At 54.6% G+C, this 81,345-nt stretch carries 75 protein-coding genes and 5 tRNA genes; 21 read left to right on the top strand and 59 right to left on the bottom strand.

Annotated features, from left to right (window positions below; translation table 11 throughout):
- Window positions 1-219 precede the first annotated feature (219 nt).
- Genes hemG through pepQ form a run of 4 tightly spaced genes read right to left on the bottom strand, consistent with a single transcriptional unit; the run spans window position 220 to window position 4,212 of the window.
- Window positions 220-765, bottom strand: coding sequence for a menaquinone-dependent protoporphyrinogen IX dehydrogenase (gene hemG / locus V5P19_RS21425; protein WP_334407310.1), 546 nt, complete (start codon window positions 763-765; stop codon window positions 220-222).
- A 10-nt stretch (window positions 766-775) separates the two neighbouring features.
- Window positions 776-2,227: a Trk system potassium transporter TrkH gene (gene trkH, locus V5P19_RS21420; RefSeq protein ID WP_334407308.1), complete on the bottom strand. Its 1,452-nt coding sequence runs from the start codon at window positions 2,225-2,227 to the stop codon at window positions 776-778.
- A 39-nt stretch (window positions 2,228-2,266) separates the two neighbouring features.
- Window positions 2,267-2,881: an IMPACT family protein gene (locus V5P19_RS21415; protein WP_334407306.1), complete on the bottom strand. Its 615-nt coding sequence runs from the start codon at window positions 2,879-2,881 to the stop codon at window positions 2,267-2,269.
- Window positions 2,881-4,212 (bottom strand): Xaa-Pro dipeptidase, encoded by a 1,332-nt coding sequence (pepQ, locus tag V5P19_RS21410; protein ID WP_334407320.1) that lies wholly within the window; start codon window positions 4,210-4,212, stop codon window positions 2,881-2,883. The genes V5P19_RS21415 and pepQ overlap by 1 nt, the downstream gene beginning before the upstream one ends.
- A 190-nt stretch (window positions 4,213-4,402) precedes the next feature.
- On the opposite strand from pepQ, the gene fadB reads away from it, so the two are divergent.
- Window positions 4,403-6,592, top strand: coding sequence for a fatty acid oxidation complex subunit alpha FadB (fadB, locus tag V5P19_RS21405; RefSeq protein ID WP_334407304.1), 2,190 nt, complete (start codon window positions 4,403-4,405; stop codon window positions 6,590-6,592).
- A gap of 9 nt (window positions 6,593-6,601) precedes the next feature.
- On the top strand, window positions 6,602-7,765 hold the full coding sequence (fadA, locus tag V5P19_RS21400; RefSeq protein WP_334407302.1) for an acetyl-CoA C-acyltransferase FadA: 1,164 nt from the start codon (window positions 6,602-6,604) through the stop codon (window positions 7,763-7,765).
- A gap of 78 nt (window positions 7,766-7,843) precedes the next feature.
- Here fadA and fre read toward each other — a convergent pair whose 3' ends face one another.
- A complete protein-coding gene (gene fre, locus V5P19_RS21395) occupies window positions 7,844-8,545 on the bottom strand; it encodes an NAD(P)H-flavin reductase (protein ID WP_236920336.1) in 702 nt (233 codons plus the stop codon).
- A gap of 30 nt (window positions 8,546-8,575) precedes the next feature.
- The gene (gene ubiD, locus V5P19_RS21390; RefSeq protein WP_334407297.1) at window positions 8,576-10,081 is read right to left on the bottom strand and encodes a 4-hydroxy-3-polyprenylbenzoate decarboxylase; all 1,506 of its coding nucleotides are present in this window, start codon (window positions 10,079-10,081) and stop codon (window positions 8,576-8,578) included.
- Between the two features lie 170 nt (window positions 10,082-10,251).
- Between ubiD and rfaH the strand changes: the two genes are divergently transcribed.
- Entirely contained in the window at window positions 10,252-10,743 is a 492-nt protein-coding gene (rfaH, locus tag V5P19_RS21385; RefSeq protein WP_334407295.1) for a transcription/translation regulatory transformer protein RfaH, read from the top strand.
- Here the strand turns inward: rfaH and tatD are convergent.
- The 9 genes from tatD to udp all read right to left on the bottom strand — a co-directional run bounded on the left by tatD (window position 10,740) and on the right by udp (window position 18,656).
- Window positions 10,740-11,522: a 3'-5' ssDNA/RNA exonuclease TatD gene (tatD, locus tag V5P19_RS21380; protein WP_334407293.1), complete on the bottom strand. Its 783-nt coding sequence runs from the start codon at window positions 11,520-11,522 to the stop codon at window positions 10,740-10,742. The two genes, rfaH and tatD, sit on opposite strands and share 4 nt — an antisense overlap.
- 47 nt (window positions 11,523-11,569) lie before the next feature.
- Window positions 11,570-12,334 (bottom strand): Sec-independent protein translocase subunit TatC, encoded by a 765-nt coding sequence (tatC, locus tag V5P19_RS21375; protein ID WP_334407291.1) that lies wholly within the window; start codon window positions 12,332-12,334, stop codon window positions 11,570-11,572.
- A gap of 2 nt (window positions 12,335-12,336) precedes the next feature.
- Entirely contained in the window at window positions 12,337-12,879 is a 543-nt protein-coding gene (gene tatB, locus V5P19_RS21370; protein WP_334407289.1) for a Sec-independent protein translocase protein TatB, read from the bottom strand.
- 3 nt (window positions 12,880-12,882) lie between these two features.
- Window positions 12,883-13,137, bottom strand: a complete 255-nt coding sequence (tatA, locus tag V5P19_RS21365; protein ID WP_334407287.1) for a Sec-independent protein translocase subunit TatA — start codon at window positions 13,135-13,137, stop codon at window positions 12,883-12,885.
- Between the two features lie 76 nt (window positions 13,138-13,213).
- Window positions 13,214-14,854: a ubiquinone biosynthesis regulatory protein kinase UbiB gene (ubiB, locus tag V5P19_RS21360; protein WP_334407285.1), complete on the bottom strand. Its 1,641-nt coding sequence runs from the start codon at window positions 14,852-14,854 to the stop codon at window positions 13,214-13,216.
- The gene (locus V5P19_RS21355) at window positions 14,851-15,456 is read right to left on the bottom strand and encodes an SCP2 domain-containing protein (RefSeq protein WP_334407283.1); all 606 of its coding nucleotides are present in this window, start codon (window positions 15,454-15,456) and stop codon (window positions 14,851-14,853) included. Before V5P19_RS21355 ends, ubiB begins: the two co-directional genes overlap by 4 nt.
- A gap of 13 nt (window positions 15,457-15,469) precedes the next feature.
- Window positions 15,470-16,225 carry a bifunctional demethylmenaquinone methyltransferase/2-methoxy-6-polyprenyl-1,4-benzoquinol methylase UbiE gene (ubiE, locus tag V5P19_RS21350; protein WP_334407280.1) on the bottom strand — a complete coding sequence of 252 codons (756 nt, stop codon included), beginning with the start codon at window positions 16,223-16,225 and terminating at the stop codon, window positions 15,470-15,472.
- Between the two features lie 71 nt (window positions 16,226-16,296).
- Window positions 16,297-17,754 carry a DNA recombination protein RmuC gene (gene rmuC, locus V5P19_RS21345; protein ID WP_334407277.1) on the bottom strand — a complete coding sequence of 486 codons (1,458 nt, stop codon included), beginning with the start codon at window positions 17,752-17,754 and terminating at the stop codon, window positions 16,297-16,299.
- Window positions 17,755-17,894: 140 nt separating this feature from the next.
- The gene (gene udp, locus V5P19_RS21340; protein WP_003860792.1) at window positions 17,895-18,656 is read right to left on the bottom strand and encodes a uridine phosphorylase; all 762 of its coding nucleotides are present in this window, start codon (window positions 18,654-18,656) and stop codon (window positions 17,895-17,897) included.
- A 260-nt stretch (window positions 18,657-18,916) separates the two neighbouring features.
- Here udp and V5P19_RS21335 point away from each other — a divergent pair, with 260 nt between their 5' ends.
- The gene (locus V5P19_RS21335) at window positions 18,917-19,723 is read left to right on the top strand and encodes a dienelactone hydrolase family protein (RefSeq protein WP_334407275.1); all 807 of its coding nucleotides are present in this window, start codon (window positions 18,917-18,919) and stop codon (window positions 19,721-19,723) included.
- A gap of 47 nt (window positions 19,724-19,770) precedes the next feature.
- On the opposite strand, the gene metE is transcribed toward V5P19_RS21335, so the two are convergent.
- On the bottom strand, window positions 19,771-22,032 hold the full coding sequence (metE, locus tag V5P19_RS21330) for a 5-methyltetrahydropteroyltriglutamate--homocysteine S-methyltransferase (protein WP_334407273.1): 2,262 nt from the start codon (window positions 22,030-22,032) through the stop codon (window positions 19,771-19,773).
- 115 nt (window positions 22,033-22,147) lie between these two features.
- Here metE and metR point away from each other — a divergent pair, with 115 nt between their 5' ends.
- A complete protein-coding gene (metR, locus tag V5P19_RS21325) occupies window positions 22,148-23,101 on the top strand; it encodes an HTH-type transcriptional regulator MetR (RefSeq protein ID WP_334407271.1) in 954 nt (317 codons plus the stop codon).
- On the opposite strand, the gene V5P19_RS21320 is transcribed toward metR, so the two are convergent.
- The 3 genes from V5P19_RS21320 to pldB form a co-directional block, all read right to left on the bottom strand.
- Complete coding sequence (locus V5P19_RS21320) at window positions 22,989-23,888, bottom strand: carboxylate/amino acid/amine transporter (RefSeq protein WP_334407269.1); 900 nt, start codon at window positions 23,886-23,888, stop codon at window positions 22,989-22,991. The two genes, metR and V5P19_RS21320, sit on opposite strands and share 113 nt — an antisense overlap.
- Window positions 23,889-23,970: 82 nt before the next feature.
- Window positions 23,971-24,771 (bottom strand): sugar/pyridoxal phosphate phosphatase YigL, encoded by an 801-nt coding sequence (gene yigL, locus V5P19_RS21315; RefSeq protein WP_334407267.1) that lies wholly within the window; start codon window positions 24,769-24,771, stop codon window positions 23,971-23,973.
- A gap of 30 nt (window positions 24,772-24,801) precedes the next feature.
- Window positions 24,802-25,794 (bottom strand): lysophospholipase L2, encoded by a 993-nt coding sequence (gene pldB / locus V5P19_RS21310; protein WP_334407265.1) that lies wholly within the window; start codon window positions 25,792-25,794, stop codon window positions 24,802-24,804.
- 109 nt (window positions 25,795-25,903) lie between these two features.
- Here pldB and rhtB point away from each other — a divergent pair, with 109 nt between their 5' ends.
- Entirely contained in the window at window positions 25,904-26,524 is a 621-nt protein-coding gene (gene rhtB, locus V5P19_RS21305; RefSeq protein ID WP_047959687.1) for a homoserine/homoserine lactone efflux protein, read from the top strand.
- Here the strand turns inward: rhtB and rhtC are convergent.
- From rhtC to pldA, 3 genes are all read right to left on the bottom strand, one after another.
- Window positions 26,521-27,141, bottom strand: coding sequence for a threonine export protein RhtC (rhtC, locus tag V5P19_RS21300; RefSeq protein ID WP_334407260.1), 621 nt, complete (start codon window positions 27,139-27,141; stop codon window positions 26,521-26,523). The genes rhtB and rhtC overlap by 4 nt on opposite strands.
- Window positions 27,142-27,202: 61 nt before the next feature.
- Window positions 27,203-29,032, bottom strand: a complete 1,830-nt coding sequence (gene recQ, locus V5P19_RS21295; protein WP_334407259.1) for an ATP-dependent DNA helicase RecQ — start codon at window positions 29,030-29,032, stop codon at window positions 27,203-27,205.
- A gap of 90 nt (window positions 29,033-29,122) precedes the next feature.
- Entirely contained in the window at window positions 29,123-29,992 is an 870-nt protein-coding gene (pldA, locus tag V5P19_RS21290; protein ID WP_334407258.1) for a phospholipase A, read from the bottom strand.
- Between the two features lie 160 nt (window positions 29,993-30,152).
- Here pldA and yigI point away from each other — a divergent pair, with 160 nt between their 5' ends.
- Window positions 30,153-30,620 (top strand): acyl-CoA thioesterase YigI, encoded by a 468-nt coding sequence (gene yigI, locus V5P19_RS21285; RefSeq protein ID WP_334407256.1) that lies wholly within the window; start codon window positions 30,153-30,155, stop codon window positions 30,618-30,620.
- Between the two features lie 51 nt (window positions 30,621-30,671).
- Window positions 30,672-31,568 (top strand): EamA family transporter RarD, encoded by an 897-nt coding sequence (rarD, locus tag V5P19_RS21280; protein WP_334407254.1) that lies wholly within the window; start codon window positions 30,672-30,674, stop codon window positions 31,566-31,568.
- Window positions 31,569-31,610: 42 nt separating this feature from the next.
- Here rarD and corA read toward each other — a convergent pair whose 3' ends face one another.
- The 8 genes from corA to V5P19_RS21240 all read right to left on the bottom strand — a co-directional run bounded on the left by corA (window position 31,611) and on the right by V5P19_RS21240 (window position 38,540).
- The gene (corA, locus tag V5P19_RS21275; protein ID WP_334407252.1) at window positions 31,611-32,561 is read right to left on the bottom strand and encodes a magnesium/cobalt transporter CorA; all 951 of its coding nucleotides are present in this window, start codon (window positions 32,559-32,561) and stop codon (window positions 31,611-31,613) included.
- Between the two features lie 151 nt (window positions 32,562-32,712).
- Window positions 32,713-32,769, bottom strand: a complete 57-nt coding sequence (gene ysgD, locus V5P19_RS21270; RefSeq protein ID WP_212743980.1) for a YsgD/CorL family protein — start codon at window positions 32,767-32,769, stop codon at window positions 32,713-32,715.
- Between the two features lie 149 nt (window positions 32,770-32,918).
- Window positions 32,919-35,081, bottom strand: coding sequence for a DNA helicase II (uvrD, locus tag V5P19_RS21265; protein WP_334407250.1), 2,163 nt, complete (start codon window positions 35,079-35,081; stop codon window positions 32,919-32,921).
- Between the two features lie 76 nt (window positions 35,082-35,157).
- The gene (gene yigB, locus V5P19_RS21260) at window positions 35,158-35,874 is read right to left on the bottom strand and encodes a 5-amino-6-(5-phospho-D-ribitylamino)uracil phosphatase YigB (RefSeq protein ID WP_334407248.1); all 717 of its coding nucleotides are present in this window, start codon (window positions 35,872-35,874) and stop codon (window positions 35,158-35,160) included.
- A complete protein-coding gene (gene xerC / locus V5P19_RS21255; RefSeq protein ID WP_334407246.1) occupies window positions 35,874-36,776 on the bottom strand; it encodes a tyrosine recombinase XerC in 903 nt (300 codons plus the stop codon). The genes yigB and xerC overlap by 1 nt, the downstream gene beginning before the upstream one ends.
- Window positions 36,773-37,480, bottom strand: coding sequence for a DUF484 domain-containing protein (locus tag V5P19_RS21250; RefSeq protein ID WP_334407244.1), 708 nt, complete (start codon window positions 37,478-37,480; stop codon window positions 36,773-36,775). The genes xerC and V5P19_RS21250 overlap by 4 nt, the downstream gene beginning before the upstream one ends.
- Entirely contained in the window at window positions 37,477-38,301 is an 825-nt protein-coding gene (gene dapF / locus V5P19_RS21245) for a diaminopimelate epimerase (RefSeq protein WP_334407319.1), read from the bottom strand. Before dapF ends, V5P19_RS21250 begins: the two co-directional genes overlap by 4 nt.
- Window positions 38,302-38,336: 35 nt before the next feature.
- Window positions 38,337-38,540, bottom strand: a complete 204-nt coding sequence (locus V5P19_RS21240) for a lipoprotein (protein ID WP_334407242.1) — start codon at window positions 38,538-38,540, stop codon at window positions 38,337-38,339.
- 135 nt (window positions 38,541-38,675) lie between these two features.
- Between V5P19_RS21240 and cyaY the strand changes: the two genes are divergently transcribed.
- Entirely contained in the window at window positions 38,676-38,996 is a 321-nt protein-coding gene (cyaY, locus tag V5P19_RS21235) for an iron donor protein CyaY (protein WP_137273453.1), read from the top strand.
- Between the two features lie 39 nt (window positions 38,997-39,035).
- On the opposite strand, the gene cyaA is transcribed toward cyaY, so the two are convergent.
- Entirely contained in the window at window positions 39,036-41,579 is a 2,544-nt protein-coding gene (cyaA, locus tag V5P19_RS21230) for a class I adenylate cyclase (RefSeq protein ID WP_334407236.1), read from the bottom strand.
- Window positions 41,580-41,928: 349 nt separating this feature from the next.
- Here cyaA and hemC point away from each other — a divergent pair, with 349 nt between their 5' ends.
- The 5 genes from hemC (at window position 41,929) to V5P19_RS21205 (ending at window position 47,392) form a co-directional block, all read left to right on the top strand.
- Window positions 41,929-42,870: a hydroxymethylbilane synthase gene (gene hemC, locus V5P19_RS21225; protein ID WP_334407234.1), complete on the top strand. Its 942-nt coding sequence runs from the start codon at window positions 41,929-41,931 to the stop codon at window positions 42,868-42,870.
- A complete protein-coding gene (gene hemD / locus V5P19_RS21220) occupies window positions 42,867-43,607 on the top strand; it encodes a uroporphyrinogen-III synthase (protein ID WP_334407231.1) in 741 nt (246 codons plus the stop codon). The genes hemC and hemD overlap by 4 nt, the downstream gene beginning before the upstream one ends.
- 21 nt (window positions 43,608-43,628) lie before the next feature.
- Entirely contained in the window at window positions 43,629-44,822 is a 1,194-nt protein-coding gene (hemX, locus tag V5P19_RS21215) for a uroporphyrinogen-III C-methyltransferase (RefSeq protein ID WP_334407229.1), read from the top strand.
- Window positions 44,823-44,824: 2 nt separating this feature from the next.
- Entirely contained in the window at window positions 44,825-46,021 is a 1,197-nt protein-coding gene (gene hemY / locus V5P19_RS21210; RefSeq protein ID WP_334407316.1) for a protoheme IX biogenesis protein HemY, read from the top strand.
- Between the two features lie 159 nt (window positions 46,022-46,180).
- Window positions 46,181-47,392, top strand: coding sequence for an MFS transporter (locus V5P19_RS21205; RefSeq protein WP_334407227.1), 1,212 nt, complete (start codon window positions 46,181-46,183; stop codon window positions 47,390-47,392).
- 505 nt (window positions 47,393-47,897) lie between these two features.
- On the opposite strand, the gene V5P19_RS21200 is transcribed toward V5P19_RS21205, so the two are convergent.
- The 17 genes from V5P19_RS21200 to trxA all read right to left on the bottom strand — a co-directional run bounded on the left by V5P19_RS21200 (window position 47,898) and on the right by trxA (window position 63,053).
- Window positions 47,898-47,974: transfer RNA gene (locus V5P19_RS21200), tRNA-Pro, on the bottom strand.
- Window positions 47,975-48,021: 47 nt separating this feature from the next.
- A tRNA-Leu gene (locus tag V5P19_RS21195) sits at window positions 48,022-48,107 on the bottom strand.
- A gap of 22 nt (window positions 48,108-48,129) precedes the next feature.
- Window positions 48,130-48,205: transfer RNA gene (locus V5P19_RS21190), tRNA-His, on the bottom strand.
- A 65-nt stretch (window positions 48,206-48,270) separates the two neighbouring features.
- A tRNA-Arg gene (locus tag V5P19_RS21185) sits at window positions 48,271-48,347 on the bottom strand.
- 102 nt (window positions 48,348-48,449) lie between these two features.
- On the bottom strand, window positions 48,450-49,835 hold the full coding sequence (locus V5P19_RS21180) for an amino acid permease (protein ID WP_334407225.1): 1,386 nt from the start codon (window positions 49,833-49,835) through the stop codon (window positions 48,450-48,452).
- Between the two features lie 196 nt (window positions 49,836-50,031).
- Window positions 50,032-50,772: a lipopolysaccharide N-acetylmannosaminouronosyltransferase gene (gene wecG / locus V5P19_RS21175; RefSeq protein ID WP_334407223.1), complete on the bottom strand. Its 741-nt coding sequence runs from the start codon at window positions 50,770-50,772 to the stop codon at window positions 50,032-50,034.
- 12 nt (window positions 50,773-50,784) lie between these two features.
- The gene (wzyE, locus tag V5P19_RS21170; RefSeq protein ID WP_334407221.1) at window positions 50,785-52,137 is read right to left on the bottom strand and encodes an ECA oligosaccharide polymerase; all 1,353 of its coding nucleotides are present in this window, start codon (window positions 52,135-52,137) and stop codon (window positions 50,785-50,787) included.
- Window positions 52,134-53,213, bottom strand: a complete 1,080-nt coding sequence (locus V5P19_RS21165; protein WP_334407219.1) for a TDP-N-acetylfucosamine:lipid II N-acetylfucosaminyltransferase — start codon at window positions 53,211-53,213, stop codon at window positions 52,134-52,136. The genes wzyE and V5P19_RS21165 overlap by 4 nt, the downstream gene beginning before the upstream one ends.
- Window positions 53,210-54,460 (bottom strand): lipid III flippase WzxE, encoded by a 1,251-nt coding sequence (gene wzxE / locus V5P19_RS21160; protein WP_334407217.1) that lies wholly within the window; start codon window positions 54,458-54,460, stop codon window positions 53,210-53,212. The genes V5P19_RS21165 and wzxE overlap by 4 nt, the downstream gene beginning before the upstream one ends.
- A 1-nt stretch (window position 54,461) precedes the next feature.
- Window positions 54,462-55,592 carry a dTDP-4-amino-4,6-dideoxygalactose transaminase gene (gene rffA / locus V5P19_RS21155; protein WP_334407215.1) on the bottom strand — a complete coding sequence of 377 codons (1,131 nt, stop codon included), beginning with the start codon at window positions 55,590-55,592 and terminating at the stop codon, window positions 54,462-54,464.
- A gap of 4 nt (window positions 55,593-55,596) precedes the next feature.
- Entirely contained in the window at window positions 55,597-56,274 is a 678-nt protein-coding gene (gene rffC, locus V5P19_RS21150; RefSeq protein WP_334407213.1) for a dTDP-4-amino-4,6-dideoxy-D-galactose acyltransferase, read from the bottom strand.
- On the bottom strand, window positions 56,271-57,533 hold the full coding sequence (gene wecC / locus V5P19_RS21145; RefSeq protein WP_334407211.1) for a UDP-N-acetyl-D-mannosamine dehydrogenase: 1,263 nt from the start codon (window positions 57,531-57,533) through the stop codon (window positions 56,271-56,273). The genes rffC and wecC overlap by 4 nt, the downstream gene beginning before the upstream one ends.
- The gene (gene wecB / locus V5P19_RS21140; RefSeq protein ID WP_334407209.1) at window positions 57,530-58,660 is read right to left on the bottom strand and encodes a non-hydrolyzing UDP-N-acetylglucosamine 2-epimerase; all 1,131 of its coding nucleotides are present in this window, start codon (window positions 58,658-58,660) and stop codon (window positions 57,530-57,532) included. Before wecB ends, wecC begins: the two co-directional genes overlap by 4 nt.
- Window positions 58,661-58,716: 56 nt before the next feature.
- Window positions 58,717-59,763 (bottom strand): ECA polysaccharide chain length modulation protein, encoded by a 1,047-nt coding sequence (wzzE, locus tag V5P19_RS21135; RefSeq protein WP_334407314.1) that lies wholly within the window; start codon window positions 59,761-59,763, stop codon window positions 58,717-58,719.
- A gap of 13 nt (window positions 59,764-59,776) precedes the next feature.
- Window positions 59,777-60,880, bottom strand: coding sequence for a UDP-N-acetylglucosamine--undecaprenyl-phosphate N-acetylglucosaminephosphotransferase (gene wecA, locus V5P19_RS21130; RefSeq protein WP_334407207.1), 1,104 nt, complete (start codon window positions 60,878-60,880; stop codon window positions 59,777-59,779).
- Between the two features lie 242 nt (window positions 60,881-61,122).
- Window positions 61,123-62,382, bottom strand: a complete 1,260-nt coding sequence (gene rho / locus V5P19_RS21125; RefSeq protein WP_001054528.1) for a transcription termination factor Rho — start codon at window positions 62,380-62,382, stop codon at window positions 61,123-61,125.
- A 341-nt stretch (window positions 62,383-62,723) separates the two neighbouring features.
- Entirely contained in the window at window positions 62,724-63,053 is a 330-nt protein-coding gene (gene trxA, locus V5P19_RS21120; RefSeq protein ID WP_006179218.1) for a thioredoxin TrxA, read from the bottom strand.
- A 144-nt stretch (window positions 63,054-63,197) separates the two neighbouring features.
- On the opposite strand from trxA, the gene rhlB reads away from it, so the two are divergent.
- Entirely contained in the window at window positions 63,198-64,463 is a 1,266-nt protein-coding gene (rhlB, locus tag V5P19_RS21115; protein WP_334407205.1) for an ATP-dependent RNA helicase RhlB, read from the top strand.
- 6 nt (window positions 64,464-64,469) lie between these two features.
- Window positions 64,470-65,954, top strand: coding sequence for a guanosine-5'-triphosphate,3'-diphosphate diphosphatase (gene gppA, locus V5P19_RS21110; protein ID WP_334407203.1), 1,485 nt, complete (start codon window positions 64,470-64,472; stop codon window positions 65,952-65,954).
- Window positions 65,955-66,002: 48 nt separating this feature from the next.
- Here the strand turns inward: gppA and rep are convergent, their stop codons facing one another.
- Window positions 66,003-68,027, bottom strand: coding sequence for a DNA helicase Rep (gene rep / locus V5P19_RS21105; protein ID WP_334407201.1), 2,025 nt, complete (start codon window positions 68,025-68,027; stop codon window positions 66,003-66,005).
- 112 nt (window positions 68,028-68,139) lie between these two features.
- Between rep and ppiC (V5P19_RS21100) the strand changes: the two genes are divergently transcribed.
- Window positions 68,140-68,421 (top strand): peptidylprolyl isomerase PpiC, encoded by a 282-nt coding sequence (gene ppiC / locus V5P19_RS21100; protein WP_334407199.1) that lies wholly within the window; start codon window positions 68,140-68,142, stop codon window positions 68,419-68,421.
- A 51-nt stretch (window positions 68,422-68,472) separates the two neighbouring features.
- The gene (gene ppiC, locus V5P19_RS21095) at window positions 68,473-68,754 is read left to right on the top strand and encodes a peptidylprolyl isomerase PpiC (RefSeq protein ID WP_330985226.1); all 282 of its coding nucleotides are present in this window, start codon (window positions 68,473-68,475) and stop codon (window positions 68,752-68,754) included.
- A gap of 51 nt (window positions 68,755-68,805) precedes the next feature.
- Here the strand turns inward: ppiC (V5P19_RS21095) and ilvC are convergent, their stop codons facing one another.
- A complete protein-coding gene (gene ilvC / locus V5P19_RS21090) occupies window positions 68,806-70,281 on the bottom strand; it encodes a ketol-acid reductoisomerase (RefSeq protein WP_334407192.1) in 1,476 nt (491 codons plus the stop codon).
- Between the two features lie 152 nt (window positions 70,282-70,433).
- Here ilvC and ilvY point away from each other — a divergent pair, with 152 nt between their 5' ends.
- Entirely contained in the window at window positions 70,434-71,324 is an 891-nt protein-coding gene (gene ilvY / locus V5P19_RS21085) for an HTH-type transcriptional activator IlvY (protein ID WP_334407190.1), read from the top strand.
- On the opposite strand, the gene ilvA is transcribed toward ilvY, so the two are convergent.
- The 7 genes from ilvA to ilvL form a co-directional block, all read right to left on the bottom strand.
- Window positions 71,321-72,865, bottom strand: a complete 1,545-nt coding sequence (gene ilvA / locus V5P19_RS21080; RefSeq protein WP_334407312.1) for a threonine ammonia-lyase, biosynthetic — start codon at window positions 72,863-72,865, stop codon at window positions 71,321-71,323. The genes ilvY and ilvA overlap by 4 nt on opposite strands.
- 2 nt (window positions 72,866-72,867) lie before the next feature.
- Window positions 72,868-74,718 carry a dihydroxy-acid dehydratase gene (gene ilvD, locus V5P19_RS21075; protein WP_334407188.1) on the bottom strand — a complete coding sequence of 617 codons (1,851 nt, stop codon included), beginning with the start codon at window positions 74,716-74,718 and terminating at the stop codon, window positions 72,868-72,870.
- Between the two features lie 61 nt (window positions 74,719-74,779).
- Window positions 74,780-75,709, bottom strand: a complete 930-nt coding sequence (ilvE, locus tag V5P19_RS21070) for a branched-chain-amino-acid transaminase (protein WP_014885677.1) — start codon at window positions 75,707-75,709, stop codon at window positions 74,780-74,782.
- A gap of 18 nt (window positions 75,710-75,727) precedes the next feature.
- Window positions 75,728-75,991, bottom strand: a complete 264-nt coding sequence (gene ilvM / locus V5P19_RS21065) for an acetolactate synthase 2 small subunit (RefSeq protein ID WP_014072310.1) — start codon at window positions 75,989-75,991, stop codon at window positions 75,728-75,730.
- Complete coding sequence (gene ilvG, locus V5P19_RS21060; protein WP_334407182.1) at window positions 75,988-77,634, bottom strand: acetolactate synthase 2 catalytic subunit; 1,647 nt, start codon at window positions 77,632-77,634, stop codon at window positions 75,988-75,990. The genes ilvM and ilvG overlap by 4 nt, the downstream gene beginning before the upstream one ends.
- 2 nt (window positions 77,635-77,636) lie before the next feature.
- Entirely contained in the window at window positions 77,637-77,687 is a 51-nt protein-coding gene (ilvX, locus tag V5P19_RS24735; RefSeq protein WP_201405605.1) for a peptide IlvX, read from the bottom strand.
- Between the two features lie 86 nt (window positions 77,688-77,773).
- Window positions 77,774-77,872, bottom strand: coding sequence for an ilv operon leader peptide (gene ilvL / locus V5P19_RS21055; RefSeq protein ID WP_001311244.1), 99 nt, complete (start codon window positions 77,870-77,872; stop codon window positions 77,774-77,776).
- A gap of 341 nt (window positions 77,873-78,213) precedes the next feature.
- Here ilvL and V5P19_RS21050 point away from each other — a divergent pair, with 341 nt between their 5' ends.
- The gene (locus tag V5P19_RS21050) at window positions 78,214-79,734 is read left to right on the top strand and encodes a YifB family Mg chelatase-like AAA ATPase (protein ID WP_334407180.1); all 1,521 of its coding nucleotides are present in this window, start codon (window positions 78,214-78,216) and stop codon (window positions 79,732-79,734) included.
- Between the two features lie 32 nt (window positions 79,735-79,766).
- Here V5P19_RS21050 and V5P19_RS21045 read toward each other — a convergent pair whose 3' ends face one another.
- Window positions 79,767-80,105: a DUF413 domain-containing protein gene (locus tag V5P19_RS21045; RefSeq protein ID WP_334407178.1), complete on the bottom strand. Its 339-nt coding sequence runs from the start codon at window positions 80,103-80,105 to the stop codon at window positions 79,767-79,769.
- 118 nt (window positions 80,106-80,223) lie between these two features.
- Here V5P19_RS21045 and hdfR point away from each other — a divergent pair, with 118 nt between their 5' ends.
- Window positions 80,224-81,045, top strand: coding sequence for an HTH-type transcriptional regulator HdfR (hdfR, locus tag V5P19_RS21040; protein ID WP_334407176.1), 822 nt, complete (start codon window positions 80,224-80,226; stop codon window positions 81,043-81,045).
- A gap of 96 nt (window positions 81,046-81,141) precedes the next feature.
- Here the strand turns inward: hdfR and V5P19_RS21035 are convergent.
- A tRNA-Trp gene (locus V5P19_RS21035) sits at window positions 81,142-81,217 on the bottom strand.
- Between the last annotated feature and the right edge of the window lie 128 nt (window positions 81,218-81,345).

The following is an 81,345-nucleotide window of genomic DNA, read 5'->3' as shown; positions in this document are numbered from 1 at the left end:
GCTCACCGTTGCGAGGTCCCGTATAATACGTTTTCCTCATTCAGAGTCAAGCGCTTATTTTCGCTTTTCTCTGTTGGTGTTCATCTCTGAACACCGCTAACCCGGCGGCCTGCAAGCCGTTGTTCCGTGTCAGTGGAGGCGCATTATAGGGAGTTATTCCGAAGTGACAAGCATAAAATACAAAAAACTTTTCGTTCGCTCACTTTTCAAACTTCACGCTTATTTAACCCGCGAATCGCCCGTTAAATGTGCGATTTCACGCGCAAAACTCGCTACCTGCGGCCAATCGGTATAAACCACTTCCTTACGCGTATCTGTTTCACCGCCGGTCATCTTCATGATCAGGCGGATCATGAAGCGGTCGTACCAGCGATAACGTGGATAACGCAGCGCGCCAGCAAATACAGCGCACAAAGTTGGCTGCCACGGTGAACTCAACAAGAACTTACGCGTATAACTATTGGTCTGGGGTGTGCGCTTCTCCGCTTTACGAGCGACCAGGTTTACCGAGTAAAACGCGCCGGGTAGCGAATTGAGCACCGACGAATGCTTTTTCACAAAACGATCCAGTGCAGGATGGAAATGACCATAACGAATAGAGGCGCCAATAACCACGCGATCGTAATCCTGCCAGACTACCTGCTCCGTACGATTCAGGTTTACCACATCCGAGTAGATGCCCAGCTCTTTTAATTCAGACGCCAGATAAGACGCAATCTCACGTGTTTGCCCGTCTCGGGTAGAGAAAAGAATAAGTGTTTTCACCGACGACTCCTTACTCGCGCCAGAATGTTGGGGTGAACAGCACCAGTAGCGTAAAGACCTCAAGACGACCAAACAGCATATTGGCAATTAAGATCCACTTCGCAACCGGGTTCATGCTGGCAAAGTTATCTGCCACGACGCCCAGCCCAGGCCCCAGGTTATTCAGCGTTGCCACCACGGAAGCAAAGGCGGAAAAATCATCCACCCCTGTCGCGATAATCGCCAGCATACTGACGATAAAGACCAGGGCATACGCCGAGAAAAAGCCCCACACCGCTTCGAGGATACGTTCCGGCAGAGCACGATTGCCCAGTTTAATACTGTAGACCGCATTCGGATGCACCAGACGTTTCAGCTCACGGTTCCCCTGTTTAAACAGCAGCAGAATACGAATCACCTTCAGGCCACCGCCCGTTGACCCTGCACAGCCACCAATAAACGCAGAGCACAGCAGCAACACCGGCAAAAAGAGCGGCCACCGCGCAATGCTGTCAGTGGTAAAGCCGGCAGTGGTTGCCATCGACACGACCTGGAAGAAGGCCTGGTTTAACGTCGTCACCGCCGAGCTGTAGACATCATGGAACCACAGCACCAGGGTGCAGATAATCACCAGCGTCAGTTGGACGCCAATAAACATGCGGAATTCGGGATCGCGCCAGTACACTTTCAGGCTGCGCCCACTCAGTAACGAGAAGTGCAAACCATAGTTGCAACCGGAGATCAGCAGGAAAATGGCAATAATGGTGTTAATCGTTGGACTGTCGAAGTAGCCCACGCTGGCATCGTGGGTAGAGAACCCACCGATAGCAATAGTTGCAAAGCTGTGCCCAATCGCATCGAAAGCGGGCATGCCTGCAAACCACAGTGCCAGCGCGCAAGCTATCGTCAACAAGACATAAATAAGCCACAGGGTCTTCGCCGTCTCGGCAATACGCGGGCGCATTTTATTATCTTTAAGAGGCCCGGGCATTTCTGCGCGATAGAGCTGCATTCCCCCTACCCCCAGAATAGGCAAAATGGCCACCGCCAGCACGATGATCCCCATCCCGCCGAACCACTGTAGCATCTGGCGATAAAAGAGAATGGCATGTGGGAGCGAATCTAGCCCCACCAGCGTGGTCGCCCCGGTGGTTGTCAGGCCGGAGAACGACTCAAAAAACGCATCGGTGACGCTGAGGTTGGGTTGTTCAGAGAAGATAAAGGGCAGCGAACCGACGCTTCCCAGCACCGTCCAGAACAGAACAACAATCAAAAACCCTTCGCGGGATTTTAGCTCACCTTTTTCGCGACGATTCGGCCACCACAGCAGCGAGCCAATCGCCAGCGCGGCAAAGAAGGTCTGGGTAAATGCTCGCCCCGCGCCGTCCCGGTAGATAAGTGCCACCAGCCCAGGGAGAATCATCGTCCCGGAAAAGAGTATGACCAGCAGTCCAACGATTCGGGTTATGGCACGAAAATGCATTCTGCCGCTTCCTTTGGTATTCAAAAAGTGAGGTGGGGATTATTCTTCAATCGGCAGCAATTGCAACGAACCACGACTAAAATCAGCAAGCTTTGCTGAAAAAGCAGCCAGTTCCGCCTGCGGAAGCGCCACGCGTAATTGCACCGCCGCTTGGTAATCACTGTGCGCAATCACACCGTTAAATTGTTTGAGCAGCGTTTCTATGCCCGAGAGCTGGGCGTAATCGCACAGTAAAGTATATTCGGTCAGTGGCGTTTTGCGGGTGGTGACCAGCAGATTAAGTGCCTGCTGGACACCGCCGCCATAGGCCTTCACCAGACCGCCAGTACCTAACAAAATGCCGCCGTAGTAGCGAACCACCACGGCAGTAATTTCACCCACGTCACTGCCCATTAGCTGCGACAGCATAGGTTTTCCGGCGGTACCCGCCGGTTCACCATCATCAGAAAAGCCCAGCTGCTGCGAGTCGTTCGGCGGCCCCGCAACCCACGCCACACAGTGGTGACGCGCATCAGGATGCTGCGCACGAACGGTCTCGACAAACGCCTTCGCAGCTTCCACGCCGTCGGTATGCGCCAACAGCGTGATAAAACGGCTCTTCTTGATTTCCTCAACAAAGGTGACCGGTTCAGCCGGTATCAGCCAGCTTTCCATCAGGCCAGCTTCAGATCTCGCGTCATATTCTCTGTACCGTTTTCGTGGATCACCACGTTATCTTCGATACGGATCCCGCCAAACGGCTTCAACGCTTCGATTTTTTCCCAGTTGAAATGCTTGCTGAACTGCCCTTCACGCCACGGGGCGAGCAGAGACTCAATAAAGTAGATGCCCGGCTCGATGGTCAGCACCATACGCGGCTCAAGAATACGTGTGCAGCGCAGGTAAGGATATTTAGACGGGGCCGCCAGGTGGGTGCCTGTATCGTCCTGCATAAAGCCCGCAACATCGTGAACCTGCAGGCCCAGCGGATGGCCGATACCGTGCGGCATGAATGGGCCAGTCAGATCGTTCTCGACCATTGCCTCTTCGCTCATGTCTTTCACAATCTGATGCTTACGCAGCAGTTTAGCGATGCGCTGATGGAACTGGATGTGGTAGTCCACATAGCGGGTTCCCGCTTTCATGGTGCCGATAAGCGCCAGTTGCTCATCATTGACGTCTTTGATCAGCTGCGCAAAATCGGTATCCCCATTTGCTGCCCAAGTGCGGGTTAGATCAGCCGCATAGCCGTTGTACTCTGCGCCAGCATCCAGCAAGAAGCTACGCATCTCAGACGGCACATGGTGATCGAGTTTGGTGTAGTGCAGAACGGACGCATGCTCATTCAGCGCGACAATGTTGCTGTATGGCACGTCAGTATCACGGTGACCGGTTGCCGTCAGGTAGGCCTGATTAATATCGAACTCGCTCATCCCGGACTGGAACGCTTCATGCGCTGCGCGGTGGCCGTTAACCGCTGTTTTCTGCGCTTCACGCATGCAGTAAAGTTCGTAGTCGGTTTTATAGGAACGATAGTAGTGCAGGTAATCCAACACGCCTTTAGGATTGAGTTTATCCGCTGAAATATCCAGACCTAAGGCTCGCTCCGGAACCGGACCAATGTAGCCGATATTGCCACGCGCGGCTGGCAGCTGGCTGCCAATGCCGTCGGCTTTTGGCAACGCAATAACGTCCACTTCTTCCGTCCAGAAGCTGGTTGGCAGCGGTTCCACGTTGTGCCAGTAATCGACCGGCAGATAGAACCACAGTTTCGGCTTGTTCACACCATCTACCAGCAACCAGCAATTTGGCACCTGAGTTACCGGTACCCAGGCTTTAAACTGCGGGTTGACCTTAAACGGATACGCATGGTCATCAAGAAACGTATTCATCAGCTCGCCGGAGTGGATCAGCAGGGCATCCAGCTTAAAGCGCGCCAGTACATCACGGGTACGTTCCTGTAGGGTAACGATATGATTTTTATAAAGCGAAGCCAGTGAGTCCATCATTCATCCTTACGTTTTCTTGAGCTCAAGTCATCGCATCTTAGCACACCTGTCTCCGACTGCGTGATTTCCACCGACCGTGATCAATGCAGCAATTTCTTAATGAGTAATTTGCATTTTATTAACATAAATCCCACACTCCGACTCATCTGGTATGACCAGATCCACTTGCTGGATTCAGGAGACTGACATGCTCTACAAAGGCAACACCCTATATCTTAACTGGCTGGAAGATGGCATTGCCGAACTGGTGTTCGATGCCCCCGGCTCAGTGAACAAGCTCGATACCGCGACGGTGGCCAGTCTTGGCCAGGCGCTGGATGTACTTGAAAAACAATCTGAATTAAAAGGGCTGCTGCTGCGCTCGAACAAAGCGGCCTTTATTGTCGGTGCCGATATCACCGAATTCCTATCGCTGTTCCTGGTTCCGGAAGAACAGCTTAGCCAATGGCTGCACTTTGCTAACAGCGTCTTTAATCGTCTGGAAGATTTGCCTGTTCCAACGATCTCCGCCGTTAACGGCTACGCGCTGGGCGGTGGCTGTGAATGTGTCCTGGCGACCGACTACCGCCTGGCTACGCCAGACCTGCGTATCGGGCTGCCGGAAACCAAACTGGGTATCATGCCCGGCTTTGGCGGTTCCGTACGTATGCCACGCATGCTGGGTGCCGATAGCGCTCTCGAAATCATTGCCGCCGGCAAAGATGTCGGCGCGGAACAGGCACTGAAAATCGGCCTGGTGGATGGCGTGGTAAAACCTGAAAAACTGGTTGAGGGTTCAATCGCGATTTTGCGCCAGGCAATCAACGGCGATCTCGACTGGAAAGCCAAACGTCAGCCGAAGCTGGAGCCATTAAAGCTCAGTAAAATAGAAGCCACCATGAGCTTTACCATTGCCAAAGGTATGGTAATGCAGACGGCAGGGAAACACTATCCAGCGCCGATTACCGCGGTGAAAACCATTGAAGCCGCTGCCCGTCTGGGCCGTGATGAAGCCCTGAAACTTGAAAACCAGAGCTTTGTTCCGCTGGCGCATACCAATGAAGCCCGCGCGCTGGTTGGTATCTTCCTCAACGATCAGTTCGTTAAAGGCAAGGCTAAACAGCTCACTAAAAGCGTTGAGACGCCAAAACACGCGGCGGTACTCGGCGCGGGCATTATGGGCGGCGGCATTGCCTACCAGTCAGCCTGGAAAGGCGTACCGGTGGTGATGAAAGATATCAACGAGAAATCCCTGACGCTTGGGATGACTGAAGCCGCTAAGCTGCTGAATAAACAGCTGGAACGCGGAAAAATTGACGGACTCAAACTCTCTGGCGTGATTTCCACCATTAAGCCAACGCTGGATTACAGCGGTTTCGACCGCGTAGATGTGGTGGTTGAAGCCGTCGTTGAGAACCCGAAAGTCAAGAAAGCGGTGTTGGCCGAAACCGAAGACAAGGTTCGTCCGGAGACCGTGCTGGCGTCAAACACCTCCACTATTCCGATTGGCGAGCTGGCGAGCGTGTTGAAGCGCCCGGAAAACTTCTGCGGTATGCACTTCTTTAACCCGGTGCACCGTATGCCGCTGGTTGAGGTGATCCGGGGTGAGAAAACCTCTGACGACACCATTGCCAAAGTCGTGGCCTGGGCCAGCAAAATGGGCAAAACGCCGATTGTGGTCAACGACTGCCCGGGCTTCTTTGTGAACCGCGTGCTGTTCCCTTATTTCGCTGGGTTTAGCCAACTGCTGCGCGACGGCGCGGACTTCCGCAAAGTCGACAAGGTGATGGAGAAACAGTTCGGCTGGCCGATGGGGCCAGCATATCTGCTGGATGTGGTCGGCATCGATACTGCCCATCACGCGCAAGCCGTCATGGCGGCGGGCTTCCCACAGCGCATGCAGAAAGATTATCGCGACGCGATTGACGCCCTGTTCGACGCCAGCCGATTCGGTCAGAAAAACGGTGTGGGCTTCTGGCGCTATAAAGAAGACAGCAAAGGCAAACCGAAGAAAGAAGAAGATGCAGCAGTGGATAGCCTGTTGGCTGACGTATGTACGCCGAAGCGTGACTTCACTGACGACGAGATCGTCGCCCGCATGATGATTCCCATGATCAATGAAGTGGTTCGCTGTCTGGAAGAAAGCATTATCGCCAGCCCGGCAGAGGCCGACATGGCGCTGGTGTACGGGCTGGGCTTCCCTCCCTTCCACGGCGGTGCGTTCCGCTGGCTGGATACGCTCGGCAGCGCCCGCTATCTCGATATGGCTCAGCAGTATCAACACCTCGGCCCGCTGTATGAGGTGCCGGAAGGTCTGCGCAATAAAGCGCGCCATAACGAACCCTATTATCCCTCAGTTGAGCCAGCCCGCCCGGTTGGTGAACTGAAAACGGCTTAAGGAGTCACAATGGAAAAGGTTGTCATTGTTGATGCGATTCGCACCCCGATGGGCCGTTCAAAAGGCGGTGCATTCCGTAACGTGCGCGCGGAAGATCTCTCCGCGCACCTGATGCGTAGCCTGCTGGCGCGTAACCCTGCGCTGGACCCCGCAGCGCTCGACGATATCTACTGGGGCTGCGTGCAGCAGACGCTGGAGCAGGGCTTCAACATCGCCCGTAACGCCTCGCTGCTGGCGGAGATCCCGCATTCGGTTCCGGCAGTTACCGTTAACCGCCTGTGCGGTTCATCAATGCAGGCATTGCACGACGCGGCCCGCATGATCATGACCGGCGATGCGCAGGCTTGTCTGGTCGGTGGCGTGGAGCATATGGGCCACGTCCCCATGAGCCACGGGGTCGATTTCCACCCGGGCATGAGCCGTAACGTGGCCAAGGCCGCGGGTATGATGGGCTTAACCGCCGAGATGCTCTCGCGAATGCACGGTATCAGCCGTGAAATGCAGGATACCTTTGCCGCACGATCTCACGCTCGCGCCTGGGCCGCCACGCAGTCCAGCGCGTTTAAAAATGAGATCATCCCAACCGGGGGGCATGATGCTGACGGTGTACTGAAGCAATTCAATTACGATGAAGTCATCCGCCCGGAAACCACCGTAGAAGCGCTTTCCACCCTGCGTCCTGCGTTTGATCCGGTCACCGGTACGGTCACGGCAGGTACCTCGTCGGCGCTGTCCGACGGGGCAGCCGCAATGCTGGTGATGAGTGAAAGCCGCGCTCGCGAGCTGGGGTTAACGCCTCGCGCTCGGGTACGTTCGATGGCAGTCGTGGGCTGCGATCCTTCGATCATGGGTTACGGTCCGGTTCCGGCTTCAAAGCTGGCGCTGAAAAAAGCGGGATTAACCGCCAGCGATATCGACCTGTTTGAGATGAACGAGGCGTTCGCCGCACAGATCCTGCCGTGCATCAAAGATCTGGGACTGATGGAGCAGATTGACGAGAAGATTAACCTCAACGGCGGCGCGATCGCCCTCGGTCACCCGCTGGGCTGCTCCGGGGCGCGTATCAGCACCACGCTGATTAACTTGATGGAGCGCAAAGATGCCCAGTTTGGTCTGGCAACGATGTGTATCGGGTTGGGTCAGGGTATTGCGACGGTGTTTGAAAGAGTGTGATAAAAAACCGGGTCGCATATGCGACCCGGCAGAAGTTTAGTTGCCGTTCTTCCCGCCTGTCAGGGGCGGGTTTTTTATTTAAATGAAGGCAAACGCATCGCCGAACAGACGGTCTTCGCGGGCGTCTCGTTCGTTACAGAACAGGTCGCGGGCAATTTTCGCCATCTCAAAACGGCCAGCAATGTAGATATCGTGCCCGGCCAGCGTACCGTGATCCTGCAGTACCGCCGTCAGCACCGTACCGCTACGCCCACGCCAGCCCTCTTCCGGCTGTTCAACCACCGGTTCAATGCGCAGGTTAGGATGGGTTACGCTCAGCGCTTCCAGCTCAGACAGGTCGTACAGATGTTTCTCTTCGCGGCCACCCCAGTAAATGGTGATATCACGGTCTGGATTACGCGCCAGGGCGGTCAACAGAATAGAACGCACATACGAGAAGCCTGTACCGCCAGCGATCAGGATCAGCGGACGGTCTTCGTCATCGCGCAGCCACGCATCACCGTGTGGAATATCCACCACGATTTCACGTTCTTTCAGTATGCGGTCCATAACGGCCATCGCGTACAGGTTAAGCTCAGACGCCCCAATATGAAGCTCAATAAATTCCTGCTCCGCTGGCGTTGAAGCCATAGAGAAAGGACGCTTATCACGCTCATCCATCACGACCATTAAGTACTGACCAGCGCGGAAAGAGAATGCCGCTTCAGGCACTAAACGGACGCGATATACGGTGTCGGTGATAGCATCTACCGAGGTCACTTTACAGCTTAAGGTTGTCATTCGCTCTCTCTGTCGGGAAGTCTATAGGGCTTAACGGTCAGATTCAGGGTTACCGTTATTCATTATGGCCAGTTCGTCCCAGATCGCGTCAATTCGCGCGGTCACGGCAGGATCTTTTTTGATCGGACGACCCCATTCTCGATCGGTTTCGCCAGGCCATTTATTCGTGGCATCCAGTCCCATTTTTGAGCCAAGCCCGGAAACCGGCGAGGCAAAATCCAGATAATCTATCGGCGTATTTTCGACTAACACCGTATCGCGCGCCGGATCCATACGCGTGGTGATGGCCCAGATAACGTCATTCCAGTCTCGGGCGTTGACGTCATCATCGCAAACGATAACAAATTTGGTATACATAAACTGGCGCAGGAATGACCAAACGCCCATCATCACGCGTTTTGCGTGGCCTGGATACTGCTTCTTCATCGTAACTACCGCCAGGCGATATGAACACCCTTCAGGCGGCAGGTAGAAATCAACAATTTCAGGGAACTGCTTCTGCAAGATCGGGACGAACACTTCGTTCAGTGCCACACCCAGTACCGCCGGTTCATCCGGTGGACGACCCGTGTAGGTGGAGTGGTAAATCGCATCTTCACGCTGGGTAATGTGCGTAACGGTGAACACGGGGAAGTTATCCACTTCATTGTAATAACCCGTGTGGTCGCCGTAGGGCCCTTCCGGTGCCATCTCGCCCTGTTCAATGTAACCTTCTAAAACGATCTCCGCGCTGGCCGGGACTTCCAGATCGTTGGAGATGCACTTAACCACTTCCGTTTTGGTCCCGCGCAGCAGTCCTGCAAAGGCGTATTCGGACAGCGTATCAGGTACTGGCGTTACCGCCCCGAGAATCGTCGCGGGATCGGCCCCCAGCGCCACAGACACAGGGAAACGTTCCCCCGGATGTTCTGCACACCACTCCTGAAAATCAAGTGCGCCACCACGATGGGACAGCCAGCGCATGATGAGCTTATTCTTACCAATCAGCTGCTGGCGGTAAATACCCAGATTTTGTCGCTCTTTGTGCGGGCCACGTGTGACGGTCAGACCCCAGGTGATAAGTGGTGCGGAATCTTCAGGCCAACACTGCATAATCGGAATTTTTGTCAGATCAACTTCATCACCTTCCAGCACTTTTTGCTGACATGGCGCGCCGCGCAGGCGTTTGGTCGGCATATTCAACACCTGCTTAAACTGCGGCAGCTTGTCGAACAGATCGCGGAAACCTTTGGGTGGCTCAGGTTCTTTCAAAAAGGCCAGCAGTTTGCCCACTTCACGCAACGCGGTGACATCCTCTTGCCCCATCCCCATCGCCACACGCCTTGGCGTGCCAAACAGGTTGCACAGCACGGGCATGGAATAGCCTTTTGGGTTTTCAAACAGCAGAGCGGGGCCACCGGCACGCAGGGTGCGGTCAGCAATTTCTGTCATCTCCAGATAAGGATCAACAGGTAGCGTAATGCGTTTGAGTTCGCCCTGCTTTTCCAGCAGCGCCAGGAAGTCGCGTAGATCGTGGTATTTCATGCAGTTAGTCATGGCCTCTCAGTAAGCGATTCATTATACGGCGTAAGCCTGCGTGATGCTGTAATTTTGTTAAATTAGCGTGAACTTCTGCGACTTACTCCCTTTTCGCCCATTATAATCAACTTAGCGATCCCGTCTGGGTTTTGATATGCTTGCGCCCGAAACTAAGGGAAAGAGTGATTATGCAGGCCTGGTATTTACTGTATTGCAAACGCGGGCAACTTCAGCGCGCGCAGGAACATCTTGAACGTCAGTCTGTAAACTGCCTGACGCCCGTGATCACGCTTGAAAAAATGCAGCGCGGGAAGCGCACAACCGTCAGCGAGCCTCTGTTCCCGAACTATCTGTTTGTTGAATTCGATCCTGAAGTGATCCACACCACCACCATTAGCGCCACGCGCGGTGTCAGCCATTTTGTTCGCTTTGGCACCAGCCCGGCAACGGTCCCTTCCAAGGTCATCCATCAGCTTTCTGTCTACCAACAGCCCGAAGGGATTACCGACCCGGAAACGCCTTATTCAGGGGACAGTGTGGTGATCACTGAAGGCGCTTTCGAAGGTTTGCAGGCAATTTTTGCCGAGCCCGACGGTGAAGCGCGCTCCATGCTGCTGCTCAATCTGTTGAACAAACAGGTGCTCCAGAGCGTTAAAAACACCGATTTCCGTAAAGTTTAAATCGTTATACCGAACAGTCGGCGCACGTTTTCATCGGTTTGAGCGGCGAGCCAGTGCGGATCTTCTTCGCGCCACTGCGCTACCCGTTCAACAATATGCCCCAGATAAGCCGGTTCGTTACGCCGCGATGCCGGTTTTGGTTTCATATCACGCGGCAACAGATAAGGCGCATCGGTTTCGACTAACAAACGGTCGGCCGGGATCGCCGGTAACAGCTCACGAAGTTCCAATCCGCGGCGCTCATCGCAAACCCAGCCAGTGATGCCCAGATACAAACCACGCTGAAGACAATCCAGAGCCTCCTGTCGCGATCCGGTGAAGCAGTGCAGCACTGCACCCGGCAATTTATCCAGCCAGGGGTCAAGAAGCGCAAGAAAACGATCGTGCGCGTCGCGACAATGCATAAATACCGGCATACCGAGTTCTGCCGCAACGGCCAGCTGCGCAGTAAAGGCCCTCTCCTGCTCTTCAGGTGTGGAAAAGTTACGGTTGAAATCGAGACCACATTCGCCAATCGCCACGACCTCTGGCATTTTAGCAAGAGCATAGAGTTCGTCTGCACTCTCATGCGTCCACTGACTGCTGTCATGAGGATGTACGCCAGCGGTTGACCAGCAGTGTTCATAGCGACTGGCCAGCAACCGTGCCTGCTCGCTCTCATGAAGATTCGTCCCCGTCAGCAAAAGTCCCTTCACGCCTGCGGCAAAGGCTCGCGCGACAATCTCATCGCGATCTTTTGCAAACTGTGAGCTGGTCAGGTTAAGTCCAATATCAAACATGCTATTCCCCATATGACAACCGCCCTTACGGGCGGCTGGTTTTATTCTTAAGTGGTCTTTTCAGACTCGTCTTCTTCGTCTTCCGGAGGACGTCTCTTGCCCACATAGAAGCGCGAGAAGAACACGCCGACTTCAAACAGGCAATACATGGGTATCGCCAGCAGCGTTTGCGAGAAGACATCCGGCGGTGTCAGCAACATGCCCACCACAAACGCCCCCACCAGGATATACGGACGCTTTTTGCGAAGATCGTCAGGCGTGGTCACCCCCATCCAGCAAAGCAATACTATCGCCACCGGCACTTCAAAGGCGACGCCGAATGCCATAAACAGCGCCATCACAAAGCTGAGATAGCTGGCGATATCCGTTGATACCTGAACGCCCTCCGGCGCGGTATGCGTCAGGAAGCCAAACGCCAGCGGAAAGACCACGAAATAGGCGAACGCCATGCCGATATAAAACAGCAGCGAGCTGGACACCAACAGCGGGATCACCAGTTTACGTTCATGCTTATACAAAGCAGGGGCCACAAACGCCCAGACCTGGTACAGAATGACCGGTGCAGAAGCAATCAGCGAAACCCAAAACGTCAGCTTGATAGGGGTAAAGAACGGCGAGGCAACGTCCGTTGCGATCATCGTTGCACCGAGCGGCATCTGTTTGATCAGCGGTGCCGAGACCACCTGGTAGATATCGTTAGCGAAATAGACCAGGCATAAGAAAATGAGGAAAACTGCAATAATGCAGTTTAACAGGCGCTTACGCAGCTCAATGAGGTGCGTAATGAGCGGTTGAGTATCATCTACTGCCATGTTTACGCTTTATCACTCGACGAGGGGGATGATTCGGAAACGGGCGCGGCGGCTTTGACGTCTGCCGCTTTGACAACGGGTTCTTCCTGCTGCACCTGTTTTTTCACTTCTGTTTCCTGCGGCGTCTGTTCTGGCGCGGCAGCCTGATGCTCAGCGCTGGCGGGTGTTACACCCTCGCGCTGCTCCTCGCTGCCCTTCACCACCGGATTATGGATGGTGTTCGCTTCATCGCTCGCCTTTTCAGGATCGTTGACGCTGTATGAACGCTTCATGGATTCCGCCGCTTCACGCAGCTCGTCCATAGAGGCTTTCAGCTCGGGCGTCAGGTTTTCCATGCTCGCTTTCTCAACCTTTTTCAGGCTGTCCTGGAATTCCTGAAGCTTAAGCTCCTGCGCCAACTCGTTCTGTACGGTGCTCGCCAGTGAACGAAGCGCACGCACCCAACCCGCAACAGTTTTTACCGCAACGGGTAAACGCTGTGGCCCCAACACAATCAGGCCAATCACAAAGACCAGCAGCAGCTCACCAAAACCAATATCGAACACGAATTACACCTGCTCTTTGTCGTGGCGTTTAGCGTCTTCCTTTTTGGCATCTTCTTGCTTGTCCGCAATGGATTTCGCAGTAAAGTCCGCATCCTGGCTGGATTTTTCCTGCTTACTGTCATCATCGCCCATGGCTTTCTTAAAGCCTTTGATGGATGCGCCGAGATCGGAACCAATAGAACCGAGTTTCTTCGTACCGAACAACAGCACGACGATGACGGCAATGATTAACAATTGCCAAATACTGATACCACCCATACGAATACCCCAGTGACAGATGATTAATTAATCAGGTCGCATTATACGGTTGCAACCCAGCGATAGCGACGCTAATTCAGCGCGTTTTTCTCCAGCCTACGAGCCAAACCACCACCCCGCCAGCCATTAGCCAGGCAGGCATCATTTCCCAGTCCGGACGGTTAATGAGCAATAGCGTACCGCTCAGCAAAAGCGTGGCGCCAATCCCAAACAGGTATCGCGACTGGCCCTGTCGAACGCGACTGGACTGAAGTTCGCGGGCGATTTTATCCATACTGTGCTGAAGATTCTTGCTCTGACGCAAACTGTCGTAAACCAGCTCAGGGATTTCCGGCATTTTTTCGATCCAGAACGGGGCTTTCTCTTTAAGAGAGCGCACCAGCGCCGGAATACCAACCTGATCTTTAATCCAGGACTCAAGGAACGGCTTCGCGGTTTTCCATAAGTCTAACTGAGGATAGAGCTGACGGCCTACGCCCTCAACGTAAAGTAATGTTTTCTGAAGTAAAACTAATTGTGGCTGCACTTCCATATTAAAGCGCCGCGCGGTGTTGAACAGGTTCAGTAAGACGTGACCGAAGGAGATCTCTGCCAGCGGTTTTTCAAAAATCGGTTCACACACCGTACGGATAGCAAACTCAAACTCTTCAACGTTGGTATCCGGTGGAACCCAACCGGAATCCACGTGCAGTTCGGCCACCTTACGGTAATCGCGATTGAAGAAGGCGATGAAGTTCTCGGCAAGATAGCGCTTATCTTCTTTATTCAGCGAGCCAACAATTCCGCAGTCAATGCCGATGTACTTCGGATTTTCAGGGTGCTCGTAGCTGACAAAGATATTGCCCGGGTGCATGTCCGCATGGAAAAAGCTGTCACGGAACACCTGCGTAAAGAAGACCTGCACGCCACGCTCGGCTAGCAGCTTCATGTTGGTTCCCTGCTTTTCCAGCGCAACCACATCCGAGACCGGTATGCCGTAGATTCGTTCCATGACCATCATGTCCTGACTGCAATAATCAGAATAGACTTCAGGGACATACAGCATGGGGCTGTCTTCAAAGTTACGACGAAGCTGGATGGCATTCGCCGATTCGCGCAGCAGGTTTAGCTCATCAATTAGCGTTTTTTCATATTCGCGAACGACTTCCATCGGGCGCAGACGGCGTCCATCAGGCAACAGACGCGGCACCCAGCGAGCCAGACGATAAATGAGCTTCATGTCCGCTTTGATGATCGGCAGGATATCCGGGCGAATGACCTTGATAACCACTTCTTTGCCGTTTTCCTTTAAGCGCGCCGTATGCACCTGGGCGATAGACGCGGAAGCCAGAGGTTTAATATCAAAATCATCAAACCAGGTTTCAACGGGAATATTTCCCATCGCCTCTTCGATCTGTTTCTTCGCTCTGGCCCCGTCAAACGGTGCAACGCGGTCCTGAAGCATCGCCAGCTCATCAGCAATTTGCGGCGGGAAGAGATCGCGTCGGGTAGAGAGCATCTGGCCAAACTTAATCCAGACAGGGCCAAGCTCCTGCAGTGCAAGACGCAGGCGTTCACCCAAGACCTGATCTTTATGGCGATTTGGCATCCAGAACAACATCCGCCGCCAGATTCTGATCGGCAACGTGATTCGCATTTTAGGGATAAGCTCATCGAGCCCGTAACTTAAAAAGGTGCGAACGATAAAATAGAGGCGCCGAATTTCACCAGGCGTCATTTGCCCTCCAGTTTTTCAAGCCGTTTGGTTAAGGCATCAACCGCCCGCTCGGCTGCGGCAGTCTCTTCCGCAAACCATGCAATTTCCAGCGGTCCGGGGGCCATGCGCCATTCTTCGGTCAGCACTTCTGCTGCATAGCGCTGCTGGCGCAGAAAACTTTTGCGCAGAAAAGCCGTTCCGCCATGAAGGGTTTTACCGATGCCTTCCGCGGCAATGTCGCCAATAAATGGCGCAAGCAGTTCTGCCGGGTCAAATTCGGCCAGATCGCTGAGCGCACCGAAGTTCTGTACGACCTGGATATCGCCTTCAACTTCCAGCTCACCGCTACGGATTAGCGCCGTCAGCTGCTGGCGATCGCGCAATTTTGGCAGCACGCGCATATGCGTGATGACCGAGCAGTCGGCCTCGCCTTCCCACTCCCCCAGAACGTCGAGCTGGCGTTCGCTGAAGACCAGCACAAGCGGCGTCGAGAACTCTTTTAAAACAATACGCAGTACTTTTCCGTTAAGCCGTTGACGTGCAGCTTTCAGCGCAGGTGCGCGATACAGAAAAGCATTCAGTACATTCTCGATGCCTGCAGTGACAAAGGGTTTAAAGGGCACGGGAGACCTCCACTCAGAACTTATAACCGCGGTGCAGCGCAACGACACCTGCCGTCAAGTTGAAATACTCAACGTTCTCAAGGCCCGCGTCCTGCATCATCGCTTTCAGCGTGTCTTGATCCGGGTGCATACGAATAGATTCTGCCAGGTAACGGTAGCTTTCTGCGTCATTCGCCACCAACTCACCAATGCGCGGCAGGATATGGAAAGAATACGCATCGTAGGCTTTGCTCAGCGGTTCAATAATCGGTTTAGAGAATTCAAGAACCAGCAGGCGCCCGCCCGGTTTCAGCACACGGTACATGGAGCGCAGTGCTTTTTCTTTATCGGTTACGTTACGCAGGCCAAACGAAATGGTGATGCAATCGAAGGTGTTGTCCGGGAACGGCAGCGCTTCGGCATTTGCCTGCACATATTCCACGTTACCGACAACGCCGATGTTACGCAGTTTCTCGCGTCCCATTTTCAGCATCGAGTCGTTGATATCGGCCAGAACCACGCGACCTGTTTCGCCTACCAGACGTGAGAACTTGGCCGTTAGATCGCCTGTACCGCCCGCCAGATCCAGAACCGTTTGCCCGCGACGTACGCCGCTGCAGTCGATAGTGAAGCGTTTCCACAAGCGATGAATGCCGAACGACATCAGGTCATTCATCACATCGTACTTCGCCGCCACGGAATGAAATACGTGGGCCACCATGTCAGCTTTCTGCGCCTTGGCTACAGTCTGAAAGCCAAAGTGCGTTGTGTCTTGTGAATCGTCAGCCATCTCAGAGCCTGCTAATCAGTAAAGTAAAATGTCGGTCAAGTGTAACAGATTGGGCGCATTTGCCCTACGATTCAACCACCCCGAAAGAAACGCGCTGGCGACGACTCTGGTGATAATTCCGCCGCTAAATCATTGTCTTCACTGCGAGTATTTTGCTCTACTGCGCCCTCTCGCAGCCTGAACTCTTCATCCTGCTCTGTAGCCTGTTCAACCAATTCCGGATTAATCTCGCGTTTGACCTCCACCCCCAAACTGCGGAAGGCTTCAGCCTGCGCAAGCAGATTACCGCGACCAGAAGAAAGTTTTTTCATTGCCTGACGATAGTTATCCTGCGCGCGATCCAGGCTTTGCCCAACGGAGGACATATCGTCCACGAACAGACGCATTTTATCGTACAGCTTGCTGGCGCGATCGGCGATCTGCTGAGCATTGCGGCTCTGGTGTTCATAGCGCCACAGGTTTGAAATCGTCCGCAGAGCCACCAGCAACGTGGTTGGACTCACCAGCATAATGTTATTTTTCAGCGCTTCGGTGATCAGTTCAGGCTGTCTGTCCAGCGCCAGCAGGAACGCAGGCTCAACGGGAATAAACATCAATACATAGTCGAGCGAGCGGAGCCCCGGCAGTTGCTGATAGTCTTTTCTGCCCAGCAGACGAATATGGTTGCGTACGGAAGCGATATGTTCCTGGAGTGCAGATTCACGCGTGTAATCATCATCCGCGTTGAAGTAACGCTCGTAGGCCACGAGCGTCATTTTGGCGTCGATGACCACATCTTTACCCTGCGGCAGCCGCACAATCACATCCGGCTGCATGCGCGAGCGGGCATCATTTTCGATACTGACCTGCGTTTCGTATTCGTAACCCTCGCGTAAACCAGACGCTTCAAGCACGCGGGTGAGCACCACTTCACCCCAGTTGCCCTGCGTTTTGTTATCCCCTTTTAGGGCGCGCGTCAGATTAACCGCCTCCTGCGCCATCTGCGCATTCAGCTGCTGGAGGTTGCGAATTTCATGCGCCAGGGTATGACGCTCGCGAGCCTCCTGACCAAAACTGTCCTGCACCTGGCGTCGAAAACCGTCCAGCTGTTCGCGCAGCGGCGTCAGCAGGCTGTTCAGGCTCTGGCGGTTTTGTTCGTCGACGCGACGGTTGCTCTGCTCAAAAATGCGGTTTGCGAGGTTTTCAAACTGTTCGCTTAGGCGCTGCTCGCTGTTGATCATCTGACGAATTTTGTCTTCAGCGTGGAGCTGAGTCGACTCAAGACGGGTAGTGACTTCGCGGAGATCGGCCTCCAGAGAGGTATTGATATCGCGCAGGTTGCGCAGCTCGTTGTTAAGCAGCTCGCATTCGTCACGCCAATGCGCGCCTTGAGCAATCTGTTGTTTTGACGCGCTTAACTCTGCGACCATCTCTTCGCGCTCTGCCAACTGATCGGCCTTTTGCTGAGCGTGCTGGTAGCTGGAGATCAGCCAACCCATTCCGACGCCCACCAGCGCAATCACCGCATAAATCAGGATTGAGATATCCACAATGCCCCCTGCATCAACGTATTACCCGCACAAAATAGAATTGTGCTGTACAAACGTCCAGTTTGGAAGGGTTTTCCTGCGAAGCGCTACGCAAAAAAAGAAAAGGCCGAACAGGTCGGCCTTTTCATTCAGAGGGGGAATTAGATCAGGCGACGAGCCGCTTCAACCACAATTTTCACCGCATGACTCTCAGTCTGCTTCATGGTTTCAGCGTTCGGGATCTCCTGCTGGGTGCGGTTGACGATAACGCCCGCCACCATACCGGCACGCAGACCCTGGCTTGCGCACATGGTCAGCAGCGTTGCAGATTCCATCTCATAGTTCATTACGCCCATCGACTGCCACTCTTCCATTGAGCCTTTGAAGCGGCTGACTACGCGACCCGAGAAGGTGTCGTAGCGCTCCTGGCCTGGGTAGAAGGTATCGGAAGACGCGGTTACGCCCACGTGAGTAGTCGCACCCACGGATTTCGCGGCTTCAACCAGCGCAGTAGTGCATTCGAAATCAGCCACTGCAGGGAATTCCATTGGTGCAAAGTGCAGGCTAGCACCGTCCAGACGCACGGAGGCGGTGGTCACCAGCACATCACCAACGTTGATATGCGGCTGAATAGCGCCGGTTGTACCGATACGCAGGAAAGTACGAATGCCCAGCTGTGCCAGCTCTTCAACAGCAATAGAGGTAGACGGGCCACCGATACCGGTAGAACAGACGATCACCGCTTTGCCATCCAGCTCTGCGCGCCAGGTGGTGAATTCACGATGGGCTGCCAGCTTAACCGGCTTATCCATCAGCGCGGCGATCTTTTCCACACGCTCAGGATCGCCAGGGACGATAGCGAGCGTAGCCCCTTGTAAATCGTTTTTAGTGAGGCCGAGATGAAAAACATCAGACTTAGACATAGGTGACTCCTCTGTGGGTCGGTTAGTCAGAAGAAGTAAAACGGTACTTTACAGAAGCACTAAGCATAATTTCGTGACACATCTCACCATGAATGAAAATGATTGCAGTTAATTTCCATAAAAAAGTGATTTACATCACATTAACAAGCTTGTATCGATGTGTGTTGCACAAAAGATAGACCGTATAAGGCACTGTGGATCGTTAACCTGGTGTCTATATTTATCTTTGCGCTAATAAACTCATTGGTACGGAGAATGCCATGACTGAAAAAACCGGTTTTGCACCTGCTGCGGCTCCGCATGCTTCAACCCTCGTCTCAACCCCGGAAGACGCCATTATTGCGGGCGAGACCTCCATTCCCTCTCAGGGGGAAAATATGCCTGCTTACCACGCACGGCCAAAGTTGGCAGAAGGTCCGCTGCCAATTGTTGTCGTGGTTCAGGAGATTTTTGGCGTTCACGAACATATCCGTGATATCTGTCGCCGTCTGGCGCTGGAGGGATATCTGGCCGTTGCGCCAGAGCTCTATTTCCGTCAGGGCGATCCGAACGATTACAGCGATATTCCCACCTTATTTAGCAACCTGGTCTCTAAAGTACCGGACGCGCAAGTATTGGCCGATCTGGACCATGTTGCCAGCTGGGCTGCGCGCAACGGCGGCGATCCACACCGTCTGATGGTGACTGGCTTCTGCTGGGGTGGACGCATTAGCTGGCTTTATGCCGCGCACAATCCTCAGCTTAAAGCCGCCGTCGCCTGGTATGGCAAACTGGTGGGTGAAAAGACCCTGAACTCACCGAAGCAACCCGTTGATATCGCAACCGATCTAAACGCACCGGTGTTGGGGCTATATGGCGGGCAGGATACGGGTATTCCGCTCGACACCGTTGAGACTATGCGCCATGCGCTACGGGCTGCAAACGCAAAAGCCGAGATCGTGGTTTATCCGGATGCCGGACATGCGTTTAACGCGGATTATCGCCAGAGCTATCACGCAGAATCAGCCAATGACGGCTGGCAGCGCATGCTGGAATGGTTCCGTCAGTACGGTGGTAAAAAAGCATAACAGAAAAAAGCCCGGCGACGGCGACGCCGTACCGGGCTTATGCTTCATCACGCCTGACGCAAATTCTGCGCGGCCTTCACCATGTTCGCCAGTGCAGCGCGGGTCTCTGGCCAACCGCGGGTTTTCAGACCGCAGTCCGGGTTCACCCACAGGCGCTCAGCCGGAATACGCTGGGCTGCTTTCTGCAGCAGGGCTTCAATCCATTCCACGCTTGGCACATTCGGGGAATGAATGTCGTACACACCGGGCCCGATTTCATTCGGATAGTCGAACTCTTCGAATGACTCCAGCAGCTCCATGTCTGAACGCGAGGTCTCGATGGTAATCACATCGGCATCCAGCGCCGCAATGGAATCCATGATGTCGTTGAATTCGCAGTAACACATGTGGGTGTGGATCTGGGTGTCGTCCTTGGCGACCGCGGCGTTGATGCGGAAGGCTTCTACGCCCCAGGCCAGATACGCCTCCCAGTCACTGCGACGCAGCGGCAGGCCTTCGCGCAGGGCCGGTTCATCAATCTGAATGATGCCAATGCCCGCAGCTTCCAGGTCCGCTACTTCATCGCGCAGCGCCAGCGCAATCTGCTTCGCGATCGTTTCACGGGACACGTCTTCACGCGGGAATGACCAGCAGAGAATGGTCACCGGACCTGTCAGCATGCCTTTCACCGGCTTGTCGGTGAGAGACTGGGCATACTTCGCCCACTCGACGGTGATGGCTTGCGGACGACTGACGTCTCCAATAACTACCGGCGGCTTCACACAGCGTGACCCGTAGCTCTGCACCCAGCCGTTCTGGGTAAAGACGAATCCATCCAGGTGCTCACCGAAGTATTCCACCATATCGTTACGCTCGGCTTCCCCATGCACCAGCACGTCCAGACCCAGTCGCTCCTGCTCCACAATTGCCTGCTTGATATGTTCCGCTATGCCGGTACGGTAGTGATTCGCATCCAGCTTGCCCTTTTTGAAGTCCAGGCGCAGGCCACGAATCTCCGTTGTCTGTGGGAAGGAGCCGATAGTGGTGGTTGGCCATGCAGGCAGGTTAAAACGGGCACGCTGGGCTTCGGCACGGACGTCATAGGCGCTCTGGCGCTGGCTGTCCTGCTCGGTGATAGCCGCCAGACGCTGTTCTACTGCCGGATTGTGAACGCGCGTTGAGTGACGACGTGCCTGAATCGGCGCACTCCATTCGGTAATCGCCGCTGTGTCACCGCTGTTAAGTGCATCGCGCAGCAGCGCCAGCTCTTCACATTTCTGCAGAGCAAAGGCAAACCAGCTCTTCACCTCCGCATCCAGACGGGTTTCCACGCTCAGGTCGATTGGACTGTGCAGCAGGGAGCAGGACGATGCCACCCACAGTTCGCGTTTGCCAACGATGTCTTTGATTTGGGCGTATTTCTCAGTGAGATCGGCACGCCAGACGTTACGCCCGTTGACCAGGCCTGCGGAGAGCAACCAGTCTGACGGCAGGCGCTTGTGAAGCTCAGCGACATTATCATTGCCGTGAACCAGGTCAACGTGCAGACCCTGAACTGGCAGCCCGGCAATGGTCTTGAGATTCGGCGTAACGCCTTCGAAATACGTGGTAAGCAGCAACTTCACCTGGCCAGTCAGCGCGTCGTAAGCCGGTTTAAACGCGTTCAGCCATTCCTGGGGCAGCTCCAGCACCAGCGCAGGCTCGTCAATTTGCACCCATTGAATGCCGCGTTTGCCCAGCTCAATCAGCACCAGCTTATAGACCGGCAGAATATCCTTCAGCAGACTCAACCGATCGAACGGCTCGCCTTTTACTTTACCCAGCCACAGGTAGGTTACCGGCCCCAGCAGCACTGGTTTTACCTGATGACCCAGCGCCAGCGCTTCGTCTACTTCATCCAGCAGTTGTGTCCAGGTTAGCTTGAACTGCTGACCTTTTACGAACTCCGGCACCATATAGTGATAGTTGGTGTTGAACCATTTGGTCATTTCTGCCGCTGCCGCTGGCTCACCCGTTGGCGCACGGCCACGGCCAATGCGGAACAGGGTATCGATATCAACCGATCCATCTTTGTTCTGATGACGAGCCGGCACGTTACCAAGCAGCAGGCTGGTCGTCAGAACATGGTCGTACCAGGCGAAATCGCCCACCGGCAGCAGGTCAATGCCCGCCTGTTTTTGCTGATCCCAGTGACGGGCCCGCAGCTCGCGTCCCACCGCCAGCAGTTCTTCACGGGTAGCGTTACCCGCCCAGTAGCTTTCTTGCGCTTTTTTCAGCTCGCGACGTAGTCCAACGCGAGGGAAACCGAGTGTGTGATTGCGGATTGTCATGATAAGCCCCTTGTGAAATTCGTTATTTAGACGTCCAGATGTTTACACATCTATAATTGGCAGGTACTGTATATTCCTCAAGCGCAAAATGTTCATGGCGAAGTGAAGGACTTTCATGATCGAGATAAAACACCTGAAAACGCTACAAGCGTTGCGGAACTGCGGATCTCTCGCGGCAGCGGCGGCGACGCTGCACCAGACCCAATCCGCCCTTTCTCACCAGTTCAGCGAGCTGGAACAACGCCTCGGCTTTCGTCTTTTTGTACGTAAGAGCCAGCCATTGCGCTTTACGCCGCAGGGCGAAATTCTGCTGCAGCTGGCCAACCAGGTGCTGCCGCAGATTGCCAGCGCGCTGCAGTCCTGCAATGAGCCTCAGCAAACCAAATTACGTATCGCCATTGAGTGCCACAGCTGTATTCAGTGGCTGACCCCTGCGCTTGAGAACTTCCGCGAGAAGTGGCCGCAGGTTGAGATGGACTTTAAATCCGGCGTGACCTTCGACCCACAGCCCTCTCTCCAGCAGGGCGAACTGGATCTGGTCATGACGTCGGACATTTTGCCGCGCAGCGGCCTGCACTATTCGCCAATGTTTGATTTTGAAGTACGTTTGGTGCTGGCGCCGGATCACCCCCTGGCGGCCAAAACGCGCATTACTCCGGAAGACCTCGCCACTGAAACGCTGCTGATTTATCCGGTACAGCGCAGTCGCCTGGATATCTGGCGTCACTTTTTGCAGCCTGCGGGCATTAGCCCACAGCTGAAAAGCGTAGATAACACACTGCTGTTAATTCAGATGGTTGCAGCCAGAATGGGCATCGCGGCGCTGCCGCACTGGGTGGTGGAGAGCTTTGAACGCCAGGGCCTGGTGGTCACCAAAACCCTGGGTGATGGTCTGTGGAGCCGGCTGTACTCTGCCGTGCGCGATGGCGAACAGCGCCAGCCGGTGACGGAAGCTTTTATTCGCTCAGCGCGGAACCACGCTTGCGACCATCTTCCGTTTGTGCGGAGCGCGGAGCGACCCAACGGCGATGTACCCACAGCGAAGCCAGAATCACCGCTCCCCCAATAAGGAAACTTGGCCAGTGAGGTTGTTCCTGCCAGATGGCGAGGTTCACCAGCAGCCCCGCCGGCACATGAACGTTGTTCATAATCCCCAGTGTTCCGGCGTCTACCTGCGTAGCGCCATAGTTCCACATGAAGTAACCCAGCCCTGAGGCCACCACGCCCAACCAGACCAGAACGCCCCATTGTACCGGGGTGGTCGGCAGTTTTTGCGGGTTGCCGAGCATAAACCACGCCGCCACAGCAACAATCGCGGCGCCCACATAGAACCAGGCAAAGGCGTTGTGCTGCGGCATCGGGCGGGTTTCCATCAGGCGTTTGTATCCCACCATCCCGATGGCGAAGCTGATATTGGCAAGCTGGACGAACATCAGGCCAGTCCAGAAGTGATCGCTCACTTTGTCATAACGAATAATGGCTGCGCCAACCACCGCCAGCGCAGCGCTCAACAAATAACCCCAGCGCAAACGACGCCTGCTGAGCAGGTCGTAAATCAGGGTGATATAGAGCGGCGTCAGAACGGTAAACAGCAGGAATTCCGAAACGGACAGGTAAACGTAAGCCCGGAAGCTGAACAGATACATGATGCCGAGCTGCATCGCGCCCACCAGCATGTACAGCAGAACAGTTTTTAATGATTGCCCGCGCGTACGCAAGAATGGCAGGAACACCAGCGCCGCCAGCCCCACGCGCATCAGCACCGAGAAGTAGCTGTCGACCGAACCGGCAAGGTATTCGCCAATCAGGCTAAAGGAAAAGGCCCACAGGATGGTGGTGATAATGAGTAGCGCCACAATGCTTGTCTCTCAGAAAGAAGGACAGGCATTGTAGCGAACTCTTTAGTTGACAACTGAACAATAAACAACCAAATGACGATTATTCAAGGAACAGTTTGCGCAGGTATTTTGGCACCGCGTTGTCGCCGTTGGTACCGATCACTTCCAGCTCCGGGTGCAGATCCTTCAGGCGCTGGTGCGCGTTTTCCATGATGCAGCCTTTGCCCGCCATCGAAAGCATTTCGGCATCGTTCATACCGTCGCCAAAGGCAATGCAGTCTTTCAGCTCAAAGCCCATGCGCTTGGCTACAGCTTCCAGCGCGTGCCCTTTAGACACCCCGCCCGCCATCACTTCCAGACAGGTTAGCGTAGAGAAGCTCACGTTGACGCGATCGCCCCAGCGGGCGTTGATCGCTTGCTCCAGCGGCAGCAGCTCTTCGTGACTGTCGCAGGTGAAGAACACCTTGCTGATGCCTTCTGGCTCCAGTAAGCCCGGCTCATACAGTGAATAATTAAATACCGCTTCCTTGAAGAAACGCATTTCATCCGGGCGATGACGGTTCATAAACCACTCGTCGTCACGGTACACGTTGGTGATAATATTCGGGTTATTGTGCACGACACCGAACAGATCGCTGGCAATGTCGCGATCCAGGTTGTGGGTAAAGATCAGGTTGCCATCGGTGTCGTGTACGCGCGCACCGTTGGAGGTGATCATGTAGGCTTTGATCTCCAGGTTATCGCGGATCTGCCCCACGTCCACGTGGTGGCGGCCTGTGGCAAACACGAAGTTAACGCCACGTGCCGTCAGAAGTTTTAAGGTCTCTTTCGCATAAGGCGACAGGGTGTGGTCGGGGGAAAGCAGCGTGCCATCTAAGTCAGATGCAACAACCTGGTACATAGGGATTTCAACCTCTGGTATAAAAAATAATCAGTTATGCCTGTTGAAAAAATCAACGATGGCGTTGAGCGCGACCGAGCGCATAGCGTCCTTTTCAAAAAGGATCTCATGGTACGCGCCGTTTATGACCAGCGGTTTACCCCCTTCACAAGGGTGACCGGCAGCAGCGCGCAGTTCACAATAGCGGTCATGCATGCGGTTATCGACCACATGTTCTTCTTCCGCCTGAATCAGAAGTGTCGGCGTGTCATCATTACCGACGCCAGCCAGTACCTGCTCACCCGCCAGAATACCTTCCCGCACCCAGTGATAAGTCGGGCCGCCGACGCGTAAACGCGGTTCATCGGCATAGAAACGCAGGTTTCGGCGATAACGCTGCCGGCTGTGGGTTAACACGTTGATGGCAAACGGTAACGCACGCCAGCGTCCTGTGCCAATGGCATAGCCTTCACGAATGCGCTGATGGCCCTCAGCCCAGTCGAGAATATGACGCACCATCCAGTCAGGAAAACGAATGACGATGCCATACATCGGCGCGGTGAGCGCAATGGCATCGCACTGATGCTCATAACGCTGCAAGAACAGCGTAGAAATCGCCCCGCCCATTGAGTGCGCCAGAATATAGCGCTTGCGCCACGGGCCCGGCTGTACTTCCTGCTGCCAGAAGGCGGCAAAATCATCTACGTAATCACTGAACTGATCCACGTGCCCGCGATGGGTATCCGACAACATGCGTCCGGAAAGCCCCTGTCCACGATGGTCAATGATCAGAACATCAAAGCCCATATGGACCAGGTCGTAAGCCAGTTCAGCGTATTTAATGTAACTTTCAATACGCCCCGGGCAGACAACGATCACCCGATCGTTTTTCTCATTGCGAAAACGCACAAAACGTACCGGAATATCACCGACGCCCGTAAACTCATCTTCCTCACGCTGACGCCAGAATTCGGTCAGCGGTCCCATGGAGAAAGCAGCAAATGCGTTTTCTCGTGTTACCCAGTCCTTTTTCTGCTGAAACATCGGGTTTCCACCCCCGTAAGCCAAGGAATATCGTTTTTTCGTAGCGGGTCACAAAATGACTCAACAATAGCGTATTGTGGCATAAAAACAGACGATCCGGGAGTTTCAAATGACCTTCGAGTGGTGGTTCGCTTACCTGCTGACATCCATCATCCTCAGCCTTTCACCGGGTTCCGGCGCAATCAATACCATGACCACCTCCATCAACCACGGCTATCGCGGTGCGGCGGCGTCTATTGCCGGTCTACAAGCCGGGCTGGGCATTCACATTGTGCTGGTAGGGATTGGGCTAGGGACGTTGTTCTCACGCTCGGTGCTGGCGTTTGAAGTGCTGAAGTGGGCCGGGGCAGCGTATCTGATCTGGCTCGGCATCCAGCAGTGGCGCGCGGCGGGCTCCATCAATCTGAATACGCTCGCTCAGACGCAGAACCGCGGCCATCTGTTTAAACGCGCGGTATTCGTCAACCTGACCAACCCAAAAAGCATCGTTTTCCTCGCCGCGCTGTTTCCGCAGTTTATCGTGCCGCATCAGCCCCAGGTTATGCAGTACGTGGTGCTGGGCGCGACCACCATTATCGTCGATATCATCGTGATGATCGGTTACGCGACGCTGGCGCAGCGGATTGCAGCGTGGATTAAAGGGCCTAAGCAAATGAAGGCCCTGAACAAAGTGTTTGGTTCGCTGTTTATGCTGGTTGGCGCGCTGCTTGCGTCAGCGCGTCATGCTTAGCGAGAAATAATGAGATGGATACCAAAGCCGGTGAACAACGCACCGGCAAAGCCATCGATCCACTTCGCCACGCGCTGATAGCCGCGGCGCATGGCCGGTAAGGCAAACAGGCTTGCCACGAGGGTGAACCAGGCAAACGTCTCAACCACGATCAGCAGGAAGATACCCCAACGCGCGCCTGCGCCAACGCTGTCTCCCACAAAAAGCGAGAACACGGAGCCGAAATAGATAATCGCCTTCGGGTTCGCCAAATTGGTCAGTAGCCCCTTCACAAAGCTGCGGCCGCCCGTTGCCAGTTCAACCTTCGGCTCTTCGGGCGCTTTATCTTGTTTCTTCAACGCTCCGCGCAGCATCTGGTAGCCCATCCAGCACAGATAAAGGCCACCACCGACCATGATGATGTTATGCAGCCAGGCCATCTTTGCCAAAATCAGGTTCAGGCCGAGCAGCGCTACCGCCGCCCAGATCATCACGCCCATGGTGATGCCGAGCACGCCCATCATCGCCTCTTTGCGGGAACGGCTAACGGCCGTTTGTGACACGAAGAAAAAGTCAGGGCCTGGGCTCATCAGCGCAACGATGTGCACTAACGCCACGGTGAGAAATAGCATTAACATTGTTAGCTCGCAGGGAAATAATTCAGTGTGTCATCATCCTGGCACTTTTTTGCCCGGCTGACTACTCCTCATCATCACCGTCGGCGTGCGAGCGGATAAGCGCCATGAACTCTTTCCCAAAGCGCTCCAGCTTGCGGGTGCCGACGCCGTTGACGCTGAGCATTTCGCTGGCGCTGAGCGGCATCTGCTCGGCCATCTCAATCAGCGTCGCGTCGTTGAACACCACGTATGGCGGAATGTTCTCTTCATCGGCAATGGCTTTACGCAGCTTGCGCAGTTTGGCAAACAGCTTGCGATCGTAATTGCCGCCGTAGGATTTCTGCATCACGCGCGGTTTGAGGGCGATGACGCGCGGAACGGCGAGCTTAAGCTCAATTTCGCCGCGCAGGACAGGCCTGGCCGCTTCGGTGAGCTGAAGCGCAGAGTGCTGGGCGATATTTTGCGTGGCGAAACCCAGATGGATCAACTGGCGAATAATACTGACCCAGTGTTCATGGCTTTGGTCTTTGCCGATGCCATACACGGGCAGCTTGTCGTGGCCCATGTCGCGGATACGCTGATTATTGGCACCGCGAAGGACTTCTACCACATAGCCCATACCAAAGCGCTGATTAACGCGCCCAATGGTCGAGAGCGCCTTACGCGCGTCCATCAGACCATCGTACTGTTTCGGCGGGTCGAGGCAGATATCGCAGTTGCCGCACGGCGCCTGACGCCCCTCGCCAAAATAGTTCAGCAGCACCAGACGGCGGCAGGTTTGTGCTTCAGCAAAAGCGCCCATCGCGTTGAGCTTGTGACGCTCAATATCCTGTAGCTGTCCCTGCGGTTTCTCTTCAAGACAGCGGCGCAGCCACGCCATATCCGCCGGATCGTAAAACAGCATGGCTTCGGCTGGCAGGCCATCGCGCCCGGCGCGGCCGGTTTCCTGATAATAGGATTCGATATTACGCGGGATGTCGAAGTGCACCACAAAGCGTACGTTCGGTTTATTAATTCCCATCCCGAAAGCGACCGTTGCGACCACAATTTGCAGATCGTCGCGCTGGAATTTTTCCTGCACGTCGGCGCGGACGTGGTTTTCTAATCCGGCATGATAGGCTGCAGCGCTAAAGCCACGGTTTTGCAGACGCGCGGCGGTGTCTTCTACCTTCGCGCGACTGTTGCAATAAATAATGCCCGATTTTCCGCGCTGCTCCTGCACATAGCGCAAGAGCTGATCCAGCGGTTTGAATTTTTCCATCAGCATGTAGCGGATGTTGGGACGGTCGAAGCTGCTGACCTGGATAAACGGATCGTTCAGCCCCAGCAGACGAACGATATCAAGACGCGTTGTATCATCCGCCGTGGCGGTGAGCGCCATAAACGGCAGCTCAGGGAAGCGCTGACGCAGCTGACCGAGCGCGGCATATTCCGGGCGGAAATCGTGCCCCCACTGCGAGATACAGTGCGCTTCATCCACCGCCAGCAGCACCGGGTTCCAGTGCGCAAGGTGATCGAGAAAGTTATCCAGCATCAGACGCTCGGGTGCGATATACAGCAACCGTATCTGTCCAGTACGGCAACCGGCCATCACGTCCTGCTGCTGCTCGCGGGTCTGCGTGGAGTTGATACAGGCCGCTGCTACACCGTTGGCAAGCAGTTGGTCCACCTGATCTTTCATCAGCGAAATAAGGGGAGAGACCACGACCGTGAGGCCATCAAGCACCAGCGCCGGCACCTGATAGCAGAGCGATTTCCCGCCGCCGGTAGGCATTACGACCAGGCAGTCACGGCCTTCCAGCACGGTTTCAATGATGGTTTCCTGGCCAGGACGGAACTGCTGATAGCCAAAGGTTTCCTGCAAAACCTGTTTAGCCAGCGATTCCTGATTCAATACTTCCGCCTGCGCCACGTTAACCCCATTTACCAGATACAAAACAGGCGCTATTTTCAGCGCCTGAGAGAGAAACTTCAACGTTTAACGAAAAAACATTCGAGCGACTTAGAAAATATCGTTCAGCATCACGCCCACACCGACGCGGGTCTGGTTGAAGTTGTAATCGATAAGCGACTCGCCATAACCGCTGTACACCTGCGTATAGATACGTACGTGCTTCGTCATTGGGTAGCTTAAGCCCAGCTCAGCACCGCCGTAGCCGGTGTTCCAGTTGTACTGGCCTTTGGCGCTCAGCACCGCGTCACCCAGCTGGTAGCCGATTTTGAGCTGGTAGTAGCCCATGTATTTAGTGATATCCGGGTTGTCGTCGGTGCTGCCCACCACGAACCACGGCTTCACTTCCACCATGAGATTGCCGTTTTGAGCCATCAGGCGCGTATAGGCACGGTTCCAGCTGCGCGAGGTTGGGTCAGAGCGGCCGTTAGAATCGTGGTTGAAACCCACCTCAACGTCACGCAGCGTCCAGCCCGCAAGCTCATAATCCGTGGCGAAGCCGAGGAACAGCTGCGGCTCATAGTTGGTTTCACGGAAAGGCGAAGATTCTCCGCTGTTGGAGAGCTGCCACCAGGACTTCTGAGTATAAGACGCACCAAGCACTGAGTTCGGGCCCAAAATACCGCGCCAGAACGGGAAAGCGAGGCTCAACTGGTACTTAACCTCATCTTTGCGCGCATTATCGGACCAGTTATAGGAGCTGATCGCCTCTTTGTTGAGATCGCTGGTCTGAGTGTAGATCACGTAGTTGGTGTCGTACGGGTAGAGCGTGAATGGATTATCATGCTCCTGAAGAAGGTTCGCGATAATACTGCCGTGCACGGCAGGTTTATCATGGACTTCTTTAATGGTCGCTTCCTGCGCATATGCTGTGAGGGGCAGCGCAACCGCCGCCAGTAACCAACCCAGATACGTCCGCATCGGTGGTGTTCTCCTGAAATCGTTGCATTTAATGAATAGTTTTGTGCGGGCATTTTACATACTTCTGCGAGAACTTCCGCCTCCTCGTTTCTGAAAGTGGAATTCCTTATTGTTGAAGCATAAAATCAACATTTCTTTAACAACAAGGACGCCACTTCTCATGTCAGCCACGCTTACCGCCGAAGATGCTTTAAAACTCGTGGGCGAGATTTTTGTTTACCATATGCCGTTTAACCGCGCGCTGGGGCTGGAGCTGGAGCGGTATGAAAAAGATTTTGCACAGCTTAGCTTCAGCAACCAGCCGATGATGGTCGGTAACTGGGCACAAAGTATTTTGCATGGCGGCGTGATTGCCTCCGCCCTGGACGTGGCGGCCGGGCTGGTCTGCGTCGGCAGCACGCTGACGCGTCATGACACCATCAATGAAGATGAGCTTCGCCAGCGCCTCTCCCGCATGGGCACTATCGATTTACGCGTCGACTATTTGCGTCCAGGTCGAGGTAACCGCTTTACCTGCAGCAGCAGCCTGCTGCGCGCGGGTAACAAAGTGGCAGTCGCCCGCGTTGAGTTACACAACGAAGAACAGGTTTATATCGCCAGCGCGACCGCCACTTATATGGTGGGTTGAGAGGGCAAAATCGGGTAAAATTACTTCACTTTTTTGTAACGGATTATCCCGATGGATGCTAAACAGACGCGGCAGGGCGTTTTACTCGCCCTTGCCGCTTATTTTATTTGGGGTATCGCTCCCGCGTACTTCAAGCTTATCGCTTATGTGCCGGCTGACGAGATCCTCACCCACCGCGTCATCTGGTCATTCTTCTTTATGATTGCGCTGATGAGCGTCAGCCGTCAGTGGTCAGGTGTCAAAACGCTGCTGAAAACCCCGAAGAAGGTCTTCCTGTTGGCGCTCTCCGCGGTGCTGATTGGCGGAAACTGGCTGCTCTTTATCTGGGCGGTGAATAACCATCATATGCTCGAAGCCAGCCTCGGCTACTTTATTAATCCACTGGTCAACATTGTGCTGGGCATGATTTTTCTCGGTGAGCGCTTCCGTCGTATGCAGTGGCTGGCGGTGATCCTCGCCTTCTGCGGCGTGCTGGTGCAGCTGTGGACCTTCGGCTCGCTGCCTGTCATCGCGCTGGGGCTGGCATTTAGCTTTGCGTTCTACGGCCTGGTGCGTAAAAAAATCGCCGTGGAAGCCCAAACCGGGATGCTATTCGAAACACTGTGGCTGCTGCCCGTCGCGGCGATTTACCTCTTCGGCATCGCCGACAGCGCCACCAGCCATATGGGCAGCAACCCGCTGTCGCTGAATGTGATGCTGATGGCGGCCGGTGTGGTCACGACGATCCCGCTGCTGTGCTTCACCGGTGCGGCGACGCGCCTGCGTCTCTCCACGCTGGGCTTCTTCCAGTATATCGGCCCGACGCTGATGTTCCTGCTGGCAGTCGTGTTTTATGGCGAAGTGCCGGGTGCGGATAAGATGGTGACCTTCGCGTTTATCTGGGTGGCGCTGGCGATTTTTGTTGCCGATGCGATTTATACCCAGCGCAGAGTGCGTAGAGGATTATAGAAAACGTTATCTGCCCGGTAAGCAGCGCCACCGGGCAGAACCTCAAAGCCAGTTGCGGCGCTTGAAGTAAAGATACGGCGCCAGTCCGGCGAGGATCATAAAGATAATGGCCCCCGGATAACCAAAGCTCCAGCGCAGCTCAGGCATAAACTCAAAGTTCATCCCGTAGCTTGATGCCACCAGCGTTGGCGGCAGGAATACCACGGAGACGACCGAGAAGATCTTGATGATGCGGTTCTGCTCGATGTTGATAAAGCCCATTGCCGCCTGCATCAGGAAGTTAACCTTCTGGAACAGGGATTCGTTGTGCGGCAGCAGAGATTCGATATCGCGCAAGATCTCACGCGCCTGCTCAAGCTGACCACCCGGCAGACGCGCTTTACGCACCAGGAAGTTCAGCGCACGCTGAGTATCCATCAGACACAGACGTACCTTCCAGCCGATATCCTCCAGCTCCGCCAGCGTTGAGAGCGCTTCGTCGTATTCATCGCCCTGATGGCCTTCCATGATCACGCGGCTGAGTTTTTCCAGATCGCTATAGATGTTTTCAATTTCATCCGCCAGCTGTTCAATTTTGGTTTCGAACAGATCGAGCAGCAGCTCGTAGGCGTTGCCGTCAACCATCGCCTGGCTGCGGGCGCGCATACGGTAAAGACGAAACGCAGGCAGCTCTCGCTCGCGCAGGGTAAACAGGCGGCCATCGCGAATGGTAAACGCCACGGTGGAGTTACCCGCATGATCGTCGGCATCTTCAAAGAAGAAAAAGGAGTGGATATGAAGCCCCTCTTCGTCTTCAAAAAAACGTGCAGATGCTTCGATGTCTTCCAGTTCTGGACGGGTTGCCAGGCTTTGCCCCAGCTCAGATTGTACGCGAAGGCGTTCATCGTCGTCCGGCTCGACCAGATCCACCCATACGGCATCAACGAGGGGCTGTGACTCTTCGGCTTCAAGCCGAGTCAGTCGGTTATTTTCGAGTTGAAATGCGCTCAACATGACCGGGACTCCCAATGCAAAAAATATCGGACAGTTCGGTGGGCACACAGAAACAAATTGGGTTTCAGACCATTAAACAGCCTGACTCAGCGCGACGGGAGTAATACAGGTCGCTGACAACCACTAAGGCCATCAGCAAGAGGAGATAGCCTTAGGAGTTGTTCCTGGATGACAGGGAATTGAGCCAGTATCTACTGGGTGTGTCCAAGGCGAATGTCCTCTTAGCGTAATCGTGCGCGCATGTTACGCCAGCAGTAACTGTGGCGTCAACACGCAACGGAACGCTGAAGGGCATTAATTGACCTTCAACGTATAAGGCTAGCAGACTATTACAAAATAATGATGTTTTTCTGAAAGTTACACAGTTTCCAGCTTGGCGTACGCTGCCACCAGCCATTTGATCCCCTGTCCCTGGAACGCCACCTGCAAGCGGCTGTGCTCGCCGCTACCTTCCAGGTTAACAATGGTGCCTTCACCAAATTTTGAGTGGCGAACGCGCTGGCCCAACTTGTAACCCGTGTCGTTTTCCGAGATCGGCGTCCCCATGCGCTGATGGCTGACCGGACGACTAATGCTGGCGCGCAGACGTACCTCTTCCACACAGGCTTCAGGCAGTTCGCCGATAAAGCGCGACGGACGGTGATACACCTCTTTACCGTACAAGCGGCGGGTTTCGGCGTACGTCAGCGTCAGCTTTTGCATCGCACGCGTCACGCCCACATAGGCCAGACGGCGTTCCTCTTCCAGACGGCCGCCTTCATCCAGCGACATCTGGCTCGGGAACATCCCCTCTTCCATCCCCACGATAAATACCTGCGGGAACTCCAGACCTTTCGCCGAGTGCAACGTCATCAGTTGCACCGCATCCTGCCAGGTATCCGCCTGCCCTTCGCCTGCTTCCAGTGCGGCGTGGGAGAGAAACGCCTGCAGCGGCATCAAATCTTCATCTTCTTCGTTGTAGCTGAACTGGCGCGTTGCCGTCACCAGTTCCTCTAAGTTCTCAATACGGGTCTGGCCCTTCTCGCCTTTTTCCTGCTCGTACATTATGCGCAGGCCGGAATCTTTAATTACCCGGTCGGTCTGGACGTGCAACGGCATATCGGCCGTCTCCTGTGCCAGAGCATCAATCAGCTCCATGAAGCGCTGTAGCGCACTGGCCGCGCGTCCGGCGAGGGCTTTTTCCTGCAGCAGCTCACGGCACGCCTGCCACAGGGTAAGCTGGCGGTCTCGGGACGCCTGACGCACCACATCCAGGGTGCGATCGCCAATACCGCGGGTTGGCGTATTGACCACGCGCTCAAACGCCGCATCGTCGTTACGGTTGGCGATCAGGCGCAGATACGAAAGCGCGTCTTTGATTTCCTGGCGTTCGAAGAAGCGCATACCGCCGTAAATACGGTACGGCATACTCACCTGCAACAACGCCTCTTCCAGCACGCGCGACTGGGCGTTGCTGCGATAAAGAATGGCGCACTGCTCCAGCGCACCGCCGTTGTCCTGCCAGGTTTTGATACGGTTCACCACGAAGCGGGCTTCATCGAGTTCGTTAAACGCGCAGTAAATTGAAATCGGTTCACCGTCGACACCGTCGGTCCACAGTTTTTTCCCCAGACGCCCGTTGTTGTTTTCAATCAGGGCGTTGGCTGCGCTCAGGATATTATTGGTTGAACGGTAATTTTGCTCCAGACGGATGGTTTCTGCGCCCGGGAAGTCGGTAAGGAAACGCTGGATATTTTCCACCTGCGCCCCACGCCAGCCGTAGATGGACTGGTCGTCATCACCCACAATCATCACCTTGCCGGTATCGCCGGCCAGCAGGCGGATCCACGCGTACTGGATGTTGTTGGTATCCTGGAATTCGTCCACCAGAATATTGGTAAAGCGTTCACGGTAGTGCTGCAGGATGTGCGGCTTATTGAGCCAAAGCTCGTGCGCGCGCAGCAGCAGCTCGGCGAAGTCTACCAAACCGGCACGATCGCACGCTTCCTGATAAGCCTTGTAGACGTTCTGCCAGGTCTGCTCAACCGGGTTACCGAAGCTCTGAATATGGTGTGGGCGCAGCCCTTCGTCTTTTTGGCCGTTGATGTACCACATCGCCTGACGCGGCGGCCATTGCTTCTCATCGAGGTTCATGGCCTTGATCAGACGCTTCAGCAAACGCAGCTGATCTTCGCTGTCGAGAATCTGGAAATCCTGCGGCAGGTTGGCGTCCATATGGTGGGCGCGCAGCAAGCGGTGTGCCAGGCCGTGGAAGGTGCCAACCCACATACCGCCCTGGCTGGTCCCCATCAGTTGCGCAATACGGTGGCGCATCTCCGCCGCCGCCTTGTTGGTGAACGTGACCGCCATAATGGAGTACGGCGAGCAGTTTTCCACGCTCTGCAGCCAGGCGATACGGTGAACCAGCACGCGCGTCTTACCACTGCCCGCCCCAGCCAGCACCAGCATGTTGGTGCGCGAGGCGGCAACCGCTTCACGCTGTTTGTCATTAAGGCTGTCGAGCAGGTAAGAAACGTCCATTGGCACCGTCACGTCATGTCGGGCAGGCGAATAACATTCGCCAAAACCCTGTTAATTTATACAGAACAATTGATGATTATATCAGCGTGGTGAGGGATGCCAACCGCGAAATTTCCACGTGTGGCAGCAGACGACTGTCCAGCGTTGTCATCAGGTCGGCATTTTCCGGCTTGATCCAGCACGCCTGCATGCCGCAGCGGATCGCACCGGCCACGTCCGTGGTCAGGTCATCGCCCACGTGCAGGATTTCACCGAGCGGCAGGTTCAGTTTTTCCGCCGCCAGGTGATACATATCATTGAAGGGCTTCGAGCGCCCGTGCGGGCCTGCGCGCAGAACAAATTCAAAGTAATCACCCAGGCCAAACAGTTCAGGCTGAGCATTGCCGTTGGTGATTGCCACCAGCGGCCATTTTTCTGCCAGTTTCCTCAGCGTGTCGTGGGTCTCCTGCGGAACGTCGATACAGCTGCGCCATTTGGCGAAGTTTTCCATCGAGGCTTCAGCGCCAATAGCCGCATCACGCGGGCTCAGACCCACATTTAACATCGCCTGCTCAACCGCGCGACGACGCCATTCGGTAACGTCATGGTAAATTTCCGGCTCGGTTTCCCGCAGGGACTGACGCAGCTTCTGGAAATCTTTGTTCTGCATCGTTTTCAAAGCCGGATGGTAGTTCTGCACAAACGCCAGCGACTCCTGCTCGGTACGCAGGATCACCTGACGGTTATCATAGAGTGTGTCATCAAGATCAAATGTGAGTGCTGAAATCTGACCGAGTGGGCGGTAAAAACGCATTATTTCCCCCGTTTGGCGCGTGGATGCGCCGCGTCATACACCGAGGCAAGGTGCTGAAAGTCTAAGTGGGTATAGATTTGAGTGGTGGATAAATTGGCATGGCCGAGAAGCTCCTGCACGCCGCGCAGGTCCCCGCTTGATTCAAGCATGTGGGTGGCAAACGAGTGGCGCAGCTTGTGCGGATGAACGTGACTGTTCAGCCCCTGCTTAATGCCCCACTCCGCAAAGCGTTTCTGTACATTGCGCGCCGAAATCCGCTTCCCAAGCTTTGACAAAAACAGCGCGTCTTCTTCTGCGCCAAACAGGCCGCGCAGATCAAGCCAGTGCTCAATCCAGGAGACCGCATTACGGCCAATCGGCAGGCGGCGCTCTTTGCTGCCTTTGCCCATTACCCACACTTCGCCAGACTCCAGATCGAGATGTTTGAGATCGAGGTTAACCAGTTCAGAAAGACGCAGACCCGCACCGTACATCACCTCCAGCATCGCGCGGTCGCGTACGGCCAGCGGATCGTTGAGATCGATATCCAGCAGGCGGTTTACGTCGTCGACGTCGATATTTTTAGGCAGATGGCGCGGGGCTTTTGGCGTGGCGATACCTTTCGCCGGATTCGCTTTTAAGCCGCCCTGGCTGACCAGCCAGTCAAAGAAACTGCGCAATGCTGAAAGCCTGAGGGCCAGACTCGCAGGGCTTAAATTTTTTTTACGACTACGCACGACAAATCCGCGAACCGTAGCAGCGTCACAGTGTTGCCAGCTTTTCAGGCCGATTTCATCGGCAATCTGCATGATGGCATCAAGCTGACGCCGATAGTTCAGCAGCGTAATGGGGCTAAGCTGACGCTCAACGCCCAGGTAACGCAGAAATCGCGTGACGTCAGTGGCGAGCAGTCCGTCCGTCATACGCGTTCAATCCAGCGCTCCAGCAGCTCAGGCAGCATCAGGGCTATTTCCTGCAGCAGGTGCGTGCCTTGCCCTTGCTCGTAATGATGCGCGTCGCGGCTGGTGAATAACATGACGCCCAGATCGCCATCGCGTCCCATCAGCGACATGGCCACCGAGCCAATCGCTTTGGCCTCTGGCAATACCACCAGCAGTTCCGGTCCGTTCAGCGGCCCCAGATAGTGATGTTCATGGCCCAGACGCTGAATACGCAGCGGTTCAAACGCCTGCCGGTTCAACGCAAGATGGGTAAAACCGGACGGTGCGCCAATGCGCCAGCGATCGGGAAAGAGGCGAATAGTTGCGCCAGCCAGACCCAGCTCGCGCGCCCAGCGGTGGAAGCGACTGAGGAACTCTTCGAGGCTGTGCGCCGACGCCAGACGCGCCTGCAGATGCAGAAGACGATAGAACAAGCTTTCGTTATTGTTCGCCTGCTCCATCAGCAGCGTCATGTTCTCTTCGAGCTGATTGATGTGCTTGCGCGAACGCGCCATGTGCCATTCGACCAGCGACACGGTTTCGCGAACCGGATGCGGCACGCGCATCTGTTCGACGACGCGTGCATTGCGGATAAAAAACTCAGGATTGCGCAGCAGATAATCAACAACAGCACTGTCGTCCAGTTCCGTCACCATTTCCTGCAGTTCTTCCCCTGGTTGTTTCATAGATGGATAAACCCGTCATAGACATGTGCCGCCGGGCCCGTCATATACAGAGGATGACCCGGTCCTTTCCAGGCGATATCAAGGCGACCGCCCGGCAATTCCACGCGAACCTCTTCCGCCAGTAATCCCTGAGAGATGCCGACTGCAACAGCCGCACAGGCACCGCTTCCGCAGGCCTGGGTTTCGCCTGCGCCGCGCTCGTAGACCCGCAGGCGGATGTGCTCACGCGCCACCACCTGCATAAAACCGATATTCGCCCGCTCCGGGAAGCGCTCGTGGCTTTCCAGTACCGGACCGAGGGTTTCAACCGCGGCGGTTTCCACATCATCCACCTGAATGACGCAGTGCGGGTTACCCATCGAGACGGCGCCACACAATACTGTATGCTCGGCCGCGCGCATAATATAGGTCTTTTCCGCTTTGTTTGCGCGAAACGGCACGGCAGATGGCTCAAAGTTCGGCTCACCCATGTTCACGCGCACCAGTTCGTCATCGGTGACGCTGAGCACCATGCGTCCGTTCGCGGTACTGACGCGAATATCACGCTTGTTGGTCAACCCTTTCAGGCGGACAAAGCGGGCAAAGCACCGCGCACCGTTGCCGCACTGGGAGACTTCACTGCCGTCCGCGTTAAAAATACGGTAGTGGAAATCGAGGTCGGGATCGTATGGCGGTTCCACCACCAGCAGCTGATCGAACCCCACGCCCAGATGCCGATCTGCCAGACGGCGGATCAGTTCCGGGGAGAAAAAGACATTCTGCGTTACCGCGTCGACGACCATAAAATCGTTGCCAAGGCCATGCATCTTAGAGAACTGCATCATTCGCTCCATTGCGCGGGTACAGAACGTAGTCGTCAGAGATTAACCTGAGTCGGGCCACCGTTGTTGCCACGATCGTTAGTGTCCGGCGTAGAAGATTCAATGCCACTTTGCACTGGCTTGGTCGGTGGTGGCGCCGTTTTATCCGCAGGCGGGAAGTACAGCGGCCCTTTCAATCCACAGCCCGTCAGGCTAAACAGTGTGATGAGAACGGCAAGCGTTCCTAAGACGTTTTTCATTATAAAGTTGCCCGTAAGTTCAAATCTGTTTCTATCATCGCAGGAGAAGACACAAAAGCAAGAGTTTGCCGCTTTCCTGCAACGGGAATTATTTAGCGTTATACTGCCCGCATCACGAAAAACAGGAACAAAACCATGAACGACAGTGAATTCCATCGCCTTGCCGACGCCCTGTGGATGACCATTGAAGAGCGTCTGGACGACTGGGACGGCGACAGTGATATCGATTGTGAAATCAACGGCGGTATCCTGACCCTGAGCTTCGAAAACGGCAGCAAAATTATTATTAACCGACAGGAGCCGCTTCACCAGGTCTGGCTGGCTGCCAAACAAGGTGGATACCATTTCGATCTGAAAGGTGACGAGTGGGTGTGCGACCGCAGCGGCGAAACGTTCTGGGATTTGCTGGAGCAGGCCGCGACCGCGCAGGCGGGTGAGACGGTGAGTTTCAGGTGATTTTTTGCCGGGTAGCGTTGCGCGACCCGGCGAAAAGGCTCAGGAGAAATACTGCTGCAGCAGCGGGGCGTTATCCTGATTGGCAGGAACGACCGGCGTAACGGCCTGAGTGCGGAACGGGATCACCTGCGTGCGGCCATCCACGGTCACAATCTGGTAGAACTGCGGCAGGTTGAAGTTGATAAAGCTTGAGCCGTAGGTGAAGCGGTCATGTGAAGAGGAATAAAAGCGGCTAACGTCACGCACCAGCTCCTCTTTACTGCCTTCACAGTGGTGGTAGACCTCGGCGCGGTTAGTTTCATCCAGGATGTAGATATTGAAACCGGCATCGTCGCCCGACTCTTCAAAGAAGAACTGAATAATCCCTTCACTGGCAAACCCATCCACCACCTGCGGCAATTTGACGTGGTTGGTTTCCACCTGGACTGACAGGCCATGCAGTTTGTTGTGCGAGATTGCGCCGTAAAACTCAATGGCGTTTTCCAGCTTCTGTACTGACACATTCAGGCGTTCGAAGAACAGTCCCCAGGTTTGGCCGGAGACGCGCAGCGCTTTAAAGCGTCCGGTTTCCTGACGGGTGCTGGAAAGACGCAGTTCGATACACTCTGAAACCAGCTGCTGCACGCGGGTACGAATCAAACCGCGAAGATGCTGGCTGTAGCAGAACACCTCAACGCTGTCTGGCGGCGCGGCGTCCTGGTGCATTTTACCAAGAATGGTTTTCAGCGCTTCGATCATCGCCTGCTCGCCGTTGAAGTGCAGGGTACGCACTTCATTCCATGAGTTGCGGTACAGCAGATCTACGCTGCCGACCAGGCAATTTTGCTGCTCACCAAAGCTAAAGACGTCCAGCTTGCGGAAATCAAAATGCACCACCTGATTGCGGAAGGCCGCCGTCGGGTCGTATTCGAGATTGACGATGATCGCCAGATGGCGAATTTCACACGGGCTGTAGAGCGCTTTCGGCGTCGGTGCAGGCAGGCGCAGCGGGAAGTGGTGCGACACATCCGCCACCATCTCCTGCAGTTTCGCTAAGTCGACCACCTCGTTGCCTTTAATGAACAGCCGGGTGCGCGAGGTCAACAGGCCGTTAAACCAGGCCCAGGCCACCAGCTTATTCAGGTAGCGGTTATATTCCAGCGGCTGATGGCTAACGATGGAGTCCATGCTTGGCGCACGGTTATACAGATACCACCCGGTACGGTTTGCGCGACCTGGAGGCACATAGATAAAGGTGAGGTTCGGTTCTGACAGGTCAGGCGAAATCTGCGGGTTCACCAGCGTGACTTTACCCGGCAGCGCTTCAAACGCGGCGTACAGTTTACGGGTCAACACACCGATATCCTGCGGGCTGGCGGAAACGCTGAGATTATTACGACGCGCAAAGCGGATCAGGTTACGGTAGCTTTGCATCATCGCATCGAGCAGTTCGTTATGCGCCTCACGCACCTGATCGATTTTCCAATTGGCACGGTTGTCGAGCATGGACAGACGCTCTTCGTCCCATCCCCACTCTTTGACTAACTGACTGACCACTTCACGACGCCAGCCAACGCATGCGCGTTCGCGGCTGAGTTTTTCACAGACTTTGAGATAGAAACATCGACGCACCAGGTCAAGACGCGTGTGGTCATCAATGGCTTTCAGGTATTCGGTAACGCGTTCCAGCATCATGCAGTAGGCATCAAGCCCGAAGGAGACGATCTCCCCGTCATGCAGACGCTGTTTGATATCTTTTGCCAGCAGGCGCGGCGTTGGGTATTCCCAGGAATAGGCTTCGAGCAGCAGCGTTTTCAACACCGCTTTGTACGGTGAGTCGATACTTTTATAAAGCTGCCAGAGACTCGCGCCAAAGTATTCTTCTGCCGACAGGGAGCTCAGGCCGCCCAGGTCCAGCCATTCGTTTGGCGTCAGGACACCCTGGGAGTAGAGCGACATCACGTAATCGTCGTAATGCTCTTCTTCATCGCACGGCACCATATTCCACAGAATACGCTTACCGGCCAGACGAACGGCAGTACGGTAAAATTCATCCAGCAACAAGATGTGCTGCGTCGATCCGCAGTCCTCACCACCCAGACTGCCGCTTTCGTTATGGCGGAAGCGGTTTTCATCAATCAGGAAGAAGCTCACTTCCACGCCGAGCGACGCCGCCCAGCTTTCCAGCAGGCTGCATTTACGCTGCAACAGTTGGCGCTCGTCGTTATCGAGCCAGGACTGATGGCAGACCCAGATATCCAGGTCAGAAGAGCAGCTTTGCCCTACAGATGAGGTACTCCCCATAGAGTAAACGCCGGTAATCGGCAGTTCACCTTTCGGCGATTCCTGCGGCGGCATACCGCGGTAGAGTTCGAGTTCGTTGAGATAATGCTGTTGGGTTTCATCAGGCGTGAAGAGGCAAATGCCTTGGGGAACGTTACCATCGAGGTAACCCGGCATCAGCGGATGGTGATAGTGCAGTAATGTCGGCAGCAGACTGTAAACCTGTTGAAAAGCAGGTCCCATAGCAGCAAGCGCGCGATCCACACGCAGTTGATTTATGGCATCCAGTCTCTGTTTCAGAGTCTCAATATAGAGGTACAAGACATATCGCCTGATGTTTCCGGGTGTCACAACTTATTCAAAAATCGAATAACAGTGGACCCGCAGTATTTCAAAAAGATAACCGTTACCCTTTTTCGTCCTTATCTTTATGGTGGTACCGACGAAAAAATGGTCTAAAACGTGATCAATTTAACACCTTGCCGATTGACCGTAAAGAAAGATGCGCTACATACAAAGTGTAGCATCATTCTCAACGTGTAAATTCCTGAATACGGCTGTGGCTGACGAGTGCGCCACCCTGTCCCTCTCCTCTTCATCAACCGTAAAACTGCCATCCCGGTGTCAACAATGTTAGGATGGTTAGCGATTGATAATGACGGTAACAAGCATGTTAGACAATGTTTTGAGAATTGCCACACGCCAAAGCCCCCTTGCGCTCTGGCAGGCACATTATGTTAAGCAGCGCCTTGAAGCCTGCCACTCCGGATTGCGTGTCGAGCTGGTGCCAATGGTGACGCGCGGTGACGTGATTCTTGATACGCCACTGGCGAAAGTCGGCGGAAAGGGCTTGTTTGTCAAAGAGCTGGAAATGGCATTGCTTGAAAACCGTGCCGATATCGCCGTGCATTCGATGAAAGACGTGCCCGTTGCGTTCCCGGAAGGGCTGGGGCTGGTGACCATCTGCGAGCGCGAAGATCCACGCGATGCGTTTGTCTCTAACCAGTATGACTCGTTCGACGACTTGCCAAAAGGTAGCGTGGTTGGCACGTCCAGCTTACGCCGCCAATGTCAGTTGGCTGAACGTCGTCCGGACCTGATCATTCGCTCGCTGCGCGGCAATGTGGGTACGCGCCTTGGCAAGCTGGATAACGGTGATTACGATGCCATTATCCTCGCCGTTGCGGGCCTGAAACGTCTGGGTCTGGAATCGCGCATTCGCATGGCATTACCGCCAGAGCTGTCACTTCCGGCCGTTGGCCAGGGTGCTGTCGGCATTGAGTGTCGTCTGGATGATACACGTACCCGTGAACTGCTGACGCCGCTGAATCATGACGAGACCGCCATCCGCGTAAAAGCAGAACGCGCAATGAACACGCGCCTCGAAGGCGGCTGTCAGGTGCCCATTGGCAGCTATGCTGAATTAATCGATGATGAACTGTGGTTACGCGCGCTCGTGGGCGCCCCGGACGGCTCACAGATGGTGCGTGGCGAACGTCGCGGTCAGCCGCAAGATGCCGAACAGCTTGGCGTCTCGCTGGCTGAAGAGTTGCTCGATAACGGCGCCCGTGAAATTCTGGCCGACGTGTATAACGGAGAACCCCCTGCATGAGTATTCTTGTCACCCGTCCTTCTCCCGCAGGAGAGCAATTAGTGAGCCGTCTGCGCGCACTGGGGCAGGTGGCCTGGAGTTTTCCGCTGATTGAATTCTCCCCTGGTCGGGCGCTTTCTGCGCTCACCGACCAGTTAGATACCCTACAGGAAGGCGATCTGTTGTTTGTGCTGTCACAGCATGCCGTGGAATTTGCCCATGCGCAGCTGCAGCAGCAAGCATGCCGCTGGCCCACTGCGCCCCACTATTTCGCTATCGGACGTACCACCGCGCTGGCCTTGCATACCGTGAGCGGGATTGACGTTCGCTACCCGTTAGATCGGGAAATTAGCGAAGTCTTGCTACAATTACCTGAATTACAGACTGTTGCCGGGAAACGCGCGCTGATTTTACGCGGTAATGGCGGGCGTGAACTGTTGGGTGAAACGCTACGGGAACGCGGCGCTGACGTCACGTTTTGCGAATGCTATCAGCGTAGCGCGAAACACTATGATGGTGCTGAAGAGGCTATGCGCTGGCAGATGCGCGGCATCAACACCCTGGTGGTCACCAGCGGTGAAATGCTGCAGCAGCTCTGGTCGCTTGTGCCGCAATGGTATCGTGAAAACTGGTTACTCCGCTGTCGGCTCCTGGTCGTCAGCGAGCGTCTGGCGACCCACGCCCGGGAACTGGGCTGGAATGATATTCGGATCGCTGATAACGCCGACAACGATGCGCTGCTGCGCGCATTACAATAACTCTCATAATGGGAAGCCATAATGACGGAACACGAAAAATCCTCCGCCGTGGTTGAAGAGACCGCGGAGACTGTGGAACTCACTCCGCAGTCAGAGTCGACTGAAAAGGCCGCTGAGAAAAAAAAGGGTAGCAATAAAACCAGCCTTGCCCTGAGCGCCATTGCCATCGCGATTGCGTTGGCTGCGGGTGTGGGCTTGTATGGCTTTGTTAAACAACAAGGCGCTAACCAGACGGCCACCAGCGACGCGCTGGTCAATCAGCTCGCTGCCCTGCAAAAAGCGCAGGAGACGCAGAAAGCCGAGCTAGAAGGCGTCATCAAACAGCAGGCCGCCGCGCTTGCTGATGCAAACAGTAAACAGACTGAGCTGACAAAACAGCTGGACGAAGTGCAGCAAAAAGTCGCTACTATTTCCGGCACCGATGCCAAAACCTGGCTACTCTCGCAGGCCGATTTCCTGGTGAAACTGGCCGGGCGTAAGCTCTGGAGCGATCAGGACGTCACCACTGCCGCCGCACTGCTGAAAAGCGCCGATGCGAGCCTGGCAGACATGAACGATCCGAGCCTTATCGCCGCACGTCGCGCCATCACCGAAGATATTGCCAGCCTCTCTGCCGTTTCGCAGGTAGATTACGACGGTATTATTCTCAAGGTGAATCAGCTTTCAAATCAGATCGATAATCTGCAGCTGGCGGATAACAACGATGACGATTCCCCGATGGATTCCGACGGCACCGAGCTGTCCAGTTCCCTGAGCGAATGGCGCGTGAACCTGCAGAAAAGCTGGCAGAACTTCATGGACAGCTTCATCACCATTCGTCGCCGCGACGAAACCGCTGTCCCGCTGTTAGCACCGAACCAGGATATCTACCTGCGCGAAAACATTCGCTCCCGCCTGTTGGTTGCTGCGCAGGCCGTGCCGCGCCATCAGGAAGAAACCTACAAGCAGGCGCTGGATAACGTCTCTACATGGGTGCGGGCTTACTACAACACCGATGACGCCACCACCACGGCATTCCTGGAAGACATCGACAAACTGAGCCAGCAGAACATCACCATGAGCGTACCGGATAAGCTCGAGAGCCAGCCGATTCTTGAAAAACTTATGCAGACACGCGTGCGCAACCTGCTGGCCCAGCCAGGCATTCCGGCAGAACCTGCAGCCGAAGCCCCTGCCGCCGCGCCAGCACCTGAAAGCGCACCACAAGGAGAGTAATGATGCTTAAAGTACTCTTGCTCTTCATCCTGCTGATCGCCGGGATCGTCCTCGGGCCAATGCTGGCGGGTCACCAGGGCTATGTGTTGATCCAGACGGATAACTACAATATTGAAACCAGCGTAACGGGTTTGGCGATCATCCTGATCCTCGGCGTCGTCGTGCTGTTTGCCGTCGAGTGGATCCTGCGCCGCATTTTCCGCACCGGGGCTCACACCCGCGGATGGTTCGTTGGCCGCAAGCGTCGTCGCGCCCGTAAGCAAACCGAACAGGCGCTGCTTAAGCTCGCCGAAGGTGACTATCAGCAGGTTGAAAAGCTGATGTCGAAAAATGCTGACCACGCTGAACAACCGGTGGTGAACTACCTGCTGGCCGCAGAAGCGGCGCAACAGCGTGGCGATGAAGCCCGTGCTAACCAGCATCTGGAACGTGCCTCTGAGCTGGCCTCTAACGACCAAATTCCGGTTGAGATCACCCGCGTTCGTCTGCAGCTGGCGCGTAATGAGAACCACGCGGCACGCCACGGTATCGACCGCCTGCTGGAAGTTACGCCACGCCATCCTGAAGTGCTGCGCCTTGCTGAGCAGGCCTATATTCGTACGGGGGCCTGGGGCTCACTGCTGGACATTATTCCTTCCATGGCGAAAGCCGATGTGGGTGATGACGAACATCGCGATGAACTTCAGCGTCTGGCATGGATTGGATTGATGGATCAGTCGCGTGCTGACCTCGGCAGCGATGGGCTGAAAACCTGGTGGAAGAATCAGAGCCGTAAAACACGTCAACAGGTTCCCCTGCAGGTGGCAATGGCAGAACATCTGATTGAATGTGACGATCATGATACGGCACAGGAGATCATCCTGGATGGTCTAAAACGCCAGTACGACGATCGTCTGGTGATGGTGATCCCGCGCCTGAAGACCAATAACCCTGAACAAATCGAAAAAGCACTGCGCCAGCAGATTAAAACCGTCGGCGATCGTCCACTGCTGTGGAGCACGCTGGGTCAGTCGCTGATGAAGCACGGCGAATGGCAGGAGGCCAGTCTGGCCTTCCGTGCGGCGCTGAAACAGCGCCCGGACGCGTTTGACTATGCGTGGCTTGCCGATACGCTGGACAAGCAGCATAAGCCGGAAGAGGCTGCCGCTATGCGGCGAGACGGCCTGCTGCTCACGTTACAGAATAACGGGAATCAGTAATAATCAATAAGGAGGCCAGACGGCCTCCTTTTTTATGCTACATTCTTTCCATATCCATCAGGAAACGTCCTTGCCAATGTAACGATCTCTTTTCATTAACCTTTGTTCATACACGCGCCTCCGCCGCGTGGACTAAATCGTTTTTGAAAGGAAATCACCATGAATTCGCTCGTGTATGCGCTCATTGAAGCGCTGCGCCGTCATCGCTGGCTCCGTCTGCTGGCTTGCGCTTTTATCTTCACATCGTTGGGGAATGGTTTAACTCAGGTTGTTGTCTTCGGATTACTGCTGCAGTGGTCAGCCTCGCCCGCCTTGCTAACGCTCGCCTTCCTTTTTGCCACTGTTCCGGGATTTATCGGCAGCCTCGTCGGTGAAAAGCTGTGTCAACGGTTTACCCCGATCGCGCTGCTGGTACTGACTGAGCTGCTGGGCTTGATTGCGCTGCTCTTTCCCCTGCTCGGAGTGCATTACCACAGCATTCCCGCGCTACTTGCCGTGCAATCCACAGAAGCCGTACTGAGCGGTATAAGCTGGCCCGCGCTGACCCTGCTGTTTAAACGCGGGCTTAGCGAAGCAGAACTTCCCGCCGCAACCTGCCTTGAGAATGTCATTTTTGCCTCGCAGGTGTTGTTAGGGACCGGGCTGGGCGTCGTCCTTTTCCAGCACATCCCGACACTCTCTCTGCTGGCAATAGATGCCGCAAGCTTCCTGGGCTCACTGTTGATGCTGGTACTGGCGGGGCGCGTGTTTGCTGTGGTCTCCACACCATTGCCTGCGGACGCTAGCGATTCTGTGGCGTTACGCTGGCAAACGCTGACCCTTCGGCAAAAACGCAGTCTGCTTATTCTTCCTGCCCTGGCCGCCGTTGGGTCACCCGCGATGGCGCTGCTTCCGGCACTGGCGCAAGAGACCCATCCGGAGAATGCGGCGGGGCTCGCCCTGCCTCTGCTGTTTGCCAGAAGCATGGGGCAACTTTGCGGACCCCTGCTGCTAAAAAGAGACAGCCTGACTCACTTTGCTGCACAAACGCCACTGCTGGTTACCTGCCTCGCCGTCTTTTTGGCTGCCTATGGAATGATCCCGTTTTTATCTGGACAGATATGGCTGGCCCTCGGGGCGATCTTTTTCGCACATCTGGCGTCGAATATTGTCTTTGCGGCAGGGACCTTTGGCGTACTCAGCAGCTTTAACGCGGGACAAATCTCCTCTGCCAGCGGGAAAGCATGGCGCTGGCAGACGGTAGGTGCGTCCCTCTTCACCGGCATTGCTGCGGTAGTGGCCTCAAAATTTGGTGCCGTACAGGCGCTGTATAGCGTCTCAACTGGGGGATTGCTGTTAGTTGCCCTGGTGATGAACCGTTGCCGGGATTAAGGCAAAAAAAACGCCTGCTATAAAAGCAGGCGTTAAAACAGGTCTTTAAGACAACATATTTGGTGCTTCACTCAACGTTGTGTCCATGGTGTTTGATGAGGCCGAAGCGACATCTGTCAGTGGACGATAAGCACCGTAAACGGCTCTGCGTCATTCCTGAGTTTATGAGGCACTAAGGCGAACATAAGAGATGGAATGAGCATCTACGCGTATATTATTGCACGTTACGTGCCAACGTTACACGCAGAACTTTTACATTGCGCAACATTTTAAGATAAAAGGAATTTCTGCTGTCGGAACCCATCTAAAGCCCCATAACCTATTGGCAAAAACGTCGTTTTGTCGCCAGAAAGAGACAACAATAACGCTTAAACTTTAAATTGTTTTATTTCATTGAGTTACGTGTCGCTGAATCGCGACAAGAGGGCATCATGCTGTCGGGCAATGGTTACAACGTTGAAAAGGGGCAGAAAACAAAAAACCCCGCCTAAGCGGGGTTCAAAATTGGTCGGCGAGAGAGGATTCGAACCTCCGACCCACTGGTCCCAAACCAGTTGCGCTACCAAGCTGCGCTACTCGCCGATGTACTGCTTTTTTTGAATTTTTAGTTCAATTCATTTTAAAAGTCGTGGTGCGAGGGGGGGGACTCGAACCCCCACATCCAAAGGACACTAACACCTGAAGCTAGCGCGTCTACCAATTCCGCCACCTTCGCAATTCACAACTCTTTCAAATAATGGGGTGGCTAATGGGATTCGAACCCACGACAACTGGAATCACAATCCAGGGCTCTACCAACTGAGCTATAGCCACCACTGTATTCTTATCACGCGGTACTGACTACTTCTCAGACCACCGCAGCTCCAGCACCGGGTAAATGGTGCGCCCGACAGGATTCGAACCTGAGACCTCTGCCTCCGGAGGGCAGCGCTCTATCCAGCTGAGCTACGGGCGCTTAGCGCCGTTGCGGGGCTGGATATTACGTACCTCCGACCCCGCTGTCTAGTGCTTTTTTTAAAAAAATGCGCGTTTGGTTATGGTTTGCACATTTTGCCGCTTAATCCTCCACTTTATGCGTGGTGGCACGGCGGCCCAGACCAAAAAGTTTGTACGCCGCCGTCACTGCGGCAAGGAATATCATCCCGACAAACAGCGACATGCGAGTATCTTCATTAAAGTACATTCCGATTAATACGCAAATCAGGAATGCCATCGTCATGTAGTTCGCATACGGGAATAAAATCGAGCGGAACGGATGACTGGCAATCGCCTGCTTGTGCGCCTGACGGAAGCGCAGCTGGCTAATCAGGATGACAAACCACGGGATCATCCCCGGCAGCACGCTGGCGCTGTAGACGTACACAAACACGCGCTGCGGGTTAGGAATGATGTAGTTCAGGCAAGAGCCAATCAGCAGAATGACTATCGATACCGCCACGCCCGCGACCGGCACACCCGCGCGAGAGACTTTCCCCATTGCCGCCGGCAGCTGATTATTTTTGGAGAGCGCATAAAGCATACGACCACAGCTGTACATCCCGCTATTACAGCCGGAAAGCGCTGCCGTCAAAACCACAAAGTTGATGATACCTGCCGCCGCGGTGATGCCAATTTTCGCAAAGGTGAGAACAAACGGGCTACCGGTGGTGCCAATTTCGTTCCACGGGAAGATGGTTACGATAACGAAAATCGCACCCACGTAGAAAATCAGGATACGCCACAGTACCTTGCCAACCGCGCTACGCAGCGTGACCTGCGGATTTTTCGCTTCACCGGCGGTAATCCCGATCAGCTCGACACCCTGATAGGATGCAACAACGATACACAGCGCCGTCAGGAACCCTTTCCAGCCCCCCGCGAAGAAGCCGCCGTGATCGGTCAGGTTACCAAAGCCAATGGCGTGCCCACCGTTGCCAAAGCCGAAGAAAATCACGCCCAGGCCGACCACAATCATCACGATGATGGTGGTGACTTTGATCATCGCAAACCAGAACTCGATTTCACCGTAAAGACGCACGGCAGCAAGGTTCGCCAGCGCCACAAGCCCCACGGCGATAAGTGCGGGTATCCACTGAACCATGTCCGGGAACCAGAACTGGACGTAGACCCCGATTGCGGTGATTTCCGAGATGCCGACCGCCATCCACATAAACCAGTATGACCAGGCCGTGAGATAGCCGAAGAACGGGCTCATGTAACGGTGCGCATAGACGGCGAATGAACCCGCAACCGGCTCCAGGAAGAGCATTTCCCCCATAGAGCGCATGATGAAGAAGACAAACAGACCGGCGATGATATACGCCAGCAATACGGAAGGACCTGCCCATTTGAGCGTGCTTGCGGAGCCCATAAACAGGCCCACGCCGATAGTGCCGCCCAGCGCTATCAATTCAATGTGTCGAGCTTCCAGCCCACGCTGTAGCTCCGGTTTTTTCTCTGCCATAAATCCTCGGTTGTGTTTGCTGTTTCCCGACTTTTGCCGGTTATTATTTTTTAGGGGTACTGAAATACGGAGCGAATGGTTTCTTAAAATCTGCCAAATGGCAAACGATGCATTAAAAAAATGAATGCATTGCACAGATTCGCAGCAGTTTTGCAGGGGGGTTGCAGCGCGAACAGCATATCGCGCTACATTTTGATTACATTTTTCCGGTGTAGTGCCATGCGAGGTAACGCAGCAGATGGATCTGCCGTTTGATGCGCGTGGGTTGCGAGAGCAGACGGTAGAGCCACTCCAGCCCCAGATTTTGCCACACCTTCGGCGCACGCTTTACGTGGCCGGTAAAGACGTCATACGTCCCACCAACGCCCATGTAGAGAGCATTTGGGCAAACCAGACGGCAATCGCGCATCAGGATCTCCTGGCGCGGGGATCCCATGGCGACGGTGACAATTTTCGCCCCGCTGTCGCGCACGCGTTCAAATAGCACCTGCCGATCTTCAGGTTTGAAGTAGCCATCCTGACTGCCCACAATGTTAACGCCCCACTGACTCCGCAGTTTTTGCTCGGTCTGCGCCAGCACGTCAGGCTTACCGCCAATCAGGAATACCGGCGTGCCTTCAGCGCCTGCACGTGCCATAAGCTGTTCCCAGAGGTCAGCCCCTGCGACGCGAGAAACATTAGCGCCAGGATACTTTTTGCGTATAGAACGCACCACGCTGATACCGTCCGCGTATTTGAACTCAGCGGCCTCAATCAGGCTTCTCACTTCCGGGTTATCTTCTACCGCCAGCATTTTTTCCGCGTTGATAGCGACCAGCGTACCGGATTTCATCTGCCCGCCCGCGAACAGAAAATCGAGCGCGTGCTGCATATCACGCCAGCCAATAAGCTGCAGGCCTCGCAGCGCGTAGCGCGGTGCGGAAGTTGTATCAGTCATTATTATCCCTACTCAGACTTGCGACAGCGTTGTGCTGCCCCGTGGCTCGCGCTTGTGAACAAGCCCTGCGCTGTCAAACAGCCAGTACAACAGCTTGGCCAAAAGCAGGCACACGCCAAAAACGACCATAAAGAACACCACGCGCGAAACGAAAGAATCCAGACCCTCGCGCGCCAGAACGATCATATTGAAAATGGCACCAAAACAGAAACTGTGCAAAATCGCGGCCTTATAGCGATTCGTCTCGTTGTTGCCGAGCGTATAGAGCCAGTCGAACCACTTGATAATTAACCCGACTGCAACCGCGCCGGGAAGAATAAACCAGGTACCGCCCATCACCACCAGCGAGCCAATCAGCGTTGGGGATATGGCCAGACCGGAGTGGTTATTCAGCACTTCCCACGTGAAATAATTCGCCGTATTCAGCACAACGCCCGGGCGGTCTGGCCACAGCCAGGTTGGAATAAAGACGTAAAAGTCCCGCGCAATCGGGGCCAGGCCCTGGAACTCAATCTTGTCGTAGTTTTGCAGCAGCAACGCCAGATTTTCCCAGGGGGAGAAGGTATCGCGCGTGAGGTACAGGAAGGTGTAAAACGCCTCATCACCCGAAACGTTCATGCCGTAACGTTTCAACGCCAGCCAGAACATTCCCACTATTCCAAACACCCCAGCCGCCACCAGCATCCACAGAGAGATCCAGCCGCGGATAATGCCAATAAACAGGAAGATCGCAAACGCGATGATAATGTTCGCGCGCGTCCCACCCACAATCATGTAGGTCAGGATGCCGAACGCCACGGTGCTGACCAGGAAAAACAGCCAGGCTTTGCTGTCCTGCCGCAGGAAAAAGACCACCAGCATTGCCGGGATGAAGAAGTAGAAGAAGCGCTTTAGCGCCACGCCGGAGACTTCGGCAGAGAAAATCTGGCTGTAAGAGTGGAGCTTAAACAGCAGGAAACCGTTGTGCATAAAGAAGATACCCACGCTCACCAGAGCAATGGTCATCAGCATGACCCACGTCAGGTGCGTCTCCACCCGGTTCATGGTGAAAATGGGCCGCCGTGGCGTGGCCGCTTTCGCTGTGCGAAGCCGCGTTTTATAGGTGACGTAATACACTGCATAGAAACAGGCAGCCGAAAGCAGCGCCTGGAGCAGAATTTCAGGCGGAGCGACGCCAACGTCAAAGCGAAAGACCAGAATGCTGGTCAGCGGGAAACCGAAGAAGAAGGTCAGCAGAAACAGCAACGAGAAGAAGACGTTGAAGTTAAAGCGAACACGACGAAACTCAAACCAGGTAAGCGTGGCGATGAATAACGTGCTCAGAAGCCAAACCACCAACAAGCCGCTGAATTGCAACTGGCTCATGCGTTGTCTCCTGCAGCGATACGCAGCGCGCGGTGCCACGGCGTGAGGTAATTCGGGCTAAAGAAGTCGATGCGGCTTTTGTCTACCAGCGCCAGCTGTCGCTGCGCTTCACGTACCACATCGACGCTCAGCGTATCCGAGGTAAACAGCACAGGTATATGCTGTTCGGCCATATCCTGCCAGAACGGATTATCACGATTAAGCACGCACGGAATCCCGGCCTGAATGAGCAGGCACAGCGTGCCAATCCCCTGCTGGCGGGCAAAGATAAAGTAGCCCAGATCACACCGACGCAGCAGTGAGAGATAGTCTTCAAATTCCAGTTTATCACGCAGAATGTGCAAATTCTCCGCGCTAAACAGCGTCAGTCCCTGCTGGCTAACCTCATCAATATACGCGTCATTATTTGCCGGATAGCCCATCGGCACGACTACGTTAACCGTATCGCCAAACTGCTGGTGTACCGCCCGCAGCGCAGCACTATGTTCATTGCTGCGATCGCCTGAGTTCCCCACCAGAATCGTCAATTTCCCCTCGCGCGGCGTGTCATTCGCCATGGTGTTCAGCGCCGGGTTCATTCGGGTCGGGAAATAGAGCAGCTCGCCGCGAACGTCAGGGTGCTGTTGCGCAAAGTAATTGAGATCGCCTCGCGTAGCAAAGACACAGCCTATGCGCCCCTGCGCCATGCGGCGTAGCGGATAGAACAAACGGAATTTCCAGCCACGAGAAACTTCGTAAAGATCGGCTCCCCAGATATGCCAGCTGCACTGGGAGGGTTTTATCCCACCGCTCAGCAGTGCCAGCCACAGGCCCGTATTAAACTGCCCGTGGAAAAAAAAGCGTTGCTGACGATCGGCCTTCGCTTTGGCGATAGCCGCCTTTGCCAGCGCCGCTTTATCCGGCCAGAAAGTGATGTGAAGTTCGGGACATGTCTCGCTCAGGCCGTTGTCCTGGCCTGCAACCATAAACTCGCGCGCATCGGCGTTGCCCGATGCCAGCTCATCATTGAAGAACCGCAAAACGGTGTGGTTATGGTGCGGGATATCCGATCCCAGAATGTGAATCAGTGCAGTCATGCGCGTCTACGCCAAAGTAAAAATACGCCGCAACAGGCAGCGAAATAAACAATATAGGTTGCCATGTAGGCCTGAGCCGCCCCCAGTGCACCCTGTGCAGGAATCAGCCAGTGCGAGAACGCCGTCAGTAAAGCAAACTGGCTAATTTCCGCCAGGATATACAGCCGCAGCGAGGCTTTCGCAATCACCAGATAACCGAAAACGTAAGCGCCGACTTTCAGTACATCCCCCACCAGCTGCCAGGCAAAGAGATCGCGCATGGCGGTAAACTTCGCCGAGAACAGCAGCCAGATCGCGACGTCGCGTAATAACCAGACGGTAAAACTGGCCGCCGCGACGGCAGGAAGCACAAAACGCAGGGAGCGGATAATCTCGCGGGTGATATCCAGCCTGGACGTCAGGCGCGATAAGGTTGGCAGCAAATAGACGCTAAAGGAAGCCGTTATAAATTGGAGGTAGGCATCGGAAATACTGCTCACGCCCTGCCAGATCCCAACTTCATCCCAGCTATAATGCGCCGCCAGCAGGTTTCGCATCATCACGTAGGCCACCGGCAGCGTGACGGAGGTGATGAGCGCCATCAGGGTAAATTTACCTAGCTGGCTCGCCAGCACCTTATCCCACTGCGGTTTCAGGTAATTTAACGGGATGGCTCCTCTGCGCATCAGCATTAACGCCGCCGGGACGACAACTAACGCAGGAACCAGCGCCAACCCTAACAGCGCGCCCTCATATCCGCCCAAACGAAAGCAAAAGTAATAGGCGATGACGCCAATGATACTGCCCAGGATCAGCGCAAGCGCGTTTCCGGCAGCGTCACGGAAACCTTTCATCAACGCCAGCAGCAGGTTAGCCCAGGCGATCCCCATCTGCACCAGCGCAACCAGGCGCACCAGCCCTTGATAGTGCGTGTGTCCAAATAACCCCTGGCTAATGGGTCCCGCCGCCAGCAAAAACACGGCGGCCAGCAGCGTCGAGAAACCTAAGACCATCGCTGAGGATGTGCCAACTACCTTGCGCAGCTGTACCGCATCATCATGATGCTGGGCGACATATTTCGTGACGCCGTTGAAGATCCCGGCCCCCGCCAGGACACCCAGCACGGTGACCAACTGACGGAAATTGCCCGCCAGCCCGACGCCTGAAGGGCCGAACGACACGGCCAGCAGCTTAACGACCAGTAATCCGGCACCAATTTTTACAAGCGTGGACGCGGCGGTCCACACCGATGCTTTTGCCAGAGACATATCAGCCGAAATAGCTCAGAAGGGTATTAATCACCGTGCGCTGGTTAACCGGCGCGAGGTTGTAGAACAGCGGCAAGCGAAGCAAACGCTCACTTTCTTTTGTGGTGTAACGATCTTCGCCTGCGAACATGCCGAAAGTTTCACCGGCCGGGCTGGAGTGCAGGGGAATATAGTGGAATACAGCCATGATTTCGGCCTCTTTCAGCCAGGCAATCAGCTTGCTCCGATCCTCGTTATCACGCAGCTTAATGTAGAACATATGGGCATTGTGGACGCAATCTGCCGGAATAGTCGGCAGCTCAATACGCCCCGCTTTTGCCAGCGGCTCCAGCGCGTCGTAATAGGTTTGCCACAGAGACAGGCGCTGCAGATTAATGCGCTCCGCCGCCTCCAGCTGCGCCCAGAGATACGCCGCCTGCAGGTCCGCCATCAGGTAGCTTGAGCCAATATCGCGCCAGGTGTATTTGTCCACCTGGCCGCGGAAAAACTGGCTGCGGTTAGTGCCTTTTTCACGAATCACTTCCGCACGTTCCACCAGCGCACGATCGTTAATCAGCGTCGCGCCGCCCTCACCGCCTGCGGTGTAGTTTTTGGTTTCGTGGAAGCTAAAGCAGCCAATATGGCCGATGGTTCCCAGCGCGCGTCCTTTGTAGGTGGACATCACGCCCTGGGCGGCATCTTCTACCACAAAGAGGTTGTGCTTTTGGGCAAGCGCCATGATGGTGTCCATCTCACAGGCCACGCCCGCGTAATGAACCGGGACAATCGCACGCGTTTTCTCGGTGATGGCCGCTTCAATCAGCGTTTCATCGATATTCATGGTATCCGGGCGGATATCCACAAAGACGATTTTCGCTCCGCGCAGAACAAACGCATTCGCCGTGGAGACAAAGGTGTAGCTCGGCATGATCACTTCATCACCGGGCTGGATGTCCAACAGCAGGGCGGCCATTTCCAGCGACGCCGTGCAGGATGGGGTCAACAGCACTTTGGCGCTCTGAAAACGCTGTTCCATCCACTGCTGGCAGCGACGGGTAAAACCACCGTCGCCACAGAGTTTGCCGCTGCCCATAGCAGACTGCATATAGTCGAGTTCGGTGCCCACAACCGGTGGTGCGTTAAATGGAATCATCTTGTCACCTGTATAACCAGTAAGCGGTGGCGTCGATGTTGGCACCACTCGCAATATATCGTTTAAGCGCGGCGGTGTTACCCATCTGGGTTGCCACTCGCAGCGTTGACACCTGCTGCTGTTGCGCCCAGTGCAGCGCCGCCTGCATGAGTTTCTCACCCATTCCGCGCCCGGCTAATAAGCCGATACGCGCGTCGTGCTCATTAAGCTTGCGAAGCGAGACAAAGCCCTGAATCTGCCCATCAGCAGCGCGAAAAACCAGACAGACGTGGTCAAACGTGCCTTTGACCGCATTCTCTATCCATTGCGCGTAAAAGCGACCGCTGTCCTCTGCCGCATACCAGGGGGCACGAAAGCGACTTTGGGCAAACGCCAGCGCCGCCATCTGCCGCAGCGTCGGGATATCCTGTTCCGCTGCAACTTCTGCGCCAGGCGCATCATGCCGGGTCAGCGTAATGGCGAGATCGATCTCACCTTCCACCAGCTGAAATCCATGGTGCTGGAGTGCATCCAGCAAATCGGTTCGCCCGGCCGGGATTTTGGCCTGAACGCGAGACCAGGCGGCGAAGTCTGACTCCGCAAGCACGGGGGCTTCATCGCGCAGGCGAACAATCGCTGATGGACGTCCGAAGAAGGTGCTTTCCCACTGAAGGGACTCAAGCCCTCCTTTCAGCTCGCTCAACGCCACACGCCTTTGGTATCAATGACGTATTGCTGACGTACAGCATCTGCCGGGGTGGCTTTAAACTCTTTATGATCCACCAGCAATACCAGAACATCCGCCGTCGCCAGCGCATCATCCAGCGTGGTAAGCGTGCACTGTCCCGCCAGTTTTGCCGGCAGCTCATGAATATTTGGCTCAACCACCCGCGTTTCGCCCTTGTGCCATTCGGCAATCATCTCCGCGATTTCCATCGCCGGGCTCTCACGCAGATCGTCAATATTCGGTTTGAAGGCCAGGCCAAAACAGGCAATTTTCAGTTCGCTGGCGCGCTTGCCGCTCTCTGCCAGACAATCCGCCACCGTGGCTTTTACCTGATTGAGCACCCAGTGAGGTTTGCTGTCGTTCACTTCACGCGCGGTGCGGATCAGACGTGCCTGATCGGGATTTTGCGCCACGATAAACCACGGGTCGACGGCGATACAGTGGCCACCCACGCCCGGTCCTGGCTGGAGAATGTTCACGCGTGGATGACGGTTAGCGAGGCTAATCAGCTCCCAGACGTTGATTCCCTGATCGGCGCAAATCAGCGACAGTTCGTTTGCAAAAGCGATGTTAACGTCACGGAAGCTGTTTTCCGTTAATTTGCACATCTCCGCGGTGCGGGAGTTGGTCACCACGCATTCGCCTTCCAGGAAAATCTTGTATAGCGCGCTGGCACGTTCAGAACAGACCGGGGTCATACCGCCGATCACGCGGTCGTTTTTAATCAATTCGACCATCACCTGACCCGGCAGCACACGCTCAGGGCAGTAGGCGATATTGATATCAGCTTGTTCGCCTGCCTGCTGCGGGAAGCTTAAATCAGGGCGGGCTTCTGCCAGCCACTGTGCCATCTGTTCCGTGGCCCCAACGGGAGAGGTCGACTCGAGGATCACCAGCGCCCCCTTTTTCAGTACAGGCGCGAGTGATTTTGCGGCGGCCTCAACGTAGACCATATCGGGCTCATGATCGCCTTTAAACGGCGTTGGAACAGCAATCAGATACGCATCCGCTTCGACTGGCGTGGTGCTGGCGCGCAGGAAGCCTCCCTCAACGGCCGCTTTGACCACGCGGTCGAGATCCGGCTCCACAATATGGATTTCGCCACGGTTAATGGTCTCCACCGCACGCGCGTTGATATCCACGCCAACAACCTGTTTTTGACGAGAGGCAAAGGCCGCCGCAGTAGGCAGACCAATGTAGCCAAGACCGACGACAGAGATGGTAGTAAAACTCATAGCGATACCCGATTGTGTTTAAGTGCGTGCAAAATACGGCCACAAGACTGCCCATCGCCATACGGGTTATGGGCCCGGCTCATTGCCTGATACTCTTCCTCATCATGCAGCAGGCGCGTGACTTCTTCGACGATACGTTGCTTATCGGTACCAACCAAACGCACCGTACCGGCTTTAACCGCCTCCGGACGCTCCGTGGTCTCACGCATCACCAGCACTGGCTTGCCAAGCGAAGGGGCCTCTTCCTGAATGCCACCTGAATCGGTGAGGATCAGCCAGGCATGGTTCATCAGCCAGACAAACGGCAGGTAATCCTGCGGCTCAATCAGCAGAACGTTGTCGACATGGCCAAGAATACGATTGACCGGCTCACTGACGTTTGGATTGAGATGGACCGGATAGACAATTTGTACATCTTCATTTTGCGCAGCAATTTCAGCCAGCGCATGGCAGATTTGCTCGAATCCGCGGCCAAAGCTTTCACGGCGATGACCGGTGACCAGAATGGTTTTTTTCCCGTTGTTCAGGAACGGGTAGCGCGCGGCAAGTTCGCGCTGGATATCGTCGTTTGCCAGGACACGGTCACGGACCCAAATCAGCGCATCAATCACCGTGTTCCCGGTCACAAAGATTTTGTTATCGGCGATATTTTCACGCAGCAGGTTCTGACGCGAATTCTCCGTGGGGGCAAAGTGATACATTGCCAGATGGCCGGTGAGCGTTCGGTTAGCTTCTTCCGGCCACGGAGAATAGAGGTTACCGGTGCGCAAACCCGCCTCAACATGGCCAACAGGAATGCGTTGATAAAACGCGGCCAGGCTGGTTGCAACGGTAGTGGTGGTGTCGCCGTGTACCAGAACCACATCGGGCTTAAAGGACTCAAGGATCGGTTTTAGCTCTTGCAGAATGCGGCAGGTGATCTCAGTCAACCCTTGCCCCGGTTTCATAATATTAAGATCGTAATCCGGGACGATAGAAAAGAGCGACAAGACCTGATCGAGCATCTCACGGTGCTGAGCGGTCACACAGACTTTCGCTTCAATATCAGGATCTCTGGCCAGCGCATGGACCAGAGGCGCCATCTTGATGGCCTCCGGCCTGGTGCCAAATACGGTAAGTACTTTCACATCGATTCTCTTCGATTAGGCGATGAAGGCCGTAGCCTTCATCGTAGACGGCGTTCTTAGTGTGTGCGACGACGCGTTAACGCCACGCCTGCGCCAGTCAGTGCGCCCACAATCCCCCACATAATCATCAGGAATGCGCGACGCGGACAATCGCGTTTTACAGGTTCTTCAGGCGTTCTCAAATAACGATAGGTCTGAAAACGCGGGTCCAGGGTTGGGCCGACGTTCAGCGTGTTGAGCATGGCACGGTTTTGGTCGTAATCGAGGTCAAAATCTGGGCCTACAGCCTGCAGGTTTTCCAGACGCGCCTGCAGCATTGGACGACCAAGAAGGAACATTTCAGAATCTGGCAGTTCATCTGCTGGAACATCCGTTTCGCTACGGGAGATATTGCGCTGTTCCGCAATTTTCAGCGCCTGCTCAATGTTATGCACACGACGAGCGAAAATGGCTTTCGCCACCTCTTCCTGACGCTTCACCTGGGCTTTCATCTGGATGGTGCGGGCCGCCCATGCGCCTTTTAGCTCATCATTCAGATGGCTAGCAGCACGCTGGCTGGCAAAGGCCACATACTGGCGCAACAGGTTATTGGCATCCGGCGCAGTTTCTGCAATCAGCTTGACGCTGTCGTTAACGTTACGCAGGACATCACCCGGCATAAACTGGATGTTGTTAATCATGTCATCCAGCAGCGCGGCATCGGCTTTACTGTTGCCGACCATGCGTTGCTTGTAATAATCCGTCTGGTTCCAGAAATCGCGGCGCGTATCCCAGGAAGCCAGTTGCATCACAAACTCTTTATAGGCCTCGTCCATGACGGACGCCTGGTCAGGTGTAGCCAAATTGGCTTTGATGTCCAGGTTGCGCAGGAACTGCTGCTGCGAATAGTAGCCGCCCAGCATGTTAACCGTTGGTTTGTCTGTTATTGCCGTTGCGCTCCACTCTTGTTTTGCAAAGAATGTGTAGGCAAGCGCTAACAGTGCGAACCCCAGCGCGATCCCCGCAATCCAAAGTTTGCCTGCCCATAACACGCGAAACAAACCCCGAATATCCAGTTCATTCTCAGTTACCACTGATTTCGCTCCCGCCAACGGTTGAGTCATCATAGTCCCGGTTTTACTTAGTTAATGTTGTGTTTTTGCCACTGTTACGACGCATCTTGCGTTTTACACGTTTTATGAATCGCGCGACTTTCCATGCGCGCTTGATGCAGTAGCCGTAAAGGAAAAATGCTAGCAAGAATAATACCAACATTACCCATTCAGGAATGAAATGAGCGTACTCTGCTGCCACGCCAATAGCGGCCAAAATAGCTGCCGCGAGGGTGATCAGGACAAATGCCTGTCGGGAAGTAAAGCCTGCGCGCATGATGAGATGGTGAATATGCTGGCGATCGGGAGAGAACGGGCTCATTCCTTTACGCAGACGGCGATACATAATCGCCACCATATCCATCAACGGAATGGCAATAATCCACAGCGCCGTGACCGGGCTGATCGGGTGAGTTTTACCCTGCGTGGTTTCGAGCAAAATCCAGATGACGGTAAAACCAATCAGCGTACTGCCTGCATCACCCATAAAGACTTTATAGCGACGACCCAGAGCACCAAGGTTCAAGAGTATATAAGGCAGGATGGCGGCAATCATGGCGAAACACCACATTGACAGACTGTACTGACCATCAAACCACAGAATGATCCCGATGGCGCCAAACGAAACAGAAGACAGTCCACCAAGCAGGCCGTCAATACCATCGACCATGTTGAAAGCATTTATCGCCGCCCAGACGGCAAATAATGTCAGGAAAAAGCCAAATGGGCCCAGTACTAACTCCCAGGGACCAAATACATAGCCAAGGCTTCTCAGATACAATCCACCCACGACCATCATAATCACGCCAATGGCGGCCTGGACAGTGGCGCGAATTTTCACAGCAATGTCGAAGCGGTCATCAAGTGCGCCGATAAATACCAGCACACCGGCGCAGGCCAGATAGAGCACCGCATGCGGAATATAGTAATCCGCAATGCCAAACGTGAAACAGATACCCGCGTAAACAGAAATGCCGCCAACCAGAGGAATCAGCCCCTGATGGCGTTTACGAAAATTAGGTTTGTCCACTAACCCGACTCTTTTTGCCACCTTGCGCGCGATGAACAAAAAACAGGTCGTGAATAAAAAAATACTGATCAGCTCAGTAACTGCAGTGAGTAGATTCACAATGGATTGCTCTCAACAAAAGTTAGTCCCGGAAGTATAACCATGAAGCCCCTGCCTCAGAAGTATTAAAGGTGGCCTCTTACAACTCCCTTTGTATATTTTTCAACCAATTATTTCTTTAGTTGTATAAACGGTCCTATTGTCGCACCGACTGGTCTGAATTGGGAGTATGTGTTAATAGCGTATAAGCCATAAAAGAAAAACGCCACGTAAAAACGTGGCGTTTGCTGGGATTATTTGCGTTACGAGCGCTTCATCATGTCGAAGAAATCGTCGTTGGTTTTCGTCATCGCCAGTTTATTGATGAGGAACTCCATTGCGTCGATTTCACCCATTGGATGGATAATTTTGCGCAGGATCCACATTTTCTGCAGCTCTTCCTGAGTGGTGAGCAGCTCTTCTTTACGGGTACCGGAACGGTTGTAATCGATAGCCGGGAAGACGCGCTTTTCAGCAATCTTACGAGAAAGGTGCAGTTCCATGTTACCTGTACCTTTAAACTCTTCGTAGATCACTTCATCCATCTTAGAACCGGTGTCAATCAACGCGGTTGCAATGATGGTCAGGCTACCGCCCTCTTCCACGTTACGGGCAGCACCGAAGAAACGCTTAGGACGATGCAGGGCGTTAGCATCTACACCACCGGTCAGGACTTTACCGGAAGCCGGTACCACGGTGTTGTAGGCACGCGCCAGACGGGTGATGGAGTCGAGCAGGATGATCACGTCTTTCTTGTGCTCAACCAGGCGTTTCGCCTTCTCGATAACCATTTCCGCGACCTGAACGTGACGAGATGCGGGTTCGTCAAAGGTAGACGCAACCACTTCACCTTTAACCAGACGCTGCATCTCGGTTACTTCTTCCGGACGTTCGTCAATCAGCAGTACCATCAGCACACAGTCAGGGTGGTTGTAGGCAATGCTCTGCGCAATGTTCTGCAGCAGCATGGTTTTACCCGCTTTTGGCGGTGCCACAATCAGACCACGTTGACCACGGCCAATAGGTGACGCCAGATCCAGAACACGCGCCGTTAAGTCTTCGGTAGAACCGTTGCCACGCTCCATGCGCAGACGAGAGTTCGCGTGCAGCGGCGTTAAGTTCTCGAACAGGATCTTATTACGCGAGTTTTCTGGTTTGTCGTAGTTAACTTCATTAACTTTCAACAGCGCAAAGTAGCGTTCACCCTCTTTTGGAGGACGAATCTTACCTGAAATGGTGTCACCAGTGCGGAGGTTGAAACGGCGGATTTGGCTAGGGGATACGTAGATGTCGTCAGGGCCGGCGAGGTAGGAGCTGTCTGCAGAGCGGAGGAAACCAAATCCGTCTTGCAATATCTCCAGCACACCGTCGCCAAAGATATCTTCGCCACTCTTAGCGTGCTGCTTCAGGATGGCGAAAATGATGTCCTGCTTGCGCATACGAGCCTGGTTTTCCAGCCCCATATTTTCGCCGAGAGTGATCAGCTCAGAAACCGGCGTGTTCTTTAATTCGGTAAGATTCATAATGGTGTGGGTTCTTAAACTCGGGGTGATACTCGAACTTAATGTTGTGAATGGTATGGCAGGGTCATCCATGCCTGTTTAGCGGCCATCACCTCATGTCTGTTCGCTGTCTGGTCACAGGGAAAGAACGCAGAACTGAAACGACAAGACGGATTGAGTGACAAGCCCGGAATCTAGCAACTTCACGCACTGTTTATGTCAACAACGGGAAGTATCGGGTAAAACAAGATTCAAACAACAAGATTTGTTTAAAACGAAGTCATAGCTAACTTAGCACGACTAAAGCCGGGCGTCCAGAGATCCACATAAAATAGGCGCTCTGGACGCTCAGCGGAGAAACCTTACGCCAGATTAGCGTCCAGGAACTCTTTCAGCTGACCTTTGGACAGTGCGCCCACTTTGGTCGCTGCCACTTCGCCGTTTTTGAACAGCAGCAGGGTCGGAATGCCACGGATGCCGTATTTTGGCGCGGTGCCCGGGTTCTGGTCGATGTTCAGCTTGGCAACGGTCAGTTTGCCCTGATATTCGTCAGCGATCTCATCCAGAATCGGGGCGATCATTTTGCAAGGACCACACCATTCAGCCCAGAAATCGACGAGGATCAGCCCGTCAGCTTTAAGTACGTCCGTGTCAAAACTGTCGTCAGTCAGGTGAATAATTTTATCGCTCATATATAACTCCACAGGAATAAGCCTGGTACGTTGGTTTCGCCTTCATCAACGACGTGCTGATGTCGCATTAACCAACTAAAGGTTGACTTTATTTCACCGGATACGCTTTCGTAAAGCAATAGTAAGCTGATATTCTACCACACTATGAGCAAAACACATTTAACAGAACAGAAGTTTTCCGACTTCGCCCTGCATCCGCAAGTGATCGAAGCCCTTGAAAATAAAGGGTTTCATAACTGCACGCCCATTCAGGCCCTCGCCCTGCCGCTAACGCTGGCTGGTCGCGATGTTGCAGGGCAGGCGCAAACCGGTACTGGCAAAACGATGGCGTTTCTGACGTCAACGTTTCATTATTTACTTTCTCACCCAGCAATTGCAGACCGCAAAGTTAACCAGCCGCGCGCGCTAATTATGGCCCCGACGCGAGAACTGGCGGTACAGATCCACGCAGATGCTGAACCTCTGGCGCAAACGACCGGACTGAAGCTCGGTCTGGCCTACGGCGGCGACGGCTACGATAAACAGCTGAAAGTGCTGGAAAGCGGTGTGGATATCCTGATCGGTACCACTGGCCGTCTTATCGACTACGCAAAACAGAATCACATCAACCTCGGCGCAATCCAGGTTGTGGTGCTGGATGAAGCTGACCGCATGTACGATCTCGGCTTCATCAAAGACATTCGTTGGCTGTTCCGTCGCATGCCTGCGACTAACCAGCGCCTGAACATGCTGTTCTCCGCAACCCTTTCTTACCGCGTACGTGAGCTGGCGTTCGAGCAGATGAACAACGCCGAATATGTAGAAGTGGAACCGGAACAGAAAACGGGCCACCGCATTAAAGAAGAACTCTTCTACCCATCCAATGAAGAGAAAATGCGTCTGCTGCAAACGCTGATCGAAGAAGAGTGGCCAGACCGCGCCATTATCTTCGCTAACACCAAGCACCGCTGTGAAGATATCTGGGGCCATCTGGCTGCAGACGGACATCGCGTTGGCCTGTTAACCGGCGATGTGGCACAGAAAAAACGCCTGCGTATTCTTGAAGAATTTACCCGTGGCGACCTGGACATCCTGGTTGCAACCGACGTGGCAGCACGTGGTCTGCATATTCCAGCCGTTACCCACGTGTTCAACTACGATCTGCCGGATGACTGCGAAGACTACGTCCACCGTATCGGTCGTACCGGTCGTGCAGGTGCAAGCGGTCACTCTATTAGCCTTGCGTGTGAAGAGTATGCGCTGAATCTTCCAGCCATTGAGACCTACATCGGTCACTCCATCCCGCAGAGCAAATACAACCCGGAAGCACTATTAAGCGAACTGCCGCCGCCTAAGCGCCTCACACGCCCTCGCTCCGGCAATGGCCCGCGTCGTTCCGGCGCGCCGCGTAATCGTCGTCGTTCAGGTTAAGAAGATATGCTCAGTTCCACCTCGCTATATGCGGCAATTGATCTCGGTTCGAATAGTTTTCATATGCTGGTTGTGCGCGAGGTGGCGGGAAGCATACAAACGCTGACGCGCATTAAGCGCAAGGTCCGCCTCGCGGCGGGCCTAAGCAGCGATAATCATCTCTCTCCTGAAGCGATGGAACGGGGCTGGCAGTGTCTGCGCCTCTTTGCTGAACGTCTTCAGGATATCCCCCATACGCAAATTCGCGTTGTTGCCACAGCGACCCTACGCCTGGCAGTAAACGCCGTGGATTTTATTGCCAAAGCGCAGGAAATTCTCGGTTGTCCGGTTCAGGTGATCAGCGGTGAAGAAGAAGCCCGTCTGATTTATCAGGGCGTCGCGCATACCACTGGCGGTGACGATCGTCGCCTTGTAGTCGACATTGGCGGAGCCAGTACCGAACTTGTTACCGGGACAGGCGCGCAGGCAACCTCATTATTTAGCCTGTCGATGGGCTGCGTTACCTGGCTTGAGCGCTATTTTACCGACCGCAATCTGGCACAAGAAAACTTCGACGAGGCAGAAAAAGCTGCCCGTGAGGTATTGCACCCGGTTATGGACGAACTGCGTTATCACGGCTGGAAAGTCTGCGTTGGCGCGTCCGGAACCGTCCAGGCGCTGCAGGAAATCATGATGGCGCAAGGCATGGACGAGCGAATTACGCTTGCCAAGCTCCAGCAGCTTAAGCAACGCGCTATTCAGTGCGGCCGTCTCGAAGAACTTGAAATCGAAGGCCTGACGCTCGAACGGGCGCTGGTTTTCCCGAGCGGTCTTGCCATTCTGATTGCCATCTTCACCGAACTGAACATCCAGTGTATGACCCTCGCTGGCGGCGCGCTGCGCGAAGGTCTTGTCTACGGTATGCTGCATCTGTCGGTCGATCAGGATATCCGCAGCCGTACTCTGCGTAACGTACAGCGCCGCTTTATCGTCGATACCGATCAGGCAGGACGTGTGGCGCAGCTGGCATCGCTGTTTGCCGATCAGGTGAAGAACAGCTGGGATATTGAGCCGTTAAGCCGCGATCTGCTGTTAAGCGCGTGTGCACTGCATGAAATTGGTTTGAGCGTGGAGTATAAGCAGGCCCCGCTTCATGCGGCCTGGCTGGTACGCAATCTTGATTTGCCGGGCTTCACCCCGGCGCAGAAAAAGCTGCTGGCCACCCTGCTGCTGAACCAGACTAACGCCGTCGACCTCTCTTCCTTACATCAGCAAAACGCCGTACCACCCCGCGTGGCCGAGCATCTTTGCCGTCTGCTGCGCCTGGCCATTTTGTTTGCCAGCCGTCGTCGGGATGATTTGCTACCCGCGATTACGCTGGTTGCAAATGATGAGAAATTGTCACTGACGTTGCCGGAGAAATGGCTTGATAACCATCCGCTCGGCGCAGAGCTGGTCGAACAGGAGTGCCAGTGGCAGAGCTATGTGCACTGGGTTCTGGAAGTAAAATAGCGCCTTGAACACTGCCCGGTGGCGCTGCGCTTACCGGGCCAACACGTCTTATCCCTTTTCTTTGGCTTTTGCCAGCATCGCGCGAATATTCGCCACGTTAGCCTGTCCTTTGTGCATCCGTTCTTCAGCGGTAATCACTTTGCGCTCCTGCTCCCAGACCAGATCGTCCTGCGGTAGCTCCAGCAGGAAGCGGCTCGGCTCAGGGCGAACCAGTTCACCGTATTGCCTGCGCTCTTTGCACAGCGTAAAAATCAGCTCTTTCTGCGCGCGCGTGATCCCCACATAGGCCAGACGACGCTCTTCATCGACGTTATCTTCATCGATACTGCTCTGGTGCGGTAGCAACCCCTCTTCCATGCCCACCAGATAGACATAGGGGAACTCCAGCCCTTTCGAGGCATGCAGCGTCATCAGCTGGACCTGATCGGCCTCTTCCTCGCTCTCTCCGCGCTCCATCATATCGCGCAGGGTAAAGCGTGTGACCACCTGCGTCAGGGTCATCGGCTCGTCAATTTCAGAACCTTCCAGCATTTCGGTCATCCAGCTGAACAGCTGGTTAACGTTTTTCATGCGCATCTCGGCCGCTTTCGGGCTGGCGGAGGTTTCGTAAAGCCAGGATTCATAATCGATGCCGTGTATCAGATCGCGCACCGCCGCCACCGGCTCACGCTCTGCCAGGCGCTGCACTTCGCCAAGCCAGTGGGTAAAACGGGTTAACGCATCATAGCCCCGACCGCTCAGCGTCTGACTCAGCCCCATGTCGAAGCTGGCGGTAAACATGCTCTTATTGCGGGTCATCGCCCATTCACCCAGCTTTTGTAGCGTGGCCGGGCCTATTTCACGTTTCGGTGTATTCACGATACGCAGAAACGCGCTGTCGTCATCCGGGTTCGTGAGCACGCGCAGATAAGCCAGCAGGTCTTTGATTTCAGGACGTGAGAAGAATGAGGTGCCGCCAGAAATTTTATACGGGATGCGGTTCTGCATCAGCATCTTTTCAAAAACGCGCGACTGGTGGTTACCGCGATAGAGGATCGCATAATCCTTGTATTCGGTTTTGTTGACGAAGTGATGAGCGATAAGTTCACCGGTGACCCGCTCAGCTTCGTGTTCTTCATTGTTGGCGCTGAGCACTTTCAGCTCTGCACCGTAGCCGAGCTCAGAGAACAGGCGTTTTTCGAACACGTGCGGGTTATTGGCAATCAGGATGTTCGCCGCTTTCAGAATACGCCCCGATGAACGATAGTTCTGCTCCAGCTTAATCACCTGCAGTGCAGGAAAATCTTTACTCAGCAGCACCAGGTTTTGCGGACGTGCGCCGCGCCAGGAGTAGATGGACTGGTCGTCATCGCCAACCACGGTAAAACGCGCCCGTTTACCCACCAGCAGCTTCACCAGTTCGTACTGGCTGGTGTTAGTGTCCTGATATTCATCCACCAGCAGGTAGCGGATTTTATTCTGCCAGCGCTCGCGCACCTCTTCGTTTCGTTGCAGCAGCAGCGTGGGCAGCAGGATCAGATCGTCGAAGTCCAGCACGTTACAGGCTTTCATATGCGCATCGTACAGACCGTAGCAGTGGGCGAAGATCCGATCCCGTTCGCCTTTGGCACTCGCCGCCGCCTGGGAAGGCGTCATCAGATCGTTTTTCCAGTTGGAGATCGTCGAGATCAACTGCTGCTGCAGCACCTTGTCATCTTCGATCAGCCCTTCGGTGAGCTCTTTAAGCAACGCCACCTGGTCTGTGTCATCGAAGAGCGAGAAGTTAGACTTCATCCCCAGTGCGGCATACTCACGTTTGATGACATCCAGCCCCAACGTGTGGAAAGTGGAGATCATCAGTCCACGCGCCTCTTTGCGTCCCAGCGTCTGGCCGACACGCTCTTTCATCTCGCGCGCCGCTTTATTGGTAAAGGTGACCGCCGCAATGTGACGTGCCTGATAGCCACATTCACGGATCAGGTGGGCGATTTTGTTAGTGATCACGCGGGTTTTACCGGAACCGGCCCCTGCCAGCACCAGGCATGGTCCAGTAACGAATTCGACCGCTTGTTGTTGTCCAGGGTTTAAACGCATGGGAATATTGCTCAATCTTCGAACGGGGGATGGATTGTAGCAGAAAGCCGGGCGCAGATTTACCGGCTAATGATAAAGTGAAGAAAACGCGATTAATCCCGAGAACCGAATCATGGTAAAGACCGCAGCAGCCCTGCACATTCTGGTAAAAGAAGAGAAACTGGCCCAGGAGATCCTCACCAAGCTTGAGCGCGGCATCAGCTTCGACCATCTGGCTAAGCGTTACTCCAGGTGCCCGTCTGGACGTAATGGCGGTGATTTAGGGGAGTTTAAGCAGGGTGCGATGGTGGGGCCATTCGATCAGGCGGTGTTTAGCTGCCCGCTTCTCAAGCCTTTTGGCCCAGTGAAAACCAAGTTTGGCTACCATATCATTAAGGTGCTATATCGCCGCTGACGCGTGGTATATTGCGCCCCGATAAATTTTCAACCCATTCAAGGCACGATCATGGCAAAAACAGCAGCAGCACTGCATATTCTGGTGAAAGAAGAGAAACTGGCTCTGGATCTTCTGGAGCAGATTAAAAACGGCGCCGACTTCGGCAAGCTGGCGAAGAAGCACTCCATTTGCCCGTCAGGCAAACGTGGCGGTGACTTAGGTGAATTCCGCCAGGGTCAGATGGTACCAGCATTCGATAAACTGGTGTTCTCTTGCCCGGTGCTGGAGCCAACCGGCCCATTGCACACGCAGTTCGGTTATCACGTCATCAAGGTTCTGTATCGGAAATAAACAGCAAGGCCTTCTCGAAGAGAAGGCCTTGAATATTCACGCCGGTTGGTATTAACCCGCTACAGCAATACGTTTCATATCGGTCATGTAGCCACGCAGTTTCTGGCCAATTTTCTCGATTTCGTGACTGCGGATGGCGTCGTTCACATCACGCAGCTGTGCATTGTCTACTGCACCTTCAGCAATTGCTTTGCCCAAGTCGCCCGCCTGCAGGGTCGTCATGAACTCTTTCAGCAGCGGTACGCAAGCGTAAGAGAACAGGTAGTTGCCGTACTCAGCGGTATCAGAGATAACCACGTTCATTTCGTACAGACGCTTACGCGCGATGGTGTTTGCGATCAGCGGCAGCTCATGCAGTGATTCGTAGTACGCCGATTCTTCGATGATGCCGGAATCCACCATGGTTTCGAATGCCAGCTCAACACCGGCTTTCACCATTGCGATCATCAACACGCCTTTATCGAAGTACTCTTGCTCGCTGATTTTGCCGTCAAACTGTGCCGCCGTTTCGAACGCGGTTTTACCGGTCTCTTCACGCCAGGTCAGCAGGTTTTTATCGTCATTCGCCCAGTCTGCCATCATACCGGAGGAGAATTCACCGGAAATGATGTCGTCCATGTGTTTCTGGAACAGAGGTGCCATGATAGTTTTCAGCTGTTCAGACAGCGCGAAAGCACGCAGTTTAGCCGGGTTGGACAGGCGGTCCATCATCAGCGTAATCCCCCCCTGCTTCAGCGCTTCGGTGATGGTTTCCCAACCGAACTGAATCAGTTTTTCTGCATATGCAGGGTCAGTCCCCTCTTCCACCAGTTTGTCGAAGCACAGCAGAGAGCCCGCCTGCAACATGCCGCACAGAATGGTCTGCTCACCCATCAGGTCAGATTTCACTTCAGCGACGAAGGAAGATTCAAGTACACCCGCACGGTGGCCGCCGGTCGCCGCTGCCCATGCTTTGGCAATTGCCATCCCTTCGCCTTTCGGATCGTTTTCCGGGTGAACGGCGATCAGGGTCGGTACGCCAAAACCACGCTTGTACTCTTCACGCACTTCTGTACCTGGGCACTTCGGTGCCACCATCACAACGGTGATGTCTTTACGGATCTGCTCGCCCACTTCAACGATGTTGAAGCCATGAGAGTAACCCAGCGCCGCGCCGTCTTTCATCAGCGGCTGTACTGAACGCACAACATCAGAGTGCTGTTTGTCTGGCGTCAGGTTAACAACCAGATCCGCCTGCGGGATCAGTTCTTCGTAGGTACCTACTTTGAAGCCGTTTTCGGTCGCTTTACGCCAGGAAGCGCGCTTCTCGGCAATCGCTTCTTTACGCAGCGCGTAGGAGATATCCAGACCGGAGTCACGCATGTTCAGGCCCTGGTTCAGACCCTGTGCGCCACAGCCGATGATGACCACTTTTTTACCCTGAAGGTAGCTCGCGCCATCGGCAAATTCATCGCGCGCCATGAAGCGGCATTTGCCCAGCTGCGCCAGCTGCTGGCGCAAGTTCAGTGTATTAAAGTAGTTAGCCATGGGTGATACCTCGTGATGTTGTGTGTCTTATTGTTCGGTTCGCGTTTCAGCGAGAATGTACCCACATTACAACAGGAAATTTATTGCGGAAATTGATATATTCACAACGTCACGTTGCAATATCTGCAATGTAAAAAAGGAGAGTGGAATCCGTGGATTTACGCGATCTGAAATTGTTCCTGCATCTCGCCGAAAGCCGTCACTTTGGCCGCAGCGCCCGGGCAATGCACGTCAGCCCCTCCACCCTTTCACGCCAGATTCAGCGCCTTGAAGAAGACCTCGGCCAGCCCCTGTTTGTGCGCGACAACCGCACCGTCACCCTGACGGAAGCGGGCGAAGAGCTCCGCGTCTTTGCACAGCAAACCCTGTTGCAGTATCAGCAACTGCGTCACACCATCGATCAGCAAGGGCCGTCGCTCTCCGGTGAACTTCATATTTTTTGCTCTGTCACCGCTGCCTACAGCCATCTGCCGCCGATCCTCGATCGCTTCCGTGCTGAGCATCCCTCGGTCGAGATTAAACTCACCACCGGCGATGCTGCTGATGCGATGAATAAAGTGGTGACAGGCGAAGCCGATCTCGCGATTGCCGGTAAGCCCGAGACCCTGCCGGGCGCCGTGGCGTTCTCGATGCTCGAAAACCTGGCGGTGGTATTGATTGCGCCGGCGCTGCCTTGTCCGGTGCGTAACCAAGTCTCTGTGGAAAAACCCGACTGGTCGACGGTGCCGTTTATCATGGCCGATCAGGGGCCGGTTCGCCGCCGCATCGAACTGTGGTTCCGCCGTCAGAAAATCAGCAACCCGTCGATTTACGCGACGGTTGGCGGCCATGAAGCGATGGTCTCAATGGTGGCACTGGGCTGTGGTATCGCGCTGCTGCCGGAGGTGGTTCTGGAAAACAGCCCCGAACCGGTGCGTAACCGCGTGATGATTCTGGAACGCAGCGACGAGAAAACCCCGTTTGAGCTTGGCGTCTGCGCACAAAAAAAGCGGCTGCATGAGCCGCTTATTGATGCGTTCTGGAAAATATTGCCGAACCACTAGCCCGCCAGGAAGAACCTGAACGCCGGGTTATGGGTTTCGTCGTGACAGTCATAGCCCAGCTCGTTCAGCCGCGTTTCGAAATCCGGTTCATGTTCCCCTAGCTCGAATGCCGCCAACACGCGTCCGTAGTCGGTACCATGACTGCGGTAATGGAACAGGGAAATGTTCCAGTGCGTGCCCAGCGTATGCAGAAACTTCAGCAATGCGCCGGGTGATTCCGGAAATTCGAAGCTGAACAGGCGTTCCTGAAGCGGCTTCGACGGTCGTCCGCCCACCATGTAACGTACGTGCAGCTTTGCCATTTCATCGTCGGAAAGATCCACGACGCTATAGCCACCGTCGTGCAGCAAGCTCAGGATCTCCTTGCGCTCGTCTAGCCCCCGGCTTAGGCGTACGCCGACAAATATGCAGGCGTCTTTGGCATCGGCAAAACGGTAGTTGAACTCCGTCACCGAACGACCGCCCAGCAGCTGGCAGAACTTGAGGAAGCTGCCCTTCTCTTCCGGAATCGTCACCGCTAGCAACGCTTCGCGCTGCTCACCCAGCTCGCATCGCTCGGAAACGTAGCGCAAACCGTGGAAGTTGACGTTAGCCCCGGACAACACATGCGCCAGACGTTCGCCGCGAATGTTGTGCTGCGCGATGTATTTCTTCATTCCCGCCAGCGCTAGCGCGCCGGAGGGTTCCGCTACCGCACGAACATCTTCAAACAGATCTTTCATCGCCGCGCAGATGGCGTCGCTGTCGACGGTGATAATGTCGTCGAGATATTCCTGACAAAGACGGAAGGTTTCATCGCCAATGCGTTTCACCGCCACGCCTTCGGCAAACAGCCCGACGCGCGGTAAGTCAACCGGATGACCCGCGTCCAGCGCCGCTTTCAGGCAGGCAGAATCTTCCGCTTCAACGGCGATGACTTTGATTTGTGGCATCAGCTGTTTGATCAGCACCGCGACGCCCGCCGCGAGGCCGCCACCGCCGACCGGCACAAATACGCGGTCGAGATGGGCATCCTGTTGCAGCAGTTCCAGCGCCAGCGTGCCCTGGCCGGCAATCACCATCGGGTGATCGAACGGCGGCACCCAGGTGAACCCTTGCTGCTGCGCCAGCTCAATCGCTTTGGCTTTCGCTTCGTCAAAATTGGCACCGTGGAGGAGAACTTCACCGCCAAAGCCGCGCACTGCATCGACTTTAATATCTGCCGTGGCGACCGGCATGACGATCAACGCTTTTAGCCCCAGACGCGCTGATGAGAACGCCACGCCCTGAGCATGGTTACCCGCAGAAGCGGTAATCACGCCGCGTGCCTTTTGCTCATCGGTCAACCCGGCCATCATCGCGTAAGCACCGCGAAGCTTGAAGCTATGCACCGGCTGCCTGTCTTCACGCTTCACCAGAATCACGTTATCCAGGCGCGAAGAGAGCTTTTCCATTTTCTGCAGGGGAGTGACCTGCACGGCTTCATAAACCGGCGCACGTAGCACCGCCCTGAGATATTCCGCCCCCTCAGGGGCGGCAGATAAGGGTTGTGACTCGGCCATCATTAGCCCCCAAGTTTAGATTTATCGCGCACCGCGCCTTTATCTGCACTGGTGGCAAGACTCGCGTAAGCGCGCAGGGCGAAGGAGACTTCACGCTGACGGTCTTTCGGCGTCCAGGCTTTATCACCGCGCGCTTCTTGTGCTTCACGACGGGCCGCAATGTCCTGGTCGCTCAGCTTCAGCTGAATGCCGCGGTTTGGAATATCGATTTCAATCAGATCGCCATCTTCGATGATCGCGATGTTGCCGCCGCTTGCCGCTTCTGGTGACACGTGGCCGATAGACAGACCCGAGGTTCCGCCAGAGAAACGACCGTCGGTGATCAGCGCACAGGCTTTACCGAGGCCCATCGATTTCAGGAAGGTCGTTGGGTAGAGCATCTCCTGCATGCCCGGACCGCCTTTCGGCCCCTCGTAGCGGATCACGACCACATCCCCGGCAACCACTTTGCCACCGAGGATGGCTTCAACGGCGTCGTCCTGGCTTTCGTACACTTTTGCCGGCCCCGTGAATTTGAGAATGCTGTCATCGACGCCTGCGGTTTTCACAATGCAGCCATTTTCCGCGAAGTTACCGTACAGCACGGCCAGACCACCGTCTTTGCTGTAAGCGTTTTCCAGAGAGCGGATACAGCCTTCGGCGCGATCGTCATCCAGGGTATCCCAGCGACAATCCTGTGAGAATGCCTGGGTAGTACGAATGCCCGCAGGACCCGCGCGGAACATTTTTTTCACCGCCTCGTCTTTGGTCAGCATGACATCATACTGATCCAGCGACTGCGGCAGCGTCAGGCCGAGCACGTTTTTCACGTCACGATTCAGCAACCCGGCACGATCCAGCTCGCCCAGAATACCTAACACGCCACCCGCACGGTGTACGTCTTCCATATGATATTTCTGGGTACTCGGCGCGACTTTACACAGCTGCGGCACTTTGCGGGACAGCTTGTCGATATCGCTCATGGTGAAGTCGATTTCGGCTTCCTGCGCGGCGGCCAACAGGTGCAGAACGGTATTGGTGGAGCCGCCCATGGCGATATCCAGAGTCATGGCATTTTCAAACGCGGCTTTGCAGGCGATATTGCGCGGCAGTGCGCTTGCATCGTCCTGCTCGTAGTAGCGTTTAGTCAGCTCAACGATGCGTTTACCGGCATTGAGGAACAGCTGTTTACGGTCAGCATGGGTTGCCAGCAGCGAGCCGTTGCCCGGCTGAGACAGGCCCAGCGCTTCGGTCAGACAGTTCATCGAGTTTGCGGTGAACATCCCTGAACAGGATCCGCAGGTCGGGCATGCGGAACGTTCAACCTGATCGCTCTGCTCATCAGAGACTTTCGGATCCGCACCCTGGATCATCGCATCGACCAGGTCGAGCTTGATGATTTTGTCGGAAAGCTTGGTTTTACCCGCTTCCATTGGGCCACCCGAAACGAAGATCACCGGAATGTTCAGGCGCAGGGAAGCCATCAGCATCCCCGGGGTAATTTTGTCACAGTTGGAGATACAGACCATTGCATCAGCGCAGTGGGCATTCACCATATACTCCACCGAGTCGGCAATCAGCTCACGCGACGGCAGTGAATAGAGCATGCCCCCGTGACCCATCGCGATACCGTCATCCACTGCAATGGTGTTGAACTCTTTCGCCACACCGCCGGACGCTTCGATTTGCTCGGCAACCAGCTTACCGAGATCGCGCAGATGCACGTGGCCGGGTACAAACTGAGTGAAGGAGTTCACCACGGCGATAATTGGCTTACCGAAATCGGCGTCGGTCATCCCGGTGGCGCGCCACAGCGCGCGGGCACCTGCCATGTTACGGCCGTGGGTGGTGGTGGCGGAACGATACTTAGGCATGCTTTATTTACTCCCGTCTGACTATTTAAATGGGACGGTGCGTGCCGTCCCAAATTTATACTTAGTGATTTACCTGATCCAACCAGCCGTATTTATCTTCCGTTTCACCGGTAAAGAGGCCAAAGAATGCCTGCTGGATGCGCTTAGTGACCGGACCACAGCGCCCTTCACCTACCTGGATACCATCTACACTACGAACTGGCGTGATTTCAGCCGCCGTACCGGACATGAAGACTTCATCGGCCAGGTACAGTGACTCGCGGGACAGAACCTGCTCGCGCACTTCGATACCCAGATCTTTCGCCAGCTTGATGATGGCATCACGGGTAATGCCCGGCAGTGCTGAAGAGGTGAATGGCGGGGTGAACAGGATGCCATCTTTCACTTCAAACAGGTTTTCACCCGCACCTTCAGAGATATAGCCATTCACGTCAAGCGCGATGCCTTCCTGATAGCCGTGGCGGCGCGCTTCGCTGCCAACCAACAGTGAGGAGAGGTAGTTACCCCCCGCTTTTGCGGCCGTTGGTATGGTGTTCGGCGCTACGCGATTCCAGGAAGAAACCATTGCGTCGATCCCCTGCTCCAGCGCTTCAGCACCCAGGTAGGCACCCCACGGGAACGCGGCAATGATCACGTCGGTGTTATATCCGGCTGGCGGATTCACCCCCATACCCACGTCCCCCACGAACACCAGCGGACGAATGTAGGCGCTGGTCAGGTTATTCTTACGAATGACTTCACGGCAGGCTTCCATCAGCTCATCAACGCTTTGAGAAACCGGGAAACGATAAATTTTGGCTGAATCATGCAGACGCTGCATGTGTTCACGATGACGGAACACCACTGGCCCTTTGTGAGAATCGTAGCAACGGATGCCTTCAAATACGGACGTACCGTAGTGCAGCGCGTGGGACATCACGTGGACTTTCGCGTCCTCCCAACGAACCATCTCACCATTGAACCAAATGTAATCAGCTTTTTTCGTCGTCATTTATTTTTCCTGTCACGCTTAAGCGCGGATTTGTTGTGATGTGGTTGTGCTCTGGCAGATGGCAACATGGGCAACGTCTACCAGTTTTGTTAATTGACTAAACAGTAAGTCGACCGACCGCGCGCTGGCAACGGTTAATTCGATACTGATGTTTTGGGCGTCAGTGGCTGTCTCCATATTCATAGAGCAAATCTGAAAACCACGATGACGCACCACACGCAAAACGCGCTCTAACGTTTCCGGGTTGAAGCGAGCCTGCACGGCGACCTGATGTTGCATCATGATAATTTCTCCATCATTTGTGAGTTGCTGGCACCAGGCGGTACCAACGGCCAGACGTTCTCAAGCTCGTCGATTGAGACATGAAGCAGGTAAGGGCCTTCGCTTGACAGCATGGTGTCGAGTGCAGCTTCAACCTGGTCTTTGCGGGTAATATGTTGGCCAGGGATGCCAAAGGCGCTGGCTAGGGTGAGGAAATCGGGGTTATCTGTAAGGGTTGTTTCGCTGTAACGCTCCTGGAAGAACAGCTGTTGCCACTGGCGAACCATCCCTAAACGCTGGTTATCGAGCAACACGATTTTCAGCGGTAACTGCTTACGCTTAACGGTGCCCAACTCCTGAACGTTCATCATGAAGGAGCCGTCACCGGAGATACAGATAACCGTATCGTTCGGTCGGGCAACCTGAGCGCCTACGGCCGCAGGCAAACCGAAGCCCATCGTCCCTAATCCGCTTGAGGTGATGAAGTTTTCCGGGCGGGTGTAAGTCATGTGCTGCGCTGACCACATCTGATGCTGTCCCACATCAGTCGTCACCACGCTGTCGGCCGGTTTACGATCGGACAACTGTTTCAACAGCAGCGGCGCATAGATGGCTTCACCCGGATGATCGTAACGCCATGCGTGTTCAGTGCGCATATCGGCGGTATGCTGACGCCATTCGTTTATCGCCAGAGGCTGCTGTAAAGCCGGTAATAACGCGTTGAGATCGCCCTGCAGCGCGACATGCGCCTGACGCAGTTTGTTCATCTCTGCCGGGTCGATATCCATATGGATCACCCTGGCGTTCGGTGCGAAGGTGTTTAATTTGCCGGTAACGCGATCGTCAAAACGGGCGCCGACGGCAATCAACAAATCACACTCCTGCACCGCCAGGTTGGCCGCTTTAGTCCCGTGCATACCCAACATGCCCAGATAGTAAGGGTAATCAGCCGCTACCGCACCCAGGCCTTTCAGCGTGCAGGTGGCTGGCATCTGCGTTACCGCGATAAATTCGCGCAGGGCTGGAACCGCCTGTGCCATACCCACGCCACCGCCAACGTAAAGCATTGGCTTCTGCGCTTGTGCCAGCATCTGGCGAGCCTCTTCCACTTCGGCATGTGGGAAGATGTCGTCGTTTTCGACAGTGGAAAAATGCGGCTCCAGATCGCCCAGGGCAACCTGAATATCTTTTGGGATATCAACCAGAACCGGGCCAGGACGGCCAGAATTCGCCACGTCAAAAGCTTCGGCCATCACGCGCGGCAGCTCTTCCAGAGACTGAACGAGGAAGCTGTGTTTGGTGCACGCCAGCGACAAGCCGAGCACATCCACTTCCTGGAAGGCATCGGTACCGATGAAGGGAGAAGCCACCTGGCCGGTAATAGCGACAACGGGAACAGAATCGAGCAATGCATCGGCCAGGCCGGTGATCAGGTTGGTGGCGCCTGGGCCAGACGTTGCCATACAGACACCGGTTTTACCCGTGGCACGCGCATAGCCAATAGCTGCCATTGCTGCCCCCTGCTCATGTCTGCACAACAGGTGTTCTACGCCGCCGTCATACAGCGCATCGTAAATTGGCATGATCGCGCCACCCGGATAACCGAAGACTGTCTCGACTCCCTGCACGCGCAACGCATGTACAACCCACTGTGCCCCATTCATAGTTAGTTCCCCGTCATAAATCTGGAGAAACAGAATTTTATGCTAGTTGTCATTCTCTGCTCCTCATTTAAGTTTTTTAGTCATAAAAAAACCCCCGGACCTTTCGGTGCGGGGGTCTTAGTTCGTTAAGGCTTGATTTCTATGCCTTTCCTCGTCCAAGTGCAGCCCCGCACGGTGGGATAATAATCACCACCACGCTAATCACGACCAGGCTAATCACTCGTAGAAGGGCTGTCATTTTCAGTTCTTTCTGCATCTTGTTCGAAGGAATACCTAAAGAGTTACCACAGTTTTCAAATCTAACACAAGATTTATTTATGGCACACTTGCATAGCACGCAAATTATATTTCTAAAAAGTGTTGTTTTATATGAGGAAATTAGAAAATGAATATTTTTCATTTTTTCTACCCGCTTTTCGCGACAAAACGAAACGCTATCCATTTTTGCGAGGCGGTTTCCACGCTCACGTAAACATTGCATTTTGCTTCTAAAAATCATGAACAGGTATCGTAAGTTGAGGAACAGAGGCTAAACATAAGACTTTGACGCTGGCATAGTCGCGACAGGAGGTGGTGCCAATGTCACTATCAGTTGTTTACACGCGTGCGGCTTTTGGGGTGAAAGCGCCGCTTATCTCTGTGGAGGTTCATCTGAGTAATGGACTTCCCGGACTTACCCTTGTTGGCTTACCCGAAACGACGGTCAAAGAAGCGAGGGACCGCGTACGCAGTGCGATTATCAATAGCGGTTATATTTTCCCTGCGAAGAAGATCACCATCAATCTTGCACCTGCAGATTTACCGAAAGAGGGAGGACGATATGATTTACCTATCGCTATCGCGCTTCTCGCCGCCTCTGAGCAGCTTAAGGCACCCAGGCTAGGCTCGTACGAGTTTATCGGTGAACTGGCGCTGACAGGCGTGTTAAGAGGCGTTCCTGGCGCTATCTCTGGCGCGCTGGAAGCAATTCATGCGGGTCGACAAATTATTGTGGCCAATGAAAATGCCTCAGAAGTGAGCCTTATTGCAGAGAAAGGGTGCCTGATAGCCGGGCACTTACAGGAGGTCTGTGCGTATCTTGAAGGTCGGCATGAGCTGGCGGAGCCGGAAGAGAGCGATGAGACCCTGCCGGATAACACGGAAGATCTTAGCGATATTATGGGACAGGAGCAGGGGAAACGAGCGTTAGAGATCACTGCCGCGGGCGGCCATAATCTGTTGCTGATTGGTCCACCGGGTACGGGTAAAACCATGCTGGCGAGTAGGCTTAGCGGTTTGCTTCCTCCACTCAATAATCTCGAAGCGTTGGAGAGCGCTGCTATTTATAGCCTGGTCAGCTCAACATCACTGCAAAAGCAGTGGCGCCGTCGCCCTTTTCGTTCTCCACACCACAGTGCCTCACTCACAGCAATGGTGGGCGGTGGATCCATACCCGGTCCGGGAGAGATTTCTCTGGCGCACAATGGCACTCTTTTTCTCGATGAACTGCCTGAGTTTGAGCGCCGCGTGCTGGATGCTTTAAGAGAGCCTATTGAGTCCGGCGAGATCCATATCTCACGTACGCGCGCCAAAATAAGCTATCCCGCACAGTTTCAGCTCATCGCGGCGATGAACCCCAGCCCAACAGGGCACTATCAGGGTAGCCATAACCGCTGTACCCCTGAACAAACACTGCGTTATCTGGGGAAACTTTCTGGCCCCTTTCTTGACCGTTTCGATTTATCTCTGGAAATCCCTCTGCCCCCGCCGGGTCTTCTCAGGCAAACAGGCATAAAGGGAGAAAGGTCACTGGAAGTGCGGGAGCGCGTCATGAGTGCACAGGCGCGGCAGTTTGCCCGCCAAAACTGTCTGAATGCACGGCTGGATAACGCGGGGATACGCCAGTTTTGTTTTCTCAAGACGGAGGATGCGGTTTGGCTTGAAGAGACGCTATCACGCTTTGGCCTTTCTATCCGCGCGTGGCAACGATTGTTGAAGGTGGCCAGAACCATAGCCGATGTGGAGGGATGCCCGGACGTTCAGAGGCAACATCTTCAGGAGGCATTGAGCTATCGCGCGATCGATCGCTTACTGCTGCACTTGCAAAAATTACTGGCGTAAAAAAAGGGGCCGTAGCCCCTTTTCCCATCATCTTAGTCGTCAGACTCTGTGTAGTCTTCAGCACCTTCAACCTGCGGCTTACCGCCAGACAGCGTATGGAAACGCTTAGGACGCTTAATGCGAGCCATATACTTGATCCATACACGTTCAGCTTCAGACTGCGGCTCACGCTCACCACGGCAAACAGACACAAACTGTTTTTCGTCTTCGGTGGTTGGTTCACGCTTACCCAGATCCAGCTCGTTAAAGGCATAACCATGGCGCTCAAGCAATTGAGCTTCTTTGATGGTGAAATCGCCGTGACGAGAGAACCCGCGCGGATAATGTTTATTGTCGAAAAAACGATTAGTCGTCGTAAAGCTTTCCGCCATCCTGCACGCTCCTAATTCTTTGGCCGAGCTATTTATGGCGCGGAGTATTAGTTACGCTTGACAGAGTGTAAAACAAAACATTTAAATCATAACGACAAATAATTTTGTGGAGAAAGATGTGGATACGGAATTGCTAAAAACTTTCCTTGAAGTGAGCAGAACGCGCCACTTTGGGCGAGCAGCGGAAGCCCTCTACCTGACGCAGTCAGCGGTCAGTTTTCGTATTCGACAGCTGGAAAATCAATTGGGTGTGAACCTTTTTACACGGCATCGTAACAATATCCGCTTGACGCCAGCCGGTGAGAAACTTCTCCCGTACGCCGAAACGTTGATGAACACGTGGCAGGCAGCGCGTAAAGAGGTGGCGCATACCTCAAGGCACAATGAGTTCTCTATTGGTGCCAGCGCATCACTATGGGAATGTATGCTAAGTCAGTGGCTTACGCGACTTTATCATTCACACAGTCATCTCCAGTTTGAAGCCAGGATTGCGCAACGTCAGTCGCTTGTTAAGCAATTGCATGAACGTCAGCTGGATCTCCTGATCACAACCGAAGCCCCCAAGATGGACGAATTTAGCAGCCAAATTGTTGGGCAGTTTGGTCTTGCACTCTACGCTTCTGAACCTGCAATGATGAAAGCTGACCTGAGTTATCTGCGCCTGGAGTGGGGCCCGGATTTTCAGCAGCATGAAGCTGGATTGATTTCCACCGATGATGTTCCGCAGCTTACAACAAGTTCTGCTGAGATCGCCTGTCAGCAACTCGCCTTGTTGAAGGGTTGCACTTGGTTACCTGTTCGTTGGGCAGATAATAAGCCTGGCTTGCACACCGTGACGGACTCCACCACCCTTTCAAGACCGCTATATGCGATTTGGCTGCAAAATAGTGACAAGCAATCCCAGATAAAAGATCTGTTAAAAATCAACGTCATGGACTAATGCGATAAGCCTGCAGGGATGCAGGCTTCTTGTTCTGAAGGTTTTGCACTATCTTACGGGCAAAAAAAATCCTTTGCCGAAGCAAAGGATTCTATATGGCAGGGGCGGAGAGACTCGAACTCGCGACACCCGGTTTTGGAGACCGGTGCTCTACCAACTGAGCTACGCCCCTAAATCTTCTTACCATTAAGCCTGCCAGGAGGGCAGGCTTAATGTCTTAATAAGTGGCGGAACGGACGGGACTCGAACCCGCGACCCCCTGCGTGACAGGCAGGTATTCTAACCGACTGAACTACCGCT

The sequence above is a fragment of the Enterobacter sp. UNJFSC 003 genome (genome assembly GCF_036903355.1).
Taxonomy (GTDB): domain Bacteria; phylum Pseudomonadota; class Gammaproteobacteria; order Enterobacterales; family Enterobacteriaceae; genus Enterobacter.
This window is presented reverse-complemented; position numbering and strand designations above follow the sequence as displayed.

What these genes read in the sequence shown, in the direction of transcription:
- uvrD (WP_334407250.1), bottom strand. Translation starts at nt 35,081, where the DNA reads ATGGACGTTTCTTACCTGCTCGACAGCCTTAATGACAAACAGCGTGAA.
- corA (WP_334407252.1), bottom strand. Translation starts at nt 32,561, where the DNA reads ATGTTGAGCGCATTTCAACTCGAAAATAACCGACTGACTCGGCTTGAA.
- yigI (WP_334407256.1), top strand. Translation starts at nt 30,153, where the DNA reads ATGTCAGCCACGCTTACCGCCGAAGATGCTTTAAAACTCGTGGGCGAG.
- udp (WP_003860792.1), bottom strand. Translation starts at nt 18,656, where the DNA reads ATGTCTAAGTCTGATGTTTTTCATCTCGGCCTCACTAAAAACGATTTA.
- wecG (WP_334407223.1), bottom strand. Translation starts at nt 50,772, where the DNA reads ATGACTGATACAACTTCCGCACCGCGCTACGCGCTGCGAGGCCTGCAG.
- V5P19_RS21240 (WP_334407242.1), bottom strand. Translation starts at nt 38,540, where the DNA reads ATGAAAAACGTCTTAGGAACGCTTGCCGTTCTCATCACACTGTTTAGC.
- rhtC (WP_334407260.1), bottom strand. Translation starts at nt 27,141, where the DNA reads ATGTTAATGCTATTTCTCACCGTGGCGTTAGTGCACATCGTTGCGCTG.
- trkH (WP_334407308.1), bottom strand. Translation starts at nt 2,227, where the DNA reads ATGCATTTTCGTGCCATAACCCGAATCGTTGGACTGCTGGTCATACTC.
- dapF (WP_334407319.1), bottom strand. Translation starts at nt 38,301, where the DNA reads ATGCAGTTCTCTAAGATGCATGGCCTTGGCAACGATTTTATGGTCGTC.
- rarD (WP_334407254.1), top strand. Translation starts at nt 30,672, where the DNA reads ATGGATGCTAAACAGACGCGGCAGGGCGTTTTACTCGCCCTTGCCGCT.
- fadA (WP_334407302.1), top strand. Translation starts at nt 6,602, where the DNA reads ATGGAAAAGGTTGTCATTGTTGATGCGATTCGCACCCCGATGGGCCGT.
- V5P19_RS21045 (WP_334407178.1), bottom strand. Translation starts at nt 80,105, where the DNA reads ATGGCGGAAAGCTTTACGACGACTAATCGTTTTTTCGACAATAAACAT.
- ilvA (WP_334407312.1), bottom strand. Translation starts at nt 72,865, where the DNA reads ATGGCCGAGTCACAACCCTTATCTGCCGCCCCTGAGGGGGCGGAATAT.
- gppA (WP_334407203.1), top strand. Translation starts at nt 64,470, where the DNA reads ATGCTCAGTTCCACCTCGCTATATGCGGCAATTGATCTCGGTTCGAAT.
- ppiC (WP_330985226.1), top strand. Translation starts at nt 68,473, where the DNA reads ATGGCAAAAACAGCAGCAGCACTGCATATTCTGGTGAAAGAAGAGAAA.
- xerC (WP_334407246.1), bottom strand. Translation starts at nt 36,776, where the DNA reads ATGACGGACGGACTGCTCGCCACTGACGTCACGCGATTTCTGCGTTAC.
- ilvD (WP_334407188.1), bottom strand. Translation starts at nt 74,718, where the DNA reads ATGCCTAAGTATCGTTCCGCCACCACCACCCACGGCCGTAACATGGCA.
- wecC (WP_334407211.1), bottom strand. Translation starts at nt 57,533, where the DNA reads ATGAGTTTTACTACCATCTCTGTCGTCGGTCTTGGCTACATTGGTCTG.
- V5P19_RS21205 (WP_334407227.1), top strand. Translation starts at nt 46,181, where the DNA reads ATGAATTCGCTCGTGTATGCGCTCATTGAAGCGCTGCGCCGTCATCGC.
- ppiC (WP_334407199.1), top strand. Translation starts at nt 68,140, where the DNA reads ATGGTAAAGACCGCAGCAGCCCTGCACATTCTGGTAAAAGAAGAGAAA.
- tatD (WP_334407293.1), bottom strand. Translation starts at nt 11,522, where the DNA reads ATGTTTGATATTGGACTTAACCTGACCAGCTCACAGTTTGCAAAAGAT.
- V5P19_RS21335 (WP_334407275.1), top strand. Translation starts at nt 18,917, where the DNA reads ATGACTGAAAAAACCGGTTTTGCACCTGCTGCGGCTCCGCATGCTTCA.
- ubiD (WP_334407297.1), bottom strand. Translation starts at nt 10,081, where the DNA reads ATGACTAACTGCATGAAATACCACGATCTACGCGACTTCCTGGCGCTG.
- ubiE (WP_334407280.1), bottom strand. Translation starts at nt 16,225, where the DNA reads ATGGCTGACGATTCACAAGACACAACGCACTTTGGCTTTCAGACTGTA.
- rep (WP_334407201.1), bottom strand. Translation starts at nt 68,027, where the DNA reads ATGCGTTTAAACCCTGGACAACAACAAGCGGTCGAATTCGTTACTGGA.
- metR (WP_334407271.1), top strand. Translation starts at nt 22,148, where the DNA reads ATGATCGAGATAAAACACCTGAAAACGCTACAAGCGTTGCGGAACTGC.
- wzzE (WP_334407314.1), bottom strand. Translation starts at nt 59,763, where the DNA reads ATGACTCAACCGTTGGCGGGAGCGAAATCAGTGGTAACTGAGAATGAA.
- ilvC (WP_334407192.1), bottom strand. Translation starts at nt 70,281, where the DNA reads ATGGCTAACTACTTTAATACACTGAACTTGCGCCAGCAGCTGGCGCAG.
- V5P19_RS21050 (WP_334407180.1), top strand. Translation starts at nt 78,214, where the DNA reads ATGTCACTATCAGTTGTTTACACGCGTGCGGCTTTTGGGGTGAAAGCG.
- ilvL (WP_001311244.1), bottom strand. Translation starts at nt 77,872, where the DNA reads ATGACAGCCCTTCTACGAGTGATTAGCCTGGTCGTGATTAGCGTGGTG.
- wzxE (WP_334407217.1), bottom strand. Translation starts at nt 54,460, where the DNA reads ATGTCTCTGGCAAAAGCATCGGTGTGGACCGCCGCGTCCACGCTTGTA.
- yigB (WP_334407248.1), bottom strand. Translation starts at nt 35,874, where the DNA reads ATGCGTTTTTACCGCCCACTCGGTCAGATTTCAGCACTCACATTTGAT.
- fre (WP_236920336.1), bottom strand. Translation starts at nt 8,545, where the DNA reads ATGACAACCTTAAGCTGTAAAGTGACCTCGGTAGATGCTATCACCGAC.
- wzyE (WP_334407221.1), bottom strand. Translation starts at nt 52,137, where the DNA reads ATGAGCCAGTTGCAATTCAGCGGCTTGTTGGTGGTTTGGCTTCTGAGC.
- tatA (WP_334407287.1), bottom strand. Translation starts at nt 13,137, where the DNA reads ATGGGTGGTATCAGTATTTGGCAATTGTTAATCATTGCCGTCATCGTC.
- rho (WP_001054528.1), bottom strand. Translation starts at nt 62,382, where the DNA reads ATGAATCTTACCGAATTAAAGAACACGCCGGTTTCTGAGCTGATCACT.
- fadB (WP_334407304.1), top strand. Translation starts at nt 4,403, where the DNA reads ATGCTCTACAAAGGCAACACCCTATATCTTAACTGGCTGGAAGATGGC.
- rhlB (WP_334407205.1), top strand. Translation starts at nt 63,198, where the DNA reads ATGAGCAAAACACATTTAACAGAACAGAAGTTTTCCGACTTCGCCCTG.
- V5P19_RS21180 (WP_334407225.1), bottom strand. Translation starts at nt 49,835, where the DNA reads ATGGCAGAGAAAAAACCGGAGCTACAGCGTGGGCTGGAAGCTCGACAC.
- ilvM (WP_014072310.1), bottom strand. Translation starts at nt 75,991, where the DNA reads ATGATGCAACATCAGGTCGCCGTGCAGGCTCGCTTCAACCCGGAAACG.
- rfaH (WP_334407295.1), top strand. Translation starts at nt 10,252, where the DNA reads ATGCAGGCCTGGTATTTACTGTATTGCAAACGCGGGCAACTTCAGCGC.
- rhtB (WP_047959687.1), top strand. Translation starts at nt 25,904, where the DNA reads ATGACCTTCGAGTGGTGGTTCGCTTACCTGCTGACATCCATCATCCTC.
- rffA (WP_334407215.1), bottom strand. Translation starts at nt 55,592, where the DNA reads ATGATTCCATTTAACGCACCACCGGTTGTGGGCACCGAACTCGACTAT.
- hemD (WP_334407231.1), top strand. Translation starts at nt 42,867, where the DNA reads ATGAGTATTCTTGTCACCCGTCCTTCTCCCGCAGGAGAGCAATTAGTG.
- hemX (WP_334407229.1), top strand. Translation starts at nt 43,629, where the DNA reads ATGACGGAACACGAAAAATCCTCCGCCGTGGTTGAAGAGACCGCGGAG.
- V5P19_RS21415 (WP_334407306.1), bottom strand. Translation starts at nt 2,881, where the DNA reads ATGGAAAGCTGGCTGATACCGGCTGAACCGGTCACCTTTGTTGAGGAA.
- ilvE (WP_014885677.1), bottom strand. Translation starts at nt 75,709, where the DNA reads ATGACGACGAAAAAAGCTGATTACATTTGGTTCAATGGTGAGATGGTT.
- hemC (WP_334407234.1), top strand. Translation starts at nt 41,929, where the DNA reads ATGTTAGACAATGTTTTGAGAATTGCCACACGCCAAAGCCCCCTTGCG.
- pldA (WP_334407258.1), bottom strand. Translation starts at nt 29,992, where the DNA reads ATGCGGACGTATCTGGGTTGGTTACTGGCGGCGGTTGCGCTGCCCCTC.
- cyaY (WP_137273453.1), top strand. Translation starts at nt 38,676, where the DNA reads ATGAACGACAGTGAATTCCATCGCCTTGCCGACGCCCTGTGGATGACC.
- hemY (WP_334407316.1), top strand. Translation starts at nt 44,825, where the DNA reads ATGCTTAAAGTACTCTTGCTCTTCATCCTGCTGATCGCCGGGATCGTC.
- V5P19_RS21250 (WP_334407244.1), bottom strand. Translation starts at nt 37,480, where the DNA reads ATGAAACAACCAGGGGAAGAACTGCAGGAAATGGTGACGGAACTGGAC.
- metE (WP_334407273.1), bottom strand. Translation starts at nt 22,032, where the DNA reads ATGACAATCCGCAATCACACACTCGGTTTCCCTCGCGTTGGACTACGT.
- yigL (WP_334407267.1), bottom strand. Translation starts at nt 24,771, where the DNA reads ATGTACCAGGTTGTTGCATCTGACTTAGATGGCACGCTGCTTTCCCCC.
- ilvG (WP_334407182.1), bottom strand. Translation starts at nt 77,634, where the DNA reads ATGAATGGGGCACAGTGGGTTGTACATGCGTTGCGCGTGCAGGGAGTC.
- pldB (WP_334407265.1), bottom strand. Translation starts at nt 25,794, where the DNA reads ATGTTTCAGCAGAAAAAGGACTGGGTAACACGAGAAAACGCATTTGCT.
- V5P19_RS21165 (WP_334407219.1), bottom strand. Translation starts at nt 53,213, where the DNA reads ATGACTGCACTGATTCACATTCTGGGATCGGATATCCCGCACCATAAC.
- tatC (WP_334407291.1), bottom strand. Translation starts at nt 12,334, where the DNA reads ATGGCAGTAGATGATACTCAACCGCTCATTACGCACCTCATTGAGCTG.
- pepQ (WP_334407320.1), bottom strand. Translation starts at nt 4,212, where the DNA reads ATGGACTCACTGGCTTCGCTTTATAAAAATCATATCGTTACCCTACAG.
- ubiB (WP_334407285.1), bottom strand. Translation starts at nt 14,854, where the DNA reads ATGACGCCTGGTGAAATTCGGCGCCTCTATTTTATCGTTCGCACCTTT.
- trxA (WP_006179218.1), bottom strand. Translation starts at nt 63,053, where the DNA reads ATGAGCGATAAAATTATTCACCTGACTGACGACAGTTTTGACACGGAC.